Here is a 115,343-nt window from a genome sequence, read left to right as displayed (position 1 = left end):
GCCGGAATCGGATGTTCCGGACGACTTGCAGCCTATGTTGATTTTAACACAGTTCATACCACTCACGGCAGAGCGCTTACTTTTGCTACCGGAATTAAGATGGCAAGGCCGAATATGCACGTGATTGTGGTCATGGGTGACGGTGATTCAATGGCTATCGGCGGTAATCATCTTATTCATGCTGCACGTAGAAATATCGGGGTTACTGCATTAATTCTTAATAATAATATATACGGAATGACTGGGGGACAGTGTTCTCCGACTACTCCTTCCGGTTCATATTCAATGACGACCCCTATGGGACAAATGGAGCAGAGCTTTGACTGTGTTGAGCTTTGTACTGCCGCTGGCGCTAATTATGTTGCCAGAGGAAGTGTTTTCCATGTCAACAAGCTCGATTCTATGATTATGGAAGGTATTACCAACCCCGGATTCGGTGTTGTTGAAATCTTGTCTCCTTGTTTTACCCAGTACGGGCGTAAGAATAAGTTTAAGTCTCCTGTAGATATGTACCATGCTCTTAAGACTAACGTTATATCGCATGAGCGTTACAACGCGATTCCTGAAGCAGAGCGCGGTGAGAAAATTCCTTCTGGTGTTTTTGTTAAAAAAGATAAACCTGGTCTGGAAGAAAAATTCTATGAAATGGCTGCACGATGTCAGGGGGGCGAGTAATGAAAAATCAACATTTAGAACGATTTGAAATTCGTCTTTCCGGTCTTGGCGGTCAGGGAATTCTTACTCTCGGTAAGGTTATGGGGTCCGGTTTGGCTCTCGGGCAAGGGTACAATGTTACTCAGACTCAGAGTTATGGGCCTGAAGCTCGTGGCGGCGCAAGTCGTTCAGACTTGGTCATAAGTTCCGAAAAGATAAGCTATCCAAAGGCGGAATCTGTTGATCTGCTTATCGCTCTCAGTCAGGAAGCGTGTAATATGTATTACCGCAACTTAAAGCCCGGCGGGCTTTTAATGATTGAAAGTGATCTGGTAAAGCAGCCACCTGTAAATATGTTTATAGGGCTTCCATTTACTTATCTTGCCAAAGAGAAAATTGGTCTTGTCCAAACCATGAACACGATTGTTCTTGGAGCAGCAGCCTTTCTTCTTCCTTTTGCAGAGCAAAGGGTAATCCGTAAAAATCTCGAAGAGATTCTTCCGGCTAAGATTGTAGCGATTAATGTGAAAGCTTTTAATCTTGGATACAAAGAGGCTAAGAAAAACTTTGGTGATCCGGAAACGCTTTGGAAGAAAAACAGCGTTGTTGTTGAAGAAGACGATGAAGATTCAATTTAGCAATTAGTTAACTTGTCTAATAGAGGTCTTTCAATCATTTTTGATTGGAAGGCCTTTTTTTGTGAGTGGAGTTTGTTTGTTCAGCACGATCAGTTTGCGGAATAATTATATCATAATTGAAAAAAGAATCTGAAATTTTGTTGAATTCTTCAACTTCTTCATACTGGTTTTCTGTAAGATTTTTCAAATCCCAATTATCGCAAAGTTGCTGAGGTTCGCGTGCTCTGTTTCGCGTTTTAATAACGATGATACTGCGCTCACCTGTTGTTATAAAACTGGTGCGAACCAGATGGCAGTCAACATGGGCGGTAAGGCATTTTACCTGTTCCGAATCACTGAAACAGTTTCCAGTAGAAACTGCATTCCACTCTCCTATTTCAGGAATTTGCACTTCGGATTTTCGATTGAGAAGAACTTTAACTTCAGCAGTCCCATTACCATTTTCAAAAAAGTATGTCCTTTGAGTAATGGAAAGAAATCGGCGGGTTGTGCTGCCGTCATAATTTAGAGAGGGGGTAACCGATAAAGTTTTATCCGTTGTAATATATTCTGAATCAAAAGGAATAATAAAGGGCTGTTCCGGATCATTTTTTCCAGAACAGCCCCCGATTGCAATCAAAAACAGCACGCTTAAGATAGCGGTAACGAAAGGCATTTTTATTGCCTGTCTGCTGAGTGTTATCACCATCATTTATTTATTCTTTTTAGCACCGGTGTATTTTTTTACATCAATATTATATTTTTTAACTTTATAGTTAACGATTCTATAGCTGACTCTGAGATCTCTTGCAGCTTGAAGCATGTTTCCACGTGCTTTTTTCAGAGAATCTACAAGAAGCTCCTGCTCGAATTTAGCGACAGCTTCACCGAAAGATAAGGAAGTATCTGTTGCGGTACTCTCAGCTGTCTGCAAAGTCGGCGGAAGGTGATAAGTGCGTATTACTTCTTCTTCACAAATCAGCACCGCCCGTTCGAGACAATTTTTCAGTTCACGAACGTTTCCAGGCCAGTGGTATTGAGTAAAAAGATCAATGGCCGGACTTGAAATTCTTTTAATGTTTTTATCGTATTCTTTTGAAAATATTTCTAAAAACTGTTCAGCAAGAGGTAGAATATCTTCACGTCTTTCACGAAGTGCAGGTATAAATATGGGGAAAACATTTACTCGGTAGAATAAATCTTCTCTGAATCTGCCTTCTTTCAGTAGTTTTTCAAGAGGTTGATGAGTCGCACATATCAGGCGAACATCAACTGTGATGGGGTGTTCGGAGCCTACTCTTTGAATTTCTTTTTCTTGAATAGCTCTAAGCACTTTGGCCTGAGCATCTAAGGAAAGTTCTCCGATTTCATCAAGGAACAAGGTGCCGTTGTTTGCAACTTCAAACAGACCGCGTTTGTTTTGATATGCTCCGGTAAACGCACCTTTCTGGTGTCCAAAAAGTTCACTTTCAACAAGTTCTGCGGGGAGAGCCGCGCAGTTCAGTTTTACAAGAGGCTTGTCTCTACGGGGGCTGCATGCGTGGATAGCTTCGGCCAGCAGTTCTTTACCTGTGCCGGATTCTCCGCGTAAAAGAGCTGTTGCTCTGCTGGGGCCAACCTGACGGGCCTGCCGTAAAACTTGTTTGATGCTTTTTGAAGTTGCAACAAAGTTAGCAGGAGGCGGGACTTCCTGACCACCGAGCAAGGGGCCCTGACTCAACATTTGAGCCTGAAGAGCCATTTCTTCCTGAAGACGTGAAACCTGATTTGAAATCAGAGCAGCTACAACTTCGAGAAATTGTTTGTGCTCTAAAAGGTTATCCATAGGAAGTATCGGTGAATCTACACTGATAGTTCCAAGTACGTTATGATCTTCTTTAGAATTTCCTTTTTTAATGGGAACGCAGATAAAAGAAAGAGATTTAAGCTCTTCGTCTGATCTTCCGAAGGCTTTGTTCAGAAAGTCGGTGTTCTCGGACATTCTGGGAATTACGACAGCTTGTCCTGTTTCGTAAACCCTTCCAACTACTCCCTTGCCTGGAGAATAAGTAACGTGGTCAATTTTGGCCGGACTGTGAGTTATCGACAGTTTCAGTTTTTCAGATTTCGGGTCCATGATGGCCAGAAATGCACGCTGGAAGTGGAGGTCTTTGGCTAGAATTTTTAGAATTGAGTTAAGGCTCAGCTCCAGATCATTTTGCGGAGCTATAGAATCGAGAATTTCATTCAGGGTAGTTAAGTAAATATTTTCCACTTTTTCCGGCTGTCCATTAATACTCATGTTTTATACTCGTGCCGTCCAGGCTGTCTTTGTTTTCAGCTTTTTCGAATCTGATCGGTCCTGAAAAAGGGTGATGATTCGCGGTTTCGGCCTAAATTTCAGTTGTCTTTAATCCGTAAAAAGTCGACAGCCGCAACTTGGGTCGCGGCTGTCGAAATGTTAATCATCAGGATACAGCTTCCACCCCTAATTGAAGGGCTTTGATGTTGATATCCGCTATTTTGGGCTTCATGACAGATTTGATCGTTACTGCCAATTCTTCCGGTTTCAGGGGAATTAAGCCTGTCGCGCAGAGAGCTCCGAGTAGAGCTATGTTTCCGCTTTGGACCGCTCCGGCTTTAAGACCTAAGCTCTGGCAAGGGATGAAGTATGCTTTGCTTGCGCAACTGTTAACTTTTTCCTTGATGTAGTCTAAAGGAGTTTCTTCGGCTTTACCTGTTGAAACACTCAGTGGATGGATATCTTCAGTACTTGAAAGAATAACGCCACCGGGTTTCAGGTAGGGAAGAGCTCGAAGGGTTTCAAGCGGTTCGAAACCGAGAATGATGTCGGCTTCACCATGTGCTATTTTCGGAGAAGACATTCCCAGAAGAATTGCTGATTCAACAACTCCGCCTCGTTGTGCCATTCCGTGAATTTCTCCTGCAGTGACATCTGTTCCATTATCAAGGATTGCCTGTGCAAGAAGATTCGTGGCTGTCAGGGTTCCCTGTCCGCCTACTCCAGTCATGAATATACGCAACCTAGTACTCATTAGCTGTTCCTCTTTCTGGCTTTTATGTCTTTAGTCATTTGCAGACAAAGCATACAGCCAGAGCAAAGAGTTTCATTAATACTGACTCCGTCTTTGCCTTTTTCAAATGCAGGACATGCAATTGCTTCCATACAGCTGATTACTTCGTCACTTTGGTTGGCAACATAAGCAGTCTGAGTCGGCTTTTTACCCAAAGCTCTTTTAGCAAAGAGCGGACATGGATCTTTTGCGATCAGAACTCTTACGCCTTGCAGATCTTTAAGCTCTTCAAGAGCCTTGAAAGTAGCTTTCTGGTTAAGCGGGCTGACAGTACGGATTTCGTTTACGCCGCATCCTTTAACGATTGCTTCAATACTGATCTGAGCTGGATTAGAGCCGAGAAGTGTTGTTTCAACGCCGGGATTAGGCTGATGTCCGGTCATGGCAGTTGTGCTGTTATCAAGAATAACCAGTAATATATTGTGCTGATTGAATACTGCATTCACCAGTCCGGTAATTCCGGAATGGAAGAATGTTGAGTCTCCGATGAATCCTACTACAGTCTGACCGGAAGCGCGGGCAACGCCGGATCCGGCAGAGATAGATGATCCCATGCAAAGCAGAAAGTCTGCTGCATTAAGTGGAGGCAGAATTCCGAGTGTGTAACACCCGATGTCAGATGAACAGATTGCTTCAGGTCCGAACACTTTTTTAGCGGCATAATATGTCGCACGGTGAGGACATCCGGCACAAAGGTTCGGAGGTCTTACAGGAAGACCTTCTTCTGCTGCACAAAAATCTATTTTCTCAGGTGTAAGCCCAAGAACTTCGTGAATTATTGCAGAAACGTTACCAGTGGAGTATTCTCCATTCAGTGGTAAGTTTGCATTTTCTTTACCGATAATTTCTATAGAAATAGAGTGCTTCTGAGCTAGAACTCTAAATTCATTTTCAAGGAAAGGCTCAAGCTCTTCAAGAATGATTACCTTGTCCACAGATGACATGAAGTCCGTAACAAGCTTTTCAGGAAGAGGAAAAGTAAATCCTAATTCGAGTAATTTGAACTTATCTGCTAGGCCGGAATCAATAAGAGCATCATTAATATAAGCTCTGCAAATACCCGAAGCAACAATACCTATTTTTCCGTTACCGGAAACTTTGTTGTACACGGATTTTTCTGCCAATTCGCGTAATTCTTCAAGCTTTTTAAGCAGCGCGACATGCATCGGGCGGGCAAAAGCCGGAATAGGTACGTACTTGGAAGGATTCCTTTTAAAACCTTCAGGAGCAGCCAGTTTGGCGATTGGGCCATATTCAACTGGACCGCGCAAGTGGTTTACTCTGGTTGTTGTTCTAAGCAGAACCGGAGAAGATGTTTCGCGTGACATATTAAGAGCGTCACGAGTCATATCTTTTGCTTCCTGCGCAGTAGAAGGCTCAAAGCAAGCCATGCCGGCAAGACGCGCGTAGTAGCGGTTGTCCTGCTCGTTTTGACTTGAATGACAGCCCGGATCGTCTGCGGAAAGCAGCACCATACCGCCGGGTGTACCAACATATGCGAGTGTCATAAGCGGATCAGCCGCTACGTTTACACCTACATGTTTCATGGTTGTCAGAGTCATTGCTCCGGCAAGAGCTGCTCCGCCACCAACTTCAAGGGCAACTTTTTCATTTACTGAATATTCAAATGAAAAGTCGCCTTCGCTGGACAGGCGGAAGAAAGTATCGGGTACTTCTGATGACGGGGTACCCGGATAACAGGTAACCATTTGTATTCCGGCTTCAATACATCCTCTGACAATAGCTTCATTGCCTAGCAGGAGTTTTTTTTGGCCGGGATTATCGGCGAGAAGTGGATGAGCCATAAATGCGCTCCTATCTTAATTAAAGCTTAGTCTTAAGCTCTACGATTTTGCTCTCAAAGTAGAGCCTCTGTGAGGGATTGTTGTTAAGCAGTCCCTGATATGCCTGAATTGCAAGCTGAATATTGCCTGATTTCTCAGCGGCTTCAGCGAGTAATCTGTCAATTGTGCTTGTGAAGTTGTCACCGGTTTTGTTTTTGAGTGCCTGTAGAATTTTGACAGCTTCTTCAGGTTTGTCAGAAAGGATCAGGCATTTTGCCTGTCCGAGAGATGCAACGGGAGCCATTGCTTCATTGCTTTTTGCAATTTCTGCCCAGACGGCTTCTGCTTTCATGAACTTAGAATCGTCCATCCATGCTTTGGCGAGAGCCAGTTCAACAGCCGGTTTCATATCAGAAGGAGCGGTTGGCAAAAATGCTGCAAGTTCTTCAGCCTTTTTTGTTCCGCTATATTTGATAAGAATGGTTCCGAGTTCACTTTGAGCTTTTACCTGTTTTTGCTGCTGCATGTACTGGTAGCCGGAAAATCCTGCTGCTAGAACAAGAATTACTGCAATCCCGATGGCAATAGCCTTTCCGTTTCTAAGAAGAAAATCGAGAAGAGGGTGGATGCTTTCGGGTGCGGTTGCCTGCACCTCGTCAATAAGGTCGTGTGTGGTCTGTTTGTTATCTTCCATATTAAAGAAGAGCCTCCGGGATATTGATGGATTTTGCACAAAGTTAAGTGCGCTTTATAAAGTAGTCTGACAAAAAGGTCAAAACTGAATTTTCAAGTTAAGAGTCCGTAACATCAGGTAAAATATGAAAGTGCCTGAAAAAGATTACAAAAATAGTAAAAAAAAATTACTATGTTTTTCAGTTATACACCGAAAAATGCTCCTCATTGGTAATTGGTAGTTGACTTTTTTGCAATATCCTTAGTAGCCCAAATTGATCGATAGGTGGAAAATAAGTAATTTCAGTTAATATATCTTGTTTCAAGGTGGTCTATAATGAATTTTGCAGAAGCAATGAAAGACGTAGCCCGTAAGGCTAAAAAAGCAGCACGTAAAATTTCGTGCGCAGACGGTTCCGTTAGAAATGGAGCTATTTTGAAGTTGGCATCTTTGCTCGAAAAGGAGCAGGAATTTATCTTTGCTGAAAACCGTAAAGACCTTGATGCCGCAAAAGCACGCGGGCTTGATAACGCACGCATGCAGCGCCTCGAAATTTCTCCGGCAGTTTTGAATTACATGATTCAGGGTTGTAATGAAGTTGCCGCGCAAACTGATCCTGTTGGCGAAATTGAAAAAATGGAACGGCGTCCAAGTGGAGTGCTTGTCGGAAAAATGCGCATCCCTCTCGGCGTTATCATGATGATTTTCGAATCCCGTCCTAATGTGACTGTTGATGCCGCTGTGCTGTGTTTGAAAGCTGGTAATTCAATTATTCTGCGAGGCGGTTCGGAAGCTATTCATTCTAATTTAGCGCTGGCTTCGCTTATTCATAAAGCTCTTGAAAGTCAGAATCTGCCTGCGGATGCGGCTCAGGTTGTGGCTGTTACTGACCGCGAAGCTGTCAGCGAACTGCTGAAACTCGATGAGTATATTGATGTTGTCATTCCCCGCGGCGGAGAAGGGCTGATTCGTGCTGTCGTTCAGCAGGCTACTATGCCTGTTCTCAAACATTATAAGGGCGTATGTCATATTTTTGTTGATAAGTTTGCGGACATTGCAAAGTCAGTTGATATCGTCAAAAATTCTAAAACCCAGAAACCCGGTGTTTGTAATGCTCTTGAGGGTGTTCTGGTTCATGAGGATATTGCTGAAGACTTTTTGCCTGCAATGGCGACAATTCTCGGTGCATGCGGAGTTCAGTTCAGAGCGTGCCCGCGTTCAATGTCTTTGCTTGGAAATACAGCGATCGCTGCAACTATCGATGATTTCGGGTATGAATTTCTGGATTTAATTCTGACTGTGAAAGTTGTTTCAAGTCAGGATGACGCTCAGGATTATATAGCTCGATACGGTTCAAATCATACCGAAGTGATTCTTACAAAAGATCACGATCGTGCCATGCGTTTTGTACGTGAAGTTGATGCTTCAATGGTCGGGGTTAATTGTTCCACCAGATTTAATGACGGCGGACAGTTGGGACTCGGCGCGGAAATAGGAATATCTACCTCAAAGCTTCATTCGTACGGTCCCATGGGAGCTAAAGAGTTGACCAGTACAAAGTTTGTTTCGCTCGGTGAATGGAATATTCGTCTGTAAAACTGAGTGGTTAACCTAGCTCTGTATGTCTTTTATTGTTTGAAATATTAAATCCCGGTGAGACTTGTTTTAAGCGCTCGCCGGGAATTTTTTGAGGTTATATTTTATGAAAATAGGGTTGTTCGGCGGCAGTTTTAATCCTGTTCACAATACTCACATTGATGTTGCATCCGCAGTGATGAAGCGTCTTGGGCTTGATCAGGTGCTGTTTGTTCCGGCAGGGAATCCTTACCATAAAAAATGTGGAACCATGCTGCCTGCTGAGCTTCGATTTGAATTGATTCAGAGGGCTGTTGATGGTTTAGACAATTTTGATGTCTGTGATATAGATATGTCTTCGACCGGCCCCACATATACGGTACAGACACTTAAAGAAGCGTTAAAACGTTATCCAGAAGACGAGTTGTATTTCTTGATGGGGCAGGATGCCTTCAACTCTCTGCCCGGCTGGAAAGATTGGGAAAAGATTCCACTTCTCGCGAATATCGTCGCTGTCAGCCGGGGAAAATCTGATGCTGGTGAAATGACTTTACTTCTCAAAAAAATATTCACAGACATTGATAATACAGACACAAATGAGTGGAAATTAAAGGACGGAAAGTCTGTTTACATAATTGATGATTTTGATTTTAAAATCAGCTCTACATTTGTTCGCAAGGTATGGAGAGAGGGTGGTGATATCAGCCTATATGTTCCTGCCGCAGTTGCTGATTATGTCAAAGGTAAAGCGGATGAATTCAATAAGTATTGGGGTTTAGAAGAATATTCATAATGTTTTCAGGGCGGATTTTTTTTAAACATTCGCGGTTTTTGCTGCAATTGCTTTTTCCGTGAAGTGAGCAGGGACGGCAGTTAAGGTCCAACTCCAATATGCGGTCATATTTACCAGCCGGATAGAATCCCCAGACTTTAGAGGTCGGTCCGAACATTGCTATAACGGGAGTTCCCACACCGGCTGCAAGATGCATGGGGCCGGAATCACCAGTTACCAAAAATTTTGCTTCTTGTAGAATCGCTGAAGTTTGTCTCAGAGAAAGTCTGTTTGTGAAATTCCATTCAGATTTGCCGGCATTCAATATGTTTTCATCTTTGCCTACTACCGCCCATTGGATTCCCTTTTCATCAAGCTGTTTTATAAGCTCTCTCCAGTATTCGCGGGGCCATGCTTTGTCCGGGTGAGTGGCATATGGATGAAGTGCTATAAAATTTTTATTCAAATTTTCGCGTTTCATCATTGAAAGCGCGTTACACTTTTCAGATTTTGTAAGGTAAATGTGGGGCAGAAGTTCTTTTGCATCCGGTAGTTCTTTTTCAATTGCGGAGGTGTAGCGTACAGTTACAGGTTTATCTTCTAGAACTTTTTCGAGTTTGGATGAACGTGTAAGTTTAAACAATCTGCGCTCAAGGCTGAATTTTTTATAACGGGACACAGTGCCGCGCCAACGCATGGCAAGTATTCTGGATCTGAGCGTTGAGTGCAGGTCGATCAGTTCACAGCCTTCATATTTCAGCGCAAGTTCTCCAGCCTTGGTAATCCAAGCTGAATCTCCGAGATCATTTTTATCAAGTTTGATAATTTCAGTTATATGCGGGTTCTTTTCTAAGGGCGCGGCATATTGCTGTTTAGTTATTACGCTGAAAGTCCAGCCGTACTTCTCCGCCCAGAAATCTATAACTCCGGTTGTCAGGATTAGATCTCCAAGAGCGCTGAGTCTGAATATTATTTTGTGATTGTCTTTTAACGGGTGCATTATCGCGCTATTTTAATTGTGCAGAGCAAAAGGTCAATGTAAATTTTACCTTTCAATTTTAGCAGTATTGCTATTTGTCATGTCTTTTTCTGTGAAACAGCTTATAAAGTGTCATCTGTTTTTATTTTAAAGTCATAAATGAATCTTCATTTCGTACTGATTCGGGGACGGCTACCCTATTTCTGTTGCACGGGTAGTATCCTTCTGATAGTTATCTAGTTATACTTTTTTGCGAATCATCGCTTTGAGTAACTTTAACAAAAAAATTAATGCTGGAACTAATACTTGCCGTCGGGCTGGCTACTGTCATATCTGCCTACTGTTCAGTCAGTGAGGCTGTTTTTTATTCTTTTCCACAGAGTCGAATAGAAAAGTTGCGCAAGGAAGGTCATAAGGCAGGAATAATTCTGCATAACCTTCGCTTGAACGTGGAAAAGCCGATAACTGCTATACTTACACTTAATACTGTTGCCAATACCGCCGGAGCCTCGATTGCGGGAGCTGCGTGGAGCAACGTTTACGGGGTTGAAACTCTGCCGTGGTTTGCGCTGGTTTTTACCCTTATTATATTATTGTTTTCTGAAATACTTCCCAAAACACTAGGAATTGTCTACTGCCACACTTTGGGGACGGCTCTTGCCCGCCCGCTGGAGATTATGGTCTGGATTTTTTCTCCTGTTATTTGGGTATGCGGATTTCTTGCCCGTCTTGTAAGCAAGGGGGGGAAAGGACCTCAGGTTACGGAAGATGACATCAGAGCAATGGTCAGTTTGACTCGAAAATCCGGGGCGATTAAACCTTATGAAGCCCTCTCAATTGCTAACATCCTGTCGTTGGACGACAAGATTGTGGAGCAAATTATGACTCCCCGGACCGTCGTGTTTTCCTTGCCCACTGAAATGACTGTCGCAGAGGCTCATGTAAAGTACAGTGCATGGCCGCATAGCCGTATTCCTGTATATGAAGGTGATAATCCCGAGGAAATCGTAGGTGTTATCTACAGGCGATTAGTTTTTGAAGCGCTTGCAGATGATAAGGATGACGTCAAACTTTCAGAGTTGATGAAACCTGTCCGATTTGTACTCGAGAACATTACTCTCGACAAACTGCTGGTTAAGTTTCTTGAAAGTCGTATGCACTTATTTGTGGTGCTCGATGAGTATGGAGGAATGTCCGGCGTTGTCACTCTTGAAGATGTAATGGAAGAAATTCTCGGCAGCGAGATCGTTGATGAGACCGATCAGGTCGTTGACATGCGCGAGCTTGCTCATAAGAGAAGAGAAGAACTTATTGTCAGTCGGAGAAAGAAAACCTCTGACATTTAGAAATATAACGGAGAACAAAATGGCCAAAAAAAGCGGAAAAGGCGTATATATTGTCGCCTTGCTACTTTTTCTGGGAGGACTGGGATGGCTTGTTTATTCGGGTCTTTCTCAGGACAGTGTGTACTTTCTAAACGTTTCTGAAGCGCTTGCTATGGATGAGAGTGAGCTTGGACAGTCCAGACTTTTTGGTAAGGTCGGTCCTCAAAATATAGAAATTACTAACGGCGGACTTGGTGTCACTTTCGATTTGACAGATCAAAAGAATCTCGACCAGAGTATTCGGGTTGTATATCGCGGTGCGGTTCCCGATACTTTTAAAGTGGATGCTGAAGTCATAGTCGAAGGTACTTTTGTCGGTGGAAATAAAGCTTTTAAAGCAAATTCATTGATAACCAAGTGTCCTTCAAAATATGAAAAGGAAAGCCGGGAAGGTTAACTTTTTATTTAAAATGATCCTGTCAGGATTTTAATAATCCGGGCAGGACTTTTTGTGTTTAATTGTTTGATTAATTTATCCATTCATGGAGTTGATATAAAATGCAAATTATTGCCAATTTGATGCTTTTACTTGCACTCTTGGCCACGCTCGGCGCAGGAGCATATGCTTGTTTATCGCTACTGACAGGCAGGCGTAATGTTCTTGTGCTTTTAGACAGAGCGAATATTGTTGTTGCGGGACTTGTTACATTCGCAAGTGTTATTTTGACTGTAGCTCTCCTCAGCCGTGACTATTCATATATGTATGTCTACGAACATGTAGATAATACCTTGTCTCTTCTTTATTCAATTACAGCATTCTGGGCCGGAGGCGAAGGGTCTCTGCTCTTTTGGATTCTTTCTATAGCCGTTATGGGTGTAGTTTTTTCGAGATTATCTTTATTTCAAGAATTTTCGGAAAAAACGCGCCTTTATTACTGGCTTTTTTATTTGCTCGTACAGGCTTTTTTCCTGTTACTTGTTACATGTTGGTCCAGCCCTTTTATGGAACTTGTTCCTGTCCCCACAGATGGAAGAGGGCTTAACCCTCTGCTTAGAAATCCGGGCATGATTTTTCATCCACCACTTTTATTTCTCGGTTATGCCGGATTTACAAGTCCTGCTGCACTTGCTCTTGCGGCATTTATTTGCGGTGAAGCAAAGTCATGGGTTAAGTTTTGCCGTAACTGGAATATTCTTGCGTGGGTATTTCTTACCGCGGGAATCGTTCTCGGTGCATGGTGGTCTTATATGGAACTTGGTTGGGGCGGATATTGGGCATGGGATCCTGTTGAAAATGCTTCACTTATTCCTTGGCTCAGCTCTACCGCTTTTATGCATACCGCAATTATTGAACTCAGACGGAAAGCGTTGCAGAAGACAAATGTCTTTTTGATGAGCTTGACATTCCTGCTCTGTATTTTCGGCACATATCTGGTTCGTAGCGGGGTTATTCAGTCCCTTCATGCCTTCGGTGAAGGCGGGGTGGCTCTTCCGCTTGCTTTGTTCATGATTGCAGCGCTTGTCCTGACAGCACTTGTTCTGGTCCTCGGACAACGTGTAGAAGCCAAGTCTCTTTCTACTCTCGGGAGCAGACAGGGGTTACTTGTAGTAGCAGCTTGGGCCTTACTTGCTCTCGGTCTGGTTGTAGGTTTAGGCACAATGTGGCCTGTAATCAGCAAGATGTGGAGCGCCAATCCGGTTGGGCTTGATGCGAATTTCTACAACCGCGTTTGTTTGCCGTTATTTTCATTGTTAATTTTGATCTTCGCAGTCTGTCCATGGTTCAGCTGGAAGGAAGGAATCAGAGATAAGCGCGGACTTATACTCGTACTCGTTTCTTTTGTCGGCGGACTGGCTATCAGCTGGATGGCTGGATTGCATCATCCGTTGGGTCTCATTACATCCGCTGCGTCCATTGCTGCGCTTGTCGGGATTGTCGGAGTTTTTATTTTTATACCTCAGGTTCGCAAAGTGACCTCAACTATGGGAATATACGGGATTCACTTCGGTGTTGCTCTTGTTTTTCTGGGAGTTGCATGGTCCGGACCGAATCAGGTTGTGGGTGAGTTTGTACTTGATAAGGGCCAAAGTGCTCAGATCGGTGATTACACTTTAACTTTTAAAGATTTTACCGAAAGTCAGACCCCTGCAATTGCTAAGATAGCTTCCTTGATTGAAGTGACCAAAGACGGCAAACATGTCGGACTTCTGAATCCTGAACGTAGAATATATCGTAATTTTCCTCAGCCGTTTGCTGAGGTTTCGGTCATCCCCGGACTTGGTGATGAAATTTACGGTGTACTGCTCGGTGTTGACGAAAAAGGCGCTGTAACGCTTAAAATAAGCGTGAATCCTCTGATCAACTGGATGTGGATCGGTGGAACTCTTATGTGCCTATTCGGGCTGGTAGCGTTCAGGAAGACTCGTTTAAGTTAAGGCGGACTTAAGTGCAAACTAATGAAAGTATAGCTCTTAAAGTGCGCAATGCTGCCAAGTTTTTTGGCACGAGGCTGATATTTAAGAACGTGAGTTGTGACGTTCACAAGGGGGAAATCCTTCTTGTGGTCGGTCGTAATGGTGCGGGTAAGACCACTTTGCTAAAGATTATGGCAGGTCTGTCACGACCTTCAGCCGGATCTGCGGAGATTATTACACCTCCTGAAAAAACAGCTTATCTCGGGCATTCCACGTTTATTTATCCCCGGCTCAGTGCTTTAAGAAATCTCTCTTTCTGGGCTTCAATGTATGGGCTTTCTCCATCCCGCGACGAACTTATGGTTTTGCTGCGTAGAGTAGGCCTTGAAAGGGCGGCGGAAGAACTTGCAGGTTCCTTTTCACGGGGAATGGCTCAGCGCCTGAATCTGGCGCGGGTTTTTCTGATTGATCCTGATCTTCTCTTTTTGGATGAACCGGGTACCGGGCTTGATCAGGCTTCGCTTAGCCTACTTCGTGAAGAAGTCGTTGCTTTTCGTGACCGGGGTGCTGCGGTTGTCTGGATCAGCCATGATGTAAATCATGATGCGACTCTTGCTGATAGAATACTCGGCCTTGCAAGTAGCAAGCTTGAGTATCTGGGGGCAGCGGCTGATTTTGATCCGGAAACAGTTCTCGGAGGGAAGGTATGTTAAAACGAGGACTGATCATTGCATCCAAGGACCTTAAACTGTCGGTCGGCGGAGGACAGGGGTTAACGCAAGCAGTTCTTCTGGGACTTTTGCTGATCTTTGTTTTTAGTCTTTCGCGTCCGGCTGGGCAACTTGTAGAAGCTCAGGCCGCGTCGGCTATATTCTGGCTGGCTTCTTGTTTCGGACTGGTGCTGGTTTTTAATACATTGTTTTCTATGGAAGAATCAAATGAAGCTCGATTGGGACTGCTTTCTTCTCCTGTCCCTCTTCATGCTGTCTGGTTCGGAAAAGGTTTAGCTGGATTCGGATTACTTCTGTGTTCACAGTTGGTATTTCTTCCAGCTACAATTGTGTTTCTTGGTCAGGACTTGAAAGGCTCTTTCGCCTTTTTTGCAATTACTGTTTTAGCTGCGGATTGGGGTCTTGTTTCTTTAGGGGCGTTGCTTGGTGCAATCTCTCAGGGACAGGCCGCAAGAGAATCGCTTTTATCAGTCATTCTTTTTCCTCTGCTTCTGCCTATCCTGCTCGGTGCAATACAATTGATGACCTCGGCTTTCTCCGGGGTTGAGGCTCTTGATCAATCATCGTGGCTGGGGATTATTTTGTCCTCATCTGCGTTATTCAGCGGAGCCGGCCTGATCCTTTTTCCTTTTGTATATAGTGGTGAACAATAATATGTTCATGCGTAAAAATATAACTGTATTACGGAGCGTAAAATGAGTCTTGCAGTTGCGGCGCTGATTTCCGGCATTGCCCTGTGTACCGGGCAGTATTTTATCTGGATGTATGCTCCCGTTGAGACGACTATGGGATTGGTACAGAAAATATTCTACATCCATATGCCGATGGCGGTATGGGCCATGATCAGTTTTTTCGTAGTATTTATTTTCAGTGCGTTGTACTTGATTAAAAGAGATATTAAATTTGATTATATTGCAGGGGCTGCCGCTGAAATCGGTGTTGTTTTCAGTGGACTTGCTCTTATAACCGGTTCCCTCTGGGGACGGGCGGCATGGAATGTCTGGTGGACATGGGATCCGAGGCTGACCACGACTCTTATTATGTGGTTCGTTTATGCTGCTTATCTGGTGCTTAGAACTTCGCCAATGTCTGCCGAACGCAGATCTTTAGTGTGCGCTGTCCTTGGAATCGTCGCTTTTGTTGATGTCCCTCTCGTTTTTTATTCAGCGCGACTCTGGAGAAGTGTACATCCTGCGGTGCTCGGGGCCAAAGGGGGCGGAATGGAACCTGAAATGTTAACTACATTGATCGTCAATGTTTCAGCATTTGGACTTTTGTGGCTGGTTTTGCTGGCTGTCCGTTTTCGTCAGACCCGTCTTGCCGGAAAGCTTGATGCCCGGTTGGTCTGGGATAATGAATAATATCAGGAGTAATTATATATGACTAACGAAACATACTTGCTTATTGGAAATATTGCTGTCTGGGCGGGAATAGCCGGATATCTGGCTTTTATTGCAGCCAAAGGTGTAGCCATGGAACGGCGCATCACACAGATGGAGATGCTAGATAATGACAAGTAAAAAACAAACAAATCCTGTCGGCAGAAGTTTTGCTCTTGGCGGCGGACAAAAATTTGTCGTAATTCTGCTTGGAGTTGCCTTACTTGTAATTTTTGTATCATCACTGACATACCGCATGAATCATCCCGGTAATAAGGTGGAATTCCAGCAACAGAAGGAATCATCCAGTTCGGGCATGAGTCAGGAAGCCATGGGTGAGAGTATGAAGGAAATTCGTAAGCTGATGGACCTCATGCGTGATAATCCAGAGGATATGAAAGTTCAGCTTGAACTTGCAAATGCTTTCATGATGATTCGTGCTTATGACCGGGCACAGACCTTTTTTGAAAAGGTTGTTGAGAACGAGCCTGCTAATATAAATGCTTTGATGGGGCTTGGAATGTGTTACTATCAAGCTGAGAAGTTTGATAAGGCTGCCGAGGCGTTTGATAAAATACTGTTAGTTGATCCTGATGATTCCATGGCCCATTTTAATACGGGAATTATTAAGAAATATTATCTGCATGCGCATGAAGAAGCTGAAGAGCATTTTAAGAAGATCATCGCAAATCCTAAATCATCTGACGACATGAGATCTCATGCCGAAGAAGAGCTAAAGAAAGAGGCTCACGAAGATTAGTAATACTAAGGGAATTCGCTTTTGAAGCGGATTCCCTTTTTTCTTTGACGGTTTTTGGGTTGTTGCGTCGTGAGTGGCTACCTACATAGGATTGACCGTATTTTATGTTTTTTTTGGACTTTTGACAGGTTATTTTGTTTTTATTTAATGATTCTGCTTTACTTTGTTCGTTTTAGGGTTCCTGATATTGACAAACATGCTTAATGTTAGCTAATTTATCACTTCGAGATTTGGTGTTTATCTAAAAGAAAGACGGATTTCCATCTTGCCGGAAGGGATCTCCGTTTTTGATAATAGTTTCCAGGTTTTGAAAATTTAGGGTCGCCCAGCCTTACTGGGTTATGGTATGGGTGTTCGTGTTTTATTTTATACTGTTTAAGATTTAATGATCACGAATTTGGTAATCCGGGCGATAAGCCCTTAAAATTTGCAGTCAAGGAGTGTCTATGAAACGTTCATTGCTGGCTCTGTCGTGTGTTCTGATGTTGACCGTCGGTTTCGTCGTATTCGGCGGAGAAAAAAATGCAGAAGCTTCTGCTAAAACTATCCTTCTCGGAGTTGCCGGGGCTCACAGTGGTGACCTTGCTTCTTACGGTCTACCTTCACTTGAAGCTGCAAAGCTCGTTGTTAAGGCTGTTAATGATGCGGGCGGTATAAACGGTGTTCAGGTTGTTATTTCCAGTCAGGATGATCAGTGTAAGCCTGAATTTGCAACGAATGCTGCATTTAAGCTCGTTTCTGATGAAGTAACAGTTGTTCTCGGTCACATTTGCTCAGGAGCTACCAAGGCTGCTCTTCCTATCTATAAAGAGTCCAATCTCGTTTGTATGTCTCCTTCCGCAACCACTCCTACTCTGACTCAGAGCGGAGACTATCCTAACTTTTTCAGAACAATAGCTTCTGATGATGCTCAGGCAGCTCTTGCTACAGATTTCGCTATTGATACACTCGGACTTAAGAAAATTGCTGTAATCCATGACAAGGGTGACTACGGTAAAGGTTTTGCTGATTTCGCTAAGAAATACATCGAAGAATCCAGTAAAGCAGACGTTGTCCTTTTCGAAGGCGTAACTCCCGGAGCTGTTGATTATTCTGCAGTAGTTCAGAAAATTAAAGCTTCCGGCGCAGATAGCGTTATCTTTGGTGGATACCACCCTGAAGCTTCTAAAATCGTATCTCAGATCCGCAAAAAGAAAATCACCATTCCTTTCATTTCAGATGACGGAGTTAAAGCTCAGAAGTTCATCAACGTTGCCGGAAAAGCTTCCGAAGGCGTATATGCAACCGGTCCTCGTGATATCACTGGAAACCCAATGTATAAGGTCGCTCTTGACCAGTACAAGGCAACTCATGATGGCGACCCCGGTGCATTCTTCTTTGAAGCATATTCTGCAACACAGGCTTTGCTTAAAGCTATCGAAAGAGCCGGTTCTACAGACTATGAAAAGATCGTATACGCACTCCGCAACGAAGAAGTTGAGACTCCAGTAGGAAAGATCAAATTCGATTCAAAGGGTGATGCTCTCGGTGTCGGCTTCTCAATGTATCAAGTCAAAGACGGTGCATATCAGGAAGTTAAATAGCTCCAACCTGTGTAACTGATTCTAAATAAAAAATCGGTAAGGGGGGCAGGCTTAAAGTCTGTTCCCCTGATCGTGATTCAGCAGGAACTTAAATGGATTATTTTCTGGAATTATTTTTCAGCGGCCTGACTCGGGGAAGTATCTATGCGCTTATCGCTCTTGGTTATACCATGGTTTACGGTATCATCGAGTTGATTAACTTTGCTCATGGTGAAGTTTATATGATTGGTGCTTTTGTCGGACTTACAGTTGCCGGAGTGCTTACCAGCTTTGGATTTCCCGCTACATCAATTATGGTTATGGCATCTATGGCTGCCGTCGTTTATGCCGCTGCTTACGGTTATACTCTTGAAAAGATTGCCTATCGTCCTCTAAGGAGTGCACCGAGGCTTTCTCCTCTTATTTCCGCAATCGGTATGTCTATTTTTCTTCAGAACTATGTGATGCTTTCACAGACTTCTGATTTTCTTTCATTTCCTACACTTACACCTGAGTTCGATTTCCTTGAGAAGTATTCTTCTACGATCGGTTCATCTGACTTTCTTATAATTACGGTTGCAGCTTTCGTAATGATTGTTCTCAGCCTGTTTATTAAGTTTACCAGAATGGGCAAAGCCATGCGCGCCACGGCTCAAAACCGTAAAATGGCTATGCTTGTCGGAATCAATGTTGATCAGGTCATATCTGCTACTTTTATTATCGGTTCATCTTTGGCTGCAGTCGGGGGAGTTTTAATTGCCTCGCATATCGGGCAGATTAACTTTTTTATCGGTTTCATCGCAGGGATTAAAGCCTTCACCGCCGCAGTTCTTGGCGGTATCGGTTCCATTCCGGGAGCAGTTCTTGGCGGACTGATTCTTGGTTGGACTGAAAGTTTCTGCACCGGATATGTCTCCAGTGATTATGAAGATGTATTCGCTTTCGCGTTGCTGGTAATTATTCTGATTTTCCGACCTTCTGGTTTACTTGGTAAAGCTCCAGTTCAGAAGGTTTAATCGGCATAGATGTCCCTTTGATTCAGACCGCGTTAACGGCGTTCTGCCGATCTAATAGATAAAAACGGATTGTTTGCAATATGGAAGGCTTTAAAAAATCTTTATTGGTCTCATTGTGGTTCATGTTCTTAGTCCTGCCTATTATGGGGGTCTTCGTGGACTCAGTTGAGAATGTTGTTATATGGCGATTGGAAAGAGTTCTATACGTTGGTATATGTACCTTTTTCCTTTCTTACGTCTGGCGTTTCATGATCCGTAAAAAAGAAGCCGGCAACAAAGTTGATGAGGAATCCGGCGAAGAGCAGATTTCTACGTATAGTAAAATTCTGTCTAGTCCGTCATTTTATTATCCATTGCTTGCCGGAATTTTGATTTTTGCAATTATCTTCCCGCAACTTTTTTCGATGTATCAGGTCAATATCATGATCTCGGCGCTCATTTATGTGGTGCTTGGACTTGGGCTTAACATTGTTGTCGGGTTGGCAGGGCTTCTTGATCTCGGCTACGTAGCTTTTTATGCGGTAGGTGCTTATTCCTACGCGCTTATGAATTTATATTGGGGAGTTAATTTTTGGGTTGCGTTGCCTGTCGGCGCATTGCTTGGAGCCCTTTGCGGAATTCTACTCGGTTTTCCCGTGTTGCGCCTCCGGGGTGATTATCTTGCGATTGTTACACTCGGATTCGGTGAAATTATCCGGCTTGTGCTGGAAAACTGGGGTGATTTTACTCACGGACCCAGCGGGATTGCAAATATTCCCAGACCTGACTTTTTCGGCTTGTTCACAGGTCTCTCAAATTCGATACACTTCATGTATTATCTGATGATTGTATTGGTTATTTTCACAATTTTTGTTGTGAACAGACTTAAAAATTCCCGCATAGGCCGTGCGTGGCAGGCTCTTCGTGAAGATGAGATTGCATGTCAGGCCATGGGGATTGATAAAGTTAAAACTAAGCTGATGGCATTTTCTCTGGGAGCCACATGGGCAGGTCTGGTCGGTGTTGTTTTTGCTGCAAAAACTTCATTCATCAATCCGGCCAGTTTTACATTCCTTGAGTCAGCAATCATTTTATCAATAGTTGTTCTCGGTGGTATGGGGTCAATTCTCGGGGTTATCCTCGGTGCCTTGGTGCTCATACTTCTTCCTGAATATCTCAGAGCCTTTTCCGAATATCGTATGCTTATTTTCGGAGCCACGATGGTGTTGGTGATGGTATTTAGACCGCAGGGACTTATTAGAGATGTACGACAGAAAATTGATATTAATGCCATCAAGAAAGCTTTAGGTGAAGCCAATGAGTAATGAAAAAAGAACAGTGCTTGAGGTTAAGGGAGTCTGTAAAGACTTCGGCGGCTTAAGAGCTCTTGATGATGTCGATCTTGATGTGCGCGAAGGGGAGATTGTTGCTCTTATCGGTCCTAACGGAGCTGGAAAAACTACCTTTTTCAACTGTATTACCGGAATTTATAATCCTACTTTAGGCGATGTGAAGATTGATCCCAGCGGTAAAGGATTCAAGAGAATCAACGGGATGAAACCTAACCATGTCACTGAAATGGGGATGGCTAGAACTTTCCAGAATATCCGTCTTTTTCCATCAATGAGCGTCATCGAAAATGTAATGATAGGGTGCCATTGCCGTACAAAAGCAAGCTTTATCGGAGCTGTTTTTCGCGGTCCGGGTACTAAAAGGGAAGAACGTGAAACCATCATCAAGAGTTACGAACTGCTTAAAGAATTAGGTCTTGATGAATTTTCAGACGAACTTGCCTGTAACCTGCCATACGGAGCTCAGCGCCGTCTCGAAATCGCAAGAGCTTTGGCAACCGATCCTTTCTTATTGCTTCTCGATGAGCCTGCTGCCGGTATGAATCCGCAGGAGACTCTTGAGCTTGAAGATCTGATTGTTTCAATTAAAGAGAAACATAACATATCAGTTCTCCTGATTGAGCACGATATGAAAATGGTTATGAGTCTTTCAGACCGTTTATTCGTTTTAGAGTACGGCCGGGAAATTGCTCACGGAACTCCTCAGGAGGTCAGCCAGAATCCCGCTGTAATCAAGGCTTATCTCGGAGAAGATTTAGATGCTTAAATTAAAAAATATTAATACCTACTACGGTAATATTCAGGCCCTGAGAAATATTAATATCGAGGTCGCAAAAGGTGAAATAATCACCTTGATCGGAGCTAACGGCGCCGGTAAGACCACAACTCTTATGACTATTAGTGGAGTTGTTCCACCGCGTACGGGTGAAGTTTTATATGAAGGTCAGCCCATTCATAAAAAGAGTCCCGATAAAATTGTTAAAATGGGCATATCTCAGGTTCCCGAAGGGCGGCTCATCTTTCCAGATCTCACTATTACCGAAAATCTGGATATGGGTGCTTTTTTAAGGGATGACAAAGCCGGAATAAAAGAAGATATGGAACATGCGTTTAAGTTGTTTCCTATTCTTTATGAACGAAGAAAACAGCTCGGAGGAAATCTTTCGGGTGGTGAACAACAAATGTTGGCAATTTCTCGAGCGTTAATGGCCAGACCGAAGCTTCTTCTTTTAGATGAACCTTCACTTGGACTGGCCCCGTTAATTATTCGGCAAATTTTCGAAATAGTTAAAAAAATTAATAAAGAAAGTGGAACAACCGTTTTTCTTGTTGAGCAGAATGCGAACCTCGCTTTAAAGACAGCCCATCGAGGTTATGTCATGGAAAACGGGGAGATAATACTCTCCGACACCAGTGAAAAACTACTGGCGAACGAGGATGTTAAAAAAGCATACTTAGGACTTTAGAGTTGACAAAAATTGGCCCCGCAGATACGCGGGGCCAACTACTTTGAATTACTTTTTAGATTCGGTTGAATCCGGGACGAAAAAGTATATAATAAGAAATGATTTTTTTTTAATAAATTCCGGCTGGTCGTATCGTCCAGTCATAAACAATTTGCTACTTACAGTACCCCTGTTGTATTATCTGTAAAAGGATGGGCGGGGTTTGAGAGGAATCATAGTGTAATGATTTCTCTTTTCTTTTAGCTAGTAGTCCAAAATTATATGAGAGGAAAAGATGGAAAAGGTAGTTGGTCAGTCTTTGACTTTTGACGATGTTCTGCTTTTGCCTGCCTATTCGGAAGTGCTTCCCGATAAGGTGAACGTGTCCGCCAAACTGACAGAAGAGATTACTCTTGGAATACCTCTTATCAGTGCCGCAATGGATACCGTTACTGAATCTCAAATGGCTATTTCCATGGCTCGCCATGGTGGTGTCGGCGTTGTGCACAAGAATATGAGTGTCAGGGATCAGGTTCGCGAAGTTGAGAGAGTAAAAAAATCAGAAAGCGGCATGGTCACAGACCCTATCACTGTTCACCCTGAAGATACTGTCGGCAAGGCTCTTGATTTGATGGCTGAATTTAAAATTTCAGGCTTTCCGGTAGTAAAAGGTGAACACCTTGCAGGAATCATCACCAATCGTGATGTTCGCTTTGTAAAGGACAGAAATACTCTTGTTTCTGAAGTAATGACCAGTCGTAACCTCATTACTGTTCCACACGGAATAGCTTTCGAAGAAGCTAAAAGACTTCTCCATCAGAATCGTATTGAAAAACTTTTAGTTGTTGATGACGAGAATAAACTTACCGGTCTTATCACCATTAAAGATATCGACAAAGTCAAACAATATCCGAATGCTGCAAAAGACTCACGTGGCAGACTTCGCGTAGGAGCTGCAATCGGAGTCGGTCGCGACTTTATGGAACGCAGTTCTGCACTTGTTGATGCCGGTGTTGATTTTCTTGCTCTTGATTCAGCGCATGGTCATTCTAAAAATATTCTGGACAGCATAAAAGAACTTCGTTCCTGCTTCCCGGATGCGCAGATTATCGGTGGTAATATTGCTACTTATACAGGTGCAATGGCACTTGCTGATGCTGGCGTAAATGCTGTTAAGGTTGGAATCGGACCTGGTTCTATTTGTACAACACGTGTTGTTGCAGGTGTCGGCGTACCGCAGATCTCTGCAATTATGGAAGCTGTCAGAGCTTGCCATGATCGTGGTGTATGTGTCATCGCAGACGGAGGCATTAAGTTCTCCGGTGATGTTGTAAAGGCTCTTGTTGCCGGTGCAAATACCGTTATGATGGGATCAATGTTTGCCGGAACTGATGAAAGCCCCGGTGAAAAGGTTCTTTATCAAGGACGTAGCTATAAACTATATCGCGGAATGGGATCAATTGATGCTATGAAGCAGGGTAGTTCTGACCGCTATTTCCAGAAAGATACAAATAAACTTGTTCCTGAAGGTATTGTCGGACGCGTTCCTTATAAAGGGCCTGTTTCTGAAAGTATCTACCAGATGATCGGTGGTTTGCGTTCCGGTATGGGATATGTCGGTTGCGGCTCCGTTCAGGAATTACAGGAGAAGGCTCAGTTTACTCAGATGACTTCTGCCGGATTCAAAGAGAGCCACGTTCACGATGTAATTATCACCAAAGAAGCACCTAATTATAGGGTTGATGCTTACTAATTTAAGTCAGGAGTCGTTATGAAGCACGAAAATAAAGTAATTATTCTGGACTTCGGGTCCCAGTTTACGCAGCTCATCGCTCGCAGAATACGCGAGGTGGGTGTATATTCCGAAATTCATCCTTGTAATGTTGATCCCGAAAAGATTAAAGCTCTGAATCCCGGAGCATTGATTCTTTCCGGTGGTCCTTCATCCGTACTTGATGTGGATTCTCCTCAGCTTGATCCGGCTTACCTTGAAATGAACGTACCTATTCTCGGTATCTGTTACGGTATGCAGCTTTTGACCCATAGCATGGGCGGAAAAGTTGTATCCTCTGAAGATAGAGAATATGGTCGCGCTGATTTTTGTGGAACCGGCGGATGTGAGTTATGGCAGGGTATTGAAAGTCTTGATAAACTGACTGTCTGGATGAGCCACGGTGACCGTGTTGAATCCATTCCTGAAGGTTTCAAAATATGCGGATCTACTGAAAGCATTCCTTTTGCAGCTATGGCTGATGAGGAACGCAAGATTTATGCATTACAGTTCCATCCTGAAGTTGCTCATACTGAAAGTGGAAATACTATTATTTCCAACTTTGTATTTAAAATTGCTGGACTTAAGGCCGACTGGTCTATGGCTTCTTTTGTTGAAAACAGCATTAAAGAAATGCGTGAAAAGATTGGAGACGCTCAGGTTGTTCTCGGTCTTTCAGGCGGCATAGATTCAACAGTTGTTGCAGTTCTGCTTCATAAAGCAATCGGTAAAAGGTTGCATTGTATCTTCGTCGACAACGGTTTACTTCGTATGCACGAGCGTGAAGAAGTTATCGGTTTTCTGGAAGAGCATTTCGAGTTGAACGTTAAATGCGTTGATTCTGCAAGATTGTTCCTTGATAAGCTTGTAGGTGTTGAAGATCCTGAAAAGAAACGCAAACTTATCGGTTATACTTTTATTGATGTTTTCAATGAAGAAGCGCAGGCTCTTAAAAATGTAAAATTCCTTGCTCAGGGAACTTTGTATCCTGATGTTATTGAATCTGAATCATTTAAAGGCCCTTCAGCTGTAATCAAGTCTCATCACAATGTTGGCGGACTTCCTGAAGATATGGATCTTGATCTTGTTGAGCCGCTTCGTGAGCTTTTCAAAGATGAAGTTCGTAAGGTTGCTTCTGAGCTTGGACTTCCAGAACACATCATCTGGCGTCAGCCTTTCCCCGGACCGGGGCTTGCAATCCGTATCCTCGGTGAAATCACTGATGAAAGGCTTGAAATTCTGCGTCAGGCAGACCGGATTGTTCAGCATGAGCTTCATGCTACCGGCTGGTATCGTAAGATCTGGCAGGGATTTGCTGTTCTGCTTCCGCTCAAGACCGTTGGTGTTATGGGCGATGACCGTACTTATGAGCACGTCATTGCTCTAAGACTTGTCGATAGTCTTGATGCGATGACCGCAGACTGGAGCCGTCTCCCTAATGATATTCTTGCCCGTATGTCCAACCGGATTATTAACGAGGTTAAGGGTGTTAACAGAGTTGTTCTTGATATCTCTTCCAAGCCACCGGCCACAATTGAGTGGGAGTAAATTTACTTCTGCTTAAGACGTAGAAAAAGTTTTAGAAATCAGGTACAAGATCTCAACAATTCATGAAAAAGCCTATACAGGATTCCTATTTTTGAATCCTGTATAGGCTTACAGCGTATACATGGTTTTTTTTGCCACAACGAATTAAGGAAATAATATGTTCGGAATCGGTACAACGGAACTTATTGTCATTTTGGTTGTAGCTCTGATTATAATCGGACCTCAAAAACTTCCCGAACTCATTAAAAATCTTGGCAGAGGTCTTTCTGAAGTTAAGAAAATGTCTAATGACGTTAAAAATACTTTAGACGCAGAGGTTTCTGCTGCGGATAATGAAAGACAAGCTAAAGACGACCGCGCGAAAGAAGAAGCCCGTAGAAAGGCTGAAGTTGAAGCTATGGATAAGGCCCGTCAGGCTGAAGCTGATAAGGTTGAAGCCGAGAAAGCTGAAGACAAATCTGCTCCTGTGGCAGAAGCTGCTGCCGGTTCTGATTCTGAAGGTGGAAAGGCATGAGCGGGACTGACAAAGACTCTCGTGAAGTAGGACAGGAAGAGCAGGAAGATTCGGAAAAACTCGATTCTTCCGGCGATAAGTCCGAATCAGAAAGCGAAGGCTCAACTTCCGCTGAAAATACTGGTGATGAAGATGATTCAACTGAGAGTGTAGATTCTGAGACAGGTGATCTGTCTGATGATGAAGATGCTCAGGATGAAGGCGATGAAGAACCGGCTATGACTTTTCTCCAGCATATGGACGAATTGCGTAGACGGTTTATTCGTATTTTTATTGCTTGCGGGGTCGGTTTTTTTGCTTGTTATGCCTTTGCGAAGCCTCTTTTTTCATTGCTCATGGCTCCGCTTGTAGCGACTTTACCTGAAAATTCTACTCTTATCTTTACATCTTTGCCTGAAGGCTTTGTCACTTATCTTAAAGTCTCCTTTGTGGCTGGTTTTTTTCTTGTTTCTCCGTATATTTTTTCTCAGGTCTGGGGATTTATTGCTCCCGGACTTTATAAGCATGAACGTAAGTGGATGATTCCACTGGCGTTTCTCTCTGCCTTTTTCTTTGTCGGAGGAGCCTTATTCGGCTACTACATAGTATTCCCCTTCGGTTGTGAATTTTTTATGGGTTTTGCGGATGAATTTATCCGGCCCATGCCTACGCTTCGTGAGTATTTATCATTCTCTTTGAAGCTCTTATTTGCCTTCGGTGTAATTTTTGAAATGCCGCTGTTTATCTTCTTTTTGGCACGCCTCGGAGTTGTGACTCACACTTGGCTGCGTGCAAAACGTAAATATGCAATTCTGGTCTGTTTTATCTGTTCTGCTGTTTTGACTCCTCCGGATGTCATTACTCAGACTTTGATGGCTGGGCCGCTAGTTATTTTGTATGAAATTGGTATTTGGATTTCATATTTCTTCGGTAAAAGAGGCGGACGCATAGAAGAGAAGGCTAAAGCAAAAGCCGCTGCAGAAGCTGAAAATAATGATGATGATCCTGATGATTCCGGCCCGGATGGTGGCGGAGCAGCAAGCGAAGAATCAGATGACTCTGATTCTGATTTGTCTGAAAAGAGTGCAGAAGAATCTGCTGATACTAAAGAAAAAGATAAGAAAGACAGTAAAAAAAATAATTCTGATTACGACGAAGATATGATTGAAATGTAACGGCAGCCGTTTCGGTTGCCATGCTCAAGAGAGGTTGGTTTGTCTAATAGATCTGCATCGATTGCCCGAACTACGAAAGAAACGGATATTGCCCTTTCTGTGAATATTGACGGTGAAGGCCGTACTGATATTTCTACCGGAGTGGGATTTGCCGATCATATGCTTACCCTCATGACTTTTTGGGCGGGTTTCGATCTTGAATTGAAGTGTAAGGGTGATCTTGAGATTGACACCCACCATACCCTTGAAGATATCGCGCTTGTTTTAGGGCAGGCATTATCTGAAGCCATGGGTGATAAAAAGGGCATAAATCGGATCGGATTTGCTAAGGTTCCAATGGATGAGGCTTTGGTGGAAGTTGTTATTGACCTTTCCGGTAGGGCCTATCTGGTATATAATGATGACATTCTTCCGGCTATTATTGCCGGAGATGAACGTGATGTATGGCGGGAATTTTTCAAATCATTGGCATTTAAAGCCGGAATGAATTTGCATATTAAGTTTGAATATGGACGCAATGGGCATCATCTTTTAGAAGGTGCTTTCAAGGCTCTTGGGTTGGCATTCAAACAAGCTCTGTCTGTAGAACGGAAAGGGTTACCAAGCACAAAAGGGAGTCTTGATTAATGAAACGATTTATCCCCATTTTTTTGGTTTGCTTTTTAATTCTGCCAGCCCTTATCGGTTGTCAGAGTAAAAGCTCGATCGTTAAGCTTCCTCGTCCGGTTGGAACAGTTGCTGTTGCCGGTTTTACGAATCCTGTATTTAATTGGGAACTCTTGGCAGGATATCTGCCGCAAGAAGGGAACCCTATCGATAAAAAAGTATTAGAGCAGCTTGATACCAAATTGGTTGAAATTCTTGGAAAGCATGGCGTTACCGGGTATGCGCGTCCAGCGATAACCCGTCAGTGTCAGGAAATCGAAGTTTTCGAAAATATGGGTACAAGACGCGAAGCCGCTTTCACTTATTGGGTGAAAGTTGGTGAGTGTATGACTTCTGATTATATTCTTGTTCCTCAGATTTTGTTTTGGCAGGATCTGCGCGGAATGAAACAGGCTGATTTAAATATTCAGCCCGCATCTGTGGTTATTGATCTTTTCCTCATCGATGTTAACAACAAGCGCATTGTCAGAAGGTTTCACTTCGACGAAACTCAGCAACCGCTCATGGAAAATATGTTGCAAGCCGGCAAATTTTTTGAAAGAGGCGGTAAATGGGTAACAGGTCTTGAACTTGCTGACGAAGCTCTTCAGAATGGACTTATGGAGCTCGGTTTATGATTATTTTTCCCGCTGTTGATATTAAAGACGGACAGTGCGTACGTCTTGCACAGGGACAGGCTGATGCTGTAACTGTATTTGGTAAAGACCCTGTAGCTCAGGCAGTTTACTGGGAGAATCAGGGCGCTCGCTATCTTCATGTTATTGATCTTGATGGTGCATTCAGCGGTGTTCCAAAGAATTTTGATCTTATTAAACAGATTTGCTCTCAGTTAAGTATTCCTGTTCAGCTTGGCGGCGGAATCAGAGATATTGAAACTGCTGCTAAATATATTGAAGCCGGAGTTAAACGATTAATTATCGGAACAATGGCTCTTGAAAATGAAAAAATGTTTGCAGAACTTTGCGCTCGTTTTCCCGGACAGATCGGAGTTTCTCTTGACGCTGTAGACGGTAAGCTCAAGTCACGCGGCTGGGTCGAGGATGCAGGAATATCCATTTATGATATTATTCCTCGTATGGAAGCTGACGGTGCTGCGTTTATTATTTACACAGATATCAGCAGAGACGGTATGGAAACCGGTGTTAACACCAGCGGCCTTGCTGAGCTTTGTTCCAAGACTAAACTTCCTGTAATTGCAGCCGGCGGTGTTGCAACACTCGAAGATATTGAGAATTTATATCCGCTTGTTGCTAATGGGCTTGAAGGCGCGATTTCAGGTAAAGCCATCTATACTGGCTCTCTGAATTTGACTGAAGCTATCGAGTGGCTGGATAATAATTAAGGAGAAGCTATGAAAACTGTTGAAATCAAAGGAATGAGTTGTCCGCATTGTGTTGCTTCGGTCACTAAGGCTTTAAGCTCTGTAGAAGGTCTTAAAAATATCAGTGTCAGTCTTGAAAAAGCAGAAGCTTCATATGAAGAAGTCACACCTGTTGATGAAGCTAAAATCAAGGAAGTAATTTCCAAGATCGGCTTTGAACCCGGCGCAGTTAAATAGTTCCGTTTAATATAGTTATTTTGAAAAAAGTCCCACATTCTATTAGAATGCGGGACTTTTTTTGTATATTATTTGTCCCGTCCTAAAAAACGTTGATCCTAAAAAGACCTATTTATGAAGGCTAAATAAAATCAAAAGATAAAACACACTCAGCGTGATTACACACAAGCAAGCTCAAAATTTATATGGTATTCAAGGTCGAATTACAGTTCTTATCTGGCTCTGAAATTATGCAGTGATGTTATTATTTTTTTTGAGTTTGCAAATAAACAGTTATTGATTAAAATATTCTTTAGAATTTGTTGTTTTTAATTGTGGATCATTGTTTGTTGATAACAATGTATCTTTTTTTATAGGTGCCATTTGGTTTGGTTAATTTATTATGCAATTATTTATAGTTATTGTTGTAAAATTATCAGAAGGAGTAAGTCATGCTTATCGCTATCAGTACAAACGGTTCTGATCTTGACAGTCCGCTTGAACCTCGTTTTGGAAGAGCTACGGGATTTATTGTTTACGATACAGATTCGGAAAATCATAGTTTTGTGGACAACAGTGCAAATAGTACCTTGCCTCAAGGGGCGGGTATTCAGACTGCTGAATTGTTAGCCGGAAAAGGTGTGAATGTGGTTATTTCCGGCACTGTTGGACCCAAGGCGACTCAGGCATTGAATCGTGGAGGAATTCAAACTATGGCAGTGTCCGGAGGCACTGTTCGTGATGTTTTGGAAAAATATAAAATTGATCAGTCTGGTGGTGTTTCACCGGAGTCGGTCAGTACGGATAAACAACCTGTCGGTTCTCAGCAACAGAAAACCGGATGCCGGCGAATGGGCGGAACAGGCATGGGGCGCGGCCAAGGCGGCGGTGGCAGGGGAGGCGGTCAAGGCGGTCAAGGCCGCAGGTAATTGAGGGAAGTTAAGTTTTTTAATGTGGATTTTAAAGCCCTGCATAGAGTCTATGCAGGGCTTTTTAAATTTTAAATCATCTGCGGTTTTGAAAAATCAGGTAGATTCTTTTCAAGTACATTGGCAGCTTGAAGCATAGTCGTTTCACCAAAAGCGGGAGCCATGAGCTGGAGTCCTACAGGCATATTGGTATCTTTACCAATTCCGACAGGAATACTCATGCCGGGCATTCCGACCAGATTCAGCGAGATGGTGAATATATCCATAAGATACATTTGCAAAGGATCAGCGGTAAGCTCACCGACAGGAAAAGCTGTGGTCGGGCAGGCTGGTCCGGCGATTAGATCACAAGATTCAAATGCCTTTTCAAAATCGTTACGCATGAGTCTGCGTATCTGAGCGGCTTTGCAGTAGTAGGCGTCATAGTAACCTGCGGACAGAACGTAGGTTCCAATGATTATACGACGCTGTACTTCGTCTCCGAATGCTTCTGTGCGGGATTTTGTGTAAAGATCGATAAGTTCATCGGCATCTTTGGTTCTATGCCCGTAGCGAACGCCGTCAAAGCGCGAGAGGTTGGAACTGGCTTCTGCCATTGCAATAATATAGTATGTGGCGATGGCGTATTCTGTCATGTTGAGTTTGACAGGTACGGTCTTTGCTCCGAGTTCTTCTGCTTTTTTTATGGCATTTCGACAGGTTTCGGATACTTCTTCTGAAAGTCCTTCACCCCAGTATTCTTCGGGAAGACCTATGGTCAGTCCTGAAAGGTCAGTACGTTCAGCAAGTGCTCCGATATAATCAGGCACTTCACAGTTTACTGATGTAGAGTCTCTTTTATCGTGACCTGCGATGACACTTAGAACTCTTGCGGAATCTTCAACTGTGCGTGTCATGGGGCCGATCTGGTCAAGTGAAGAGCCGTAAGCGATCATACCATAACGGGAAACTCTTCCGTATGTGGGCTTTACACCTACACAACCGCAAAAGGATGCCGGGAGTCTGATAGAACCGCCTGTGTCGGTACCCAGAGCCGCAAAACACTGTCCTGCGGTAACTGTTGCACCAGAACCACCACTTGATCCGCCGGGGACTCTGCTGAGGTCACAGGGGTTGAGAGTTGTCTGGTAGGCAGAGTTCTCAGTAGTGGAGCCCATGGCAAATTCGTCCATGTTGGCTTTAGCTATAATGATGGCGCCAGCTTCTTTCAGCTTGGTGACCGATGTTGCGTCGTAAAAAGGAACAAAATTTTCAAGAATTTTAGATCCGCAGGTAGTTGTAATATTTTTGGTGGCAAGAACATCTTTAATTACTACGGGCACTCCCCATAGCGGTTTAGATGAATCCGGCCCCTGCTTATCCATTTCTTCTGCCTGTTTCAGAGCCTCTTCCCCATTTTTAGCCAGCAGGGCTTTTATTTGAGGTTCGGTTTTCTCAATTTGCTGTAAACATGCTTTAACGGCATCAACAGCGGTGACTTCACCTGCAATGAGTAGGGAGTGTATTTCTGTGAGTGATTTTTCTATGAGTGAGGACATTATATAACCCGTGCAGTCTTTATGTTTGTGAAAAAATAAAAGGGCAATTGTGCGTATTAATGCGGCCTTTATACTATTCTGGGAACAATAAAGTATTGACCGTCAGAATCAGGTGCATTGGCGAGAATTTCATCTCTGGTGTGCTCTTTGACGACAATATCTTTACGCAGAACAGTCGTGTGCTCAACCGGGCTGAACATAGGTTCGACATTACTTGTGTCAATCTCGTTGAGCTTGTCCATATAGGTCAGAATATTATGCAATTGTCCTGCGAATATTTCAGTTTTTTCTTCTGATAAATCCAGACGAGCCAGACTGGCTACGCGCGCAACTTCCTCAGTACTGAGTTTCATTTCACTCATTGAAGTCTCCTTTAATATATCTCTATTGGTGGCGGTCAGGGTGAAAAAGCCAGTTATTGAGGCTTAGTTTCTGCACCGTTTTTATCGTTAAGTTTAGCCTGTGTTTCATCCCAGGCTTTAATTCGTCTAGCTCTTCTGTTTTTCGCATTAGCAAGTGTGCTTTTTACGATAGAAGCATCAATTCTGGTTTTTCCATTACGTTCTGGGCGGAACAGGAATAGCTTTTGATTAGCTTTTCCATCAGCGTCCCAGTGAATAGGGGCCAGACTGAAATCTATATGCTGTGCATCAGCAATTCTTTCATTTACAATTTCAGGGGTCCATCCGGGAGAGAACGTTCCGAGTTTGCTTGAGAATTTAATGAAATCATAGCCTAGTGCAACCCAGAAATCAGGGGTGCCCAGTCCTTCGCGATTCATTACTTCTTTTAGACGTACGGCCCCTTCGCTGGCGGACCACCATGCTCCCGGAGCAACGGTCAGCTTAAGGTTATGAGCTTCGACGTCTCTTGCAGAGTTCAGAGCCTGACTCCACAATTCAGGTCCGAGAAAGACCAGTGTGTCTGCTTCGTGAAAGAAAAAATGCGGAATTAAGAGCTGTGCCTGACGCCATGTGTCAGGAATAAATACTGCTCCGAAGTCTGTTTCAGTAAGTGGAGCGTCTTCATCCAGTCCGTCAGCTTCATTTTCAGCTTTTTTTTCAGGAGCTTTGACAAGTTTGCCGACGACTTTACCCCATTTGGGGAAATCGTTGGGAGGATACGATTCCATTCCGGTGATTTTAGCGCCGCGGGATTTTGCCATATTCCAGAAGATCTTAGACATCTGCCGTCCGAATTTCTCCTGAGGGTAGAGAACTGCAAAATCAGTAATTCCAAGATCATTAATTGCTAAGTCGAGAGAAGCGCGGATCTGATCTTCGGGGCTGGAGAAAAATCTCCAAGCCTGTTTTCCTTCTTCGAGATTTCCGGGCTTAGCCAGAAATGAAAAAGTAACTTTTTCCGCATAGGTTTCAGATTGTTCCAGCTCTTTGAAAGCTTTAACATTAATAGGTCCGCCAAGAACAGTGTACCATGGCGGTAAGTTTTGAACCCGTTCAACCCATCCAGCTTCTTCGGTATTGATTACCTGTACATCCACATCGAGTCCGGCTTTGGTCAGTTCCCATTGCGCCGCACCTGCTCCGCGAATTATTTTCCAGCCGTAATCCTGAAAACGCCCGGATATAGGGAGTACTAAAGCTATACCTACGCGTGGAATTCCGTATTTGGCTTCAAGTGTTGAAATTATTTTATTAAATAAATGTTTGTCTACAATTTGACCACGGTGAACAATACCGGACATTGTCCGCCATGCCATTGGCCAGTATTCTTGGGCGGAAGATTGTCTGATCGCTTTTTCAAAAAGAATCAGCTCGTAGGGAAATTTTAAATTATTACCGCCTGAGATGAGTTCAGAATTGTTTTTAAGTTCTTGATCAGATTTTGAACCCAGACTTGCGATGAACCAACTTTCTAGTTCTTTTCGATCATCGTCGTTCGGAGCAATAGAATAAAGTCTTTCCAGAGCGGCTAAAGATTCTTCATTATGATCAAGACTGGAAAGATTTTTACCTGCCTGTGAACGGATGTCCCAAGGGAGAGCACCATTTTCCATAGTTCCGGCAAGGTGTGTTCTAAGCGTCGAAAAATTCTTAATGGCGAAAAGAGAATCAAAGTAGCACTTTTGCCATACTTCAGAGCTTAAAGCCTCGGGCGATTGCTGTTTCCACTGCTCAAGTCTTGCTTTTGCTTCGTGATAGTGGCCCGATTTGTATGAGCTTACAGAAAGTCTTTCGAGAGCCGGCAGAATGATTCTTTTAGGAACATCGGTGCGTTCAAGAAGACGGGTGTAATATAGCTCACTGGCAATATAATCTTTTTTAAACCATGCTTGGTCGGCGGTCTTAATCAACTCATTTGTGGATAGCATTTGAGTAGAAATAGTGGAGCTGATCGGTTGCTTTTGGAGCGACACGCAGCTTGTAGTTGTGCTTAAGATTGCAGCAACCAGAACTAGGGCGAAAATATGAGAGAAAAGCCGGAAGGATTTCTCGTGATTCATTGAGTTTTCCATGCACAGTTTGTGGCCCATGAAAGTCAATACGTCAATGGATTTGGACTTTGCATGGTATGTTTTATAAAAAAATCCGGCCAACTCCATTTAGGAGAAGGCCGGATAAAGCTATACTGAGTGGATTGTCATTGCAAGTACAGGATTCATGAATGTTTTACCGGTTATCGGTTTTAAACAGTCGCCTGACTTAGACAATTCTAATTATTTTACTTCGGTGTAGTCAGCGTCAACAACATCTTCGTCGCTTGAGCCAGCTTTTTCTTCTGCAGCACCGGCAGCTCCTGCTTCACCCTGATCAGCACCAGCCTGATTCTGGTTGGCATAAAGCTGTTCAGCAAGTTTATGAGAAGCCTGTGAAAGTGCTTCAGTAGCCTGCTTAATGGCTTCAACGTCATCGCTGTCTAAAAGCTTTTTAAGTTCTTCAGCTTTAGCTTCGATGTCGATTTTCAGTTCTGCATCCACATTGTCGCCTACTTCACGTAGTGATTTTTCAGTGGTGTAGATCAGAGAGTCAGCCTGATTGCGTGCTTCAATGAGAGTCTGTTTTTTCTTGTCATCTTCAGCGTGAGACTCAGCATCTTTAACCATCTTTTCAATTTCGTCTTCGGAAAGACCGGATGAAGAGGTGATCTGGATGGACTGTTCTTTACCAGTGCCCATGTCTTTCGCAGCAACTTTGACGATACCGTTAGCATCAATGTCAAAGGTTACTTCGATCTGCGGCACACCACGAGAAGCAGCTGGAATTCCGGTCAGTTCAAAACGACCGAGAGTCATGTTGTCACCAGCCATGGGGCGTTCGCCCTGAAGTACATGGATGGAAACAGAAGGCTGATTTTCAGCTGCAGTTGTGAAAACCTGACTTTTGCGGCTCGGGATAGTTGTGTTTCTTTCAATAAGCTGAGTAAAGACTCCGCCCATTGTTTCGATACCCAGAGACAGAGGAGTAACATCAAGCAGGAGGACGTCTTTAACATCACCGGCGAGAATACCACCCTGAATGGATGCACCCATTGCAACAACTTCATCAGGGTTCACGGAGCGGTTAGGCTCTTTGCCGAACAGTTCCTGAACTTTCTGCTGAACCAGAGGCATACGTGTCATACCACCGACGAGGATTACTTCGTCAATGTCAGATGCTTTCAGGCCTGCATCTTTAAGTGCTTTCTGACAAGGAGCTTTGGTACGGTCAACAAGGTCTCCAACCAGTTTTTCCAGCTTAGCGCGGGAAATTTTAACCATAAGGTGCTTAGGACCGTTCTGGTCAGCTGTGATGAAAGGCAGGTTGACTTCAGTTTCTGTGGAAGTGGAAAGTTCTTTCTTGGCTTTTTCGCCAGCTTCTTTAAGACGCTGTAGAGCCATGCGGTCCTGAGAAAGATCAATACCGTTTTCACGTTTGAATTCTTCAACGAGATATTTGATTATGCAGTGGTCAAAGTCTTCACCACCAAGGAAAGTGTCTCCGTTGGTTGCGCGAACTTCAACAACATTGTCGCCGACTTCAAGAATGGAGATATCAAAAGTACCGCCACCGAGGTCGAATACAGCAATTTTTTCGTTTGCTTTTTTATCAAAACCGTAAGCTAAGGAAGCAGCAGTAGGTTCGTTGATAATACGTTTTACTTCGAGACCTGCAATTCGTCCGGCATCTTTTGTTGCCTGACGCTGTGAGTCATTGAAATAAGCAGGAACTGTGATGACAGCTTCAGTTACTTCTTCACCGAGGTAGTTTTCAGCATCTTTTTTGAGCTGCTGAAGGATGATTGCTGAAATTTCAGACGGGCTGTATTTTTTACCCTCGATTTCAACCCAGGCGTCTCCGCCTTTTCCGTCTACGAGTTCGTATGGACAATGTTTTGACCATTCTTTTACTTCAGGTGAATTTACCTGACGGCCCATGAGGCGTTTGATCGCGAAGACAGTTTTTTCAGGGTTGGTTACAGACTGGCGTTTAGCAATCTCACCAACAAGACGGTCTGCGTTAGTAAAAGCTACGATAGAAGGTGTTGTTCGTCCGCCTTCTGGATTTGTTACGCATTTAGGGTCTTTCCCTTCCATTACGTAAACGCAAGAGTTGGTTGTACCTAGGTCGATTCCAATTATTTTACCCATATATTAATTCCTCCTGATAAGAATTCATTTTGTTTGCTTTATCAATTAATGTCTAAATATCACTTGTAAAGATGCAAATGCATTTAATTAGGTTAATTTATTAACCATGACTTTCGCAGGACGGATTATTCTGCCTTTCAGAACATATCCTCGTTGCATTACTTGAGCGACCGAGCCGTCCGCAAGTTCTGCAACTTGAGCCATTCCCATTGCTTCATGAAAGTTCGGATCAAAATCTTCACCGGGCTTTCCAACCGCTTCGAGACCGTGTCTGCTAAGGGTTTCCAGAAAAAGTTTTCTAGTCATATCTACACCCATTACGAAATCCTTGCATGCTTCTAAATCTTTTGCATGATTAAGAGCCAGATCAAGGTTATCGAGAATGGGAAGTAAATCCGAAAGGATATTTTCCGCAGCGAATTTTTTAAGTTCATCGGTTTCGCGGGAAAGTCTTTTCTTGAAATTTTCACTGTCGGCCATAGCTCTTAAGCGATCTTCTTTGGCTTGTTCCATCACATCGCATGTTGAGCAGATATGTTCTAGACAAAGGGCTTTCAGCTCGTCTTCGCTCAAAGTCATCTCATTTGCAGCAGCTTCATCAGCTTCAGGAGCGACATTTTCTTCTTCGTTCATTTCTAAATTATCTTTTTTTCCAGGCATGGATTCTCCAGTGACATGAATTAGCGGTCTGCAAACCTTGAAAAGGTCTGTCAGACCGCGTAATTAGAGAAATAAGCATCTCGATAGGCTTGTCAACATCTCCGATGGATTCATATGTTACTTTTTTGTGTTCAATCGTGATTTTTAAATTTTGAATACTCCATTTTCATATATGACTTTTCGCTTTCCGTCAGCTAAATTTGCAACAATGATCTTCTCTTCAGTATTTACAAGATCCCAATGTGTGTTGGATGTATTGAATCCAAGTGCGTCCATAAATGGTTTATCAAGCATTTCAGGTGGACCGGAGAAAGTTTCAAGCAGTGATTGGCCAAGGGCAATATGGCAGCTTCCAAATTCTCCTCCGAAGTTTTCATCTAAAATAGTTTGAGACATGAAGTGATCTACTCTGGAAAAGCTTGAGTCGGTTAGAGAGAATTCGCCGACACGTCTTGCTCCGCCGTCCGCGCGTAATTGATCCAGCAAGAATTTTTCTCCGCCCATGGCAGTTGCTCTGACAGCAATTCCATCTGAGAATTCGAGATGAACTCCGTATACCATTCGATCCATATATAATGAAGGGAGGTCTGCAAAATAATATCCGTTTACGGTGCGGCAGTCCGGAGATATGTATACTTCATAACTGGGAATATTGCCGCCGTTCGATCCCTGCCATTGCCTGTTTGCTCCCGGAGAAAAATATAAATCACATAATTCTGACTGTATTCGAATCGTTTTGATATCCATTGAGCTTAACCAGAGGGCTATTTCGGATGTTTTTTCTGAAATTTTCTTCCATTCCTGAGCAGGAGACGGCATGTTTAAATAGCAGGCTCGCATTAGCTTGGTTGTGTATTCTTCCAAAGAAAATCCTGCTTTGTCCGCTAAAGCCTGTGTCGGGTAAACACATTCAGTCCATGCCAGTGATCCGTATATTTTTCTTTTTTCAAGACGCTGTCTGAATTCGTTTGAAGCTTTTTTATTAGCCATTATTGACAGGGGGTCAATTTCAGCCATTGCACCGACTTCTTCCGGTGCATGAATTCTGATAACTCCGCGGGCAGTGTCATACAGCTCTGTTTTACCGGGCGGGAAGAATGTCAGTTGACCGTAGCTTGAGTTTATATATAGTTCGGCTTTCATGGCAGGTGTCAGAGCTGTTTCCATAACCGGATGCAGGTGTTTTTCGATCAAAAGGGCAAAGAGAGCTTCTGCAAGCGGAGTGGCAGGGTTGTCATATTTTATGATAATGATGTCCCGATTTTTAAACGGGCTTTTTAATTGAAGCTCAAGCGCTCCGATCAGAACTTTGGCATACTCGCGTAAATCTTCATATGGGAATAGTTTTGTCATTATATATTTGGTGGTCAGAAGGTTGGTAGTGTATAGTCTGTTCACTTAGATAATAAAATTAGAGTTTGAGTCCGATATGTTAAAGGTTTTATTAAACGTAATCCACCACAAAAAAGAATATTAATGCAATCGAAAATCGAAAAAAAGAGCAGAGTTCTTGTTTTTAGCTGTAAACAAAAAATACACTTATTTTGAGTATACTTTCTATTTGAGATTGACTTTCAATAAGCATCAAGTCTAGACAGGATGTCGCAAAGAAAAAAACGGATTTGATAATGTTGAAAATGAAAATCAAGGTCATATATATTGAGAGGGAAGTTTATGTCAGTTTCACTTAGGTCGATGACTAAAGATCAGAAGGGTGTAGTTGTTTCTGTTAATGTAAGTGGCGAATTGGGGCGCAGGATAAGAGATATGGGGCTGATTCCCGGAACGGAGTTCAGAATTGTGGGACGCGCTCCGCTTAAAGACCCTGTTGCACTTCGTATGAAAGGTTTTACTCTGACTCTTCGGAATAATGAAGCTGATTTTATTACCGTTAAAGTAGAGGAATAATATATGAGTGATAAATTTTTTGTAGCAGTTTCAGGGCAGCCTAACTGCGGTAAAAGCACAATGTTTAATGCTTTAACCGGTTCTACAGCCCGAGTCGGTAATTATCCCGGCATAACTGTTGACCGGACCGAAGGGAATTATACTAAAGATGGTGTTTCGATACGTCTGGTAGACTTGCCCGGAACCTATTCTTTAACTTCTTATTCAATGGAAGAAGTTGTTGCCAGAAATGTTATTGTAGATGAAAAGCCCGATGTTGTTATCAACATGCTTGATGCAACATCTCTGGAAAGAAGTCTTTATCTGGCTGTCCAGTTCATGGAGATAGGTGTTCCTGTTGTTCTCGGCCTTAACATGATGGACGAGGTCAAGAAAAAGGGAATCCGTATAGATTCTAAAAAGCTTTCCAAGCTTATGGGTGTCCCTGTTATCGAATGCGTTGCCCGTCGTGGTCTCGGTACAGATGAATTGATGCAGGCTGTGCAACAGGTGGCCGATAAGACTAAAGGCAAATGGACCCCCGTAAATATTTCATATGGTCATGATCTTGATCCTGCAATTGAAGAAATGACAGCATTGATCAAAGAAAATGAGTTCATGACTGATCGTTATGACCCGCATTGGCTGGCGGTTAAATACCTTGAAGAAGATGAAATTGTTATCAAGAACGGGCGTAAGGCCGGAGTATTGGCGGAACAGTTGCAAGCGATTGTTAAAAGAGTTTCGGACCATGTCCAAAAAACTCTAAACACTTATCCTGAAGCTATTCTTGCCGACTATCGTTACGGGTTTATCAATTCTATTCTTAAGCAGGGCGTTATCAGCCGGGAAGATAACCTTCGATTCGATTTTTCTGACAAGGTTGATACCGTTCTGACTCATAGATTTTTGGGACCGATCATTATGATCGGTGCCATGTATGCAATGTTTTACGTAACATTCACCTTCGGGGCTTATCCGCAGGGTTGGGTTGAAGATGCCTTCGGCTGGTTGTCCTCTACTGTCTCGGCAGTGTTGCCTGACGGATTATTGAAATCCATGCTCGTGTCCGGCGTAATTGACGGAGTCGGGGCTGTTATGGGCTTTACGCCGCTTATTCTGATCATGTTTGCGATGCTCGTTTTCTTAGAAGATCTCGGATACATGGCCCGTGTTGCGTACATGGTAGATAGAGTTTTTCGTATGTTCGGTTTGCACGGAATGTCGATCATGCCATTTATTATGGCGGGTGGACTTCCCGGTGGTTGCGCTGTTCCGGCTGTTATGACTTGCCGTACATTACGGAGTCCTAAAGAAAGAATCGCGACAATCCTGACTGCTCCATTTATGATTTGCGGTGCTAAGGCTACAGCTTATATTATGCTGGTCAGTGCCTTTTACCCTGAGTCCGCAACATCTGTGATGTTCTTTTTAGTGCTTATCTCATGGGCCTTAGCTCTTTGTGTCGGCAGACTTTTGCGCTGGACGGCCTTAAGAGGGGAATCCACTCCATTTGTAATGGAACTTCCGCCTTACAGACTTCCAACTATCCACGGTGTTGCTATTCATACATGGGATAGAGTCTGGCAGTATATCAAGAAAGCAGGGACTGTAATTCTCGCTATTTCAATCCTGATGTGGGCATTGATGACTTTTCCTCAGCTTACTGCTGAAAGGGTTGATGCCTATGAAGCGCAGCGTGCACAGGTTACTGTTGAAAGTAAAAATTGGGATGGATCTGAATATCAGAAACAGGTGCAGCTTGATAAAAAGTTGAGTGCTATTGATTATTTAAAAGGTGAGGAAGCTCTTAAAACCTCATATGCCGGACGCATGAGCAACGCTATATCTCCGGTAACGAATCTTGCGGGCTTCCCATGGCAGGCAAATATATCTTTTATCGGCGCATTTGCCGCGAAAGAGGTTTTTGTCTCCACCATGTCCACTGCCTATTCTCTGGGTGAAGAAGATCCTGATGATGCAACCACTTTGAGTCAGAAAATTGCAGCTGATCCAGCATGGACTCCAGCGGTTATCTGGTCGGTATTCATCTTCATGCTGGTTTATGTGCCGTGTATGGTAACGGTTGCGGTAATCATTAGAGAGACAAACTGGAAGTGGGGACTGTTCTCAGTATTCGGTTCGCTTGGATTTGGTTATTCGCTATCGGTTCTGATTTATCAGGTTGGAACTTTACTAGGGTATTAAGTAAGCTGATTATATTAAGTGTTAAAACGCCCCGTACTGTTATCAGTGCGGGGCGTTTGTTTGTTGATGAATCTGCCGCCGGTTAATTATTCTCACTCTTAATATCTTTTAATTCGGGATGTCGATCATAGAAACCTTTCAGGGGTTCCAGTGGATAAGTACACTTAGGGCAATTCTGGTCTTTGGGAGCTTGTCCAAGCATAAAAACTTTTTCACACATAGGACAAATTGACTTCTCCTGTTTAGTAAACATTTTTCTTTTTTTAGACGGTTTATAGAAAAAAACACATCCTAAAATAAAGAAGCCAAATGTAACTAATGCCCATCGTCCAAGTGGACCAACTTCATGACCTTTAATATAATAAGGGATCTTTGTAGGCCATGCCCCCAAAATAATTATCAGAGCATAAGCAATTACGAGAACTTTTCCCCAAGGTATTTTTTTAACGTTTATTCTTTTTATTTTTTGGAGCATTAATTTTGCCTTTAGCTTCCGTATATAATTGTTCCACATTCTCAATGACTTGCCCCGCACTTGAAACAGTTGTCAATGGTCCACTTATTTTTCTCATCAAGGCGGCCAAATATTTAAGTTTTAGTGTTAACTACATCATCACGTTCATAATGTTTTTTACAGTATTCCTCATAAGTAATCCGTCCTATAGCAAGAACAAGAAAAATGTTTACAACTTCATTAATTGCGCCTGAATATAATAATAGATCGTACATTTGCTTAGAATATGAAATGTTCCATAAGAAGAGGAAAAGGCTATTAATTGCAAACAGAACCCCAAAATTAATCAAAAAAGACTTAAATGACATAGGATAAAACTTAACTTTTGATAGCGGAAGTATTGTAGCCATATAAATGATTGAAGCACACAATGCGAAAAGAAATGATTTAGCAGTAAGACTTGAGAGGACATAAAAAAAAGTGTCATAATCAAAAGAAGTATTTGATGAAATTAACATATCGCCGAGAAGTATTCGTACCATATCAAAAAGATTGTCAACTAAAGAAGCTAACCATAAAGTTGTTTTTGCTAAAACAAGCATAATAACAAAAAAAAGAATTATTTTTTTTAAAAAACACAACAAGTCATACGATCTCTTTACGTCTCTAATTAAACTTAAGACTAAAGAAAATACAACAATAGAAAACATTAAATGACTATACCATTCTTCCAAATTTTTAAATCTAAATACTGAATAGATAAAAAGAATCATAAAACAATATATATTTTGTTTTACGACAGCAAAAAAATACAATGATATTTTTGACACTAAATACTCCACTATGGAGATGGACACTCTTTCAACAGTATCCATCTCCATATTAATTTTATTTATTAACCCGACTGCGTTTAATTACTTTTTTCACTTTTTTTAGGTATGGAATTGCAATCGACATCCTGTCATCAGGAGTATCCAAATAAGCCTTAGCAACCTCTTTCAGTGAAGGACTTACGGCCTCCTGAATAGCCTTTGCCCTCTGCTTACGTAACGTAGAGTTTTTGCTGTATAAATCACTCCATTTACTTGAAAAAACTTTATGATTTACTTCATCCTGATGTTTTTCAGTTTCTTTTCCTTTTTCAACCATATTGTTCCAAGAGTCTTTAATTGATTCAGTCAACTCCTGACCCAAGGAGGTTTCGCCAAGAATTACTTTTTTGCCATACGTTGCAGCTTTTTTCTTGGTCTCAGGATGAGTAATTGGACTGACAATTTTGTGTGTCTCGTCTAAAGCTTCTCCGACGAGTTCAACTCCAGCTTCGCCAGCAAGGCTGCCTATTTTCCCTAAAGCTCGCCCGGTTTCTTTTACTGTCTTCACAAGGCCATTTCCAACTCTGGATGAAAATCCTTCTTCCTTTTCATGAACCTTATGACTCGGAGTGTCAGTCGAATGTCCGCGCACAAAAGCCTTGTTCCGTTGTAATTGTTCGTGTTTATTTTCCTCAATATCCAACTCCTCACTCTCCCCAGCCAGCCCCGTCCGGTCATGAAAATTAATCGGATCATCGAGGCAGTAGCCATAAACATCCACATCCCCGCCAGCTAAACCGATTGGGTCGGGAGTTACGAACCTGCCGATGGTAGGGTCGTATTCACGATATCCCAAATGTACGAGTCCGGTATCTTTGTCTATCAGTCCCGCGGCGAATCCGAGGCATACATCCAGACTGACTCCGCTATCGAGTAATACATTCCCAAACGAATCATATATAATTCGCTTTACATCATAACCTCTTTCGTCCGCAACCATGAAGATAGTCCCGACTTGATTTGTAGCAAAAAGAAAGGTGCATCCTTCAAAAGTCATGCTGACGGGATCGCCTTCTTCATTATAGGAAAATACTTTTGGGTTTAATCCTTCCCCGTCTGTCACGGCGATCAGCGTAGTCAAATCCTGCCAAAGATATTTTTCAACAGCTTTACCATTGATAGATTTCGCAATTCTCCGCCCCAGAGGATCTGAGGTATATTCGATTCTTCGTCCGTCCGGCAGATGTACTTCGTGGAGCGGGTCGGATTCAAGGTACGAGTATCTCGTCACCTGTCCGAGATCAGTTTTCATGATCATACGGCCCTGGTTGTCGTACATATATTTTACTTCGCCAGCTTGCAGGAGTTGCATGTTTTGGCCGTACTTAAACAATCTTGGTTTTGTCTGCCGAGTTTCCGCGAATAAACGTTCACCGTTTTTACCGTACTGATAATGTTCGATGACAGCGTTGTCGCAGAGGACTTTGCTGAGTCTACCGCCGTTGTCATATTCATATTCACGCTCAATCGGTTCTGGATCGAGAACGATGCCTGTGTATATGATTCTGCCATTATCATCTCGTTCGGTGGCGAGTAGCGAAAACTCTTCTTCCGAATCCGGAATCAAGAACGATTTTGTTTGGTATGCTTCGACTGCTTCAACATCCACTGAATCCCTTTTCTGTTCATCACGAATGTTTTCTCCTGTGCCTGTTTCGGGTTGTCGCGGCTGATTTCTTGCGACTTCTGCAAGCAATTCCTGCCCGTATTGAGTGTTTCTCAAATCTTTAACAAGTGGCAGTTCTGGATTTTGAGAAATAAACTTAGCGTGGAGATTACGCTTGGTTTTCTTAAGATATTCTTTTTCGTATTCCATCTCTCTTAGCTTACGTTCCCACAAAGCTCTACGTTCAGGGGACATCATGCTTGGATACATGCGTTCATGTGCTGGAAATTCTTTGAGACAATAATATGGGCTGTCCATTTCTTCCGGCCCTTCAAGAATTGAGTTCGGCATCACATCGTACATCATTTCCAAAATGTCTTCGGGAGGCAACGAATTCTTGTACAGGCGAACATTGATTGGAATATCCTTTCCTTCTTTTTCTCTTAACTTGTAACCACCGGGATAAATCATGTTTCGTCTCCATTTGCTTTTGTGATTGCCTCCCAAAATACAGATCTATTCTGAATTTTGGCGACAATCGTTTGCCTTAATAAGCAAATGATAACGAACAGGGCGGACATGAATAAGCCGAGTCAGGTCCGCCCTACAAAAAAGGCCGCAAATTTCATAATGAAATTTGCGGCCTTTGAATTTTAACTATCTGTTAAGCTATTGACTATTTTTGAAAGTAAGCCCGTCGTCGTTTGCATCAATTGAAACGGTTTGTTCCTCTTGTAGATTTCCGCTGATAATTTCCTTTGCAAGCGGAGTTTCAAGATGGAGCTGGATATATCGACGCAGGGGTCTTGCTCCGTAAACTGGATCGTATGACGCATGGGCGATAAATGCCTTGGCTCTTTCTGTTACTTCCAAGGACATTTTGTGTTCAGCCAGACGTGCTCTGAGTCCGCCCAGTTGCAGATCTACAATTTGTTTCAGATCCTTTTCGAGCAGAGGTTTGAAGAGCACTGTTTCATCAACTCTGTTAAGGAATTCCGGCCTGAAATGTCCACGCAGGACATTCATAACGCCTTCTGCAACTCCGGTTTTGAACTCTCCATCCTTTTCAATTCCATCCAATAGGATATGTGATCCTAGGTTGGAAGTCATGATGATAAGCGTGTTTTTGCAATCCACTGTTCGACCGTGACTGTCGGTCAGGCGACCGTCATCAAGTATTTGCAGCAGGACATTAAACACATCGGGATGCGCTTTTTCAATCTCATCAAAAAGTACAACCGAGTAAGGTTTTCTTCTGATGGCCTCAGTTAACTGACCGCCTTCGTCATAACCTATATATCCCGGAGGCGCTCCGATTAGACGGGCAACCGCGTGTTTTTCCATGTACTCGGACATGTCGAGGCGCACAATGTTGTCTTCGGTATCAAACAGAGATTCCGCTAGAGCCTTGCACAGCTCGGTTTTACCAACGCCTGTGGGGCCTAGGAATATGAATGATCCAATTGGGCGCGATGGATCTTTAAGTCCTGCGCGTGCTCTGATTACTGCATCGGAAACAGCGCGAACAGCCTCATCCTGACCGATAACTCTGGCGTGCAGAATGTCTTCGAGTCGAAGTAGTTTTTCTCTTTCACCTTCTACCAGTCTGGTTACAGGAATACCTGTCCAGCGGGAGATGATTCCGGCTATGTCATCAGGTCCGACGAACTCTTTCAGCATACGGGTTCTGTTTGTTGAAGAATCGTCCTCATCGCCTTGAATATCTTTTTCAATTGCAGCAAGCTTCTTTTCAAGCTCCAGAAGAACTGAATATTTAAGCTCAGCCGCTTTGTTGTAATCGAGTGCTCTTTCGGCTTTTTCAACTTCAATCTTGGTCTGTTCGATTTGGGATTTGAGATCCCGAACAGTGTCGATTGATGCCTTTTCTTTTTCCCATTGTTCAAGCAACTCGGACTGAGTTATTTTAAGTTCCATCAGAGAGTCTTCCAGCTTCGAAAGCCTGACTCGTGAAGCTTTGTCTTCTTCGCGTCTGAGAGCTTCCCGTTCAATTTCAGCTTGCAGAATCTGTCTGTTGATTTTGTCCAGCTCATATGGCTGTGAATCAATTTCGGTTCTGATCATGGCTGCGGCTTCATCAATAAGGTCGATGGCCTTGTCTGGAAGCTGTCTGTCCGAAATATAGCGCTGAGAAAGTGTCGCGGCTTCAATAAGAGCTGCGTCACTGATTCTTACACCGTGATGAACTTCAAATTTTTCGCGAAGTCCGCGCAGGATTGAAATGGTATCCTCAACGGAAGGCTCTTCCACCATGATGGTTTGGAAACGCCTTTCAAGAGCAGGATCTTTTTCAATATATTTACGATATTCATCCGTGGTTGTCGCACCGATGCAGTGCAGTTCACCTCTTGCGAGCATGGGCTTAAGCAGATTACCTGCGTCCATTGCTCCTTCGCTTTTACCTGCGCCCACGATGGTGTGGATTTCATCAATGAAGATGAGAATCTGACCTTCGGATTCCTGAACTTCTTTTAATACGGCTTTGAGGCGTTCCTCAAATTCTCCGCGATATTTAGCTCCGGCAATAAGGGAGCCCATGTCGAGCATAAAGACGGTCTTGTCTTTAAGTCCTTCCGGCACGTCCTGTTTGACTATGCGCTGGGCCAGGCCTTCGATGATCGCAGTTTTACCTACTCCCGCTTCACCTATGAGAATAGGGTTATTCTTAGTGCGGCGGGAAAGGATGCGGATAACACGTCTGATTTCAGAATCGCGTCCGATGACGGGATCAAGCTTGCCTTTGCGGGCTTCTTCAACAAGATCGCGTCCATATTTTTTAAGGGCGTCGTAGGTGGCTTCGGGGTTGTCAGTCGTTACACGCTGATTCCCTCTGATGGTTGTCATTGCTTCCAGAACTTTATCTTTAGTAAGATTGAAGGATGCATTAACTTTGCCGGCTCCGGTTGAACCGTGTTCGGCCATGATCGCGAGAAACAGATGCTCGACACTGATGAACTCGTCGTGCATGCGCTTGGCGGCCTGTTCCGCTTCAACTATAACGCGATTAAGTCGCGGGGTGACAAAGACCTGTCCGGGCTGTGCACCGGGGCCGCTGACGCTCGGCAGTTTGTTGATTTCTTTTTGTACGGCAGATTTATAAGTTGCGGGATCAATACCGCTTTTTTGTAGAATTTTGGAAACAATGCCTTTTTCCTGTTCAACTAAGGCGAAGAGCAGGTGTTCAACTTCGATTTGCTGCTGGCCATTTGAAATGGCCAGCGATTGAGCTTCGGCAATTGCGTCGTTTGTTTTCTTCGTGAATTTATTCGGATCCATATAGAGTCTCCTTTTTATCAGGTATTGTTGACTCGCGGAAAGATTCTAAACTCACTCATTTTGACCGATGTTAAGTCTCGGTCAATTTTACGTGTCCGGACGCATTTTGCTGTTCGTCAAATCGCGAACAGTTCCGGATTGAGAGGCAGGAGTTTGAATCCTGAATATATATCGCAAGTCATTATATATGTTATTTAAAATTGTACAAATTAAATTAGTTTGCGCATTTCTTCTACACGGGCTTCGAGTTGTTCAACTCGTTCCAGAAGGTCCACGATAATGGAGCCTCCGGCTGCGGTAATTTCAAGATCACGGCACAATCTGGAAAGTTTGCTCAGCCGGTAGAGATCCCGCGTCCCGAAAAGATAATGCCCGTCGCCTGTTGTAGCAGGGGATACCCATTCAAGGCTTATCAACTCCAGAACAGTATCTTCTTCAAGGCCGGTCATCTCGATAATCTGCGCGAACAGCAATCTGCGTGAGCGGCTGGGAGGATTTGCTTCAGTTCTTTTTTTAATATCCATTTGCAAAATCTCCCTTAAAATGACCTTGGGGTGAATTCTGTCTTTTCAGATAATTCTTCCCATAGTTTTTTAATTTCATCTGAATCTGCAACAGGCACTTGAACCATTACTCTAACAAATTGATCGCCTTTCTTAGCTCCGGCACCTAAGCCTCTTCCTTTAACTCTCATCTTTTTGCCGCTTCCCATGCCTGCCGGAATATTCATTTCGATCATTCCGTCAAGAGTAGGAACTTTAACTTTTGAGCCAAGGGCCGCTTCCCACGGTGCAAGCGGAAGATCTAAAATAATATTGTTTTCTTCCACCTTGTAAAGCTGGTGGGGAGCCAATTTTATTTTCAGATAAAGATCTCCGGATGGACCGTCGCCGGGGCCGGGTGCGCCTTGACTTGCCAGACGTATTTTTTGTCCGTCTTTAATTCCGGCAGGTACATTCACATCCAGCTTTTTTGACTGAACCATGGGATGTCCGCCGGGACCTGTTGTGCGTTCCTGAACTGAAATAGATTTTGCCCCGCCTTTATAGGCTTCTTCCAAGGTCAGAGTCAGAGTTGTTTCCGAGTCAGCTCCTTTTTGAGGACGCTGTTGAAAACCGCCGCCTCCGAATCCTGAAGCTCCGGAAAAGCCTCCTCTACCGCCGCCACCGCCTCCGAAAACTGTTTCAAAGAAGTCACTGAAATCTCCGCCTCCGAATCCTTGTGCTCCCCCGAAACCCTGTCCGCCGAAGTTTCTTCCGCCTTGTCCCGGAGGTGGCTGGAAGTTCTGGCCGTGTTCCCAATCTGCTCCGAACTGATCGTACATCTTACGTTTTTTTGCGTCTTTTAAGACTTCGTAAGCTTCATTTATTTCTTTAAACTTCGTTTCAGACTCAGGATTATCATGATTCAAGTCAGGATGATGCTTGCGCGCCAGCTTCTTGAATGCTTTTGATATTTCCTCTTTAGAGGCGGAGCGCGAAACTCCCAGAAGTTTGTAGTAGTCTTTATATTTAACACTCATCGAATTATTTCTCCTTAGATAATTAGCCGAGTATAGCAAAACGGCGTCACCATATCAAAGTATATCGCTATGAGATCAAGTCAAGCGGAATGATTGGATTTAGATTGAGGATAAAATGAGAAAATCCGTCTAAAAAAGTTGGGAATATAGAATTTCCCTATGCTCAGGGATAGAATTGGTGTGAATAAAAAATTGTAAAAAGTCGTAATTAAAAATCTTCGGGCAGTTCGTAATCCTTTTTAGCAGGATCATAGCAGTATTTGCAGCGGTCTTTTTTTATGAAAAAGCGGACTAGAATTAAACCTGTAACGAAGCCTCCTACGTGTGCTCCCCAAGCAATTTGTTGCGCACCGCCTGACATGTGTTCTGTAACTCCTGAAAAAATTTGGAGAGTAAACCAGATTCCTAAAAAAAGTCCGGCAGGTATTTTAAAAAAAAGTGGAATAATAATGATGGGGACGAGCGTTAAGACCCGCCCGTGGGGATAGAGAACAAAGTATGCGCCCATTATTCCGGCAACTGCGCCTGATGCGCCGATGATAGGAACGTTAGCAGATGGAGTGAGCATTACCTGTACGGCAATGGCTGCCAGTCCGCAGATTGTATAGAAGACAAAAAATCTGGCATGCCCCATGGCATCTTCAATATTATCCGCAAAAATCCAGAGCATCCATAGATTCAGTATGATGTGAATCCATCCGCTGTGAAGAAACATATATGTAAAAAAAGGAAGTGCCCCCGCAGATGGATAGCCTACTGCCATTGCCCATTCCGGATTAATATAGCGAGCCGGAACCACCCCGAGTAAATGGAAAAGAGTCAGTTTTGCACCCGGGGCAAGAAACTGCTCCATAAAAAATGTAGTGATGTTTGCCGTCATTAATGTCCAGAGGACATAAGGGCGTATCAGACATGGAACGTTATCGCGGATTGGGATCATTTGTGTACCGCATATAAAAAATTCCCGCCGTAGGAGCGGCGGGAATTGTATGAGGTTGGTTTGTAGGTGTACTTCGGGACTTTTACCCCCTAAACACTGTACTTAACCTGATGCCGAAAGCGCGGTTTAGACCTAGTTGAGAATTCTCGTATGTAAAATGGGCATTTAGCCCTAACTTATATTATATGTTCATTCTCTCGCTATGGTCTCTACCTACGCCTCAGGTCTTACTTAAATAATAAGCTTAAAAGAGGCGAAGTCAAGAGATTGCAATAAACTTAGTGTTTATCTTCCTGCTTGAAAAGAGCTTTCAGGAAGGCATCAAACTTTTTAGCTTTTGCTTCACGCATTTCCGCCAGAAGAAGTAATACTTTTTCTGTGTTGGCTTTTAATTCATCCACGCCTGAGTCGTTATCTATGATAGCTGTGCAGCAGTCCATTTTTGCTTTCTCATCCCACTGCCATGAATCAAAAGTGGCAAGAGTTTCGGGGTCCAGTCCTCTTTTTTCTCTAAGTTCTTGAGTCCTTTTAGAATCCGGGCATCTAATTCCGATAACCACATCAACCAGTTTTTGAGTGTGCCATCCAGCTTCAAGAAGAAGCGGAATTTCGGCAACAGCTAAAGGTGTGGTCGCATTCGTCTGAAAAAACAGAGCCGTTTCGTGCTGAACAATGGGATGGACAATATTCATTATTTCACGACGGATATCACCATCTTCACATATGGCAGTAAATACTTTCTTTTTATCAATATTCCCGGTTTCTGTTTCAGTAAATTTGTTACCGAATCTCTGGCGGATCATTTCCCATCCGGCACCGTCTTTGTTGTATGTATCGGAGACAGATTTATCAGCACTGAAAACCGGAATTCCTTTTTCAGAGAGTAGCTTTAGAGCTGTAGATTTTCCGCAGCAAGGCATGCCTATAAGTCCGACACGTTGCACAGAGCTGTTAAGTTCTTTCAAAAGAGTAATAAAATCATCAGGAGGTGTGAGCGTGAAGCTTAATCTTTCATCTGTTTCAGGGTGATTGAAAGACAGGCTGTACGCATGAAGCATCTGTCTGGAAGCCAACTCAGAAAGCGGTTTGCTTTGATTTTTCAATATTGTGTGCTGCTGTGAGCCGTAAACCTGATCGCCCAGAAGGGGATGACCTATATGAGCCATATGAACTCTGATCTGGTGAGTTCTGCCGGTGTAGATTTTAACCCTTAAGAGGCTTGCCCGTTCTGCGGGGTCGGTCCAGAGAACTTCATAGCTTGAGCGGGCATCTCTGCCGCCTTTCAAAACAACAGCCATTTTTGTTTTATGGATAGGGTGTCTGCCGATAGGCATATTAATATCAGCAAAGTCTTTATCCGGTACACCGTGAACAATCGCAAGATAGGTTTTATCAACTTCCCGTTCTGCAAAAGCTGCGGACAAAGCAAGCCTGTCATGGTCATTCAAGGCAACAGCAATAAGGCCGGAGGTAAATTTATCAAGTCTGTGTACGATGCCGGGACGCCATTCATCCATATTCTGAATTTCAGGAAAATGATGAATAAGACGATGTACCAGCGTTTCAGTCGGACAGCTTGGAGCAGGGTGAGTTGTCAGTCCTGCCGGTTTATTAATGACAGCAACCCGCCCATCATTAAAAATAATATCCAGAGGTTTGTCTTCCGGTATCAGGGAATTGTTTTCAACTTCACCTTTAAGGGTAAGCTTTTCGCCGCCCGCTAATTTGTAATTGGGCTTTTTACAGAGGACACCGTCTACTTCAGCAAGGCCCGCTTTAATCCAGTCCTTTGCCTTTCCTCTCGAAATTCCATCATTTTCAAGTTCTGTTCCCCAGAATTTATCCAGTCTGGTATTGCGATCGGAAAATAGAGCGTCTCTGGTCCAGATCTGGGTATTTTCTTTTTCATCACTACTATCATTATTATACATGCAATTTTCCGATTATTAGTTATGGTTTGCTAAGAGGTCATTTAAATTAATATTGGTTATTTCGAGTAATGCCAAGCACTGATGACTTTATCTGAAAAATAATTTAAAAAAAGCTTGACGGACAAGTACGTGGAATATAGAAACACGAGGTTTTGACTTTAAGAAATTAAATAACACGTAACATTGAGATCAAGGAGGCCACCGTGGCGGTTCATGTGGTAGACCATCCTCTGGTAAGACACAAGCTTGGAATTCTCCGGGAAGCTGGCCTTAGTACCAGCGGTTTTCGGAATTTGGCTCTTGAGATTTCAAGACTCCTCACTTATGAGGCGACAAAAGACCTTGTTACTGAACCTAAGACTATCAAAGGCTGGGCCGGAGATGTCGAGGTTGAGATGATTAAAGGTAAAAAAATCACTGTAGTTCCTATCCTCAGAGCCGGCCTCGGTATGATGGATGGTGTGCTTGATATGGTTCCCGGTGCACGAGTCAGTGTAGTTGGCTTTTATCGCGATGAAGAAACTTTGCAGCCTGTAGAGTATTACGTCAAGCTTGCAAGAAACATTGATGAGCGCATCGCGCTTATACTTGACCCTATGCTCGCTACCGGCGGAACATTGCTTGCAACTATCGAACTGCTTAAAAAGGCAGGTTGTACCAACATTAAAGGACTTTTCCTTGTTGCAGCTCCTGAAGGTATTGAAAAGGTTGTAACCGCGCACCCTGACGTAGACATTTATACAGCATCAATAGATGAAAAATTAAATGAAGCAGGATATATCCTTCCCGGCCTCGGCGATGCGGGAGATAAAATTTTCGGCACCAAATAAGGTGCCTTTTTTTTGTCACAATTTTAGGGGGGTTAAAAGATGAGTATTTCGAGTACCGAGTATAATTTTAGAGCCAGAGACGTCGTTCTTGGCGCACAGATGTTGTTTGTCGCCTTTGGAGCACTGGTTCTGGTTCCACTCCTTACCGGACTTAATCCGAACGTCGCTTTGTTTACAGCTGGGGTCGGTACCCTGATTTTTCAGCTTGTAACAGGCGGAAAGGTTCCGGTTTTTCTTGCTTCCTCTTTCGCGTTCATTGCTCCGATAATTTATGGTGTTCAAACTTGGGGCATTCCATCGACTCTTTGTGGCCTAGCGGCGGCGGGTGTCTTTTATATTTTCCTCAGTTTACTTATCAGCTGGCGCGGAACAGATGTTCTGAGAAGAATCCTCCCGCCCGTTGTTACCGGTCCGGTCATTATGGTTATCGGTCTGATTCTGGCTCCTGTTGCAGTATTTATGGCAATGGGTAAAACAGGTGACGGCTCTGTTGTTCTGGTTCCTGAAAAAACTGCACTGATCGTTTCTATGATCTCACTCGGTGTAACCGTAGCGGTTTCTCTTTTCGGAAAAGGATGGCTTAAACTGATACCTATTTTAAGCGGTATCACTGCTGGGTATGTTACTTGTCTGTTCATGGGGCTTGTTGATTTCTCCAGTGTTGCAGCCGCTCCTTGGATTGCAATGCCGGCGTTTACTTACCCTGAATGGAACCTTGAAGCCATTTTATTCATCGTGCCTGTTGCAATTGCTCCTGCGATTGAACATTTCGGTGATGTCCTCGCTATCGGTTCCGTATCCGGAAAGGATTATGTGAAAGATCCCGGTATCCACAGGACTATGCTCGGCGACGGTCTTGCTACATCTTTTGCAGCATTTTTCGGCGGACCTCCTAATACCACTTATTCAGAAGTAACAGGCGCTGTTGCTCTGATTAAAGTGTTTAACCCCGCAATTATGACATGGGCTGCTATAGTTGCTATCGCTCTTGCTTTTGTCGGTAAGGTCGGCGCTTTCTTGCAGACTATTCCTGTGCCTGTAATGGGTGGAATTATGGTTCTGCTTTTCGGTGCCATCATGGTTGTCGGAATGAACACTCTTGTTCGTGCCGGTGAAGACCTGATGGAAGCTCGCAACCTTGCAATTGTCGCACTTATTGTTATCTTCGGTGTAGGCGGCATGTCCGTGCCTACTCCTTTCAGTGATGAGTTCAGACTTGGCGGAATCGGGCTGGCAGGAATTCTCGGTGTTTTCCTGAATCTGGTTCTTCCGCGTAAGAAAAAAGAAGCTTAGTTTTTTGCCGGGATATTCCGGTAAAGATATGGGCTGAATTTAGATAATATCAGGCGCTCGGACATCTTCTTTAACAGGAGGAGTTCGAGCGTCTTTTTTGGAGATCAAAAATGGAATTAAGTTTCAGCTATCCTGAATTGAAGGATCTTGTGGCAGGTCGTAAAGTCGCAGTCGCAGTCAGTGGCGGAGCGGACAGCTTGTTGTCTATGGTGATTCTTAAAGAGCTCGGCGCAGATGTTATAGCTGTGCACGGCTGTTTTCTGGGCAGCGAAAAATCTGCACTTGCTGTCGCAGGTCTGGAATTGCGATGTGCTGAATTTGGAATAGATCTTCATGTTCTGGATTTTAAAGCTGAATTCGATAAAATGGTGATTGAGCCGTTCATTAAAGATTATCTTAAGGGAGACACGCCCAATCCTTGCGCACAGTGCAATCCTCAAATTAAGTTCGGGGTACTTTATGCCGCGGCCCGAAATTTTGGTGCGGAACTTCTCGGCACCGGACACTATGTGCGTATTGTCGAGCATCCCGAATATGGCAGGATGATTGCCCGTGGTGCAGATCTCGGCAAAGATCAGAGCTATTTTTTATCTTTAGTTCCCAGAGAGGATGTGTTGAATGCTATTTTCCCTCTTGGAAATCACAGCAAGACGGAAACTTATTCAGAGCTTGAAAAAAGGGGGCTCAAAATACCCCTGTCGTCCGAAAGTCAGGAAATATGTTTTGTTCCAGATGATGATTACAGACAGTTTCTTATTGACCGTGATGTAAAATTGCCCGGTCCGGGAGATGTTATTCTTTCAAGCGGAGAAAAATTAGGACGGCATAAAGGTCTTTGGAGATACACACACGGACAGCGCAAGGGACTTGGTATTGGGTGGAGAGAGCCTCTTTATGTAATTGAGAAAGATTTGAAACGAAATTTACTTATTCTTGGAACTAAGGAAGAACTCGGGGCATCAGGGTGTATCGCCGAAAAAGTAAATTTTCTGGTGGATTTTGATAAATGGCCTGAAACTGTACGTATTCAAACTCGTTACAGGCAGAGGTCCATGTCTTCAAAAGTTAAGCTTGATGGTGATAATCTGGTGTTTGAATTTGTCGAGCAGCATTCAATGCCTACACCCGGGCAGATCGCGGCCGTTTATACCGAAGACGGGGCGGTGCTGGGTGGTGGTATAATTCGCAAAGCTCTTTAGAAAAGGAGTTGGTTATGAATAGATGTGAATGGGCAAACAGTGGTCCTTTGGAGTTAAAATATCATGATGAAGAGTGGGGTGTGCCTGTTCATGATGATCGGCTTCTTTTTGAAATGCTGATTCTTGAAGGGGCGCAATCAGGTTTGAGTTGGTCTACTATCCTTAAAAAGAGAGAAGATTATTTAAAAGCTTTTGATAATTTTGATGCTGAGAAAATTTCGAAATACTCAGAAATAAAAATTGAAGAATTGATGAATAATGCCGGGATAGTCAGGCATAAGTTGAAAATTAATGCCGCAATTGCAAACGCAAAGTGCTTTCTCGAAATTCAAAAAGAATATGGATCTTTCGATCAATATATTTGGTCTTTTGTGGATGGACACCCTGTGATTAATAAGTGGGCTGTTTCATCTGATGTTCCCGTCAGTACCGCTGAATCTTTAGAAATGAGTAAGAGTTTGAAGAAAAAAGGGTTTAAATTCATTGGAGCTACAACCTGTTATGCATATATGCAGGCAGTAGGGATGGTAAATGACCACTTGATTTCTTGTTTTAGATACTCCGAAGTGTAAAATATAAAATACCTTACATATATTTAGGCTGATATAGTTGACCTCGTTTAATATGCTCGATATGTATATTCTGTTTTGAACAAATAAGACTAGTAATCGTGATTTCATATTAACTTACAAGAAAGGTAGAAAATATGCGTCAGCCTTCTGTAGGGGTAAGTCTTGAAGGATTGCCCTATATATTTTTAAGTGCTTTTGCCACAGTTTGTTTCGCAATTCTAGACTGTTGGTTTATGACTGTGATTTTGCTCGGATTAACCGCTTTTATAGGTCATTTTTTTCGTGACCCAGAAAGAGTTGCTCCTGAAGATGTTGATGCAGTAGTTTCTCCGGCTGACGGAAAAGTTATTAAAGTTGAATATGCTGCGGACCCTCTTACCGGTGAATCCCGTCAGTCCGTTTGTATTTTTATGAATGTTTTTAATGTTCATGTTAATCGTATGCCGGTTTCTGGTAAAATTGAGCGCATCCGCTACATTCCCGGAAAGTATTTCAATGCTTCCTTTGATAAGGCCAGTACTGATAATGAACGCAATGTTGTTGAAATAATTGGTAAAGGTAATCAGAGATTTACCATGGTACAGATTGCCGGCCTCATTGCCCGTAGAATTGTTTGCTGGGCTGAAAAGTCGGATAAGCTCAAACGCGGGGACCGTTATGGTCTGATCAAGTTCGGTTCGCGGGTTGACCTTTATCTTCCGGAAGGGTATAAAGTCTTAGTTCGAGTCGGTGACAAGGTTGCAGCTGGTGAAACAGCCCTTGCTCATAAGGCTTAATTTAGAATATAAAAGTTTATAAATTTAATAGATAATTAAAAAGAAGTTTATATAAGTGACTATTATGGCTAAGGAAAAAAGAATACCAAAACATAAGGCTGTTTACATTCTGCCTAACATGTTGACCATAGCGAGCCTCTTTTGCGGCTTTCTGGGGATGACATGGGCTGTAGAAGGTAAGTTTGAGCTTTGTGCCATTGCTATTCTTGTCAGCTGTCTTTTTGACGGACTTGACGGGAAAGTTGCAAGATTGACCGGAACAAGTAGTGAGTTTGGCGTACAGCTGGATTCACTTGCTGATTTGGTTGCTTTTGGTGTTACTCCTGCCTTTATGGCCTATCAGTGGCAACTTCATAATTTCGGCAGACTGGGACTGTTGGCGGCATTTTTAATGATCGCTTGCGGCGCACTCAGACTTGCACGTTTCAACGTTCAGGCTGGCGTTACTTCTAAAGCCCATTTTATAGGGCTTCCCATTCCTGCTGCCGGTTGTACTTTGGCCACTTTGGTTCTGTTCGCTCCGTTTATGCCTCCGGTTTTAGTTCAGAAAGTTCTCCCTATGGGAACTCTGATATTGGTTTATATCGTTTCTTTCCTGATGGTTAGTTCTGTTCGCTATAGCTCTTTTAAAGAAGCTGGCGTTTTCAAAGCTCATCCTTTCAGTTCTATGGTAACTGTCATTGCTTTGTTTGTGATGGTTGCATCTCAGCCCAAGTTCTTGGGATTCATTATTTTTGCCTGCTATATTATATCCGGTCCTATCTATACTATTTTCTTCCTATCACGCAGAAGCTCTAAGCTACTAGGAAAGTCCTCCAAAGATTTGTCATAGCATCGGTTCACACCAGCTACTTAGAACATAAAATCTTTCGGGGGACGGTAAAATTCTAGTCTCTCAAAGGGTTCTATAGTTACATCTTGTGAATTGTTGATATACTCTGCCTAAGGCGATTTGCCTTTGACGCAGCTAGGAGATGAAAATGTCTGATCAAGTCTATATTTTTGATACCACCTTACGCGACGGAGAACAGTCCCCCGGCGCAACAATGAATATCCGCGAAAAAATTACTATGGCCCGTCAGCTTGAAATGCTGGGTGTTGATATCATCGAGGCTGGTTTTCCCGCTGCGAGTCAGGGTGATTTTGAAGCCGTTAGAAAAATTGCTCAGTCAGTTGGTGATATTCAAGTTGCCGGACTCTGCCGCGCACTTACCTCTGATATTGATCGGGCTTTTGAAGCCGTTAAATATGCTAAAAATCCTCGTATCCATACATTTGTTGCTACTTCTGACATTCATATGAAGCATAAGTTCAACAAGGAGCCGGCTGAGATTTTAGAAATGGCTAAAAAGGCTGTGCGCCATGCTGTTTCGTTGACTCCCAATGTTGAATTTTCAGCGGAAGACGCTTCCCGTTCACGCTGGGATTTTCTGGCTGAAGTTGTCGAAGCTGTTATTAATGAAGGCGCAACAACAATTAATATCCCTGATACTGTCGGGTATGCGCAGCCGGACGAATTCGCTAAATTGATTACCTATTTACTGGAAACAGTTCCTAACAGTCATAAAGCAATCTTCAGCGTGCATTGTCATAATGATTTAGGCCTTGCGACAGCAAATACTCTGGCTGCAATTAAAGCCGGGGCTAGACAGGCTGAAGTGACTCTTTCCGGTATCGGAGAGCGTGCCGGTAACGCTGCGCTTGAAGAAGTGATTATGGCTCTTCATACCCGTAAAGATTATTATGATATTGAAACTGCCATTGTTACCGAGCAGTTATTTCCAGCTTGCCGCAGACTTTCCGGAACAATCGGACAGCCTATTTCCCCTAATAAAGCAATTGTCGGTGCTAATGCTTTTGCTCACGAGTCAGGCATCCATCAGGATGGAATGCTCAAAAATCGTCAGACTTATGAAATTATGACTCCTGAATCTATCGGTAAAAAGGGTACTTCTATTGTACTTGGAAAACATTCCGGCAGAAACGCTTTGGGTTCAAAACTTCGTGAAATGGGTTATGAACTTAATGATGAGCAGATCTCGGATGTATTTAAAGCAATCAAAGTTTTAGCTGATAAAAAAGAACATATTTTTGATGAGGATGTTGAAGCTCTTGTTCTCGAAGAAGCTTACCGTATTCATGACCTGTACAGGGTTAAAGAATTGTCGGTTTTTTCTGGAACTTCAGGTGTTTCTCCTCACGCAGCAATAGTTTTGGATGATTACAGTAAGGATAAGGATAATCCGGTCGAAATACGAAAAGTTGGATTTGGCGATGGGCCTATTAATGCAATTTTCTCTACTATTAATAAGTTAGTAGGCAAAAAACCCAAACTGGAACTTTATTCTGTAAACGCTGTTACTGGTGGCGCAGATGCACAGGGCGCGGTTATGGTTCATATAATTGATGAAGGTGTGAAATCAATCGGTCGAGGTTCTGACGAAGATATTATGGTCGCCAGTGCCAAAGCTTACATTAATGCAATAAACAGAGTTGAACGCATGAAACAGGAGAAGCAGGATGCCTAAAACATTAGCGGAAAAAATTTTACAAGCACATACTGATGAAACTGTTAAAGAAGCCGGACAGATTGTACGTTGCAAGGTCTCTTTAGTTCTTGCCAATGATATTACTGCTCCGCTTGCAATTAAGTCTTTTAAAGCAATGGGCGCATCTGATGTTTTCGACAAAGATAAAGTTGCCCTCGTCTGTGACCATTTCACCCCGAATAAGGACATTGATTCTGCTGAGCAGGTCAAACTTGTCCGTGAATTCGCACATGAAAAGAATATAACTCATTATTATGAAGGCGGAGAATGCGGCGTAGAACACGCACTTCTGCCTGAACTCGGTCTGGTCGGTCCGGCTGACATTGTAGTCGGAGCTGACAGTCACACCTGCACATACGGCGGGCTCGGTGCATTTGCTACCGGTATGGGCTCAACTGATATTGCCGGAGCAATGGCTCTCGGCGAAACTTGGTTCAAAGTACCTCCTTCCATCAAGGTTGAAATTGAAGGAACTCCCGGACAGTATGTCGGCGCAAAGGATTACGTTCTGCGTCTTATCGGAGACATAGGCGTTTCCGGCGCTTTGTACAAAGCTCTCGAGTTCAGCGGTTCTGTTGTAAATAATCTTTCAATTGAAGGTCGCATGACCATTGCAAACATGGCGATTGAAGCTGGCGGTAAAGTCGGCCTCTTCCCTGTTGATGCAAAAACTCTTGAGTATTGCGTTGCTGCCGGAAGAACAGGGGATTCTCTCCTTTCCGCTGACGCTGATGCTGTTTACGAAAGAATCGTAAAAATGGATGTAACAGGCATGAAACCCCAGATTGCATGTCCTCATCTTCCTGATAATGTGAAGCCTGTTGATGAAGTTAAAAACATGAAAATTCATCAGGCTGTGATTGGCTCCTGTACAAATGGCCGTATTTCCGATCTCAGAGAAGCAGCCGCAATCCTTAAAGGACGCAAAGCGAATAAGAATGTCAGATTGATTGTTCTTCCTGCTACTCCGACTATTTGGAAACAGGCTCTCAAAGAAGGGCTGATTGAAATATTCATGGACTCCGGCGCAATTGTCGGACCTGCCACTTGCGGGCCTTGTCTTGGCGGACACATGGGAATTCTTGCTGGTGGAGAAAGAGCAATAGCCACCACCAACCGTAATTTTAAGGGACGTATGGGAAGCTTAAAGAGTGAAGTATTCCTTTCCAATCCCGCGGTTGCTGCCGCAAGTGCGATTGCCGGAGAAATTATCGATCCTTCAGCTCTGTAGAAGTTTCGCTTAATTGTTTGATTAAAATAAATCCTAATCCCAAGGAGAATAAATATGACTATCACAGGTACAGCTCATAGAGTCGGGGCGCATATTGATACTGACGCAATAATTCCTGCCCGTTTTTTGGTTACTACAGATTCAGCCGAACTCGGCGCAAACTGTATGGAAGGACTCGAAGCCGGCTGGATAAAACGCGTTAAAAAGAATGACATCATGGTTGCTGATGAAAATTTCGGCTGTGGATCATCACGCGAACATGCTCCTATTTCTCTTTTAGGCGCCGGAATTCCGGTTATAGTTGCTAAAAGTTTTGCCCGTATTTTTTATCGCAACGGGTTCAACATGGGACTCATTCTGCTTGAAGTGGGCGATGATTTTAAAAAGCTCGGTGATGGCGATCAGCTTGAAGTCGATGCTGATAAAGGAACCATCAAAAATCTCACCACAGGCGAAACCATCACATGCTCTCCTGTTCCCCCATTCATGAAAGAAATTCTGGATGCAGGCGGATTAGTAGAGTATGTTAAGAATCGTTTAGGAAATTAATTCGCGGGAAACAGATTATTAAATATCTATTTCTGTCGGTGACCAAAACCTTCACTCGGTAGTGAAGATAGAAGATTAAGGATACGAGAATGAAAATATGCGTTATGCCCGGTGATGGAATCGGGCCTGAAATAATGGCTCAGGGGATCAAAGTTCTTGAAGTTATAGGTAAAAAATTCGGGCACGTTTTCGACGTAACCGAAGCTCTTATCGGCGGTGTTGCCATTGATGAAACTGGTGTTCCGCTTCCTGATGCAACGGTAAAAGCTTGCAAAGATTCTGACGCTGTTCTGCTCGGAGCTGTCGGTGGCCCCAAATGGGATATTATTGATCCTGCTATCAGGCCGGAACGAGGATTACTCGGAATCCGTAAGGAACTTTCTCTGTTCGCAAATCTCCGTCCTGCTTCTCTTTTTTCACAGCTTAAGAAAGCATGTTTTTTGCGCCCTGATATCGTTGAAAAAGGTATAGATGTCATGGTTGTTCGCGAACTTACCGGAGGAATTTATTTCGGCGAGCCTCGCGGTACTGGTGAAGAAAACGGCGAACGTATCGGCTACAATACCATGGTGTATCGTGAGCACGAAATTAAACGTATCGCAAAAGTAGCCTTTGAAGCAGCCCGTAAGCGCAGCAAACGTCTTTGTTCTGTTGATAAAGCAAACGTACTGGATGTTTCCCGCGTATGGCGTGAAGTTGTCATCGAAGTCGCTGCCGATTATCCAGATGTAGAACTCAGTCATATGTATGTAGACAACGCCGCTATGCAGCTTGTCCGCGATCCTTCACAGTTCGATGTAATCGTAACAGGCAACCTGTTCGGTGATATTCTTTCTGACGAAGCCGCAGTTATCACAGGTTCAATCGGTATGCTTCCTTCCGCTTCCCTTGGCGAAGGTAACCCCGGTTTATTTGAACCTATTCACGGGTCCGCACCGGATATCGCTGGACAGGATAAAGCTAATCCTTTGGCAACAATTCTTTCTATTGCCATGATGTTGCGCTATTCCTTCAATCTCGCTGATGAAGCTGCATGTATCGAAGCTGCTGTTGAGAAAACTCTCAGTCAGGGACTGCGTACAGGTGATATCATGGACGAAGACGGAACTCTCGTAGGTTGCGTTGAAATGGGCGAAGCTGTTCTCAAAAATATCTAGTCGATATTCTTTATTGATATAAGTTTATCAAAACCGCATGCTTATTTAAAAGCATGCGGTTTTGTTTATTATTGTTAATAGATGATTTCGCCTTCGGCTGGACCAAAGGGCTTGCGGCCCTCTGGACTCCCTTTTAGGGGGATGTGTGTTTAGAGCATGGTTTAATAGAAAAGGTTTTTAAAATATTTAAGTTTTATAATTCTCTCGTTAAGAGTTTCTTATGTTGTTGGAGACATAAATAAAATGACTGTTGATTTTTCTCCCAAGCTTCATCCATTTGAGGAACGTCCTAATAAGACTCTTCTTGTTTTGGCCGTACCTGTGCTTTTTTCGATGATAGCAGAGCCTCTCACTGGATTGGTTGATACCGCTTTTGTTGCGAAAATCGGAGCGGAGCCTTTGGCCTCTCTTGGTATCGGGACTATGGTTTTTTCGTCTATATTCTGGGTGTTTGGCTTTTTAGGCATCGGGACTCAGACTGAAGTTTCACATGCGCTTGGTAAAGGGGACTTGAAAAGAGCTTCATCACTTTGCTGGCTGGCAGTCGCTATTTCTGTGGTTTTGGGAATTGTTCTGGCGGTATGCGTATTGCCGTTGCTCGGATATATCTCGTCGATTATGGGCGCAGAGGGTGACGTTCACTCACTTGCTGTTGAGTATATGAAATATAGATTGCTCGGCGCTCCCGCAATTTTGGTAACTCTGTCGTGTTTCGGTTCACTGCGCGGTTATCAGGATATGCGTACTCCTCTGTATGTCGCTGTCGGCATGAATTTAATTAATGTGTTGCTGGATTGGGGACTTGTTTTCGGGCATGGTCCGTTTCCCGAACTGGGCGTTGCAGGGGCCGCGCTGGCAAGTTCACTTAGCCAGTGGATTGGCGCATTTTGGGTAGTTTATGTTGTAAAAAGGAAATACGGTTTTGATACTGGCTTTAGCCTAAGCGATGCCAAAAGACTTTTCTCCATCGGCGGGGATATGTTTGTCCGTACCGGCGGAGTTTGTTTCTTTTTGCTTTTGTGTACTCGTTTTGCAACGAAAGCCGGAGCTGAATCAGGCGCCGCGCATCAGGCTATTCGGCAATTTTTTGTTTTTCTGGCACTTTTTCTTGATGCGTTTGCGATAAGTGGTCAGTCGCTAGTAGGGTATTTTATAGGCAGTGCAAATAAATTGATGGCTCGCAAGGTTGCCGTGTTGGTTTGTCAGTGGAGTTTCGGCACAGGGGTGCTTCTCAGCATTGCCATGTACTTTGGACAGGAACCCGTGAGCTGGTTGCTTGTACCTCAGGAAGCTGCCGCAGTTTTTGCCCCGGCTTGGCTTGCAGTGACTTTTTTACAGCCGATAAATGCACTCTCGTTTGCTACAGATGGAATCCATTTGGGGACGGGTGACTTTCATTATCTTAGAAATGCGATGCTGATTGCCGTTGGTGTAAGTTCTGCCATGTTGATTGCTGTGGATTATTATAAGCCGGAGCATATGCTGCTTTGGATATGGATAATCGCCGGAGTCTGGACTTCGCTTAGAGCTTTACTAGGTATGATCAGAATTTGGCCCGGAATAGGTCAAGGACCACTGTCTATTTCATAATATGTTAACAAGATTGACAGTAAGGGCGAAGCAGAATATCAATTTTTCTCTTGTGGTGCTCTAGCGAGCTTAAAAGGGAATCCCGTTAAAATCGGGAACGGACCCGCCGCCGTAAGTCCTGTGAAGTTGAACCCCGTAATCGGATCTAATCCGGTTAAGCGTGCCACTGAAATTTATTTCGGGAAGGCCGGGTGAAATGGGACAAGTCGGAAGACCTGCCAAAGAATAACTCATGATCAGTTTTGACAGATAACGGGGCTTTTATCTGCCATAAATCTTTATTGCCGCATGTATGATACATGTGTTTATAAGGGCTGTATTAATTCAAGCCCCCAAATTCAAGGAGACTGTTATGCAGTGTCATTTTGGGGTTAAGCAAAAAGCAGTTTCTGCTTTTATCATCCTTTGTTTTCTAATTATTCCCTCATTCGCTCTTGCCGGACACGGTGATTCCAAACCTGTTAAGAAGGGTATCCTTCTTGCCGCTTTTGGCTCAAGTATGCCGGAAGCACAAATCTCTTTCGACAATATCGATAAAGCAGTTAAAAAAGCTTTCCCCGGTGTTCCAGTTCGCTGGGCATATTCCTCTGCTATAATCAGAAATGTTTTGTCAAAAGAAGGCCGTACAGTTGATTCTCCTGTTACAGCTCTTTCTAAAATGATGGATGACGGCTTTACACATGTCGCCGTTCAGTCACTGCACACTATTCCCGGTGAAGAGTATTTTGGTACTCTTGAAACTGCAATGAAGTTTGAAGGTATGCCGAAGGGAATGTCTAAGATTGCAGTTGGTAAGCCGCTTCTTTATTCTGATGAAGATATGACCAGAACCGTAAAAGCTATTATCGCTAATATTCCTAAAGAGCGTAAAGCTAAAGACGCCGTAGTTCTTATGGGACACGGAACTCCTCATTCTGCAAATATTTACTACCCCGGTTCTCAATATTATTTTTCCAAGATTGATCCTAAAATCTTTGTAGGAACAGTTGAAGGAACTCCGACTCTTGACGATGTGAAGGCTAAACTTGCGAAAAGTAAAGCTAAGAAAGTTTATCTTATGCCTTATATGTCCGTAGCCGGTGACCATGCCCGTAATGACATGGCTGGTGATGAGCCTGATTCATGGAAATCTGAGTTAACCAAAGCCGGATATAAATGCGAGTCTGTCCTTAAAGGTTCCGCAGAATTTCCGCAGGTTGTAGATATCTGGGTTGATCATCTTAAGATAGCATTCAAAAGTCTTGATCACTAAATCGATTTAATTCAGGGGGCGGCAAAATATGGGAACAATGGAAAAAAGAAGAGTTCGCGCTGTTGCAGTGCTCTTTTTTCTCGTACCTGTTTCTGTTTTTGCCGCCTGCTTGTTTGGAGCATATGACACTTCTGTTGCGCAGGTTTATGATGTTTTTAGATCTGCAATTCTAGGCGGCGTGGAAGGTTCTGAGTCCTCGCTGTCGTATATTGTAACGGACCTTAGACTTAGCAGGGTGTGTCTTTCTTTTCTTGTGGGGATGTCTCTTGCTGTTGCTGGAACTGTTTATCAGGGCATTTTGCGAAATCCTCTGGCTGATCCGTTTACTTTAGGGGTCAGCAGCGGGGCTGCTTTCGGCGCGAGTCTCGCTATTTTTTCGGGTTCAACAGTGCTTGGCGCGGGATTGTGGCTTAAGTTCGGTTCGCTTTTCCTGCCGCTTGCCGCGCTTGCCGGAGCTATGGCAGCTCTTGGAGCAGTGCTTATGCTCGGTAGAATCGGCGGCACTTTGCGGCGTGAGACTATGGTTTTGGCTGGAATTGTCGTGGCGACATTTCTCTCCGCTTTGATCTCTTTGCTTAAATCTATGGATGAAGACTCTGTTACCAGTATTGTATTCTGGATAATGGGTAGTTTTCAGGGGCGCGGCTGGGAGCATGTTACTTTATTTCTGCCGTACTTTATCGCCGGAATGATTCCCATAATTTACTATTCGCGTGAGCTGGATATCTTGTCACTTGGTGAGACTCAGGCACGTCATCTTGGTATGGATGTATCAAGAGTAAGGTTGTTTCTGCTTGTCGGATCTGGACTTTTGACAGGCGCGGCTGTTGCTGTCTCGGGGATTATCGGATTCGTGGGACTGATTGTTCCCCATCTGGTCCGCATGTTTCAAGGAGCTGAGCACAGACCGCTGTTGCTGTCCTCGTCATTACTTGGCGGATTGCTTTTAGTCTGGTCAGATGTGATAGCCCGTTCATTGCTTCCCGGTGGAGAAGAGCTTCCGGTCGGAGTTGTAACAGCTTTGCTGGGTGGACCGTTTTTCTGCATCGTTCTGCGCGGTGGTTTCAGGGGAGCTCGTTCATGATCTCCGTTGAAAATCTTTCTGCCGGATATGGTAGACGTGAAGTCTTGCAGGGCATGAATTTAAGCTTTGCGGCTGGCTCAATGACTGCGGTTCTCGGTCCTAACGGAAGCGGTAAAACGACTCTTGTTTCGTCTATTTCCGGTGTATTACGTCCCCTTGTTGGTCAGATTAAAATAGCTCAAAAAGATGTCCGGGATTATCGCCCCCGTGAACTTGCCGAGATAATGGCTGTGTTGCCGCAGAAGGTTGAACCAGCCTTTGGACTCACTGTTAAATCCATGGTCATGATGGGCAGATACGCGCATGGTTCAGGCTTTTTCGGTTATGATAGCGAAGATGATGATATCTGTGTTGAAGCCATTAGAATGATAGGCATTGCCCATTTGATTGATCGCCCTGTTTCTGAGCTTTCAGGCGGAGAATTTCAACGGGTTTTAATGGCTCGTACTATTTCGCAGCAGGCAAAGATAATGGTTCTTGATGAAGCCGCATCCGGTGTTGATGTCGCAGGTAAAATTGAACTTTTTGATATGCTGAAAAAAATGAACGGGCAGGGCGCAACTATAATTTGCGTGATTCATGATTTGAATCTTGCCGCACTTTATTTTGACCGTTTGGTGTTTTTATCAAACGGCAAGGTTGAATTGGACGGTTCTCCTGCTAAAGTTATTACAAAGGATAACATTGCAAGTGTTTATAAAACAGATGTTTCGATTGTTGAACATCCGGAGCTTGGTGTTCCTCAAGTCCTTTTTTCTCCTTCTGGTGATTATTCCGGTTAATTCAGCTTTTGCAGAAATTTCTGTAATTGATGATTTTGGTGACAAAGTTGTACTGAAATCTCCTGCTAAGCGAATTGTCGCTCTTTATGGTGCATTTAATGAGATACTTTTTGCCATGGATTTGGATGACAGGATTGTCGCCCGTACCGCCGGTGATGATTATCCAGCGCAGATTGTAAAGTTGCCGTCGATTGGAACGCATATGCGCCCCAATTCTGAACTTATAGTGGCACTTAATCCCGATCTTGTTTTACAGATGGCGGGAAGATCTCAAGCTAAGACCGCCCTTGAGCCGCTTAAGGAAAGGGGAATTCCTACTGCAATGTTTAAGGTTACTTCCTTTGAAGATCTTTATTCTTTGATCGGGAAAATTGGAATTTTGACTGGAGAGCCTGAGCGCGCTGAAAAGCTTGTTCATTCAATGAGCATGCGGCTTGATACGGTTAAAGAAAGGTACAGTAAAATAAAAGATAAGCCCGATGTTTTTTTTGAGATTCGTTATCCGAATCTTTTGGCCGCCGGACAAGGATCAATCGTGTCCGATATAATTGTTAAAGCTGGTGGTGATAATTGCGTAGATAATCCGAAAAAGATTGTGCGCATGGGGGAAGAGGAGCTTTTGCGTCTTAATCCCGAAAATTATGTTTACCAGTCAGGGCGAATGAATCAGTCCCCTGTAGTGCCTTCGGACAGGGATCATTTTAAAATGATTAAAGCGGTTCGATTAGGAAAAGTTTTAAAGGTTGATGAGTCAGTTTTTTCAAGGCCCGGTCCCCGTAATGTGGACGCAGTCGAGACTTTAGCTGATTTTTTATACAATAATAAAGAAGAGAATATTAATGAGTAATTACGGTAAAATATATGGCATTGGTGTCGGTCCTGGAGATTCTGATTTATTGACAGTACGGGCTGTAAAAATTCTTGGAAAAGTGGATGTTGTTTTTGCCGCATCTTCAACAAAGAATGATTATTCACATTCGTTAAGCATTGCGGATGAATATCTGCATGAAGGGTGTAAGATAGTAAGGCTTGGCTATCCCATGACTCGCGATAAAGCTAAGTTACAGGAAGCGTGGGAAGAAAATTGTAAGATTGCCGCTGAATATTTAAGTGAAGGTAAAAGCGCTGCTTTTCTTACTCTTGGCGATCCGCTGATTTATTCCACTTTCGGATACATGCTCCGCACCCTTAGAAAATTTTATCCTGAAGTTGAAGTTGAAGTTGTGCCGGGGATTACTTCATATCAGGCGGCGGCGGCGAAGTCCTGTCAGGTTCTTGTTGAATCAGGGCAGAATCTGCTGTTGACCTCGGGCGTAGCGGATGCGGATGAATTTGCTCATACCATTTCATGTGCTGATAATGCTGTTATTTTGAAGGCATACCGCAACTTTCCTGAACTTCGTAAGAAAGTGAAAGAACTTAGTAAGATGGATGTGAAATTCTACACTCGGCTCGGGCTTGAAGGCGAAGCTATCTATAATGATATAGATGAAGTTCCCGATACAACACATTATCTTTCTTTGATGCTGTTGACTGCTTCTGATAAAGATTAATCTTTTTACGATAGATTGTTATCTGGTTGATATTCCTCGCGCATTTTCAAAGCTGTTTTTGTGAGAAAGACAGCTTTTTGCGCGGCTGGTTTTTGTTTGACAGCGTATTCAAGTTTATAAGCGGACTTTTTATCAGGTAGCGGTTCGACTGTTTCAATTTCTACAGGAAGTCGTGCGCGGGTATATTTTGCCCCTTTATTTCCACCGTTGTTATGTTCCTTCAGTCTACGCTTCGGGTCGGTGGTAACTCCGCAATAGAGAGAATTATCTTTGCATCGGAGTAGATAGACGTACCATGTTTTCATAAGCGTGATGTACTCTGGACTAGCGGGAAGGTCAAAAGACGAAATTCATTTTTTTGATTGCGCCATTTCTCTTGCTTTCCTTGCCGCATGAAGATATTTTCCCTCTCTTATACTAAATAAAATCGTGATCTATCACAGTCTGCACGTTGCAAGCTTATATTATGCCTGATCTGCTTTTTTAGCGAAAATCCCCTCAATCGGAGAATTAATGCCTAAAGTTACTATTGCATCCTTGGAGAAATCTTATAACGGTGAAGATCTGTTTAGCGATCTTACCTTTGAAGTTATTGCCGGAATGCGGCTTGCCGTAACCGGACCTAACGGGTGCGGTAAATCTACGCTTCTCAAGCTTATTGCCGGAAAAATCGAGCCGGATGGCGGCGTAATTGCTATCTCTAAAACTGCCAGAGTCGGTTATGTTGCTCAGGAATTTACCGATGAAGATCTTGAGCACGGGCTTCTCAGCTGGGTGCTTGCCGCTTTGCCTTCATGGAATTGTTTGTGGAAAGAGTGGGAAAATGCCGCTCACACGAATGATCAGGCTTTGATTGAAAGACTTTCCGAACGTCAGGCAGATCTGGAGCATCAATTCGGGTATAATCCTGAACATAAAGCTCGTACTATTTTGACCGGGCTTGGATTTTCAGAGCATAATATGCTTAGTAAAATTGCAGAGTTGAGTGGTGGATGGCGCGAACGTGCCAAGCTTGGCAGAGTTCTTTTACAAGGCGCAGATATTTTACTGCTTGATGAACCTACCAACCATCTTGACCTTGAAGCTGTTGAATGGCTCGAAAATTACCTGTTAGCTTTTAGAGGCGTGGTCATATATGTCGCGCATGATCTTATTTTTCTTAACCGCGTTGGTACTCACGTTTTGTATTTAGGTGCGGGAAAAGCCGTTGTCAGACGCGGTTCCTTTACCCAGTTTTTGGAATGGCGTGCTGAAAATTCTTCACAGCGTTCCCGTGAAGCCGTTAAACTTTCTGCTAGAATTGAAAACGAATATTCTTATATTAACCGCTTTAAAGCTCAAGCTAGAAAGGCCGCGCAGGCTCAGTCTAAGCTTAAAAAAGTGGTTAAACTTGAGGAAGAGCTTTCTCAGATTCAGGTTGAAACGGAGAGTCATCGCGCTGGGCGGAGTCTTGCTTTTAAGATGCCGCCTACTTCACGTGGTGACAAGGCAGCTATCAGTGTTGTTGAACTTGAATTTTCATATGACGGACGGCCTCCGTCTCTTTGGCCTGTTTTGGATTTTCAGCTGTTCCGTGGTAAAAAGGTCGCTCTCGCTGCTCCAAACGGAGCCGGTAAATCAACCTTGTTAAAAGTTATACTCGGTCAGCTAGAGCCGAATGCCGGTTATGCAAAGATTGGACAGAACACCAGCCTTGCATATTTCAGTCAGCATCAAAGTGAAATTCTGCGAAGCGAGGCTACTGCTTTATCTGAAATAAGAAGACTTTGTGATCCTGATACAACTGAAGAACAGCTTAAAGGGGTGTTGGGTCTTTTCCTTCTTGGTCAGTCATATTTTGAACGTCCTATTTCTGCTCTTTCAGGTGGAGAAAAAAACAGACTTATACTTGCGAGTCTTTTTCTTTCAAGGGCGAATCTGTTGATTCTTGATGAACCTACTAACCATCTTGATCTTGAAAGTCGTGAGGGGTTGATTGCAGCTCTTAAGGATTATGACGGAACTCTCTTTTTTGTAGCGCATGACCGACATCTTTTAACTGAAGTTGCCGAAGAAATTTGGGCTTTAACTGATACCGGTGTCGAAGTTTTTCAGACTTTTAAAGGTTACGATAATCATCGTAAACAGGCTCTGACTGGTGTTGGAAGCTCTAGTCCGGCTTATAAAAAGCCTGAAGTAGAGTCTAAGCCTGAGAAGCGTAAACTAACCAAAGAAGAAAAGCGTCGTCAGGCTGATATAAGAAATGAATTGTATAAAGACTTGAAACCTCGTCTTGCGAAGTATGAAAAGTTAGAGAAAGATCTTGAAAAAGTTCTTGAAGAACAATCTGTAATGGAAGAAAAGTTAAACGACCCCGGTCTCTATAATGATAGCGGCGCGGCTATCGAACTAAATTCCAGCTACTCCGAAGCTTGTTCATGGTCTGAAAGTCTGATGGAAGATATGGCTATTCTTGAAGAGGAAATAGCCGAGATTGAAGAGCGTAAAAAACAGCTTTTGGAAGAGGATTAGGGCGCGTGGCTGATCGAATGCCTGTTTCTGTTGTCGCCGGAATTATCTGGAACAAAGGTTTATTCCTGTCGGCAGAACGTCCGAAAGGTAAAGATTATGCCGGTTGGTGGGAGTTTCCCGGCGGCAAGGTGGAAAAGGGAGAGTCTCTTTCCGAGGCGCTTGTTCGCGAATTGCAGGAAGAATTGGGAATTACTCCGTTAAAGTTTGACTTTTGGATGGAAAAGCTGGTTGATTATCCAGAGTATACTGTGAAACTCAATTTTTTTGATATATGGGAATTTTCAGGAGATGTAACATCATTGGAAAATCAATCATTTGACTGGTTTGATCTTGATAATGTAGTTGATGTAAAATTTTTGCCTGTTAATTATGAAATTCTTGAATTACTGAAAGAAAGGGAAAGAGCTGTTAAGGCCGTTGCCAAGTAAGGAGTGTTGCATGAAAATAGTTGATTTGATCGAAAAAAATAAGCCGTTTATCTCTTTAGAGTTTTTTCCTCCTAAGGATAAAGAATCATGGCCTGCTTTTTTTGAGGTTGTTGAAAAGTTAAAGGTGCTGAATCCTCTTTTTGCTTCTGTTACCTATGGAGCAGGGGGCGGCACTCAGAGCAACTCTCTTGAAATTGTTAAGCAGATGAAACAGGATATGGGCGTTGAGCCTCTTGCTCATTTAACATGCGTTGGGGCAACTCCTGAAAATATAAGTTATTTCATTAATTCACTTCGTGAAGCAGGGGTAGAAAATATTCTTGCACTTCGCGGGGATGCCCCCAAAGATGTTGAAGATTTTGATTTCAACACGCAGGTTTTCAAACAGGGGTCAGATCTTGTTACCTATGTAAATGATCAACATCCCGGCATGGGAATAGGCGTTGCCGGATATCCTGAAGCTCATCTTGAATCTCCTTCAATTAAAGAAGATTTTAAGTGGATGAAATATAAAGTTGATGAGGGCGGGCAATTCATTCTTACTCAGCTCTTTTTTGATAATAGAGTTTATTTTGATTTCTGTGAAAGGCTTTCCGAAATGGGAATTAATGTTCCGGTTATTCCGGGCGTGCTGCCTATTATGAGCCTTAAGTCTGCCAAATTTATTCTTTCACTGTGCGGAGCTACTATTCCCGGTAAATATCTTAGCGCGCTTGAAAAAGCACATGCAGATGGGGGAGACGAAGCTGTTTATCGTCTTGGAATAGATTACGCCACAAAGCAGGCTCAGGGACTTCTCGACGGCGGGGCTCCCGGAGTTCATTTATATACTTTGAACAGAGCAAAGGCATGTCTTGAAATCGGACAGGCTTTGAAGTTTTAATTGGTCAGTTGTTGCGGTCAAGTTTTGATCATCATCAATAAAAATTAAACCTGATCACTTTTTTAAGTTTCAGATTAAAAATACGGAGGCAAAGCCATGAGTACTAAGAATCCCAGAGTTGCTGTTGTCGGTGCTACAGGTGCGGTCGGTCGCGAAATGCTCAAAGTTCTTGAGCAGAGAAATTTTCCCGCATCTGAAGTTGTTCCTTTTTCTTCTGCTCGTTCCGCAGGAACAAAAGTTCCTTATATGGATAATGAATTGACCGTTATTGAGCTTAAAGAAGATTCCTTTGAAGGATTTGACATAGCTCTTTTTTCAGCTGGCGGTGATACTTCCGAGAAATTTGCTCCTCTGGCGGTTAAAGCTGGTTGCGTTGTTATCGATAATTCTAACGCATGGAGAATGGACCCTAAGATTCCTCTTGTTGTGCCCGAAGTTAATCCCGAAGATCTTGACTGGCATCCCGGCATAATCGCCAACCCGAATTGTTCTACAATTCAGCTAGTTGTTGCTCTTAAGCCTATTCATGACAAAGCCAAAATTAAACGTGTCGTAGTTTCTACTTATCAGGCTGTTTCAGGTTCCGGTCAGAAAGCTATTAATGAGCTTGAAACTCAGGTTAGCAGACTTTTCAATGGCAAAGAAGTTGTTTCAGATGTTTATCCTCATCAGATTGCGTTCAACTGCTTGCCTCAGATTGATGTCTTCCTTGAAAATGATTACACCAAGGAAGAAATGAAAATGGTTAATGAAACTAAAAAGATCATGGGCGACGACTCCATTAAACTTACTGCCACAACAGTACGCGTGCCTGTTTTCTATGGTCATTCTGAGTCCGTAAATGTTGAAACAACTGAAAAATTGAGCGCGATTGATTGCAGAAATCTTCTCGCTAATTTCCCCGGAATTACTATCATCGATTACCCCGAAAAGGGGCATTATCCGATGGCAATTGATTGCGCCGGTGAAGATGATGTTTTTGTCGGTAGAATTCGTGAAGATGACACTATTGATAACGGCCTTAATATGTGGGTTGTTGCTGATAACATCCGCAAAGGCGCGGCTCTTAATACTATACAAATTGCCGAAACTCTCATTGAGCGCGGTCTTGTCCGTGTAGTTTAATTGGCTTATTTAAGTTAGTCATTCAGGCCGATCTTCGATATTTCGAAGATCGGCCTTTTTTGTTTTTTTGTTAATTTCAGAATGCTAATTTTACTAATATGATTTAATGAAATAATTAGGGTTAATCCCTTGCCGAGTATTGCTTTTGTTCTGTAAGTTAGAAAGAGACTTTCGAGATAATCTTATTTCGAGGGTAAGTGGCGAAATCTGTCTTCTCGGGGATATGAATAAAATTTACGGAGTTCAAATTGATAAAAAAAGTAGGTAGCGAAGAATATATCGATGCTATGCTTGCCTCCATGCGTGCAGGAACTGATAAAGTTTGTGCTTTTTATGAGCATAGAATCGGGCTTGTTTGCACTGATCCTAAGTTAATGCTTATGCCGTGGGATGATCATCTGGTTCATCGCGGGGATGGTGTTTTTGAAACCATGAAGTTTGTAAATGGCAAACTGTATCAGCTTGATCCTCATGTGCGCAGAATGAAAAGATCCGCTTCTACGATACACCTTCAGCCTCCTTGTTCATGGGAGGAACTTTCAGATATTATTTTGGATGTGTGCGGTGCATCCGGTTGTGAGTCCGGTCTTGTACGCGTTATGTTAGGCAGAGGAGGGGGGGGATTCGGTATCAGTCCTTTTGAGTGTCCGGTTCCTTCATTATATGTCGTTGTTTATAAATATGAACCTAAGTCTGAAGAATGGTATGAAAAGGGGCTTACTGCTTTTAAATCTTCGATCCCTGCAAAGCAGCCTTATTTGGCGACAATCAAATCAATTGATTATCTACCGAATGTTTTAATGAAGTTTGATGCAATGAAAGAAGGATTTGATATGTCTTTCTGTTTCGATCGTCTTGGATTTTTAGCAGAGGGCGCAACGGAGAATGTCTGTATTGTTGATGCAGGCGGGACGATTAAAGTTCCAGAGTTCACGAATGCTCTTGCGGGTACAACTATTCTTAGGGCTATTCAGTTGATAGCTGATGAAGTTCCTGTTGATTATTGCGCCATTTCCGAGGAAGACATACTTCTCGCAAAAGAGGTCATTGTTTGCGGAACGTCAAATGATGCAGTCGGGGTAGTCAGATTTAATAAAAAACCGATTCACGATGTTAGACCCGGTCCTGTGTGCAGACGTATGCGGGAATTACTCGCTAAAGATATAGAAGAAAATGGAACTGTTTTGAAGAAGTACTAAGCGATTAGTTTTTAATTTATTAAAATCATTACAGGTGGAAACTCTCATAAGAAAGTTTCCACCTGTTTTTTTAAACATTTATATATTTTTCTGGATTAGAGCACATTTCTCCGAATAATTTAAAAAATTCGGCAATATGTCTGCCATCGGCCAGACTGTGAAGCAGTTCTATGGAGACAGGCAGAATTTTTTTGTCTTCTGCATTTTTTGTAACCTGTCCGAATAGTATTCTCGGAACGGAGTCTTCGTTGCAGTCACCCCAAGGGTTTGTGGCAGAAGTGAAAGCTACTCCATTGTTAATGCTGAAATATAAAAGATTTTGTTTATCTCCGCCTTTAGGTGTCAGGCTTGGATTCTTATCCGCATTTTGACGTGAGAATTCTATGTTTTCTGTAAGTTTTGCATAATTATCAGCGTATTGTGCCAAACAGTTTGCATGCAGTGAACGTCCCTTTGGAATATATGTGAAAGCTGGATGAATCTTATCAAAAATGACAGGCTTTCCGTCTACAATTCTAGTTCTCAGTTCCGGTACGGTGTTGGCTGCTTTTGTCGCGAAAAAATAAAGAGCATCTGAAAATCTGATTGATTTTGCGGATGACTTGATTCTTTTTCTTAACTCGCAAACTTCTGTGATGTCCTGTTGTATGGTAAAGCCGTACTGACATGATTTCATGGACTGGAAAAAAGTAAAATGCTCGCTTCTTTCCCAATTATCCATATCCAAATTATGCATGATGCTGTCTGTTATGAGGGCTGATTCAGTTGTATTGGTCATTACTAATCCTGTTAATTTTTTTATAATTAATCCGAAAAAATAGGATAATGATATCCTTAATATTGGCAAGTCTTGTTTTGGGTATTTATGAATGTTTGTTGTTATTCAAAAAATGGTGATTCAACCATTGTCACACTTAGCTGAAATGATTTAAAGAAAACATATGACAAAACGAGCATATACTGTCGCGCCTGTTGAGGATTCCGGTCAATTCGTGGATGTACGAATTCTGATCGATGGCAAGGTATGGCATCTTTGGGGGCGTAAGGGTGCTGAGCGCGAAGAAGCTCTTGCGTCTGCATCTGACGGAGTCCGCGGTAAACTTCCTGTTGTTTTCGGGGCAGGATTAGGTGTTTGTATTGAGAAACTACTTGAGCGCGGTCCCGTGGCTGTCGTTGATAGCGATCCTCAAATTGCGGCGCTGACAGGTGCTGACTGTTTTCGAGATCATCCACAGGTTTTATGGCTTGATGGAGAGCCTGCGGAAGTTTTAGGCAAACTTGGTAAATGGCAGAAAGATAATGGTGAAGGCTCGTTTGACCTTATTAAAATGCCATTATATTTGCGTCTTGATCCAGATTGGTATGTACCGATTGCTAATACTCTTGAGGCTGCGGAAAAGGCTGATGCTACTCCTGATTTCTGGCAGGAAGTAAAATATCCTAAATTTCAAAATGTGAAACCCAAAGTTCTTTTTTTTAATAGGCCGTATTTTTTAACTGGTGAAATTATTTCTGCTTTGGATCGTTTAGGCATTTCTTATCGCAGTGTTGACATTGGCATGGGAGATACTGTTCGCGATGGTTTTGTTGAGGATTTGTTAAAGGCGGTTGTTGAGTTTAAGCCTGATTTTGCACTCACCGTTAATCATTTCGGGGTGGACAGAGAAGGGAAGCTGACTGACCTGCTTTTAAAGTTGAAACTGCCCTTAGCTTCATGGTTTGTGGATAATCCTCATTTAGTGCTTTATCGCTACGAAAATGTTTCATCTGAGCTTACTTCGATATTTACTTATGATGCGGGTAACTTGTCGGTAATGCGGGACAAGGGTTTTGATAATGTTTTCTATTTACCGCTTGCGACAGATCCTTGCAGATTTAAAGCAGGAAAAGCCGGTAAAGACCTTTGGCGTTCGAAAGTTTCATTTGTGGGTAATTCCATGATTGATGCGGTTTCAAGTTCGCTTGCAGATGCAAATCTGCCTACGAATCTTAGAGATAGATATCCACAGTTAGCGGCTGAATTCGGCAATGCTGACGATCTCTCCGTTGAAAAGTACTTAAAAAAAAGATATCCTGAATTGTTAGAAATTGTCGAAGAATTTCCGGCCGATGAACAAAAACTTTCGTTTGAAGCTTTGATAACATGGGAGGCGACCCGTCAATATCGTCTTTCCTGCATTGAAGCTATTCTTGATTTTAATCCACTGATTGTCGGGGATTCGGGGTGGCATGTCTTACTTGATAAAAATGGTTGGCGTTATCTTCCTTCTTTGGACTATTATGCTGATCTTCCAGCTTTTTATCCTATGTCCGATGTCAGTTTTAACTGCACCAGCAGGCAGATGAAAGGTGCGGTGAATCAGCGTATTTTTGATGTTCCTGCGTGTGGCGGGTTTATTTTGACTGATTATCGCGAGCAAATGGAGAATCTTTTTGAACCTGATAGCGAGATTATTTCCTATAGTAATGTTAAAGAAATACCTCAGATAATGGAAAGATGTCTCGGTGATAAAAAAATGAGAGAGAAAGTTAGTGCTGCCGCTCGAAAAAGGATATTATCCGAACATACTTATGAGCACAGGCTGTTAAGTCTTTTGGATAAAATGAGGAAAACCTTCGGGTAAGGATATTTATGACAGGATCTTTTTGGGATTTTTTAGACACAGAATCTCGGTATAGGCTTTTGGTTTCCGGACATGGAAAACCACATTTGATGGATACCGCCAGCAGAATTTTAAATTCCGCTGAAAACGGTAAAGAGAACGCGTCCTTAATAGATCTCGGCGTGGATCTACTTTTAACAGCGTGGGAATCCAGTCCGCTTGACGGGCAACTTGCAACTAATCTTCTTGCAATTAATCAGCAGCTTAATTTTTTACCTGTTCAGCTTGTTGAAACGCTTTCTTTTGTTTCATCAAATAATAGTGTGCCAGAAAATATAAGTTTTTTGCAGCGTCTTATTGCTAAAGACGACAAAGAAAAGCTTCTTGAATATCTAGGAAGTCAGACTGTTCGTGAACCTGAGAATATCTTTTGGTTATCTCATTTTCTTGATCTATCTTTTTTTATGGGCCGTTATGACTTGGCGCAAGATGCTGTTTCCCGGGGCTGGCCTTCAGCAATGAAAATCATTCAAAATAAGTATTCAGGTGATGTCGCTTTCTGTTCGGGCGACTATGAACTTGCCGAAAACATTTATGCCGATGTCTCTGAAGATACTCTTATTTTCGGTGAAAGCCTTTTACGGCTGGCAGAAGTACTTGATCGCATGGGCCGCAGAGAAGAAGCTATGATATTGTGGCGGGACCGGATGACAGCTCGCCCGTGGCAGGTAAATACATGGTTCAAGGTTTATGATAAAATTTTTGAAAGTACCGGAAAGAAGTTTCTCGATGGTAAAGTCGCGGTCTGCCTCTACACTTATGAGAAGGCAAAGGACTTTAATGCAACGATGGAGAGTTTAGCGAATTCACTTCTTGAAAACGTACATGTTTTTGCTCTTAATAATGGTAGTAAGGATGATACAAAACAAGTTCTAGAGCATTGGAAAGAAAAGCTCGGAGAGAGTTTAACTGTTATCAATCTGCCTGTGAATATAGGCGCTCCCGCTGCACGGAACTGGCTTAAGAATTTGGATGAGATTAAAGGGTTTGATTATGTCGCCTACCTTGATGATGACGCACTTATTCCGGAAGATTGGCAGGCTCATTTCAGCAGGGCGGTAGCCTCATATCCTGATGCTGGAGTATGGGGATGCAAGGTTGTAAATGACGGACAGGAAGAAGTTATTCAGCACGCTGATTTACATTTAAGAGAAACTCCCCGCGACTTTAAAGACAGTATGCGCGGATTTGAATTTTCTTATCTGGACCCGCACAATCAGGATCTGGATTACGGTCAGTTTGATTTTTGTAGGCCGTGCGTGTCGGTGACTGGATGTTTTCATTTGTTCAGACAGTCTGTTCTAGATGAAATCGGTGATTTTGATCTTAGATATTCACCGACTCAGTATGATGATGTTGATCATGATTTAATGCTGGCTGTTTCAGGTAAGTCTGCGGTTTATCAAGGAAGTTTGAAGGTTTTGCATAAGCGCAAATCCGGCTCAGCTATTGCTTTAAGTTCCGCGGCAAAAGGTAGCGGAGCAGGTAATATGCTTAAGCTTGAATCAAAGTATTCAACTGCGGACGCTTTAAAAATTATAAAGCATGACATTAAGAGACTGGAAAGAGACTTTACAGAAAAATCATTAAAGATTGCATCTGTGTTGCAAAGTATGGCATAAATATATCAGTACAGTTCTTTTATACAAATTTTGAAAATTATTATTAGGAGTTTAATTATGAAAAAAATTCTTGGAGTTCTTCTTGTTTGTATAGCTTTATTTGCTTTTTCAGGATGTGGCTCGACCCATTACACTGTTACAAAAACTGACGGTTCTACAATTGTATCCGTTGGTGAACCAAGCTATTCTGATAAGTCTAAAAGTTATGAGTTAAAAGATTTAGACGGGGATAAAGTGATTTTAAAACGCGAAGATGTTAAGGAAATTAAAGAAAATAAAGATTAATATCTGATTTATATGTGAGAATAAAAAAGAGGAAGTTACACTGCAACTTCCTCTTTTTTTATTTGAAAAATTAATCAACTGCTACGGTAAGTTTTTCAAAGTATGGTCTAACTGCATCAATATCTGCTTTTGGAGCCTGCATCATCGCTTTAGCTGTTTGCATCATTGAGTTCATTTGTTCTTTCATCATTTTTTTCTGTTCAGGAGGCATGTTTGGGTCAGCATCCATTTGGGCCATTGCTGCCTGCATTTCTACCATTCCGGCTGATTGTTCCTGTTCCATGGCGATTGAGACAAAAGCTTTTAATACTCTACCTGATGTTTCCGGCCATGTTTGAGCGGAAAAGCCGTTGTCCTTAATGATTTTTTTAGCCTGTGCACTATACTCATATATAAGCGCGCATTCTTTTTTCATCATGTCCGGGTCAAATACGTCTGTATTGTGACTTCCAGCTTCCTCCATTTCTGTTTCCATCTGATCCATATAAGGTTCCAGTTTTTCCATTGTGGCTATGACTCTCTCAATTTCATTTGAAGTTAAGGGGGCGGTTGCACTTACCATTGAAGCGAATGCAAGGATAAGAGTAAAAGTCAGTATTGTTTTTTTTAGCATATGATCCTCCGATTAAATTATATTTGGGATAAAGATATAAATCATACATATATATTTTTTTACATTACTCCAAGAAAAAAGAGTTGTTTTTCATGAACAACTCTTTCCGTAGGTATAAAACGCATGAAGCCCTGCTTTTTCAAGCAGGGCTTCATTTTTATGGAGGCCGGTAAGGGGCTTATTTATTTGATGAAGAGCATTTCTGAGTAGCTTGGGAGAGACCAGAGGTCATCTGCTACAACATCTTCGAGGTAGTCGGCATATTGGCGGACTTCCAGCATTGCGGGCAATGCTTTGTAGCAGAGGTAATGAGCCTGTTTTCCAACTTCGGATTCAGTGTTGTTTTCCATGATCTTCTGAAGATTAACAACTGCGGCCTGCATTTTTCTCAGGTTTTCAGTTACATCTTCAAGAACGTCGGTAGTAAAAGGTACACCGATTGTTTTCATGTTGGCACATGTTGAAGCCAACTCGTTCTGGTAGCGGACAGCACCCGGGAATATCTGAGTTTTTGCAATTTTAACAACAAGAGCGGCTTCAGTCATAATAGCCTGATTGTACTGGTCAAGGTATATTTCTTCACGGCTTTCAAGTTCTTCTTTTGTGAAGACATTGTACTTAGTGAACATTTCAATAACTTCAGGAGCAGTAATAGCTGGAATTGCTTCTGCGGATGTGGGCAGGTTAGGTAGTCCGCGTACTTCTGTTGCTTCTTTGTGCCATTCTGCTGAGTAGCCGTCGCCGTCAAAGATGATGGAACTGTGATTGTCCATAATGTCTTTGATTACTTTCTGTACAGCTGCATTAAGTTTAGATTGGTCACCTTTCGTCGCATTTTCAAGCTCAGTTGCGATAAAGTCTAAGGATTCAGCGAACATTGAGTTCAGTGCAACCTGTGGACCTGCAATGGATGCGTTGGAACCGACAGCTCTGAATTCAAAGCGGTTTCCGGTGAAAGCAAACGGGCTTGTGCGGTTACGGTCACCAGCATCTCTAGGAAGCGTAGGCAGTGTATCAACACCGACTTTCAGGAAACCGGAGCTTGTAGGAGTAGGGGAGTTGCCTTCCTGAATTTTCTGGAAAATCTCGGTGAGGTGTTTTCCAAGGAATATTGACATGATTGCAGGTGGAGCTTCGTTAGCACCAAGACGATGGTCGTTGCTTGCAGAGGCTACTACCGCGCGAAGAAGTTTGCTGTGACGATGTACAGCGCGAATTGCCGCAGCACAGAATATCAGGAACTGAGCATTTTTATGTGGATTTTCACCTGGATCAAAAAGGCTGCCGTGTCCTTCACAGCTTAGGGAGTAGTTAAGGTGTTTGCCGGAACCGTTAATTCCTGCAAAAGGTTTTTCATGCAGCAGACAAACCATACCATGTTTTTTAGCGATGCTTTTGAGGATAGTCATAAGCATCTGGTTGTGATCGGTTGCAAGGTTGGCATGTTCGTAGACCGGTGCAATTTCAAACTGTCCGGGAGCAACTTCGTTATGACGAGTTTTAACAGGTACACCCAGTTTGTACAGTTCGTGCTCAGCATCCATCATAAAAGAAAGGACGCGGCGGGGAATTGCTCCAAAATAATGATCGTCCAGTTCCTGACCTTTAGCAGGTTTGGCTCCGAAAAGTGTCCGTCCGGCAAGCTGGAGGTCGGGGCGGGCAAAGTAAAAGTTTCTATCTATAAGGAAGTATTCCTGCTCTGCACCGGCGTTGGAGGTAACACGGTTTCCGGATTTGTCTCCGAAAATTTTTAAAATGCGCTGTGCCTGAGTATTTATAACCTGATTTGCTCTGAGCAGAGGAGTCTTTTTATCAAGAGCTTCTCCTTTCCAAGATACAAACGCAGTCGGAATGCAAAGGAAAGTTCCGTTTGGGTTTTCCAGAATGTATGCGGGGCTTGTCACATCCCAAGCTGTGTAACCGCGAGCTTCAAATGTGGTGCGCAGTCCACCGTTAGGGAAGCTGGATGCGTCCGGTTCACCCTGAATGAGTAGTTTTCCTTCAAATTCAGCGATAGCGCTTCCTTTTCCGTCAGGGCTGAGGAATCCATCATGTTTTTCTGCAGTCGACCCTGTGAGAGGGTAGAATACATGAGTATAATGAGTTGCGCCTTTCGACATAGCCCATTCTTTCATTGCGTAGGCAACAGTGTCGGCTATCGAAGGATCAATTGCTTCCCCATGCTCGATAGTTTTCTTGAGAGATTTGTATATTCCTTTAGGAAGTCTCTCTTTCATTACTTTATCGTTGAAAACATTGCAGCCGAAAAGATCTGTCGGTTTAATATCCGCGAAGTTTAGCGTAGTTGAAGGAGGGGTATAGTTAGTTACCGCTGTGATTGCGTTCTGACGAGACTTGTTCGAACTCATTTGAAAAAGCTCCTTGATATTATTTAAAATTGATCTCCGATTGTACGGAGTTTTGATACTTATTTGCAAAAATTTAGTTTAATTAAAGCATAGAGTGTGCCTAAATGTTTATTTTGTTTAAAAACAGATACTTACTTTAATATGGGGAGTTTTGTCTTAGTCTTTTTTTTACAAAAATGTATAAAACAGAAGTGGTTTAGCTGTTTAAATATACATTAATGTTATTTTTTTAAAATCTACTTAAAATTGCATGGTATCAATATTACAATTTTGTCAGGCTGGCGGAGTGGTGTTTTAAGCTATAATTTGTCTGCAATTTAATTTTGTATGTTATGATAGTTTTTTATAAATTGGAATGTTTATAAAATATTAAATTTGATTCGTTTTTTATTCTTTTAGTGGATTCATTTTTTATTCAGTTGTTCTTGAAATCTTGAAATTTTGAAATAATAGTGCTAATATTTAAAAATTACGTGTAATTTGCCTCAAATAATTGAGGCATGCGGATCAATCTTCATTGGTAAAATATGAAGATTCTTAAAAAAACAATGCCAGTTTTGGAGGTTTTATGAAAAATTTGTTGTCACTTATTGTTGCTGCGCTGTTAACAGTATTGATGGTCGGATCAGCTTTTGCTGATAAAATAACTGTTGCCTGTGATACCAGTTTTCCTCCTTTTGAATTTAAAGATCCTGAAACTGGAAAGCATACAGGGTTTGATGTTGAGCTTTGGGACGCAATTGCAAAAAAAATCGGAGCTGATTATACATTACAGCCTATGGATTTTAATGGAATTATTCCCGGACTCCAGTCCAATCAGGTTGATGTAGGTATTGCCGGAATGACCATTAAACCTGCTCGTTCCAAAGTTGTCGACTTTTCAGATCCTTATTACAATGCAGGTCTTTTGATTCTCGTTAAAGATGGCGAAAATTCCATTAAAGACATTAAAGATCTGAAAGGAAAAATTGTAGCAACTAAACTCGGAACTACTTCCGCTGATTTCGTTAAAGCTAACAGCGGCGCTAAAGAAGTTAAACTTTTCCCCAACAGTGACGCAATGTTCATGGAGCTTATGGCTGGCGGTGCTGACGCAGTAATGTTCGATTCTCCTGTTATCGGAGATTACGCACGTAAGGCTTCCAAAGGTCAGGTCAAAGTTGTTGGTCCTTTATATCAGGGGCAGTCTTACGGAATCGCTTTCCCTAAAGGCAGCAAGCTTGTAACAAAGGTTAATACTGCTCTGAAAGATCTTCGCGACAGTGGTGAATACCGCACACTTTATATTAAATGGTTTGGATCCGAGCCTAAATAATATTAGTTTTTTTGTTAATTATAGGGCGACTTCATAGGTCGCCCTCATTCTTTTAAAAGATAGAGGCAGTATGGCGTTTGTATTTGAAACTTCAGTGTTCTGGGATACTTTTCCCATGCTCATGCGTGGTCTTAAACTTACTGTTGAGATCGCTGTTGGGGGATTATTTTTCGGGTTTATACTCGGAAGTCTTGCAGGTTTAATGAAACTGGCACGGTCCCTTTTTGTAAGAAAACTTGCCGGAATTTATGTTGAAGCGATTCGCGGAACTCCGATGCTGGTTCAAGCAATGTTTCTTTATTACGGGATTCCAATGGCTGTAGGCATAAGAATAGCACCGATTACTGCCGGTATTATCATTATTGCCATTAATTCCGGTGCGTATATAGCTGAAATTGTGCGCGGTGCTGTGCAGTCCATTAATCCCGGACAGGTTGAGGCCGGACGTTCTATAGGTCTCACCCGTTCCCAGACAATGCTTTATGTTGTTTGGCCTCAGGCGTTGAAGCGTATGATTCCTCCTTTGGGTAATCAGTTTATCATCAGTCTGAAAGATACTTCTTTATTGATGGTTATCGGTGTCGGTGAGCTTATGAGAACAGGGCAGGAGATTACTTCCGTCAATTTCAGGGCGTTTGAAGTTTATCTGGCTGTTGCATGTGTGTACCTTGTCATGACTCTTTCAATTGCACAGGGTATGAAAATGTTGGAAAAAAAGCTTAACACCACCCGGAGATAATATTGTGATTAAAATTAAAAATTTACATAAAAATTTCGGGATGCTGCAAGTTATTAAAGGGATTAACTTACACGTTAAATCCGGCGAAGTCGTTTGCATAATCGGTCCTTCGGGATCAGGTAAATCCACCGTTTTAAGGTGTATCAATAAGCTTGAGGTTCCCAGTTCCGGTACTATTGAAGTAGACGGTTATGATATCATGGACAAGCAGACGAACATTAATAAAGTTCGTACTGAAGCTGGTATGGTTTTTCAGCAGTTTAATCTTTTTCCTCATATGACTATTTTGGAAAATGTTACTTTGGGGCCTCTTAAAGTCCGCAATATGAGCAAAGGTGATGCTAACGCATTAGGCTTAAAGCTTCTTGATAAAGTCGGTTTGAAAGAAAAAGCTATTAATTTCCCAGATCAGCTTTCCGGCGGACAGAAACAGCGTGTTGCCATTGCCAGATCGCTTGCATTGCAGCCCAAGGTTATTCTTTTTGACGAACCGACATCTGCTTTAGACCCTGAGCTTGTTGGTGAAGTTCTGGACGTAATGCAGAAGTTGGCCAAAGAGGGCATGACTATGATCGTGGTTACTCACGAAATGGGTTTTGCTAAAGAAGTTGCCGACAGAGTTATCTTTATTGATGAGGGAGTTATTCAAGAAGAGGGTTCTCCTCAAGAATTTTTCAGTAACCCTAAGAATCCAAGATTGAAGGATTTTTTAGGAAAAGTTGTTTCCCATCTTTAGTTTTTTATCTTTATTTTTGCTTAAGGCGGCTTACCTTACGGTGGCCGTCTTTTTTTTTGTCCAACCTGATAAAAGCTTGACTGAGTCTTGTATATGCTCAATAAGATTAAAGTAATCCTGAACTTTAAAATTGTGGAGTAATTTTTATGAAGAAATTTTTATGTTGCAGCCTCGTAGCTCTGGTTTTCATGATGTTTAGTGCAATGGCATTTGCGGCTGGTGCACCTGAATTGCGCGGTACATGGGGTGGTGCGGTTAAGCTGATCACCAAGGACGGCGATATTAGAGAGAATAAGGCTGTTTTTGTTATCAATAAACAAGATGGAACTATGTTTTCCGGTTATAAAATCTGGTTTGCCGATAAAAATGATAATGCGGAGACAGAACCATTCTGTGGTATTATTGATGCAGATGGAACCCGTCTGTATCTTGCAGAAGGTGAAGACGGATATCTTCAGGGTGAAATAACTGGAAAACAGACGATGTCGTTGTACTATCTTGAAAGCGGTAGAAAAGCTAAAGCTATCAAGTATAATCTTGAGAGAGTTCGTTTTACCAGAGGGTTTATTGAGATCGATAAAGATGGGAATAAAACTATAATCCGTTCCGAAATTGTGAATGTTTATCCTCTTAATGCTGAACGTATTATGCGCGAAGCTGATGTTAATAAAGACGGAAAACTCAGCAAAACAGAATGGGAAAATTGGAAAAACGGAAAATAATTTCAGAAAAAATAGATTTTATTTAGGCGCAATCGTGAAGATTGCGCCTTTTTTTTGTGAAAAAAGTGAGTTTTAAATTGAATTAAAGGTAAAATTAAGAGTGAAAACTATCGATGATAATGAAAATTCAGAGTGTTTTTAGATTCAAGTTTGATGTCTCCTTACCAAGGAGAGCATTGATTTCTACCGAACATCACCTTCCGCGAGGGTTCATTTCTTTGCAACGTGCGGCGATACACGCTCCGGTTACTTCTTTTATTGCAGCCAAAGAAGTAGCTCCGTTCGAAATAGCTTCGTTAATCTGGCCTTTTGTAATGTTTGAGCAATAGCAGACAATTTCATTTTCTGGCGCGAGAAGGATGTCTTTAGTGAATACCGTCATTAATTCTCCATCATATATATAGATAAAATCCCGATGTTAATTTTTAACACCGGGCTTTATCTCAGTTTAAGAAAATTATCTGTGCAAGGAAATAACCGATAACTGTGGCTGTTCCAACGCCTATTAAGCCTGGAAACATAAAGCTGTGGTTCAATACGTATTTCCCAATGTGAGTTGTGCCTGTGCGGTCAAAACTGATCGCAGCAAGATCACTCGGGTAGAAGGGGAAGAAGAAGTAGGCATAGCAGGATGGCAGAACCCCGATAAGAACTTCTTTAGGAATACCCAATGAGAATCCCAGCGGGAGCATAATCGTTAATACTGCGGCCTGACTTTTTAGGAACATAGAGACAAGAAACATGGCTATGGCGAATGTCCAAGGATACAAATGAACCATTTCACTGATCAGACCTATGAGATATGGTTTATTATAACTGATGATGGTGTCGCTCATCCATGCGATACCGAAGATGGTAATTACGGCGGTCATTCCAGCTATGAATACACTGCTGTTAACTATTGTTTTAGGGGAAATATTAGTCATCAGGACAATGATTGCTCCGACTGAGAGCATCATAAACTGGATGGCTACTGACATTGTGACGCCTTCTGGAAGCAGGTGTTTGTTGAATAGCGCAAGAATTATAACTGCTAGAATTCCCAGAAGGAAGACCGTCAGTCCTTTTTTTCCTGTTGAGGCAATTTCGGTGGAGGTAGAGTCTATGTCTTCAACTTCACGTCTAAATTCAGGGTCTTTCATCTTTATCTGAAAATCTTCGTCCTTGTCTAAATCTTTACCGCGTTTAAGGCTCCATGTTGCTGCTGTGAGCATTCCAATGAAGGTCGCAGGAATGGTGACCATAAGAATGTTAACCAGATTTATATCAAGGTTGTTGTCTGCGGCCGTGGCTAGAACGACTGCCGCAGCGGCTGCAATAGGGCTGGCGGTTATGCCCATTTGTGATGCAACTGTAGAAACGGCTAAAGCGCGCTCAGGGCGGATTCCGTTTTTATAAGCAACATCGTAGATGACAGGCAGAAGGGGGTATACAGAGTGTCCGGTTCCGACCAGCACCGTAAGCGAGAAAGTGCAAATAGGGCCTAAATATACAATGTATTCAGGATGTTTACGTAAAAGTTTTTCTGCATATTTTACAAGAAGGCTAAGTCCTCCCGTTGCTTCAAGCGTTGCCGAAGCTGCGACAACAGCCAGAATGATGAGCATGACGCTGACAGGAGGATTGCCTGGTTTTATGCCGAATGCGAAAACTAGAACGGCGACTCCGAGTCCTCCGAGCAGACCGAAGGCCACTCCTCCATAGCGGATACCGATAAATATTATTACAAGCAGTAAAAGAAGATGAACCCAGAACATAAATCCTCCTTTTTATTGTATATACTGCTTATTAATAATGTATAGAGATATTTAAAGCAAGCTAAGAGGCTTTACTTGTGGCTACCTAACTCCTTTATCCATTAGAAATGATCCAAATTGCTTGTCAGTAACGAGTATATGGTTTTTCAGCCAGTCTGCGAGATATTTAAAAACTTTATATGGATCCAGTGCGTTATTGTCTGCATCCATCATGTTATCCGCAGAAGCTACATATATCATGAAGTGGTTATGCTGTTTTCTATGGTTTTCAGTCTCGGGGTAGGTGTAATGTTTCATGAACATCTCTTCGGTTGAAAAATGATCCATGGCATATTGACGCATTTCTGAAATCAATTCTAAAAGCACTTTCTGTTCTTCCATCTTTTCGATTGAATCATAAGCTTTGTTAATCATCCCTATAAGAACTTTATGCTCATTATCGATTTTTTTGATTCCAATTGAATAATTATCATTCCAAGAGAGTAAGGCCATATTTAATTCCTCATGTTGTTTCAGTTAGTGTTATGCCTATCTGAGGAGTAAATCAATATACTATAAGTCCTATCTTATTGGGTAGATACATCCTTTAATACTAAGAAAGATGTCGCGGATGTGTTTTGATTGTGAGTTGTTTCAGAGACAAATAGTGAAGTTTTTTAAAATAAAAAATAATATGTCTTGACATTTTTGGGTCGTTGATAGAGAACTTTCCTCTATACACTAGTAACGCACGTGGAGGCGCGGTCTGAATGTGACCGAAGCTAGTTTAAAATGAACAGGTATATCGAGGAGCAATGTGTGCATCTTGTACACTGCTCCTTTTTTTGTTGGCGCGAAAGCGTCAGCGTCTCATCAATTTTTTAGGAGAATATATAATGTCTAAAAAACTTTATGTCGGAAATTTGCCTTGGTCTGCTACTGAAGATGATCTTCGCGCTGCTTTTGAAGCTTACGGTGAAGTTATTTCTATCAATCTTATCGAAGACCGTGAAACTGGTCGTCCTCGTGGTTTCGGCTTTGTCGAAATGGATGACGCCGGTGCTCTTGAAGTTATCGACAACATGGACGGAAAAGATTTCGGCGGACGTAACCTTAAGGTTAACGAAGCTAAACCACGTGAAGAACGTCCACGCTGGTAGTCTGAATTTCTAAGTTTTAGTCCGGTATCCGGCGCCCGTCTCTCTTTCGGGAGGCGGGCGTTTTTTGTTTTTGTTTTTTCGATTGACAGTTTAACTAGGAGAGATCATTGCCGCCTAATCGTAATTATAAATTTGAGAAGCGCCAGAAAGATTTGGCAAAAATGAAAAAGAAAGAAGAAAAGAAGCAACGCCAATTAGCAAAGAAGCAAGCAAGCCAAGATGAAAATGGTGCAGCTGTTGCTGAAAATGAAGAAAATAACGCGGTGACGGATTAAATGTCTGGTCTGAAGTTAAGAACTGATTCATCCGGTTCAAGATATTCTTTGAACCGGATGAATAGTGTCGTTTCAATAAAATCTATCTAATAAAGTAAAATCTTTTTTAGATCTCTTTCTCTCCTTGCTATAATAGATATTTCTTTAAGTTTGATCCAACAGCCTTTCCATCTTTCCAAATTTTCACTTTACGTGACGAACTCCGTTTTTCATACGATGCTTAGGGATATCTTTACGGTAAATCTATGCAAATCTAGCCGCGGTTGAAATATACTTTAGTGGACTCTTCTTCTTCTGCGATCAAGCGTGCAACCATGTTTGAGTCGAGGTATGCTCGAACGCGGACAATTTTTTTATCTCTGAATTCAATAATCCAACAATATTGGTTATCAAAATCCCATCCACTTTTGGCCTGCGATGTTGCTTGTAATTCAACTATTGCAGTGTCTCCGTCTATGAAGACTGTTTTTAAAACCAATTGAATCGGGGCAGTGAGACAGGGTGCCAGCCGTTTGAATGTATTTTGGCGGAAATCCTCAAGACTGGTATAGTGACCTGCCAATGGGTGCGTTCCCATAACTGTCCAGTCTACATTTGCACTGACATTGGCAAAAAAGGAATCGGCATCACCGTTTTCCAAATGCTTGAATAGGTTTCGCACTTCTTCTTTTGTGATTTTCATATTTTTCTCCTTTATAGTTGTGGAGCTTCTTTTAATAATAGCTTTGCGGTGTTTTTGAGTCAAAGAGTTTTGACTTTTTTTAAGTGCTTCTGATCGAAACATGATTAAAACGCGATTGAGATGTGAAAAAAGATTTGCTTACTTCAAAAAAAGAGGCCGGATTAAAATCCGGCCTCTTTTTTTATAACATCAATTAATGTTGAGAGCTTATTTGCTATGAACAATTAAACTGATCGAGTAATCCCGCCATCAACGCGCAGGTTTTGACCTGTTATATAGCTTGATTTATCAGATGCAAGGAAGGCTATCGCTTCGGCAATTTCTTCTACTTTTCCATAGCGGCCCATAGGAATGCGGTTACGCCTTTCGTCTTTTTCGGGGAGACTGTCGATGAAGCCGGGCAATACGTTGTTCATTCTAATCGAGCTTGATGCGTACTGATCCGCAAATAGTTTGGTAAACGCCGCAAGGCCGGAGCGGAAGACTCCTGAAGTCGGGAAAAGAGGTTCCGGTTCGAAGCAGGCGTATGTTGAAATATTAACAATTGAGCCGCTTCCCTGTTTAAGCATGATCGGAGTTACAAGTCTGGCTACACGAATGACATTAAGCAGATAAACTTCCATACCTGTCATCCAGTCCTCATCGGACATTGCGAGAATATCACCTTTGGGACCATGTCCCGCGCTGTTGACGGCAACATCAATGCGTCCCCATTTATCCATAGTACCCTTAATCAGGGTGGCGAGATCTTCAGGTGATCTGTTTGAACCGGTTACGCCGAATCCGCCAAGCTCTTTTGCGAGAGCCTCGCCTTTACCGGAAGAAGACAGGATCGCGATTTCATAACCTTCAGCGGCTAATTTGCGGGCTGCGCCAGCACCCATGCCACTTCCGCCTGCTGTGATAATTGCAACTTTATTTTGAGACATTATATTACTCCTTTCGTGATTAATTGTTTGAATTGCGGGTAGCGTCCAATCTATTTATGTTTATACTTAGTTTATTTATGTGGCAACTTTTGAAGTGAGCCGTTTTTATTTTGCATTAAATTAATTTACGCACTTGCCTAATATTGGCAGGTGCGTTTTTCAATGAAATTGAGCTGTTCATGACTCTTAAAAGAAATTTATTGTGTAGTCTTAATTGGATGAAAGTGTCTGTAAATTAAAGACAAAATAACTCGTTCTAGAGTTGTTGAGATAAAGTCTAGATGAGTTGATTTATTATGCAACAGTTGATGTTTTTTTGTTCTAATAGACAGTAATAAAGGTGTTAATTTGAAAAATATGATGATTTGATTTTTTTTACATATAGGTTACATAGCTGCTAATGCTGAAATTAATTTTTTTGGTTTTAATGGAGGGTAAGATGAGGAAGAGGATGTTGCTTTTTGTTTTTGTTATTGTTCTTTCTATTTCCTGTTATGCTATATTTGCTGTTGCAGCAGGGCCGCATGATGAAGGTTGTACAGACTGTCACAGTACTCACTATGCTAAAGGTGAATACATTATCGGTGTAGAACCTTTTAAAGTTAATAATCCTTCTCGTACAAGGAATACACGTACATCTCAGGGGATTGATTCCCTCTGTTTAGGTTGTCATAATGATGGTGAAGGCATTCTGCCTGTTAACCTTCATTCCACTCATCCTACCGGTGTTAAACCTATGTATGCAAAAGTTCCGAAACAATTGCTTTGGGATGGAGTTTTGACCTGTTCAAGCTGTCATGATCCGCACCCTAACAACGCAAATTACAAGTATCTTATTGTTCCTACTAAGGAAGGAAAAGATATGGGATTATTTTGTGGGCAGTGTCATCCAAGGCAGTCTGACAAGCAAGTTATGTCTAAGGTCAGTAAGATGAAGATGACATTTGATCCAGTGATAGCACCTATTATCAAATTCAAGCAGAAAGCTCCGGTTCCGGTTAAAAAGACAACCAGACCTGCTCCGGCTACCAAGCCTGCTCAGTAAATTCATTAGAAAATTGAGACATCTTCCGACTGACGGTACATGGGGTGTTGCTGTCGGGTTTTAAAGCGGAGTTTGTTTCGGCCTGTCGGGGGATTTTTAAGGCAGGCCTGTTAAAATTCAAGAACAAAGTTTTATTCAGCAGAGCCTGAACGTTTCCGTTATATGGAAACGTTCAGGCTTTATTTCTTATTAATAAACTTTTCGTTTTGAAAAACTTGATCCCACTACTGAGAAAGTATTTTCAACGATGAACAGGACATTATCATCATGGCTGAAGGCTATTTCTTCTAATTTTTTTAACTGAACATTATTAACAACAGTCATAAGAATATTTTTTTCCTGCTTAGAATAGGCTCCGAAGCCTTTAAGAAATGTACCGCTCTGTTTTAAGGTATTAAGAATGTCATTACTGATTTCTTCTGCTTTATCCGAAATAATAAAGACCACCTTACGTTGGTTGAATAATGACAACGTTTTTTCGACAGCGATCGCGGATATAAAAACCAAAATCAGCGAAGCAATAATAAGATCCAATGACATTTCTAGCAAACTGATACTGAACAGAATAAAGTTGAATATAATATAAACTTTACCGATGCCGATGTTGAACCTTTGAAAAAGATATACAGCGATAACATCAAGTCCACCGTTTGAGCCTAAAGATCGCAACACAATACCAGACCCGAATCCTGTTATTAATCCGCAAGCTACACTGGCATAAAGCTGACTCTCAACGTACATGGGGATGTTGATCAGTTCATAAAATCCTGTTGCAGCAATAGTTGCATATGCGCTGTACCAGAAAAAACGTCGGCTTACTTTTATCCACGCAAACACAAAAAGCGGTACGTTTAGAATAAGGAAAAGCCAACCCGGCGATAGAATTCCAGTTTTATAGTAAATTAAAGATGCCAAACCGAAGATTCCGCCGGGAATAAACTCATGCGGAACAGCTAGGCTTCTAAGTCCGATTCCGACCAAAAGAGAACCGACTGTTATCAGCATTAAATTCCACCAAAATGAGTACGTGAAATCGAGGCTGAATGAAGAACCTTTACCAAGAGGATGTAGTATCTGTTTTTTGTCAGACATTATATTTATATACTCTTTAGACTCGTCACAAAGTGGATGTGAATAAATTGTTGTAACTAGCAGTTATTGTTGGTTATTTACTGCTGGCTTTTAAGCTTAAATCAAGGACATAGTCGCTTAACAAATTGGGGTGGAAATGTCCGTTTTTTGTTGCCCAAACTCTTGCGCCTTTTTATGGCAGGAAGTCAACAGAATTTGTGAGATTTTTTACGGTTTGTGCCGATAGCAGGCCACAACAGATAATTTTAAATTATATGCTTCACGCTGCTCTCTAAAAGTGTGTATAAAGTTGTATATATTTTTTAATCGTATCAATAAGCCCGTGTTTATGTGCGTGCGTATTGAAATGTAAATTGAGAGGAGTACAATATGGTTTTGTATAAACATGCAAAGGTAATCGCAGCCATTTTATTTGCTGTATTAATCAACGCGGGATGTATCAAACAAGCCCCACCGTCTGTGGTTCCGGAAATTCGCCCGGGTGTTTTGCAAGGATATCTTGTGAAGGATGATTACCCTGATTCTCTGGCGCTGTTACCGCCTCCTCCTGAAAAAGGGAGCGTTGGGTTTGCCATGGATGAGGCTATCAGTAAAAAAGCACTTGGACTTCAGGATACCAGCCGCTTTGCTTTAGCTGCCAAGGATGCCGAGCTCATATTCCCGGAAGCGGCTCAAGTATATTCCTGCACTTTGGGTATTCCTATATCGGAAGAACATACACCTCATCTTTACATGCTCCTTCGTCGTGTTCTGGCTGATGCCGGACTGACAACATACGCAGCCAAAGATCATTATAATCGGGCGCGTCCGTTTGTGATAAACGGATTTCCGACATGTACCCCGGATGAAGAAGAGCACCTTTCCCATGACGGTTCGTATCCCTCCGGGCATACCGCAGTAGGCTGGGCCTGGGCACTGGTTTTGACTGAAGTCGTACCAGAACAGGCAGACGCTATTTTGCAACGTGGTCGAGCCTATGGAGAAAGTCGCATCGCATGCAACGTACATTGGTATAGTGATGTGGTTGCCGGACGAATGATTGGTGCGGCAGCCGTAGCCCGAATGCATGGTAATGCCGAGTTTAGAGAGGCGGTTGAAGCAGCCAGAAACGAAGTCATCGAAATACGCAAGCTCGGCTTGTCACCTTCACTGAATTGTCAGGCCGAAAAGGAAGCTTTGAAAATTGTAATTCATTTACAATAACGTATTACTTTTTTTGCAATGGGTCTGGACGCAATGGGTAATCTCTATTATAGAAGAGTCTGTTTTCTGTGATAAAGAGAATATGTATGCTTGTATTTATTGAGCAATAACTCCAATTGTATAACAACCGGGAGAGTGCAATGAAACGACGGTACATTATTTCATTATGCATCATGCTGATGTCGGTGCTTCTTGTTGGATGTGGTTCCTCGACTGACGAAAAGGAGAAAGAGGTCACTGAGACAAATGCGACTACAATCTCAGCCTTAGCTCCAGCTTCTGCTTCAGCCAATAAGGTGGAAAGCAGTTCAGAAGTTAAACCTACACCAGTTGCGCCTACTCAGGCTCCCACTGATAAGCCGAACATAGTGATTATCTGGGGTGATGACATCGGACAGTCCAACCTTAGTGCTTACACACGTGGCATGATGGGCTACCAAACTCCTAACATAGACCGTGTTGCCAACGAAGGCATGATCTTTACAGATTACTATGCGGAGCAAAGTTGTACAGCAGGTCGTTCCGCCTTCATCACAGGTCAGGCTACCTATCGGACCGGATTGTCCAAGGTTGGTGTTCCCGGTGCAGAACTTGGCATGGACAAGGCTGACCCGACCATTGCCGAGCTCTTGAAGAACCATGGTTATGCTACTGCACAATTCGGCAAGAATCATCTGGGCGATAAAGACAAGCATTTGCCCACAGCTCATGGATTTGATGAGTTTTATGGTAATCTTTACCATCTTAATGCAGAGGAAGAACCCGAGCATCGGGATTATCCAGATCCAAAAAGATTCCCTGATTTTAAGAAAAAATATGGTCCTCGCGGCGTACTTCATTCCTATGCCACTATAGAAGGGCAAGAGATTGAGGACACTGGACCTTTGACCAAGAAGCGCATGGAAACTATTGATGACGACGTCGCCAAAAGAGCTTCCGACTACATCCATGCACAGGCCAAGGCCGGTACCCCGTTTTTCGTATGGGTCAACTTTACTCATATGCACTTTAGAACTTATGTAACTGATAAAACCACGGGCCAAGCCGGTGAGTGGCAGTCCGTTTATCATGACGGTATGGTTCAGCATGACAAGAATGTTGGTACTGTCCTTGACGCTATTGACGAGACTGGCATCGCCGATAATACCATCGTGTTTTATTCCACAGATAACGGACCGCACAAGAATTCCTGGCCGGATGCAGGGACTTCGCCATTCCGTTCCGAAAAGAATACTAACTGGGAAGGTGCATTTCGAGTTCCCGCCATGGTTCGCTGGCCCGGTCATATCAAAGCTAACAGTGTGTCTAACGAAATTATGTCCCATCTCGATTGGATGCCCACTTTGTTGGCAGCAACCGGTGAATCTGATGTCAAAGAAAAGCTACTTAAAGGCCATGAAGCCGCAGGCAAGAACTTTAAGGTCCATCTGGACGGTTATAATTTCTTACCTTACCTAACAGGCCAGACAGAAAAAGCACCTCGTGAGCAGTTTTTCTACTTCTCAGACGATGGTGATTTGATGGCTCTGCGTTATGATAACTGGAAGTTGGTTTTTGCACAGCAGCATGCCCCCGGTACTATGCTCGTGTGGAGCGAACCTATGGTACAGACTAGGATTCCTTGGCTCTACAACTTACGCACTGACCCCTATGAGCAGGCAAGTGTCACTTCCAATACTTATTGGGATTGGTGGCTTGATCACGCCTTTTTACTTATCCCGGCTCAGCAGGGCGTGGGTGATTTTCTTAGAACTTTTAAAGAATATCCTCCCCGCATGAAGGCCGCCAGCTTCACAATAGATGAAGTGATGGAAAGTCTCACACCACCAACCAATTAGGTACGATAACCAGTAACTTGTGCGCCCATTCTATACGGAATGGGCGCATGTTTTTTCTTTCTGCTAATTGACTGACAGGGTACAAGGTTATTTATGACTCCATGTATTTATCGCAGACTCGTTTCAGCTTTATGGCTGACAGTATTGTTTTTTATTCCGCTTCTTGTAGTCAACCTAGCCCATGCCAGTACTTTTGCCGGTTCCGAAAGTTGCCGGGACTGTCACGAACGGTTTTATAAGCTGTGGGCGCCATCTCGACACGGCACAGCTATGCAGCCGTACACTCCAGAGTTTGCTGCGCAGAACTTGACGCCGCAGGCCGCGTCTCTCAATATTGAAGGGAAGTTTTACCAAGTATTCATCGGTAAAGATGCCGGATATGTCATTGAGAAGACTGACAAAGGTGAAATTAAATACAACATCGAACACATACTGGGCGGCAAGTATGTTTATTATTTCCTCACCCCAATGGAAAAAGGGCGGCTGCAAACATTGCCCCTAGCCTATGATGTAAATAAAAAAGAATGGTTTGATATGGCTGGAAGTGGTATCCGGCATGTTGGTGATACAGCTGTTTCATGGACTGATCCGGTCTATACATTCAATACCACTTGTCATGGGTGCCATGTCAGTCAGCTTCGTAATAATTTTGATCCCTTAACGAATAGTTACTCCACCACATGGAATGAACCGGGTATCAACTGTGAGACATGTCATGGTCCGTCGTCAGAGCATAATCGCGTCTGCCGTGAGGCTCCCAAAGGCACTGTTCCGGCTGATTTGAAACTCCTTGGCGGTAAGGGCAAGTTTACCGTGCAGCAGAATACTGATGCCTGTGCGCCTTGTCATGCCCAGATGATTCCTCTGACTGGCGCATTTATGCCCGGCGATAAATTTTACGATCACTTTGATCTTGTGACATTAGAAGATCCGGATTCTTATCCTGACGGACGCGATCTCGGTGAGAATTACACGCACACCACTTGGAGCCTCAGCCCTTGCGTAAAATCAGGTGAGCTGGGTTGTATCCACTGCCACACTTCCAGTGGAAGATTTCGCCAGAAGAGTGCTCCGAATACTGCCTGTTCCCCTTGCCATAAGGACAAAGTCAGTGAGCCAGAAAAGCATACCATGCACAAAGGTACTAACAAATCTCCGACTTGTATTTCCTGCCATATGCATAAGACGACTTTTGCCCGCATGGACCGTAGTGATCACTCCATGCTGCCACCTACTCCGGCAGCGACAATTGCTTTTGGTTCGCCCAATGCGTGTAATGGCTGTCACATGGATAAGGATGCCGTCTGGGCTGATAAGAAAGTGCGCGAATGGCGACAGAGAGACTATCAGGCCCCTGTTATGTACCGGAGCGGGCTGGTGGATTCCGCCCGTAAAGGGGATTGGTCGCGTCTTGGAGAAATTAACGATTACATCATGGCGCAAGACCATGATCCGATATTTACCACATCCCTTATCCGGCTTCTTCGTGGTTGCAATGTTTCGGAAAAAGAGAAGCCTCTTTTCACTGCTTTAAATGATGCTTCACCGTTAGTCCGTTCGGCTGCAGCTGAAGCCTTAGGGCCGCCTTCCTCTCCCGAGGCCGTACAGGCATTGGTAAAGGCAACTGGCGATCCGTACCGGTTGGTTCGCATACGCGCTGCCGCCGCTCTTTCCGGCTTACCCATGAATATTACCAAAGGGCAATTTAAGGATAATCTTGATCGGGCTACACAGGAATATATGGCATCCTTGACTGCACGACCAGATCTTTGGACTTCTCTCTATAATCTGGGGAACTATCATTTACATCGGCGTGAATTTGTTCAAGCAAGTGAGGCCTTTGACAAGGCTCACGGTCTTGCCCCTCGAGCTGTTCCACCGTTGGTTAATAACGCAATGGCTCTTGCCGGCAAAGGTGATACCAAAAGTGCTCGTGATCGACTGAGAGAAGCACTGCAACTTTCGCCTGATAATCCCGCGATACTTTTTAATCTAGGTCTTATTGAAGGGGAACTGGGCGACATAAAAGCTGCTGAGAAACACCTTCGAGCGAGCTTGAAGGTTGATCCCAAGCTTGCTCAGGCAGCCTATAATCTGTCTTTGCTCACAGGCAAACAAAAGCCGCTAGAGTCAATGGATTTCGCAGAGCGTGCATACGTACTGGAGGTTAATCCTCGATATGGATTTAATCTTGCTTTTGCTCAAAATCGGGCAGGCAAGAGAACTTCGGCAAAGGCAACGCTTCGAACGATCATTGAGAAATGGCCGGGTTATGCAGATGCCTATCTCTTCATCTTGGATTTGACAGACAATAAAGATGAAAAAATGAAAATTAGGTCCCGCATCTCGTCCGCTCTCAAATCGCGGAATTTTTCCGCACGTGATAGGGCGCTCCTGAAACAGGCTCTCGCTGGCAACGGATAGTTGCGTTCAATTGACTAATAAAAATGGATTTTATCCCAAAAGATAAGGGCTTAGGTTTTAACACCTAAGCCCTTATAAAACTGGCGGAGAGGGTGGGATTAGAATGCACTCTTTTTGTTTGTGAGCAACGGTTATTTAAGAAGTTTAACTTAGTGTTGAAAATAGACGTTTCCATTTGGTTTCCAGTATTAAGTTCAACGGGAGTATGTCTCATCAGGTGGTAAACGCGAGCTACAGACATTTTTATGAAAGGTGTATATGAAGATATGCATTTATTGGAAGGTTATTGCAATCTTGCTGCTTTTTAGAAAATGAAGAAGTATAACAAGGCGTTCTTTCGGACGAAAACTACGCTTCATTTTTCTTGTTTAATAAATGGATTGTCGAAATGGTTATTAAATTCGTAGAACTAATTCAATCAGACTTCGAAGATTATTCAACAATATCAGTTTTCGAACATCAGGCTCAGTTTGTATTCCCTATAGCGAAAGTTCTTTCCAGATTTTCTGGTAGAAACGCAGAAAAACATGTGTATATTGCCGGTGCTAAATGCGACGGTGAGGCGGCAGGCATAATTATTGTTACAAATTATTATGAAACCGCTGAATTAAAATCCAAAAAATTGAATGTGTGTTGGGTTGATACTTTGGCAACAGATAGGAAATATCAAAAACAGGGTATTGGAAGTAAATTGCTTGAGCATGCAATTTCTGCTTTATGTGGCAAGTTTGATTGCATGTGCTTGACCGTAAATGTCCGAAATGAAGCCGCTAAATCTATGTATATTAAATGTGGATTTGAAGATGTTGGTGAGTTGTATTTGGGCGGCCTAAGTGGACCTCAGAATATTTTAAGATATAATTTATCAGGTAGCTGACAAGGCTAATTCTGCGGACGCAGAGGTTTTAATATTGATTTTTCCCCAAAAGATAAGGGCTTAGGTTTTAACACCTAAGCCCTTATAAAACTGGCGGAGAGGGTGGGATTCGAACCCACGTAGGGTTTGACCCCTAACTCGATTTCGAGTCGAGCGCGTTACGGCCGGACTTCGCTACCTCTCCGCATATATATAGTGGCTGAAAAAGGACTTCCAGCCTTGGGGAAGTGGTAGTCATATCCATTCTTGATGTGAGACGCAAGGGAATTTCGTTAAAAAAATGGTGATTTTATTTTCTTTTTTGCAGGAAAAAACTTTGCAGCATAGTACGGCATTCGTCAGCGCGTACGCCGCCTAATACCCAGAATTTATGGTTGGTAAATGTCAGGTCTGTGCCTTCCATATTTGAGACAACGGCTCCGGCTTTGGGGTCCGGCGCTCCGAAAATAATCCCTGCCACGCGGGCATGAATTATTGCTCCGAGGCACATTATACATGGCTCGAGAGTTACGGCTAATATCGTCCCTTGAGGCAATCGGTAATTATTCAGATTGTTGCAGGCGGAACGTAAACATTTAATTTCTGCGTGGGCGGAGGGATCGTGGTCGCTGACCGGACTGTTACTTCCGGTTCCTAAAATTTCGCCGTCCTGTGAAAAAAGGGCCGCACCTATGGGAACTTCCCCTTTGTTGCGTGCTAGATATCCCTGCCGCATTGCGACATCCATCATGTCGCGCCAAGTCTGGCCTTGCGGAGGAGTGACGGGCGGTTTGCCGCGAATAATTATTTCATCAGGATTGTTCATAATAAAATTGGAGGAAGAATTTTAGTTCTCCCTCCATTTTTTAGAATATAATTTTTTAAACAGACTTAAGGTAATTCACGCCGCCTTCAAGCAGAGCAAGTCCTAGAGTGGGTACGTTGCCTCTTGTCCACGTCGGATGATTGGTGGGGTGGTTAAATGCTTCAGGATGCGGCATGAGGCCTAATATGCGTCCTGACGGGTCTGTTAGTCCTGCTATGCCTAGAGGCGATCCGTTAGGGTTGGCAGGGTATTCAAGAGTGACATCGTTAGTCTCTTCATCGATATATTGGAGCGCGATGAGATTATTTTCTACTAATTGTTCCAAAAGAGCATCATCGTTCGGAATTATTTTTCCTTCACCGTGACGAACTGGCAAATGTAGTGTTTTTATATTTTTTGTGAATATGCAGGGGGATTCCGGATTAGCTTTGAGATGTACCCAGCGAGCTTCGAACCGTGCGGAATCATTGTAACTAAGTGATACTTGGCGAGTGAAATAATCACCGCCGACAGCAGGAAGAAGCCCCAATTTTACTAAAAGTTGGAACCCGTTACAGATGCCGAGAATAATTCCGCCATCTTCAAAGAATTTTTTAATTTGATCTACAAGCGGGGTGCCGTCAGCAGTGTGTGCATGCTTCCAGCGAAGGGCTGCGGCCTGTGCAGCTCCGAGGTCGTCTCCATCAAGGAAACCACCGGGAAATATAAGATAATTATATCCTTCAAGGCTTGTTTTGCCTGCGGCAAGATCAGAAAAATATGTGATATCAACTTCGTCAGCTCCAGCTTTTTTTGCTGCATATGCTGATTCCTGTTCACAATTGGTTCCGTATCCGGTAATGACCAATACTTTAACGCGGGCCATATATTTTCTCCCTCCTAGGTTGACAATCGAAATATTCAGAGACTAGTTTGTCCGTGTTTTGAAGAGAGGAACATAATTGCGGCTCAGCTTTCCGTCAACAGCCTATATTCCTCAGGACGTACCGCTAACACAAAAAAATGATGTCGGATACGCCTGAATGCAGGATGTTTACTGGGTTGGTATCGTTTTGTGTTTTTTTTAATTACGACTTTATTCGTTGTGCATTTTGTTTTATGTAACAGCGAGATTTTAAATAAATAATCCATCATGGATGGGAGCATCATGAAAACCAAGTTTATATTCATTACCGGGGGCGTTTTGTCCTCGCTCGGCAAAGGTCTGGCTGCGGCCTCAATCGGCGCACTTCTTAAAGCCCGAGGGCTTACTGCGACAATCCAAAAGCTTGATCCTTATATCAATGTCGACCCCGGAACCATGAATCCCTTCCAGCATGGCGAAGTATATGTGACGGATGACGGCGCTGAAACAGATCTCGATCTCGGACATTACGAACGTTATCTTGATGTTTCGCTTAATCAGAACAATAATTTCACTTGTGGTCGTATTTATCATTCCGTTATCACCAAAGAACGACGCGGTGATTACCTTGGTGCTACTGTTCAGGTTATTCCTCATGTTACTGATGAGATTAAACAGGCTGTACTTGGTGTTGCTAAAGGTGAAGACGTTGCACTTATCGAAATAGGTGGAACTGTTGGTGATATCGAAAGCCTTCCTTTCCTTGAAGCTATTCGTCAGCTCCGCTCTGAACTTGGCAGTGAGAATGTTCTATATATTCATTTGACTCTTGTTCCTTATTTAAAAGCCGCAGGTGAAGTGAAAACCAAGCCTACACAGCACAGCGTAAAAGAACTTCGCAGCATTGGTATCCATCCAGATATCATTCTTTGCCGCAGTGAAGTTGAGCTAGAAGAAAGTATTAAACGTAAAATCGCTCTTTTCTGTGACGTTGATCGCGACGCTGTTTTTACATCCGTTGATGTCGAATCTATCTACGAAGTTCCATTGAAATTTTATCAGGAAGGACTTGATCAAAAGATAGCCATCCTTCTCAAGCTGCCTGCTAAGAATTGCGATTTACAGCCATGGAAAGATCTTAACTATAAGCTTAAGAATCCAAAAAGTGAGACAACTATTGGTATTGTCGGTAAGTATGTTGATCTTAAAGAGGCATACAAAAGCTTGCATGAAGCATTGATTCATGGCGGAGTTGCAAATGATGTTGCTGTAAAACTTCGTTATGTTAACTCTGAAGAAATTACTCCTAAGAATGTTAAAGCAAAGCTCAAGGGTCTTGACGGAATTTTGGTTCCCGGTGGGTTTGGTTCTCGTGGAGTTGAAGGTAAAATTACCGCAATTCAGTATGCTCGTGAAAACAAAATTCCTTTCTTTGGAATCTGTTTAGGTATGCAGTGTGCTGTTATTGAATATGCCAGAAATGTTCTTGGTCTTGCTAAAGCTAATTCTGAAGAATTTGACAAAGACGGTCCTGATTCGGTTATTTATCTTATTAAAGAATGGTATGACTATCGTACCAAGAAGACCGAATGCCGTTGTGAGGACAGTGATAAAGGCGGAACTATGCGTCTTGGAGCTTATCCTTGTAAGATAGTTGAAGGAACAAAAGCGATGGATGCGTATGGTAAACCTGAGATTCAGGAACGTCACCGTCATCGTTATGAGTTCAACAAAGAAGGTTACGCAGCTAATTTTGCAGAAGGCGGTCTTATTTTTAGTGGCCTTTCTCCTGACGAAACACTTGTTGAAATTGTTGAAATTCCAGAACATCCATGGTTTGTAGGTTGTCAGTTCCATCCGGAATTTAAATCTACTCCTATGAATGCTCATCCTCTGTTCAGAGATTTCATCAAAGCGGCTCGTGATAATAAATAAGTTGATTTTAGGGAGCTGAATTATTTTGACCCCTGATGAATTATATACAAAAAGTGTGCAGGGCCCGTTTATATTAGCGGGGCCCTGTGCCCTTGAAAGTTTTGAAGTAGCAATGACCGCGGCTAAAGTTCTGGCAGAAATAGCTTCACGTCTTGATGTGACGGTTATTTTTAAAAGTTCTTTTGACAAAGCTAACAGAACCTCTGTGGAATCTTTTAGAGGGCCGGGACTTGACGAAGGTGTAAAGTGGCTTGCCCGCATCAAAGAAGAAACAGGTTTGCCTATTGTTACCGATATCCATTCACCTGAGCAGGCCGAGCCTGTTGCCGCTGTCGTTGATGTTTTGCAGATTCCCGCATTTTTGTGCAGACAGACAGATCTTCTTGTCGCTGCAGGAAAAACGGGACGCATTGTCAATGTCAAAAAAGGGCAGTTTGTGGCTCCGCAGGATATGGCTCATGTGGTCGGAAAAATTCGTTCCACAGGAAATAATCGTATATGGCTGACAGAGCGCGGTTCAAGTTTCGGCTATCATAATCTTGTTGTTGATATGCGCTCGCTTTCAATTATGAAAGATCTCGGCTGTCCTGTTATTTTTGATGCCACGCATTCTGTTCAGCTCCCAAGCGGGCTTGGCGGAAAATCCGGTGGACAGCGGGAATTTGTTCCTGTTCTGTCTCGGTGTGCTGTTGCCGGAGGAGCTTCCGGGGTTTTCATGGAAGTTCATCCAGACCCTGATTTGGCTCTTTGTGACGGTCCAAACAGCTGGCCGCTCGATCAAACGGAAGATCTGATTAAAGATTTACTTGCCGGATGGAGTATTAAATATGCGTGTTGAGAAGTTGGCAGCAAAAATTAAGCTTCTTATTCTGGATGTTGACGGAGTCCTTACTGATGGAGGTCTTTATTATGACCATCAGGGAAATGTGACTAAGCGTTTTAATGTTCAGGATGGGCTCGGGATCAAATTTGCGCAGCAGGCTGGACTTCAACTTGCTGTTATAACCGGACTTAATCATGGTGCTGTGGAGAGTCGCATAACGGAACTCGGAATCACTGATTATTTTCCCGGTCAACGTGAAAAACTTCCTTTTTATGAAAAGCTGATAAAAGAAAAAGGACTCAAGCCAGAAGAAGTCGCCTACATTGGAGACGACTGGATTGATGCTCCTGTTATGCTGAAAGTCGGCTTGCCTATGGCCGTTTGTAATGCTCAACCTGAAGTTATCGGAATTTCTAAGTGGGTTTCAAGAAAGCCCGGTGGACACGGAGCGGTAAGAGAAGCTATTTCATTTCTGCTGGATAGTCAGGGACTCCTTGAAGATATTTGGCTCGAGTGGGCCGAATAAATGAAGCGGAGCAGCTTTGTTTTAATGCTTCTTACTGTGCTTTTTGCCGGATTTGTTACCGGTACTTTGCTTGGAAGTAAGTTTGCTCCTTATCCGCACATGGCGCGCGGTTTGGTCGACAGCCCTCCATTTGGAAGCGACAGTGATTCTGATGTGTCTGCCGAAGAAATTGAATTGATACAGGGGACGGGCGGCGATATTGAATGGATTCTTCGCGCCGGAAGTGCTGATTATGATCAGGAAAACGGAATGGTTAAGGTTGATAAACCTAAAGTTACTTATTATTTAGGCAGAGACCGAAAAGAAGTTTTTGTCCGGGCACTTTATGGTGAAGTCAGTCAGCAGGGTAAGGGTCTTAAATTATGGGATCATGTTGAAGGTCATTATGATGACATGAGGCTTCAATCGGATTCGCTGGACTTTAAGCCGAAAGATAATCTTATTTTTCTTGAAGGAAATGTCAAAGTTCAAAGTCCCTCTATTTATATTAGTTCTCAAAGGGTTAAAGTCGATTTGAAAACCAGAGAGATAATGATTGAAGATGGATTGGAAGCCCTGATAGCACCTGGCATGGTGGTAATGCCACAATAGAAGCGAGTATACATTTGAGTAGCATATTTGATAAAAAATTCTTGTTCCGCAGTTTCTCTCCTACTGCATCCTCTGCCTCTGCATATACTGCTTCGGCACTTATTTGTGCGGTTTTTATCCTTTCTTTTTTTGCAATAAGTTCTGTTGCGCATGCTTATGACAGAACAGAGCTCAAAATTTCTAAATCCATAGCTAATATTAGAGAAAAAGCGGATTTGAAATCTTCTGTTGTTTGGGTGTTATCTCCAGCGGAAAGTTTTCTTGTTGATAAAGGGGAAAAAGGATGGTTTGCAGTTTATCCGGCTTCTTCAGATTTATCCGGTTTGCCGATAGGCTATATTTCTAAAAAAATAGTAATTCCTGCTGCTCAGAACAGTCCTGTAGTGGATTGGGGCGATGTTCGATATGTGGGAAAAGAGCTTAACTATCATATTGAGCGGTCTTCAAAATCCGCTGTCGCCGGTAAATTAGCTGAAGGTGATAAAATCAAAGTCGGTTTTTTACGAGGTGGATGGTACGCAATTTTCAAGGCTGATAAGCCTGTTGCCTCAGAAGAAGATGCTTTGGGTTTTGTTAAAAAGGGTTTGGTTGATATTAAACTGGATGATGCCAGAATTAGATATGCGGTACGAAAAATCAGTGTAATTCAGAAGCCGGTAACGACCTCTAAGGCTGTCGGTGTGCTGAATCCCGGACATAGAGCTCAGGTGGGTAAAGAGAAGGGTGGAATGTATGCTCTTTATCGTATAGACACTCTTGTTAAAAAAGATACTCCGGTCTGGGGTTATGCTTGGGGCCCTTTCCTTGCCGCTTATCCAAAGAATCTGGAAAAGAAAAAAATGGCGGGAATCGATACCCGTAAAGCTGAGCTTGAAGCTGAAAAGAAAAAGAAGAAAGTAGAACTACAGAAACGTACAACAGCTCTTGCTTCTATGGATAAGGCGATGGACGAAGTCTTGAATGCTCCCATTGTGACTGAAACCATGTTTGCTTCGGCTGTACTTAATGTCCGCTCCGAGCCTAATGCGAAGTCTCTTATCGTCGACAAACTGGAAGTCGGGCAGGCTGTACTTGTCGGGCCGGAAGAAGGTAAATGGTTTCCTGTCTTTAAGGCTGGAGCAACAGCCGAAAGTGACAGTCTCCTTGTTGGATATGTTTATAAGGCGTATTTAAATGCTGAGCCTCCGGTCGAAGTAAAGAAAGATAGACCTGCTAAGAAAAGAATTCCCGGCGGACCGGATGAAGTGCCTATTAAAATCACTTCTAAAAAAATGACTTTCAGTGAAAACAAGAATCGAATCACTTTTTCCGGCAATGTAAAAGTCGTAAGGCTTGATGTTACACTGACATCGGATACGCTGACAGCTTTTTTAAAGGCCGGTGGCGATTCTCTTAAAGACACTCAAGATAAAATTAAAGAAATTGTGGCAAAGGGCAGGGTCAAGGTGAATATGAATAACCGTAAAGGATCATGTGAAAAACTGACCTTTGTTGTGGTTGATTCGATTATTTTGATGGAAGGTAATGCAAAGCTTCAAGACGGTCCGAATCTTGTTCAAGGTAATTTGATCAAGTTCTATCTGAAAGATAACCGTTCTGAAGTTGTCGGCGGGGATAAGCCTGTTGAAGCAATCTTCTTTACTCCTAAAAATGTTGCTCCATAGTTTTTTATTAACTAATTTTATAGGATTTATATGTCTTCGATAATCGCTAACAAGCTGGTTAAGAGCTACGGGCAGAAAGAAGTTGTCCGTGGCATAAGCTTAAATGTTAAGGAAGGTGAAGTTGTCGGTTTGCTTGGTCCTAACGGAGCAGGTAAAACCACCACTTTCTATATGCTTGTGGGAGTCGTTAAACCTACTTCCGGCGATGTTTATCTTAATAAAAACCAGATTACCAGTTGGCCTCTGCATGAAAGGGCCAGACATGGAATCAGTTATCTTCCGCAGGAAAGTTCTATATTTAAGAAACTTTCGGTTCGTAAAAATTTGGAAATAATTATCGAGCATACCGGTCTTTCCGGGAAAGATATTCCCATGAGAGCTAACGAACTTTTAGATCAGCTCGGAATTTTACGTCTGGCAGAACAGAAAGCGCTTTACCTTTCAGGCGGTGAACGTCGCAGGCTGGAAATAGCCAGAGCTCTTATTAATGATCCTAAGTTTATTCTGCTTGATGAGCCGTTTGCAGGGATTGATCCTATTGCCGTTATTGAAATTCAGGATATTATTTCTTCTTTGAAAGACATGGGACTCGGTATTCTTATTTCTGATCATAATGTACGTGAAACATTAAGTATATGTGATCGCGCCTACTTGGTATATGAAGGCCGCGTAATTCTAAACGGTGCGCCGGAAAGTATTGTAAAAAATACTAAGGCACGCAGGTTGTATCTTGGAGATAGTTTCAGTCTCTGATTTGTTGTTTTTTCATCTTTTTATTTACCTGTCTTTTTTTCTTTTTTCAGTACCAGTCCCTCTTTTTCATATCTTATTTTTATTATACAAACTCTCCTTTTTCAGTAAATTTACCATTGCCGATTTACAGTAAGGCTGAACATTGGTACACTTTTTTCATGTGAATAATTTTAGGTTAAAAGATCCTGAAATTACGGGCAAATCTGTACTAATTCTTGCATGAGCTTTCTTAGTGTGGCATACTTTAATCAAGTTCAAGGAAGATTAAAATATTTTTTTTGAAAATAGTTACAGGTTAATTTTATTCGATTAGAAAAATGTAAAAGATACTGCTTAAGCATATCATAGGGTGGCAGGAAAATATGGGACTGGAACTTAGACAACAATTAAAGCTTTCTCAGCAGCTGGTGATGACTCCTCAGTTGCAGCAGGCAATTAAGTTGTTGCAACTTTCCCGATTAGAACTGCTTGATACTGTTCAGCAGGAGTTACTTGAAAATCCTATACTTGAAGAAGCTGAAGCTTTGGAGCGTACAGACAGCCCTGACGCGGAATCCGGCACAGCGACTTTAGAAGATGCGGCTATTTCCCGCGAAGCTGATTGGGATAATTATCTGGGAGAATTTTCGAGTACTTCCAAGCAGGCCGGGACAAGAGAGTCAGAGTCTCTTGAAGAAGGAATGTCTTTCGAAGCGAGGATGACTAAGGCCACCACTTTAGAAGGCCATTTAGCATGGCAGATGTGTCTCTCGAATTTTACAGATAAGGAAGTCGCCATCGGTGAGTGCATAATAGGTAATCTTAGCAATGGTGGATTCTTACGGATTGAGTTGGATGAAATTTGTGAAACCTGTTATGCTGAATTCGAAGATGTTGAACGAGTGCTCTCTCGGATTCAGAGATTCGATCCAGTAGGGGTTGCAGCACGTACCCCTCAGGAATGTTTGCTTATTCAATTAGAGGTTTTACGCCTTGATGATGATCCGATTCTTGTTTCGCTGGTTCGGGATCATTTAGAGGATCTTGAGAAGAATCGTTATAAGCCTCTTGCGAGAAAGTTTAAGCTTAGTATGGAAGACCTCAAGAGCTATCTTGATCTGATGCAGACTCTTGATCCGCTTCCGGGGGCAAGTTTTTCGGGTGGGGATTCTTTCTATGTCAGTCCTGATGCTTATGTATATGAATATGACGGAGATTTTGTTATAGTCCTTAATGAGGACGGTCTCCCTAAGTTACAGATGAATTCATTTTATGTAGAGACTCTGGCTTCGACTAAGGGAGAAGATAAAGAATATTTCCAGGAGAAGATGCGCTCTGCACAGTGGCTTATGAAGAGCCTTTATCAGAGACAACGTACACTTTATAAAGTTCTGGACTCAATTGTAAGGTTTCAGAGAGGGTTCTTTCAAAGTGGAGTATCCAAGCTTAAACCGCTTATTCTTAAAGAGGTGGCTGAAGATATTGAAATGCATGAATCCACTGTAAGTCGAATTACGACAAGTAAGTATGTTTCGACGCCGCATGGGATTTATGAACTTAAATTTTTCTTTAATAGTGCTCTCGGACTTGATGATGGTTCGCAGGTCGGGTCCGAATCGGTTAAGGCGCTGATTAAGAAACTAATCAGCGAAGAAAATAGTAAAAAACCTCTGAGTGATGAAAAAATTGCCGAGATGCTCAAGGATGAACTTGAGGTCAACATCGCCAGAAGGACTGTAGCAAAATACAGGACTGCAATGGGAATTCGTTCCTCTTCTAAGAGGAAGCAGGTATTCTAGCAGTTCGGTAGAAAAGCATATTCACCCTTTACTCAAGGAGTATCCATATGAATGTTGCATTTACTTTTAAGAACTTTGACCCCTCCGACCACCTGAAGGAATATGCTAACACCAGATTTGCAAAGCTTGATAAGTTTATAACAAATCCGGACAATACTGAAATGCAGGTCATTTTATCAGTTGATAAGATTAGACATGTTGCTGAAGTCCTTTTCAGTTCCGATAATATTCATATCTCAGCATATGAAGCATCGGAAGATATGTATTCAACTGTTGATTTGGTTCTAGCTAAGCTTGAAGTTCAGCTCAGACGCATGCGCGATAAGATGAGAAGCCACAGGCGTAAGGACGTTGCTCCGGCTCGTATGGACGTAATCAGCTTCACAACCGAAGAAGAAGATAATTCTGAACCGACTATTGTTGAAACTGATCAGTTTGTACCAAAGCCTATGGCGGTTGACGAAGCCGCAATGCAGTTGCAGACTCTCGACAATGAGTTCCTTGTCTTTAGAAATGCTGATACTGAAGCTATAAATGTTATTTACCGTCGCAAGAATGGCGACTTTGGGTTGATTGATCCAGGATACTAACTGATGATAATAAATGATAATTTGGATAAGGATCTTGTGATTTATGAACTCGAAAGCTCTGATAAGAGCGGAGTTCTGAGAGAAATGGTGACAGCGCTTAAGGCCACAGGGCTTGAGCTAGATGTCGAGAGTGCTCTCCAAGTCCTTATGTCTCGTGAAAAATTAGGAACAACCGGTATAGGGGATGGCATTGCCATCCCCCACGGTAAATTGGATTGTCTTGAAAATATTGCAGTGGTTGTTGGTAGAAGTGGGGCAGGAGTTAATTTTGAAGCTCTTGACGCTAAGCCGTGCCAGATATTTTTTATGGTTCTGGCTCCTGAGCAGGGAGCTGGAAGCCACTTAAAAGTCCTTGCCCAAATATCCAGACAGCTTAAGGATAACAATTTTAGAGATGCGTTCATAAATGCGCAGAACCCACAAGACTTGTTGACTCTACTTAATATCACTTAATCGAGGGCATCACGGAGGTCTTTTAGGTGGAAAGTGCAGACTCGTTTCCGGTTATTGTTGTCAGCGGCCTTTCCGGAGCCGGAAAATCAACAGTTTTGAAGGTTTTTGAGGACTTACGTTTTTTTTGCGTTGACGGGCTTCCTGCAAGCATGCTGGCAAGGCTCGTTGAACTTTTTAAAGGTAAGGACGAAAATTATCGAGGCCTGGTTCTCGGGATGGACCTACGGCAACAGGACTTCGTTGATGATTGGCAGTCCACTTGTACAAAACTCGGATCGAGCGGAGTCTGCCCCAGTCTAATCTTTTTGGAAGCCAGACTCCCTGAATTGGTCAGACGTTATGCTACCACACGCAGGCCTCACCCTCTTGAATCCAAAAAATTAGGTCTTGAGCAGGCTTTGGAAGAAGAGAAAATTATTCTCGAACCTCTTCGTATGGCCGCAGATCTTGTAATTGATACTACGACTTACTCAATTCATGATCTCAGGCGCAGAATTCAGGAAAAGTGGTCGGAGTTGACTGAAGGAGCATCTGGACTCCGGGTTAATGTTATTTCTTTTGGTTTTAAACATGACGTTCCGACAGAAGCGGATATGGTCATGGATTTAAGATTTTTACCTAATCCCTATTTTGATGAAAAATTGCGTCTGTTCTCAGGAAGAGATAAAGCTATTTCGGATTATGTTTTAGGTTCGGAGCCCGGTTCGGTTTTTATTGAGAAATATTTGGATTTCCTTCAATATATTCTTCCTCTTTATGAGGAGGAAGGAAGATACCGATTAACAATAGCCGTCGGGTGTACCGGCGGTAGACACAGGTCTGTTGCCGTTGCAGAACGAATATTTGCTACTCTTAAGAATAGTGGGTATTCTGCCAATCTTGAACATAAGCATATAAATTTAAAGTAAGGCCGTATTTTTTGCGGTTACTCATATCGGGAATATAAATGGATACAGAAGCAAGCAAGGTCGGGATAGTGATTGTGACACATGGGCACTTCGGTCAGGCGCTTATTGATGCGGCTGAACTGATCGTTGGACCTCAGGACAATGTGTTGTCCCTTTGTGTGGATGGTACCAAAGGGATAGATGCTGCTGTTGAATCCTTAAAAAAAAATATTTCCGAAGTTAAAAGCGGAGCGGGTGTTTTAATCCTTACAGACATGTTTGGAGGAACTCCGACAAATTTGAGTCTTTCCCTTCTTCAGACAAATGATATTGAAGTTGTAACCGGAGTCAGCCTTCCTATGCTTTTAAAAGCTCTTCAGAAGCGTAATGACTCCCTACAGAATATGGCCGCAGAGGTCAGTAGAGCCGGTACGAAAGGTATTGTTATCGCTGGTGAAATGCTTCGAAAACGAACTTCAAAAGGTTAATTTATGTTTTGGGTGCGAATTGATAATAGATTGGTTCATGGCCAGATAATTGAAACTTGGCTGCCTTATACTCATGCCAAACGAATTATTGTTGTAGATGACGCTGTGGCGGGTGACGATTTACAGCAACAAATAATGTCTCTTGCAATTCCTCATTCCGTCAGTTGTTCTTTTTCTTCCATTGATGATTTACCTAATTCCGTGATGACCGTTGGATATGATTCAACTGGTGGGAATACCATAATTCTTTTTTCTTCCTGTGAAGATTTACGGCGGGCATTAGAAAAAGGGTTTAAATTTAACACGGTTAATATTGGTAATATACATTACGGCCCCGGTAAAAAACAAATATCACCCAGTGTCGCGCTCAGTTCTGATGATGAATCCTGTCTGCACTTTTTTAAAGGACAAGGGATTGAACTGGATTTCAGATGTGTTCCCAATGATCCTGTGCAGGTGAGGTTTTCATGAACTTGTTGCAAGGCTTAGCTTTACCTTTCCCCGCGTGGGCAGCGCTGATAGGTTTTTTTTTGCAGTTTTTTCTCTGTTCAGATTTTCAATAAATGCGGGATTACTTGAACGACCTTTGGTTGCCGGCGCTCTTTGGGGAGTGGTGACCGGGGATTATGTTACAAGTTTAAATATCGCTGTTTTTTTCGAGTTGTTCTGGCTGGATAATATCCCTGCCGGAACTTATATTCCCCCGCATATATTGGCTTCTACTTTTGCCGCTCTTGCTTTAACTACTTCGTTCGGGTTTACCGAAGCTCCTCAAGTTATGTTTATCCTTCTTGCCTGCCTTCCTTTAGCCAGATTAGGGGCATGGCTGGAAAATGCTCTCAGGCAGTGGCATAACCGTGGATATTACTCATTACTTAATTGGGCCAGAAGGGGAAAGTCCGGTGATGACCTGCCTCGAAGGCTTGTTGTTCAATCTATTTTAAGAACTTTGGCAACTTCTTGGCTTTTTTTCTGGACAAGTACCGTGATCCTTCATTACATACTTAGTATATTTTTTCACAAGTGGAGTGAAATTGTCACTTCTGTGGAAATGCAATGGTCTTTTTTATGGATTGCCGCCAGTCTCGGCGGGCTATTGGCTCTGAGACTGCGTAAAGCCTATGCCACCTTTGTCTTCGGTGTAGTTCTTTTCGGTTTTGTCCTTCTTGCCGGTCTTGTGTGACTTGGCAGGGGAAAAAGATTGTGATAGAAGACACAAGCTCAAATACGCACAATATTTTTAGGAGGAATTTAATTATGACTATTTATGCTGTCGGACACAAAAATCCTGATACTGATACTATCGCATCTGCAATCGCGGTCGCTGACCTTTGGTCTAAAGTTAAAGAACCAACTCAGGCAATCTCTCAGGGCGAACTTGCTCCTGAAACTAAGTTTGTACTTGAAAAGTTTGGTTGTGAAGCTCCTGCTATCATGACTGACGCTACTGACAAAAAAATCATCCTTGTTGACCATTCTGATCTTTCTCAGAGCATGGACAATCTTGGTAAGGGTGAAGTTGTTGCAGTTGTTGACCATCACAAACTTGGTGACGTTACTACTCCAAATCCACTCGAAATGTGGGTATGGCCTGTAGGTTGCACCGGTACTGTTATCAACGCAATGTACAAGTTCTACAATGTAGAAATGCCTAAAAACATCGCTGGTATCGTTCTCTGTGCTATCCTTAGTGATACCGTAATGTTCAAGTCCGTTACTACCACTGATGCTGATAAAGTTGCAGTTGAAGAACTTGCTAAGATCGCTGGTGTTTCTGATGTAATGGCTCTCGGAATGGAAATGTTCAATGTTAAATCTGCTGTTGCAGGTGCTTCCATGAACGACCTGATCTTCCGTGACTACAAAGATTTTAATATGTCCGGTAACAAAATCGGTGTTGGCCAGCTTGAAGTTGTTGACCTCACAGTTTTCGACGACATCAAAGCTGACCTTTATGCTGAACTTGAAAAAGTTAAAGCAGACGGCCGTCACAGCTGTTTCTTGCTTTTGACCGACATCATGAAAGAAGGTTCCGAAATGCTTATCGTTTCTGATGATCCTTCTGTTGTTGAAAAAGCATTCGGTGTTGCTCCTAAAGGAACATCCGTATACCTTGAAGGCGTAATGAGCCGTAAAAAACAGGTTGTACCTAACTTCGAAAAAGCATTCTCTGCTTAAGTTTAGTACAAGTTTTTAAAGCTTGATTCTGCCCGGCAAGGTTTTCCTTGCCGGGCTTTTTTGTTGGTAAAAGGTTTGATCAGATATAAAGACTGGTTGCTTGTTGCAATCGTATCATTTTTATTTAAGAATATATTTTAGTGTTTTTACGTATGCAGGTGAGTCTAGTCTTGATCGGTTTTTGGGATGAAGATCAAGATGTGTCATTTTTTATATTTCTAGAAACGTTCAAGTATAAGGTTTAGTATGAATATTACGCTTCTTTGTTATGCAACCTTTGCTGAAAAAAGTCCTGAGTGTGCGGATAAGTTTCCCATCCTTTCGGGCGAAACCGTCAGTGATGTTCTCCAGAGAGTGGGCATTCCTTTAGCTGAAGTTAAAATAGTGTTTATAAATGGAATTTCATCTGGTCTGGATGTTCAGCTCGCAGAAGGAGATAGGCTCGGGGTGTTTCCTGCTGTTGGAGGAGGTTGAGCTGGTTTTAATGGATTGCGAATCCTTAAATAGCATGCTACTCGCTTATCCGCTTCGTTATTAATTTTAATTCTCCACGAGGAGTACGCTATGGGCAGTCGCTGTCTTTTAAAATCAAAAATTCATAGAGCTACAATTACAGATGCGAATGTAGACTATGAAGGTTCCATTTCTATTGATGTTAATTTGTTGGAAAAATCAGGAATTCTTCCGTATGAAAGAGTTGACGTTTTAAATGTCGACAACGGAGAAAGGCTTACAACTTATGCGATAGAAGGTGGGGAAGGTGAGTTTTGTCTAAATGGCGCTGCTGCACATAAGGGGCAGGCCGGACAGAGAATTATTATCTGTACTTATACTTGGCTTGATGATGATGAGCTTGGGCTGCATAAGCCGAATGTTCTTCTCCTAGGAGACGGAAATCGAATCAAACTTGTTCAGAAGTAAATTTAAGGCGTGGATATCCACGCCTTTTTTCGTTATAAAGCATAATCACAAATTGCAATACGGGGGATTAATGAATATTTCTAAAAATCTGGTGGCATTAATTTTAGTGGCCGGTATTACATCCGGTTGTGCTCCGCAGATAAAAATGCAGTCAGTACCCGTTTCATCAAATCCTATGGGGGCAAGTGTTTTTGTCGATGGCAAGGAAACTTGTCAGGCCCCGTGCAAAGTTGATCTTGCTCGTAATGCTGACCATATTTTAACTATTAAAAAAGATCAGTTCCGTCAGCAGGATGTTATCATTAAAAGAATATATCAGCAGGAAAAAGTGATGATGAACGCTGTATCGTCAGGGATGCGTTCTTCTTCAATGATGGTAGGCGATAAAACTGCATGGGGAATTAGTAGTGGGGTTAATTCGATTGATAGTCAGGAACAGACAGGTGATGCCTATATCCTTTCACCTTCTGCTGTGGCTGTAACTCTTGTACCCATGACTCCTCAGGCCCGCTTGGATATGACAGGTTCTTTGTCGCCTGACATTCAAAGTCTTACTGATACTGACCGTGCGCAAATCAGTTATGTACTTGAAAATTTGAAATCAGGTTCACAGTTCAGCTGGACAAACGATCAGACAGGTATTCAATACTTGATCGTTGTTCATGAAGCCTTGTCCGGTTATGCTGCTCCAACCAGAGCTTTTTCACTCAAGATGACCTCAATGGGGCATAGATCTGTGTATGATGCGAAGGCTAGCAGGTCTGATAGTGGTAAATGGGAAATTTTAGGTAACGGTGCGTCTACCTCTATGGTAACTTCATCCCCTTCAAGTGTACAAACAGCTCAACCTGCGAAGATGAATTCTGATACGTTCATTAAAGATGCAGCTAAAGCCGCGGCAATTGGTGCCGCTCCCAGAATAAAGGGTGGGGTGACAGGGAAGAGCGGCTCTTCCAGTGAGTCGTTTAGTGGATCTACATATACTAAGAAGACTACTCAGACAAAGGTTAAAGCCAGTGTGAGCGTTAATCCTGTTCAAGCTATCGACGCGCTTGGCAATCTGCTCGATAGTCCTAAGAAGTAACTTCGAGTTCTATCTATATATATAGGGGGCGTCAGTGGCGGTCCCTATATGTATGCTTCTGGGTGATATATCAACAATAATTCAAAAACCTGTTGACGTGGGGACGCGATTCTCATAGAACCTCTTTCTCGGGTCGGCAACGGCTGAACGCCACAGCATCTCCCGGGATTTTTTTTGACTGACCGGTCACAAAGCGGTTGACATGAGGATGGTGAATGTGTAGTTTTCGATTCCGCGCTGCCAAGGGGTAACGCAACTGAGGTAACACTCGGAGATCATTGAAAAAAAAGTTATTTAGTTGTTGACTGGACGGGCCTGCTTGAGTAGGTTCAGCCTGCTTCCCGAAAGGCCGATTTGATCGGCATGAGCGCGAGTCGTTCACGGGGAGGCGGCAACAAAAACTTTTATAAAGTGGTTGACAGTC

General features: G+C 42.8%; 112 protein-coding genes, 1 tRNA gene and 1 riboswitch (1 of these 114 running past the window's edge). Of the genes, 80 read left to right on the top strand and 33 right to left on the bottom strand.

What is annotated here, in order from left to right; all coding sequences use genetic code 11:
- Positions 1 to 675, top strand: the 3' portion of a protein-coding gene (locus tag BLT41_RS05310; RefSeq protein ID WP_092159056.1) for a 2-oxoacid:ferredoxin oxidoreductase subunit beta. 162 nt of this gene lie to the left of the window's left edge; the window shows 675 of its 837 coding nt (coding positions 163-837); its start codon lies beyond the left edge, outside the window; it ends in the stop codon at positions 673 to 675.
- Positions 675 to 1,292 (top strand): 2-oxoacid:acceptor oxidoreductase family protein, encoded by a 618-nt coding sequence (locus BLT41_RS05305; RefSeq protein WP_092159054.1) that lies wholly within the window; start codon positions 675 to 677, stop codon positions 1,290 to 1,292. Before BLT41_RS05310 ends, BLT41_RS05305 begins: the two co-directional genes overlap by 1 nt.
- Positions 1,293 to 1,326: 34 nt before the next feature.
- Here the strand turns inward: BLT41_RS05305 and BLT41_RS05300 are convergent, their stop codons facing one another.
- The 5 genes from BLT41_RS05300 to BLT41_RS05280 all read right to left on the bottom strand — a co-directional run bounded on the left by BLT41_RS05300 (position 1,327) and on the right by BLT41_RS05280 (position 6,823).
- On the bottom strand, positions 1,327 to 1,983 hold the full coding sequence (locus BLT41_RS05300; protein ID WP_092159052.1) for a hypothetical protein: 657 nt from the start codon (positions 1,981 to 1,983) through the stop codon (positions 1,327 to 1,329).
- The gene (locus BLT41_RS05295; protein WP_092159050.1) at positions 1,984 to 3,552 is read right to left on the bottom strand and encodes a sigma-54-dependent Fis family transcriptional regulator; all 1,569 of its coding nucleotides are present in this window, start codon (positions 3,550 to 3,552) and stop codon (positions 1,984 to 1,986) included.
- Positions 3,553 to 3,718: 166 nt separating this feature from the next.
- Positions 3,719 to 4,306 carry an indolepyruvate oxidoreductase subunit beta gene (locus BLT41_RS05290; protein ID WP_092159048.1) on the bottom strand — a complete coding sequence of 196 codons (588 nt, stop codon included), beginning with the start codon at positions 4,304 to 4,306 and terminating at the stop codon, positions 3,719 to 3,721.
- Positions 4,306 to 6,150 (bottom strand): indolepyruvate ferredoxin oxidoreductase subunit alpha, encoded by a 1,845-nt coding sequence (iorA, locus tag BLT41_RS05285; protein WP_092159046.1) that lies wholly within the window; start codon positions 6,148 to 6,150, stop codon positions 4,306 to 4,308. The genes BLT41_RS05290 and iorA overlap by 1 nt, the downstream gene beginning before the upstream one ends.
- Positions 6,151 to 6,169: 19 nt before the next feature.
- The gene (locus BLT41_RS05280; protein WP_092159044.1) at positions 6,170 to 6,823 is read right to left on the bottom strand and encodes a YfgM family protein; all 654 of its coding nucleotides are present in this window, start codon (positions 6,821 to 6,823) and stop codon (positions 6,170 to 6,172) included.
- Positions 6,824 to 7,138: 315 nt separating this feature from the next.
- Here BLT41_RS05280 and BLT41_RS05275 point away from each other — a divergent pair, with 315 nt between their 5' ends.
- Complete coding sequence (locus BLT41_RS05275) at positions 7,139 to 8,398, top strand: glutamate-5-semialdehyde dehydrogenase (RefSeq protein ID WP_092159042.1); 1,260 nt, start codon at positions 7,139 to 7,141, stop codon at positions 8,396 to 8,398.
- 106 nt (positions 8,399 to 8,504) lie between these two features.
- Positions 8,505 to 9,170: a nicotinate-nucleotide adenylyltransferase gene (nadD, locus tag BLT41_RS05270; RefSeq protein WP_092159040.1), complete on the top strand. Its 666-nt coding sequence runs from the start codon at positions 8,505 to 8,507 to the stop codon at positions 9,168 to 9,170.
- Here the strand turns inward: nadD and BLT41_RS05265 are convergent.
- Positions 9,136 to 10,149, bottom strand: a complete 1,014-nt coding sequence (locus BLT41_RS05265; RefSeq protein ID WP_092159038.1) for a glycosyltransferase family 9 protein — start codon at positions 10,147 to 10,149, stop codon at positions 9,136 to 9,138. The two genes, nadD and BLT41_RS05265, sit on opposite strands and share 35 nt — an antisense overlap.
- 269 nt (positions 10,150 to 10,418) lie before the next feature.
- Between BLT41_RS05265 and BLT41_RS05260 the strand changes: the two genes are divergently transcribed.
- From BLT41_RS05260 to BLT41_RS05155, 22 genes are all read left to right on the top strand, one after another.
- Positions 10,419 to 11,474, top strand: coding sequence for a hemolysin family protein (locus BLT41_RS05260; protein WP_092159036.1), 1,056 nt, complete (start codon positions 10,419 to 10,421; stop codon positions 11,472 to 11,474).
- Between the two features lie 19 nt (positions 11,475 to 11,493).
- A complete protein-coding gene (locus tag BLT41_RS05255) occupies positions 11,494 to 11,910 on the top strand; it encodes a cytochrome c maturation protein CcmE (protein ID WP_092159034.1) in 417 nt (138 codons plus the stop codon).
- Positions 11,911 to 12,011: 101 nt separating this feature from the next.
- A complete protein-coding gene (locus tag BLT41_RS05250) occupies positions 12,012 to 13,889 on the top strand; it encodes a heme lyase CcmF/NrfE family subunit (RefSeq protein WP_092159032.1) in 1,878 nt (625 codons plus the stop codon).
- Positions 13,890 to 13,900: 11 nt separating this feature from the next.
- On the top strand, positions 13,901 to 14,581 hold the full coding sequence (locus tag BLT41_RS05245; RefSeq protein WP_092159030.1) for an ABC transporter ATP-binding protein: 681 nt from the start codon (positions 13,901 to 13,903) through the stop codon (positions 14,579 to 14,581).
- Positions 14,575 to 15,252, top strand: coding sequence for a heme exporter protein CcmB (locus BLT41_RS05240; protein ID WP_092159028.1), 678 nt, complete (start codon positions 14,575 to 14,577; stop codon positions 15,250 to 15,252). The genes BLT41_RS05245 and BLT41_RS05240 overlap by 7 nt, the downstream gene beginning before the upstream one ends.
- A gap of 42 nt (positions 15,253 to 15,294) precedes the next feature.
- A complete protein-coding gene (gene ccsA / locus BLT41_RS05235) occupies positions 15,295 to 15,960 on the top strand; it encodes a cytochrome c biogenesis protein CcsA (RefSeq protein WP_092159026.1) in 666 nt (221 codons plus the stop codon).
- An 18-nt stretch (positions 15,961 to 15,978) separates the two neighbouring features.
- A complete protein-coding gene (locus BLT41_RS05230) occupies positions 15,979 to 16,119 on the top strand; it encodes a CcmD family protein (protein ID WP_092159024.1) in 141 nt (46 codons plus the stop codon).
- The gene (locus BLT41_RS05225) at positions 16,109 to 16,738 is read left to right on the top strand and encodes a tetratricopeptide repeat protein (RefSeq protein ID WP_092159022.1); all 630 of its coding nucleotides are present in this window, start codon (positions 16,109 to 16,111) and stop codon (positions 16,736 to 16,738) included. Before BLT41_RS05230 ends, BLT41_RS05225 begins: the two co-directional genes overlap by 11 nt.
- A 446-nt stretch (positions 16,739 to 17,184) precedes the next feature.
- Positions 17,185 to 18,321, top strand: a complete 1,137-nt coding sequence (locus BLT41_RS05220) for a branched-chain amino acid ABC transporter substrate-binding protein (protein WP_092159020.1) — start codon at positions 17,185 to 17,187, stop codon at positions 18,319 to 18,321.
- 92 nt (positions 18,322 to 18,413) lie between these two features.
- Positions 18,414 to 19,316, top strand: a complete 903-nt coding sequence (locus BLT41_RS05215; protein ID WP_092159018.1) for a branched-chain amino acid ABC transporter permease — start codon at positions 18,414 to 18,416, stop codon at positions 19,314 to 19,316.
- Positions 19,317 to 19,396: 80 nt separating this feature from the next.
- On the top strand, positions 19,397 to 20,620 hold the full coding sequence (locus tag BLT41_RS05210) for an ABC transporter permease subunit (RefSeq protein WP_092159016.1): 1,224 nt from the start codon (positions 19,397 to 19,399) through the stop codon (positions 20,618 to 20,620).
- Positions 20,613 to 21,413 (top strand): ABC transporter ATP-binding protein, encoded by an 801-nt coding sequence (locus tag BLT41_RS05205; protein WP_092159014.1) that lies wholly within the window; start codon positions 20,613 to 20,615, stop codon positions 21,411 to 21,413. The genes BLT41_RS05210 and BLT41_RS05205 overlap by 8 nt, the downstream gene beginning before the upstream one ends.
- Positions 21,406 to 22,113, top strand: coding sequence for an ABC transporter ATP-binding protein (locus BLT41_RS05200; protein ID WP_092159012.1), 708 nt, complete (start codon positions 21,406 to 21,408; stop codon positions 22,111 to 22,113). Before BLT41_RS05205 ends, BLT41_RS05200 begins: the two co-directional genes overlap by 8 nt.
- Positions 22,114 to 22,387: 274 nt before the next feature.
- Positions 22,388 to 23,845 carry an IMP dehydrogenase gene (gene guaB, locus BLT41_RS05195; RefSeq protein WP_092159010.1) on the top strand — a complete coding sequence of 486 codons (1,458 nt, stop codon included), beginning with the start codon at positions 22,388 to 22,390 and terminating at the stop codon, positions 23,843 to 23,845.
- A gap of 18 nt (positions 23,846 to 23,863) precedes the next feature.
- On the top strand, positions 23,864 to 25,411 hold the full coding sequence (guaA, locus tag BLT41_RS05190; RefSeq protein WP_092159008.1) for a glutamine-hydrolyzing GMP synthase: 1,548 nt from the start codon (positions 23,864 to 23,866) through the stop codon (positions 25,409 to 25,411).
- Between the two features lie 157 nt (positions 25,412 to 25,568).
- On the top strand, positions 25,569 to 25,925 hold the full coding sequence (gene tatB, locus BLT41_RS05185; RefSeq protein WP_092159006.1) for a Sec-independent protein translocase protein TatB: 357 nt from the start codon (positions 25,569 to 25,571) through the stop codon (positions 25,923 to 25,925).
- On the top strand, positions 25,922 to 27,079 hold the full coding sequence (tatC, locus tag BLT41_RS05180; protein WP_092159004.1) for a twin-arginine translocase subunit TatC: 1,158 nt from the start codon (positions 25,922 to 25,924) through the stop codon (positions 27,077 to 27,079). Before tatB ends, tatC begins: the two co-directional genes overlap by 4 nt.
- A gap of 39 nt (positions 27,080 to 27,118) precedes the next feature.
- Positions 27,119 to 27,706 carry an imidazoleglycerol-phosphate dehydratase HisB gene (gene hisB / locus BLT41_RS05175; protein ID WP_092159002.1) on the top strand — a complete coding sequence of 196 codons (588 nt, stop codon included), beginning with the start codon at positions 27,119 to 27,121 and terminating at the stop codon, positions 27,704 to 27,706.
- On the top strand, positions 27,706 to 28,362 hold the full coding sequence (locus BLT41_RS05170) for a hypothetical protein (protein ID WP_092159000.1): 657 nt from the start codon (positions 27,706 to 27,708) through the stop codon (positions 28,360 to 28,362). Before hisB ends, BLT41_RS05170 begins: the two co-directional genes overlap by 1 nt.
- On the top strand, positions 28,359 to 29,087 hold the full coding sequence (gene hisA, locus BLT41_RS05165; RefSeq protein WP_092158998.1) for a 1-(5-phosphoribosyl)-5-[(5-phosphoribosylamino)methylideneamino]imidazole-4-carboxamide isomerase: 729 nt from the start codon (positions 28,359 to 28,361) through the stop codon (positions 29,085 to 29,087). The genes BLT41_RS05170 and hisA overlap by 4 nt, the downstream gene beginning before the upstream one ends.
- A 9-nt stretch (positions 29,088 to 29,096) precedes the next feature.
- Positions 29,097 to 29,303, top strand: coding sequence for a heavy-metal-associated domain-containing protein (locus BLT41_RS05160; RefSeq protein ID WP_092158996.1), 207 nt, complete (start codon positions 29,097 to 29,099; stop codon positions 29,301 to 29,303).
- 431 nt (positions 29,304 to 29,734) lie between these two features.
- Positions 29,735 to 30,211 carry a NifB/NifX family molybdenum-iron cluster-binding protein gene (locus BLT41_RS05155; protein WP_092158994.1) on the top strand — a complete coding sequence of 159 codons (477 nt, stop codon included), beginning with the start codon at positions 29,735 to 29,737 and terminating at the stop codon, positions 30,209 to 30,211.
- 71 nt (positions 30,212 to 30,282) lie between these two features.
- Here the strand turns inward: BLT41_RS05155 and gatA are convergent, their stop codons facing one another.
- From gatA to BLT41_RS05125, 6 genes are all read right to left on the bottom strand, one after another.
- Entirely contained in the window at positions 30,283 to 31,749 is a 1,467-nt protein-coding gene (gatA, locus tag BLT41_RS05150) for an Asp-tRNA(Asn)/Glu-tRNA(Gln) amidotransferase subunit GatA (RefSeq protein WP_092158992.1), read from the bottom strand.
- 68 nt (positions 31,750 to 31,817) lie between these two features.
- Positions 31,818 to 32,102, bottom strand: coding sequence for an Asp-tRNA(Asn)/Glu-tRNA(Gln) amidotransferase subunit GatC (gatC, locus tag BLT41_RS05145; protein WP_170830346.1), 285 nt, complete (start codon positions 32,100 to 32,102; stop codon positions 31,818 to 31,820).
- A 62-nt stretch (positions 32,103 to 32,164) separates the two neighbouring features.
- Positions 32,165 to 34,213, bottom strand: a complete 2,049-nt coding sequence (locus BLT41_RS05140) for a penicillin-binding protein activator (RefSeq protein WP_244512198.1) — start codon at positions 34,211 to 34,213, stop codon at positions 32,165 to 32,167.
- 213 nt (positions 34,214 to 34,426) lie between these two features.
- A complete protein-coding gene (gene dnaK / locus BLT41_RS05135) occupies positions 34,427 to 36,337 on the bottom strand; it encodes a molecular chaperone DnaK (protein ID WP_092158988.1) in 1,911 nt (636 codons plus the stop codon).
- Between the two features lie 87 nt (positions 36,338 to 36,424).
- On the bottom strand, positions 36,425 to 36,997 hold the full coding sequence (gene grpE, locus BLT41_RS05130) for a nucleotide exchange factor GrpE (protein WP_092158986.1): 573 nt from the start codon (positions 36,995 to 36,997) through the stop codon (positions 36,425 to 36,427).
- 144 nt (positions 36,998 to 37,141) lie between these two features.
- A complete protein-coding gene (locus BLT41_RS05125; RefSeq protein WP_092158984.1) occupies positions 37,142 to 38,350 on the bottom strand; it encodes an aminopeptidase in 1,209 nt (402 codons plus the stop codon).
- Between the two features lie 321 nt (positions 38,351 to 38,671).
- Here BLT41_RS05125 and BLT41_RS05120 point away from each other — a divergent pair, with 321 nt between their 5' ends.
- Positions 38,672 to 38,905, top strand: a complete 234-nt coding sequence (locus tag BLT41_RS05120) for a FeoA family protein (protein ID WP_092158982.1) — start codon at positions 38,672 to 38,674, stop codon at positions 38,903 to 38,905.
- A 3-nt stretch (positions 38,906 to 38,908) separates the two neighbouring features.
- Complete coding sequence (gene feoB / locus BLT41_RS05115) at positions 38,909 to 41,092, top strand: ferrous iron transport protein B (RefSeq protein ID WP_092158980.1); 2,184 nt, start codon at positions 38,909 to 38,911, stop codon at positions 41,090 to 41,092.
- A gap of 82 nt (positions 41,093 to 41,174) precedes the next feature.
- Here feoB and BLT41_RS05110 read toward each other — a convergent pair whose 3' ends face one another.
- The 8 genes from BLT41_RS05110 to coaE all read right to left on the bottom strand — a co-directional run bounded on the left by BLT41_RS05110 (position 41,175) and on the right by coaE (position 51,711).
- Positions 41,175 to 41,567 (bottom strand): hypothetical protein, encoded by a 393-nt coding sequence (locus tag BLT41_RS05110; protein ID WP_139167331.1) that lies wholly within the window; start codon positions 41,565 to 41,567, stop codon positions 41,175 to 41,177.
- A gap of 113 nt (positions 41,568 to 41,680) precedes the next feature.
- Positions 41,681 to 42,376, bottom strand: coding sequence for a hypothetical protein (locus tag BLT41_RS05105; protein WP_092158976.1), 696 nt, complete (start codon positions 42,374 to 42,376; stop codon positions 41,681 to 41,683).
- Between the two features lie 58 nt (positions 42,377 to 42,434).
- Positions 42,435 to 44,495, bottom strand: a complete 2,061-nt coding sequence (locus BLT41_RS05100) for an RHS repeat domain-containing protein (RefSeq protein ID WP_092158974.1) — start codon at positions 44,493 to 44,495, stop codon at positions 42,435 to 42,437.
- Between the two features lie 198 nt (positions 44,496 to 44,693).
- Positions 44,694 to 47,318: an ATP-dependent chaperone ClpB gene (gene clpB / locus BLT41_RS05095; RefSeq protein WP_092158972.1), complete on the bottom strand. Its 2,625-nt coding sequence runs from the start codon at positions 47,316 to 47,318 to the stop codon at positions 44,694 to 44,696.
- Between the two features lie 209 nt (positions 47,319 to 47,527).
- Positions 47,528 to 47,842 (bottom strand): chaperone modulator CbpM, encoded by a 315-nt coding sequence (locus tag BLT41_RS05090; RefSeq protein ID WP_092158970.1) that lies wholly within the window; start codon positions 47,840 to 47,842, stop codon positions 47,528 to 47,530.
- Between the two features lie 14 nt (positions 47,843 to 47,856).
- Entirely contained in the window at positions 47,857 to 48,840 is a 984-nt protein-coding gene (locus tag BLT41_RS05085; protein WP_092158968.1) for a DnaJ C-terminal domain-containing protein, read from the bottom strand.
- A 208-nt stretch (positions 48,841 to 49,048) separates the two neighbouring features.
- Entirely contained in the window at positions 49,049 to 49,780 is a 732-nt protein-coding gene (locus BLT41_RS05080) for a rhomboid family intramembrane serine protease (protein ID WP_092158966.1), read from the bottom strand.
- 278 nt (positions 49,781 to 50,058) lie between these two features.
- Positions 50,059 to 51,711: a dephospho-CoA kinase gene (gene coaE, locus BLT41_RS05075; protein WP_092158964.1), complete on the bottom strand. Its 1,653-nt coding sequence runs from the start codon at positions 51,709 to 51,711 to the stop codon at positions 50,059 to 50,061.
- Positions 51,712 to 51,914: 203 nt separating this feature from the next.
- Here coaE and upp point away from each other — a divergent pair, with 203 nt between their 5' ends.
- From upp to cobI, 16 genes are all read left to right on the top strand, one after another.
- Positions 51,915 to 52,541, top strand: a complete 627-nt coding sequence (gene upp, locus BLT41_RS05070) for a uracil phosphoribosyltransferase (protein WP_092158962.1) — start codon at positions 51,915 to 51,917, stop codon at positions 52,539 to 52,541.
- Positions 52,542 to 52,580: 39 nt separating this feature from the next.
- On the top strand, positions 52,581 to 53,834 hold the full coding sequence (locus BLT41_RS05065) for a uracil-xanthine permease family protein (RefSeq protein ID WP_092158960.1): 1,254 nt from the start codon (positions 52,581 to 52,583) through the stop codon (positions 53,832 to 53,834).
- A 110-nt stretch (positions 53,835 to 53,944) separates the two neighbouring features.
- On the top strand, positions 53,945 to 55,033 hold the full coding sequence (mnmA, locus tag BLT41_RS05060) for a tRNA 2-thiouridine(34) synthase MnmA (protein WP_092158958.1): 1,089 nt from the start codon (positions 53,945 to 53,947) through the stop codon (positions 55,031 to 55,033).
- A 14-nt stretch (positions 55,034 to 55,047) separates the two neighbouring features.
- Positions 55,048 to 55,605 (top strand): DNA-3-methyladenine glycosylase I, encoded by a 558-nt coding sequence (locus BLT41_RS05055; protein ID WP_092158957.1) that lies wholly within the window; start codon positions 55,048 to 55,050, stop codon positions 55,603 to 55,605.
- Positions 55,606 to 55,739: 134 nt separating this feature from the next.
- Positions 55,740 to 56,381 carry a phosphatidylserine decarboxylase family protein gene (locus BLT41_RS05050; RefSeq protein WP_092158955.1) on the top strand — a complete coding sequence of 214 codons (642 nt, stop codon included), beginning with the start codon at positions 55,740 to 55,742 and terminating at the stop codon, positions 56,379 to 56,381.
- Between the two features lie 64 nt (positions 56,382 to 56,445).
- Positions 56,446 to 57,213, top strand: coding sequence for a CDP-diacylglycerol--serine O-phosphatidyltransferase (pssA, locus tag BLT41_RS05045; RefSeq protein ID WP_092158953.1), 768 nt, complete (start codon positions 56,446 to 56,448; stop codon positions 57,211 to 57,213).
- A 148-nt stretch (positions 57,214 to 57,361) separates the two neighbouring features.
- Positions 57,362 to 58,909, top strand: coding sequence for a 2-isopropylmalate synthase (locus tag BLT41_RS05040; RefSeq protein ID WP_092158951.1), 1,548 nt, complete (start codon positions 57,362 to 57,364; stop codon positions 58,907 to 58,909).
- Positions 58,902 to 60,161, top strand: a complete 1,260-nt coding sequence (gene leuC / locus BLT41_RS05035) for a 3-isopropylmalate dehydratase large subunit (protein WP_092158949.1) — start codon at positions 58,902 to 58,904, stop codon at positions 60,159 to 60,161. The genes BLT41_RS05040 and leuC overlap by 8 nt, the downstream gene beginning before the upstream one ends.
- Positions 60,162 to 60,215: 54 nt before the next feature.
- Positions 60,216 to 60,710, top strand: a complete 495-nt coding sequence (locus tag BLT41_RS05030; protein WP_092158947.1) for a 3-isopropylmalate dehydratase small subunit — start codon at positions 60,216 to 60,218, stop codon at positions 60,708 to 60,710.
- 89 nt (positions 60,711 to 60,799) lie between these two features.
- Positions 60,800 to 61,867, top strand: a complete 1,068-nt coding sequence (gene leuB, locus BLT41_RS05025; protein ID WP_092158945.1) for a 3-isopropylmalate dehydrogenase — start codon at positions 60,800 to 60,802, stop codon at positions 61,865 to 61,867.
- A gap of 243 nt (positions 61,868 to 62,110) precedes the next feature.
- The gene (locus tag BLT41_RS05020) at positions 62,111 to 63,457 is read left to right on the top strand and encodes an MATE family efflux transporter (RefSeq protein WP_092158943.1); all 1,347 of its coding nucleotides are present in this window, start codon (positions 62,111 to 62,113) and stop codon (positions 63,455 to 63,457) included.
- 36 nt (positions 63,458 to 63,493) lie between these two features.
- A riboswitch (cobalamin riboswitch) is annotated at positions 63,494 to 63,694 on the top strand.
- 115 nt (positions 63,695 to 63,809) lie between these two features.
- Positions 63,810 to 64,709, top strand: coding sequence for a sirohydrochlorin cobaltochelatase (locus BLT41_RS05015; protein WP_092158941.1), 900 nt, complete (start codon positions 63,810 to 63,812; stop codon positions 64,707 to 64,709).
- Positions 64,710 to 64,737: 28 nt separating this feature from the next.
- On the top strand, positions 64,738 to 65,793 hold the full coding sequence (locus tag BLT41_RS05010) for a FecCD family ABC transporter permease (RefSeq protein WP_211477650.1): 1,056 nt from the start codon (positions 64,738 to 64,740) through the stop codon (positions 65,791 to 65,793).
- Positions 65,790 to 66,575, top strand: coding sequence for an ABC transporter ATP-binding protein (locus BLT41_RS05005; RefSeq protein WP_092158939.1), 786 nt, complete (start codon positions 65,790 to 65,792; stop codon positions 66,573 to 66,575). The genes BLT41_RS05010 and BLT41_RS05005 overlap by 4 nt, the downstream gene beginning before the upstream one ends.
- On the top strand, positions 66,529 to 67,422 hold the full coding sequence (locus BLT41_RS05000; RefSeq protein ID WP_244512197.1) for an ABC transporter substrate-binding protein: 894 nt from the start codon (positions 66,529 to 66,531) through the stop codon (positions 67,420 to 67,422). The genes BLT41_RS05005 and BLT41_RS05000 overlap by 47 nt, the downstream gene beginning before the upstream one ends.
- Entirely contained in the window at positions 67,415 to 68,128 is a 714-nt protein-coding gene (cobI, locus tag BLT41_RS04995) for a precorrin-2 C(20)-methyltransferase (RefSeq protein ID WP_092158935.1), read from the top strand. Before BLT41_RS05000 ends, cobI begins: the two co-directional genes overlap by 8 nt.
- 5 nt (positions 68,129 to 68,133) lie before the next feature.
- Here the strand turns inward: cobI and BLT41_RS04990 are convergent, their stop codons facing one another.
- Positions 68,134 to 68,433, bottom strand: coding sequence for a GIY-YIG nuclease family protein (locus BLT41_RS04990; protein WP_092158933.1), 300 nt, complete (start codon positions 68,431 to 68,433; stop codon positions 68,134 to 68,136).
- Between the two features lie 208 nt (positions 68,434 to 68,641).
- Here BLT41_RS04990 and BLT41_RS04985 point away from each other — a divergent pair, with 208 nt between their 5' ends.
- The 5 genes from BLT41_RS04985 to BLT41_RS04965 all read left to right on the top strand — a co-directional run bounded on the left by BLT41_RS04985 (position 68,642) and on the right by BLT41_RS04965 (position 74,274).
- Positions 68,642 to 70,639, top strand: coding sequence for an ABC-F family ATP-binding cassette domain-containing protein (locus BLT41_RS04985; RefSeq protein ID WP_092158931.1), 1,998 nt, complete (start codon positions 68,642 to 68,644; stop codon positions 70,637 to 70,639).
- Positions 70,640 to 70,644: 5 nt separating this feature from the next.
- Positions 70,645 to 71,067, top strand: coding sequence for a (deoxy)nucleoside triphosphate pyrophosphohydrolase (locus BLT41_RS04980; protein ID WP_280141302.1), 423 nt, complete (start codon positions 70,645 to 70,647; stop codon positions 71,065 to 71,067).
- Between the two features lie 10 nt (positions 71,068 to 71,077).
- Positions 71,078 to 71,950 carry a methylenetetrahydrofolate reductase gene (locus BLT41_RS04975; protein ID WP_092158929.1) on the top strand — a complete coding sequence of 291 codons (873 nt, stop codon included), beginning with the start codon at positions 71,078 to 71,080 and terminating at the stop codon, positions 71,948 to 71,950.
- A gap of 96 nt (positions 71,951 to 72,046) precedes the next feature.
- Positions 72,047 to 73,075: an aspartate-semialdehyde dehydrogenase gene (locus tag BLT41_RS04970; RefSeq protein ID WP_092158927.1), complete on the top strand. Its 1,029-nt coding sequence runs from the start codon at positions 72,047 to 72,049 to the stop codon at positions 73,073 to 73,075.
- 248 nt (positions 73,076 to 73,323) lie between these two features.
- Positions 73,324 to 74,274 carry an aminotransferase class IV gene (locus BLT41_RS04965; protein ID WP_092158925.1) on the top strand — a complete coding sequence of 317 codons (951 nt, stop codon included), beginning with the start codon at positions 73,324 to 73,326 and terminating at the stop codon, positions 74,272 to 74,274.
- Between the two features lie 70 nt (positions 74,275 to 74,344).
- On the opposite strand, the gene BLT41_RS04960 is transcribed toward BLT41_RS04965, so the two are convergent.
- Positions 74,345 to 75,052 (bottom strand): CatA-like O-acetyltransferase, encoded by a 708-nt coding sequence (locus tag BLT41_RS04960; RefSeq protein ID WP_092158923.1) that lies wholly within the window; start codon positions 75,050 to 75,052, stop codon positions 74,345 to 74,347.
- Between the two features lie 163 nt (positions 75,053 to 75,215).
- Here BLT41_RS04960 and BLT41_RS04955 point away from each other — a divergent pair, with 163 nt between their 5' ends.
- From BLT41_RS04955 to BLT41_RS04945, 3 genes are read left to right on the top strand one after another with little or no spacing between them, the layout of a single operon-like run.
- Positions 75,216 to 76,898 carry a glycosyltransferase gene (locus tag BLT41_RS04955; protein ID WP_092158921.1) on the top strand — a complete coding sequence of 561 codons (1,683 nt, stop codon included), beginning with the start codon at positions 75,216 to 75,218 and terminating at the stop codon, positions 76,896 to 76,898.
- Between the two features lie 8 nt (positions 76,899 to 76,906).
- On the top strand, positions 76,907 to 78,559 hold the full coding sequence (locus BLT41_RS04950; RefSeq protein WP_092158919.1) for a glycosyltransferase: 1,653 nt from the start codon (positions 76,907 to 76,909) through the stop codon (positions 78,557 to 78,559).
- Positions 78,560 to 78,616: 57 nt separating this feature from the next.
- Positions 78,617 to 78,844, top strand: coding sequence for a YgdI/YgdR family lipoprotein (locus tag BLT41_RS04945; RefSeq protein WP_092158917.1), 228 nt, complete (start codon positions 78,617 to 78,619; stop codon positions 78,842 to 78,844).
- A gap of 70 nt (positions 78,845 to 78,914) precedes the next feature.
- Here BLT41_RS04945 and BLT41_RS04940 read toward each other — a convergent pair whose 3' ends face one another.
- Positions 78,915 to 79,457, bottom strand: coding sequence for a hypothetical protein (locus BLT41_RS04940; protein ID WP_092158915.1), 543 nt, complete (start codon positions 79,455 to 79,457; stop codon positions 78,915 to 78,917).
- Positions 79,458 to 79,639: 182 nt separating this feature from the next.
- Positions 79,640 to 81,826, bottom strand: coding sequence for a glutamine synthetase III family protein (locus tag BLT41_RS04935; RefSeq protein WP_092158913.1), 2,187 nt, complete (start codon positions 81,824 to 81,826; stop codon positions 79,640 to 79,642).
- A gap of 568 nt (positions 81,827 to 82,394) precedes the next feature.
- Between BLT41_RS04935 and glnH the strand changes: the two genes are divergently transcribed.
- From glnH to BLT41_RS04915, 4 genes are all read left to right on the top strand, one after another.
- Positions 82,395 to 83,141: a glutamine ABC transporter substrate-binding protein GlnH gene (gene glnH / locus BLT41_RS04930; RefSeq protein WP_092158911.1), complete on the top strand. Its 747-nt coding sequence runs from the start codon at positions 82,395 to 82,397 to the stop codon at positions 83,139 to 83,141.
- Positions 83,142 to 83,211: 70 nt separating this feature from the next.
- Positions 83,212 to 83,880: an amino acid ABC transporter permease gene (locus BLT41_RS04925; protein WP_092158909.1), complete on the top strand. Its 669-nt coding sequence runs from the start codon at positions 83,212 to 83,214 to the stop codon at positions 83,878 to 83,880.
- Between the two features lie 4 nt (positions 83,881 to 83,884).
- Positions 83,885 to 84,616, top strand: a complete 732-nt coding sequence (locus tag BLT41_RS04920; protein WP_092158907.1) for an amino acid ABC transporter ATP-binding protein — start codon at positions 83,885 to 83,887, stop codon at positions 84,614 to 84,616.
- Positions 84,617 to 84,762: 146 nt separating this feature from the next.
- Positions 84,763 to 85,338: an EF-hand domain-containing protein gene (locus BLT41_RS04915; protein ID WP_092158905.1), complete on the top strand. Its 576-nt coding sequence runs from the start codon at positions 84,763 to 84,765 to the stop codon at positions 85,336 to 85,338.
- Between the two features lie 193 nt (positions 85,339 to 85,531).
- Here the strand turns inward: BLT41_RS04915 and BLT41_RS04910 are convergent, their stop codons facing one another.
- The 3 genes from BLT41_RS04910 to BLT41_RS04900 all read right to left on the bottom strand — a co-directional run bounded on the left by BLT41_RS04910 (position 85,532) and on the right by BLT41_RS04900 (position 87,587).
- Positions 85,532 to 85,720 (bottom strand): (2Fe-2S)-binding protein, encoded by a 189-nt coding sequence (locus BLT41_RS04910; protein WP_092158903.1) that lies wholly within the window; start codon positions 85,718 to 85,720, stop codon positions 85,532 to 85,534.
- Between the two features lie 61 nt (positions 85,721 to 85,781).
- Positions 85,782 to 87,095 carry an anaerobic C4-dicarboxylate transporter gene (locus BLT41_RS04905; protein WP_092158901.1) on the bottom strand — a complete coding sequence of 438 codons (1,314 nt, stop codon included), beginning with the start codon at positions 87,093 to 87,095 and terminating at the stop codon, positions 85,782 to 85,784.
- An 81-nt stretch (positions 87,096 to 87,176) separates the two neighbouring features.
- Positions 87,177 to 87,587 (bottom strand): bacteriohemerythrin, encoded by a 411-nt coding sequence (locus BLT41_RS04900; protein ID WP_092158899.1) that lies wholly within the window; start codon positions 87,585 to 87,587, stop codon positions 87,177 to 87,179.
- Between the two features lie 383 nt (positions 87,588 to 87,970).
- Between BLT41_RS04900 and BLT41_RS04895 the strand changes: the two genes are divergently transcribed.
- Both BLT41_RS04895 and BLT41_RS17405 read left to right on the top strand, forming a co-directional pair.
- The gene (locus BLT41_RS04895; RefSeq protein ID WP_092158897.1) at positions 87,971 to 88,234 is read left to right on the top strand and encodes an RNA recognition motif domain-containing protein; all 264 of its coding nucleotides are present in this window, start codon (positions 87,971 to 87,973) and stop codon (positions 88,232 to 88,234) included.
- A 107-nt stretch (positions 88,235 to 88,341) separates the two neighbouring features.
- Complete coding sequence (locus BLT41_RS17405; RefSeq protein ID WP_170830309.1) at positions 88,342 to 88,509, top strand: hypothetical protein; 168 nt, start codon at positions 88,342 to 88,344, stop codon at positions 88,507 to 88,509.
- 253 nt (positions 88,510 to 88,762) lie between these two features.
- Here BLT41_RS17405 and BLT41_RS04890 read toward each other — a convergent pair whose 3' ends face one another.
- Both BLT41_RS04890 and BLT41_RS04885 read right to left on the bottom strand, forming a co-directional pair.
- Entirely contained in the window at positions 88,763 to 89,191 is a 429-nt protein-coding gene (locus BLT41_RS04890; protein ID WP_092158895.1) for a nuclear transport factor 2 family protein, read from the bottom strand.
- A 224-nt stretch (positions 89,192 to 89,415) separates the two neighbouring features.
- Positions 89,416 to 90,120, bottom strand: coding sequence for an SDR family oxidoreductase (locus BLT41_RS04885; RefSeq protein WP_092158893.1), 705 nt, complete (start codon positions 90,118 to 90,120; stop codon positions 89,416 to 89,418).
- 439 nt (positions 90,121 to 90,559) lie between these two features.
- On the opposite strand from BLT41_RS04885, the gene BLT41_RS04880 reads away from it, so the two are divergent.
- Positions 90,560 to 91,165, top strand: coding sequence for a cytochrome c3 family protein (locus BLT41_RS04880; RefSeq protein WP_170830308.1), 606 nt, complete (start codon positions 90,560 to 90,562; stop codon positions 91,163 to 91,165).
- Positions 91,166 to 91,354: 189 nt separating this feature from the next.
- On the opposite strand, the gene BLT41_RS04875 is transcribed toward BLT41_RS04880, so the two are convergent.
- On the bottom strand, positions 91,355 to 92,257 hold the full coding sequence (locus BLT41_RS04875; RefSeq protein ID WP_092158889.1) for a YitT family protein: 903 nt from the start codon (positions 92,255 to 92,257) through the stop codon (positions 91,355 to 91,357).
- A gap of 369 nt (positions 92,258 to 92,626) precedes the next feature.
- On the opposite strand from BLT41_RS04875, the gene BLT41_RS04870 reads away from it, so the two are divergent.
- The 4 genes from BLT41_RS04870 to BLT41_RS04855 all read left to right on the top strand — a co-directional run bounded on the left by BLT41_RS04870 (position 92,627) and on the right by BLT41_RS04855 (position 98,599).
- Positions 92,627 to 93,460: an acid phosphatase gene (locus BLT41_RS04870; protein ID WP_092158887.1), complete on the top strand. Its 834-nt coding sequence runs from the start codon at positions 92,627 to 92,629 to the stop codon at positions 93,458 to 93,460.
- A 140-nt stretch (positions 93,461 to 93,600) separates the two neighbouring features.
- Entirely contained in the window at positions 93,601 to 95,298 is a 1,698-nt protein-coding gene (locus BLT41_RS04865) for an arylsulfatase (protein ID WP_092158885.1), read from the top strand.
- A 93-nt stretch (positions 95,299 to 95,391) separates the two neighbouring features.
- A complete protein-coding gene (locus tag BLT41_RS04860) occupies positions 95,392 to 97,722 on the top strand; it encodes a HEAT repeat domain-containing protein (protein WP_092158883.1) in 2,331 nt (776 codons plus the stop codon).
- Between the two features lie 388 nt (positions 97,723 to 98,110).
- Positions 98,111 to 98,599 (top strand): GNAT family N-acetyltransferase, encoded by a 489-nt coding sequence (locus BLT41_RS04855; RefSeq protein WP_092158881.1) that lies wholly within the window; start codon positions 98,111 to 98,113, stop codon positions 98,597 to 98,599.
- Positions 98,600 to 98,690: 91 nt separating this feature from the next.
- Here BLT41_RS04855 and BLT41_RS04850 read toward each other — a convergent pair.
- The 3 genes from BLT41_RS04850 to BLT41_RS04840 all read right to left on the bottom strand — a co-directional run bounded on the left by BLT41_RS04850 (position 98,691) and on the right by BLT41_RS04840 (position 100,269).
- Positions 98,691 to 98,783: transfer RNA gene (locus BLT41_RS04850), tRNA-Ser, on the bottom strand.
- A gap of 105 nt (positions 98,784 to 98,888) precedes the next feature.
- The gene (locus BLT41_RS04845) at positions 98,889 to 99,404 is read right to left on the bottom strand and encodes a nucleoside deaminase (RefSeq protein ID WP_092158879.1); all 516 of its coding nucleotides are present in this window, start codon (positions 99,402 to 99,404) and stop codon (positions 98,889 to 98,891) included.
- A gap of 55 nt (positions 99,405 to 99,459) precedes the next feature.
- Positions 99,460 to 100,269 (bottom strand): phosphoribosylformylglycinamidine synthase subunit PurQ, encoded by an 810-nt coding sequence (locus BLT41_RS04840; RefSeq protein ID WP_092158878.1) that lies wholly within the window; start codon positions 100,267 to 100,269, stop codon positions 99,460 to 99,462.
- Positions 100,270 to 100,551: 282 nt separating this feature from the next.
- On the opposite strand from BLT41_RS04840, the gene BLT41_RS04835 reads away from it, so the two are divergent.
- The 17 genes from BLT41_RS04835 (at position 100,552) to BLT41_RS04755 (ending at position 114,919) form a co-directional block, all read left to right on the top strand.
- The gene (locus BLT41_RS04835; RefSeq protein ID WP_092158877.1) at positions 100,552 to 102,183 is read left to right on the top strand and encodes a CTP synthase; all 1,632 of its coding nucleotides are present in this window, start codon (positions 100,552 to 100,554) and stop codon (positions 102,181 to 102,183) included.
- A 25-nt stretch (positions 102,184 to 102,208) separates the two neighbouring features.
- Entirely contained in the window at positions 102,209 to 103,021 is an 813-nt protein-coding gene (kdsA, locus tag BLT41_RS04830) for a 3-deoxy-8-phosphooctulonate synthase (RefSeq protein WP_092158875.1), read from the top strand.
- Positions 103,011 to 103,532 carry a KdsC family phosphatase gene (locus tag BLT41_RS04825; protein WP_092158873.1) on the top strand — a complete coding sequence of 174 codons (522 nt, stop codon included), beginning with the start codon at positions 103,011 to 103,013 and terminating at the stop codon, positions 103,530 to 103,532. Before kdsA ends, BLT41_RS04825 begins: the two co-directional genes overlap by 11 nt.
- The gene (gene lptC, locus BLT41_RS04820) at positions 103,533 to 104,123 is read left to right on the top strand and encodes an LPS export ABC transporter periplasmic protein LptC (protein WP_092158871.1); all 591 of its coding nucleotides are present in this window, start codon (positions 103,533 to 103,535) and stop codon (positions 104,121 to 104,123) included.
- Between the two features lie 14 nt (positions 104,124 to 104,137).
- Positions 104,138 to 105,787 (top strand): LptA/OstA family protein, encoded by a 1,650-nt coding sequence (locus BLT41_RS04815; protein ID WP_244512196.1) that lies wholly within the window; start codon positions 104,138 to 104,140, stop codon positions 105,785 to 105,787.
- 30 nt (positions 105,788 to 105,817) lie between these two features.
- The gene (lptB, locus tag BLT41_RS04810) at positions 105,818 to 106,540 is read left to right on the top strand and encodes an LPS export ABC transporter ATP-binding protein (RefSeq protein ID WP_092158869.1); all 723 of its coding nucleotides are present in this window, start codon (positions 105,818 to 105,820) and stop codon (positions 106,538 to 106,540) included.
- 362 nt (positions 106,541 to 106,902) lie between these two features.
- Complete coding sequence (gene rpoN, locus BLT41_RS04805; RefSeq protein ID WP_092158867.1) at positions 106,903 to 108,318, top strand: RNA polymerase factor sigma-54; 1,416 nt, start codon at positions 106,903 to 106,905, stop codon at positions 108,316 to 108,318.
- Between the two features lie 47 nt (positions 108,319 to 108,365).
- Complete coding sequence (hpf, locus tag BLT41_RS04800) at positions 108,366 to 108,908, top strand: ribosome hibernation-promoting factor, HPF/YfiA family (RefSeq protein WP_092158865.1); 543 nt, start codon at positions 108,366 to 108,368, stop codon at positions 108,906 to 108,908.
- 3 nt (positions 108,909 to 108,911) lie between these two features.
- A complete protein-coding gene (locus BLT41_RS04795; protein ID WP_092158863.1) occupies positions 108,912 to 109,361 on the top strand; it encodes a PTS sugar transporter subunit IIA in 450 nt (149 codons plus the stop codon).
- Between the two features lie 26 nt (positions 109,362 to 109,387).
- A complete protein-coding gene (gene rapZ / locus BLT41_RS04790; protein ID WP_092158861.1) occupies positions 109,388 to 110,269 on the top strand; it encodes an RNase adapter RapZ in 882 nt (293 codons plus the stop codon).
- Positions 110,270 to 110,307: 38 nt separating this feature from the next.
- The gene (locus BLT41_RS04785; protein ID WP_092158859.1) at positions 110,308 to 110,736 is read left to right on the top strand and encodes a PTS sugar transporter subunit IIA; all 429 of its coding nucleotides are present in this window, start codon (positions 110,308 to 110,310) and stop codon (positions 110,734 to 110,736) included.
- Positions 110,737 to 110,739: 3 nt separating this feature from the next.
- On the top strand, positions 110,740 to 111,207 hold the full coding sequence (locus tag BLT41_RS04780; RefSeq protein ID WP_092158857.1) for a PTS sugar transporter subunit IIB: 468 nt from the start codon (positions 110,740 to 110,742) through the stop codon (positions 111,205 to 111,207).
- Between the two features lie 34 nt (positions 111,208 to 111,241).
- A complete protein-coding gene (locus BLT41_RS04775; RefSeq protein ID WP_092158855.1) occupies positions 111,242 to 111,919 on the top strand; it encodes a PTS sugar transporter subunit IIC in 678 nt (225 codons plus the stop codon).
- Between the two features lie 74 nt (positions 111,920 to 111,993).
- The gene (locus BLT41_RS04770) at positions 111,994 to 112,914 is read left to right on the top strand and encodes a manganese-dependent inorganic pyrophosphatase (RefSeq protein ID WP_092158853.1); all 921 of its coding nucleotides are present in this window, start codon (positions 111,994 to 111,996) and stop codon (positions 112,912 to 112,914) included.
- A gap of 246 nt (positions 112,915 to 113,160) precedes the next feature.
- The gene (locus BLT41_RS04765) at positions 113,161 to 113,388 is read left to right on the top strand and encodes a MoaD/ThiS family protein (protein WP_092158851.1); all 228 of its coding nucleotides are present in this window, start codon (positions 113,161 to 113,163) and stop codon (positions 113,386 to 113,388) included.
- A gap of 90 nt (positions 113,389 to 113,478) precedes the next feature.
- A complete protein-coding gene (gene panD, locus BLT41_RS04760; RefSeq protein ID WP_092158849.1) occupies positions 113,479 to 113,835 on the top strand; it encodes an aspartate 1-decarboxylase in 357 nt (118 codons plus the stop codon).
- Between the two features lie 70 nt (positions 113,836 to 113,905).
- Entirely contained in the window at positions 113,906 to 114,919 is a 1,014-nt protein-coding gene (locus BLT41_RS04755; protein WP_092158847.1) for a PEGA domain-containing protein, read from the top strand.
- Positions 114,920 to 115,343: the final 424 nt, after the last annotated feature.

The sequence above is a fragment of the Maridesulfovibrio ferrireducens genome (assembly GCF_900101105.1).
Taxonomy (GTDB): domain Bacteria; phylum Desulfobacterota; class Desulfovibrionia; order Desulfovibrionales; family Desulfovibrionaceae; genus Maridesulfovibrio; species Maridesulfovibrio ferrireducens.
This window is presented reverse-complemented; position numbering and strand designations above follow the sequence as displayed.

Excerpts from the sequence above, each read along its gene's own strand:
- rpoN (WP_092158867.1), top strand. The coding sequence starts at position 106,903 with ATGGGACTGGAACTTAGACAACAATTAAAGCTTTCTCAGCAGCTGGTG.
- BLT41_RS04865 (WP_092158885.1), top strand. The coding sequence starts at position 93,601 with ATGAAACGACGGTACATTATTTCATTATGCATCATGCTGATGTCGGTG.
- BLT41_RS05290 (WP_092159048.1), bottom strand. The coding sequence starts at position 4,306 with ATGAGTACTAGGTTGCGTATATTCATGACTGGAGTAGGCGGACAGGGA.
- grpE (WP_092158986.1), bottom strand. The coding sequence starts at position 36,997 with ATGCCTGGAAAAAAAGATAATTTAGAAATGAACGAAGAAGAAAATGTC.
- BLT41_RS05030 (WP_092158947.1), top strand. The coding sequence starts at position 60,216 with ATGACTATCACAGGTACAGCTCATAGAGTCGGGGCGCATATTGATACT.
- BLT41_RS05020 (WP_092158943.1), top strand. The coding sequence starts at position 62,111 with ATGACTGTTGATTTTTCTCCCAAGCTTCATCCATTTGAGGAACGTCCT.
- BLT41_RS04895 (WP_092158897.1), top strand. The coding sequence starts at position 87,971 with ATGTCTAAAAAACTTTATGTCGGAAATTTGCCTTGGTCTGCTACTGAA.
- BLT41_RS05065 (WP_092158960.1), top strand. The coding sequence starts at position 52,581 with ATGAGTATTTCGAGTACCGAGTATAATTTTAGAGCCAGAGACGTCGTT.
- BLT41_RS04855 (WP_092158881.1), top strand. The coding sequence starts at position 98,111 with ATGGTTATTAAATTCGTAGAACTAATTCAATCAGACTTCGAAGATTAT.
- gatC (WP_170830346.1), bottom strand. The coding sequence starts at position 32,102 with ATGAAACTCAGTACTGAGGAAGTTGCGCGCGTAGCCAGTCTGGCTCGT.
- BLT41_RS05275 (WP_092159042.1), top strand. The coding sequence starts at position 7,139 with ATGAATTTTGCAGAAGCAATGAAAGACGTAGCCCGTAAGGCTAAAAAA.
- hpf (WP_092158865.1), top strand. The coding sequence starts at position 108,366 with ATGAATGTTGCATTTACTTTTAAGAACTTTGACCCCTCCGACCACCTG.
- BLT41_RS04900 (WP_092158899.1), bottom strand. The coding sequence starts at position 87,587 with ATGGCCTTACTCTCTTGGAATGATAATTATTCAATTGGAATCAAAAAA.
- BLT41_RS05305 (WP_092159054.1), top strand. The coding sequence starts at position 675 with ATGAAAAATCAACATTTAGAACGATTTGAAATTCGTCTTTCCGGTCTT.
- BLT41_RS04955 (WP_092158921.1), top strand. The coding sequence starts at position 75,216 with ATGACAAAACGAGCATATACTGTCGCGCCTGTTGAGGATTCCGGTCAA.
- glnH (WP_092158911.1), top strand. The coding sequence starts at position 82,395 with ATGAAAAATTTGTTGTCACTTATTGTTGCTGCGCTGTTAACAGTATTG.
- nadD (WP_092159040.1), top strand. The coding sequence starts at position 8,505 with ATGAAAATAGGGTTGTTCGGCGGCAGTTTTAATCCTGTTCACAATACT.
- BLT41_RS05010 (WP_211477650.1), top strand. The coding sequence starts at position 64,738 with ATGGGAACAATGGAAAAAAGAAGAGTTCGCGCTGTTGCAGTGCTCTTT.
- BLT41_RS04985 (WP_092158931.1), top strand. The coding sequence starts at position 68,642 with ATGCCTAAAGTTACTATTGCATCCTTGGAGAAATCTTATAACGGTGAA.
- BLT41_RS05160 (WP_092158996.1), top strand. The coding sequence starts at position 29,097 with ATGAAAACTGTTGAAATCAAAGGAATGAGTTGTCCGCATTGTGTTGCT.
- BLT41_RS04860 (WP_092158883.1), top strand. The coding sequence starts at position 95,392 with ATGACTCCATGTATTTATCGCAGACTCGTTTCAGCTTTATGGCTGACA.
- BLT41_RS04825 (WP_092158873.1), top strand. The coding sequence starts at position 103,011 with ATGCGTGTTGAGAAGTTGGCAGCAAAAATTAAGCTTCTTATTCTGGAT.
- coaE (WP_092158964.1), bottom strand. The coding sequence starts at position 51,711 with ATGTATAATAATGATAGTAGTGATGAAAAAGAAAATACCCAGATCTGG.
- BLT41_RS05015 (WP_092158941.1), top strand. The coding sequence starts at position 63,810 with ATGCAGTGTCATTTTGGGGTTAAGCAAAAAGCAGTTTCTGCTTTTATC.
- BLT41_RS04910 (WP_092158903.1), bottom strand. The coding sequence starts at position 85,720 with ATGACGGTATTCACTAAAGACATCCTTCTCGCGCCAGAAAATGAAATT.
- BLT41_RS05280 (WP_092159044.1), bottom strand. The coding sequence starts at position 6,823 with ATGGAAGATAACAAACAGACCACACACGACCTTATTGACGAGGTGCAG.
- BLT41_RS04950 (WP_092158919.1), top strand. The coding sequence starts at position 76,907 with ATGACAGGATCTTTTTGGGATTTTTTAGACACAGAATCTCGGTATAGG.
- ccsA (WP_092159026.1), top strand. The coding sequence starts at position 15,295 with ATGAGTCTTGCAGTTGCGGCGCTGATTTCCGGCATTGCCCTGTGTACC.
- lptC (WP_092158871.1), top strand. The coding sequence starts at position 103,533 with ATGAAGCGGAGCAGCTTTGTTTTAATGCTTCTTACTGTGCTTTTTGCC.
- tatB (WP_092159006.1), top strand. The coding sequence starts at position 25,569 with ATGTTCGGAATCGGTACAACGGAACTTATTGTCATTTTGGTTGTAGCT.
- clpB (WP_092158972.1), bottom strand. The coding sequence starts at position 47,318 with ATGGATCCGAATAAATTCACGAAGAAAACAAACGACGCAATTGCCGAA.
- BLT41_RS05220 (WP_092159020.1), top strand. The coding sequence starts at position 17,185 with ATGAAACGTTCATTGCTGGCTCTGTCGTGTGTTCTGATGTTGACCGTC.
- BLT41_RS04795 (WP_092158863.1), top strand. The coding sequence starts at position 108,912 with ATGATAATAAATGATAATTTGGATAAGGATCTTGTGATTTATGAACTC.
- BLT41_RS05265 (WP_092159038.1), bottom strand. The coding sequence starts at position 10,149 with ATGCACCCGTTAAAAGACAATCACAAAATAATATTCAGACTCAGCGCT.
- dnaK (WP_092158988.1), bottom strand. The coding sequence starts at position 36,337 with ATGGGTAAAATAATTGGAATCGACCTAGGTACAACCAACTCTTGCGTT.
- BLT41_RS04990 (WP_092158933.1), bottom strand. The coding sequence starts at position 68,433 with ATGAAAACATGGTACGTCTATCTACTCCGATGCAAAGATAATTCTCTC.
- BLT41_RS04780 (WP_092158857.1), top strand. The coding sequence starts at position 110,740 with ATGTTTTGGGTGCGAATTGATAATAGATTGGTTCATGGCCAGATAATT.
- BLT41_RS04870 (WP_092158887.1), top strand. The coding sequence starts at position 92,627 with ATGGTTTTGTATAAACATGCAAAGGTAATCGCAGCCATTTTATTTGCT.
- BLT41_RS05125 (WP_092158984.1), bottom strand. The coding sequence starts at position 38,350 with ATGACAAAACTATTCCCATATGAAGATTTACGCGAGTATGCCAAAGTT.
- BLT41_RS04905 (WP_092158901.1), bottom strand. The coding sequence starts at position 87,095 with ATGTTCTGGGTTCATCTTCTTTTACTGCTTGTAATAATATTTATCGGT.
- BLT41_RS04875 (WP_092158889.1), bottom strand. The coding sequence starts at position 92,257 with ATGTCTGACAAAAAACAGATACTACATCCTCTTGGTAAAGGTTCTTCA.
- BLT41_RS05205 (WP_092159014.1), top strand. The coding sequence starts at position 20,613 with ATGAGTAATGAAAAAAGAACAGTGCTTGAGGTTAAGGGAGTCTGTAAA.
- BLT41_RS04915 (WP_092158905.1), top strand. The coding sequence starts at position 84,763 with ATGAAGAAATTTTTATGTTGCAGCCTCGTAGCTCTGGTTTTCATGATG.
- BLT41_RS05200 (WP_092159012.1), top strand. The coding sequence starts at position 21,406 with ATGCTTAAATTAAAAAATATTAATACCTACTACGGTAATATTCAGGCC.
- BLT41_RS05225 (WP_092159022.1), top strand. The coding sequence starts at position 16,109 with ATGACAAGTAAAAAACAAACAAATCCTGTCGGCAGAAGTTTTGCTCTT.
- BLT41_RS04835 (WP_092158877.1), top strand. The coding sequence starts at position 100,552 with ATGAAAACCAAGTTTATATTCATTACCGGGGGCGTTTTGTCCTCGCTC.
- pssA (WP_092158953.1), top strand. The coding sequence starts at position 56,446 with ATGGCTAAGGAAAAAAGAATACCAAAACATAAGGCTGTTTACATTCTG.
- BLT41_RS05260 (WP_092159036.1), top strand. The coding sequence starts at position 10,419 with ATGCTGGAACTAATACTTGCCGTCGGGCTGGCTACTGTCATATCTGCC.
- BLT41_RS05170 (WP_092159000.1), top strand. The coding sequence starts at position 27,706 with ATGAAACGATTTATCCCCATTTTTTTGGTTTGCTTTTTAATTCTGCCA.
- BLT41_RS05250 (WP_092159032.1), top strand. The coding sequence starts at position 12,012 with ATGCAAATTATTGCCAATTTGATGCTTTTACTTGCACTCTTGGCCACG.
- BLT41_RS05055 (WP_092158957.1), top strand. The coding sequence starts at position 55,048 with ATGAATAGATGTGAATGGGCAAACAGTGGTCCTTTGGAGTTAAAATAT.
- BLT41_RS04935 (WP_092158913.1), bottom strand. The coding sequence starts at position 81,826 with ATGAGTTCGAACAAGTCTCGTCAGAACGCAATCACAGCGGTAACTAAC.
- BLT41_RS05100 (WP_092158974.1), bottom strand. The coding sequence starts at position 44,495 with ATGATTTATCCCGGTGGTTACAAGTTAAGAGAAAAAGAAGGAAAGGAT.
- mnmA (WP_092158958.1), top strand. The coding sequence starts at position 53,945 with ATGGAATTAAGTTTCAGCTATCCTGAATTGAAGGATCTTGTGGCAGGT.
- BLT41_RS05120 (WP_092158982.1), top strand. The coding sequence starts at position 38,672 with ATGTCAGTTTCACTTAGGTCGATGACTAAAGATCAGAAGGGTGTAGTT.
- BLT41_RS05210 (WP_092159016.1), top strand. The coding sequence starts at position 19,397 with ATGGAAGGCTTTAAAAAATCTTTATTGGTCTCATTGTGGTTCATGTTC.
- BLT41_RS04845 (WP_092158879.1), bottom strand. The coding sequence starts at position 99,404 with ATGAACAATCCTGATGAAATAATTATTCGCGGCAAACCGCCCGTCACT.
- BLT41_RS04940 (WP_092158915.1), bottom strand. The coding sequence starts at position 79,457 with ATGCTAAAAAAAACAATACTGACTTTTACTCTTATCCTTGCATTCGCT.
- BLT41_RS04785 (WP_092158859.1), top strand. The coding sequence starts at position 110,308 with ATGGATACAGAAGCAAGCAAGGTCGGGATAGTGATTGTGACACATGGG.
- BLT41_RS04840 (WP_092158878.1), bottom strand. The coding sequence starts at position 100,269 with ATGGCCCGCGTTAAAGTATTGGTCATTACCGGATACGGAACCAATTGT.
- guaB (WP_092159010.1), top strand. The coding sequence starts at position 22,388 with ATGGAAAAGGTAGTTGGTCAGTCTTTGACTTTTGACGATGTTCTGCTT.
- BLT41_RS05050 (WP_092158955.1), top strand. The coding sequence starts at position 55,740 with ATGCGTCAGCCTTCTGTAGGGGTAAGTCTTGAAGGATTGCCCTATATA.
- BLT41_RS05110 (WP_139167331.1), bottom strand. The coding sequence starts at position 41,567 with ATGCTCCAAAAAATAAAAAGAATAAACGTTAAAAAAATACCTTGGGGA.
- BLT41_RS05240 (WP_092159028.1), top strand. The coding sequence starts at position 14,575 with ATGTTAAAACGAGGACTGATCATTGCATCCAAGGACCTTAAACTGTCG.
- BLT41_RS04970 (WP_092158927.1), top strand. The coding sequence starts at position 72,047 with ATGAGTACTAAGAATCCCAGAGTTGCTGTTGTCGGTGCTACAGGTGCG.
- BLT41_RS04755 (WP_092158847.1), top strand. The coding sequence starts at position 113,906 with ATGAATATTTCTAAAAATCTGGTGGCATTAATTTTAGTGGCCGGTATT.
- leuC (WP_092158949.1), top strand. The coding sequence starts at position 58,902 with ATGCCTAAAACATTAGCGGAAAAAATTTTACAAGCACATACTGATGAA.
- gatA (WP_092158992.1), bottom strand. The coding sequence starts at position 31,749 with ATGTCCTCACTCATAGAAAAATCACTCACAGAAATACACTCCCTACTC.
- BLT41_RS05085 (WP_092158968.1), bottom strand. The coding sequence starts at position 48,840 with ATGAGTGTTAAATATAAAGACTACTACAAACTTCTGGGAGTTTCGCGC.
- hisA (WP_092158998.1), top strand. The coding sequence starts at position 28,359 with ATGATTATTTTTCCCGCTGTTGATATTAAAGACGGACAGTGCGTACGT.
- BLT41_RS04975 (WP_092158929.1), top strand. The coding sequence starts at position 71,078 with ATGAAAATAGTTGATTTGATCGAAAAAAATAAGCCGTTTATCTCTTTA.
- BLT41_RS05300 (WP_092159052.1), bottom strand. The coding sequence starts at position 1,983 with ATGATGGTGATAACACTCAGCAGACAGGCAATAAAAATGCCTTTCGTT.
- tatC (WP_092159004.1), top strand. The coding sequence starts at position 25,922 with ATGAGCGGGACTGACAAAGACTCTCGTGAAGTAGGACAGGAAGAGCAG.
- BLT41_RS05140 (WP_244512198.1), bottom strand. The coding sequence starts at position 34,213 with ATGAATCACGAGAAATCCTTCCGGCTTTTCTCTCATATTTTCGCCCTA.
- BLT41_RS04890 (WP_092158895.1), bottom strand. The coding sequence starts at position 89,191 with ATGAAAATCACAAAAGAAGAAGTGCGAAACCTATTCAAGCATTTGGAA.
- BLT41_RS05080 (WP_092158966.1), bottom strand. The coding sequence starts at position 49,780 with ATGATCCCAATCCGCGATAACGTTCCATGTCTGATACGCCCTTATGTC.
- BLT41_RS04885 (WP_092158893.1), bottom strand. The coding sequence starts at position 90,120 with ATGTCTCAAAATAAAGTTGCAATTATCACAGCAGGCGGAAGTGGCATG.
- feoB (WP_092158980.1), top strand. The coding sequence starts at position 38,909 with ATGAGTGATAAATTTTTTGTAGCAGTTTCAGGGCAGCCTAACTGCGGT.
- BLT41_RS05005 (WP_092158939.1), top strand. The coding sequence starts at position 65,790 with ATGATCTCCGTTGAAAATCTTTCTGCCGGATATGGTAGACGTGAAGTC.
- BLT41_RS04770 (WP_092158853.1), top strand. The coding sequence starts at position 111,994 with ATGACTATTTATGCTGTCGGACACAAAAATCCTGATACTGATACTATC.
- BLT41_RS04960 (WP_092158923.1), bottom strand. The coding sequence starts at position 75,052 with ATGACCAATACAACTGAATCAGCCCTCATAACAGACAGCATCATGCAT.
- BLT41_RS05155 (WP_092158994.1), top strand. The coding sequence starts at position 29,735 with ATGCTTATCGCTATCAGTACAAACGGTTCTGATCTTGACAGTCCGCTT.
- BLT41_RS05215 (WP_092159018.1), top strand. The coding sequence starts at position 18,414 with ATGGATTATTTTCTGGAATTATTTTTCAGCGGCCTGACTCGGGGAAGT.
- BLT41_RS05255 (WP_092159034.1), top strand. The coding sequence starts at position 11,494 with ATGGCCAAAAAAAGCGGAAAAGGCGTATATATTGTCGCCTTGCTACTT.
- BLT41_RS04880 (WP_170830308.1), top strand. The coding sequence starts at position 90,560 with ATGAGGAAGAGGATGTTGCTTTTTGTTTTTGTTATTGTTCTTTCTATT.
- BLT41_RS04925 (WP_092158909.1), top strand. The coding sequence starts at position 83,212 with ATGGCGTTTGTATTTGAAACTTCAGTGTTCTGGGATACTTTTCCCATG.
- leuB (WP_092158945.1), top strand. The coding sequence starts at position 60,800 with ATGAAAATATGCGTTATGCCCGGTGATGGAATCGGGCCTGAAATAATG.
- BLT41_RS05040 (WP_092158951.1), top strand. The coding sequence starts at position 57,362 with ATGTCTGATCAAGTCTATATTTTTGATACCACCTTACGCGACGGAGAA.
- BLT41_RS05090 (WP_092158970.1), bottom strand. The coding sequence starts at position 47,842 with ATGGATATTAAAAAAAGAACTGAAGCAAATCCTCCCAGCCGCTCACGC.
- guaA (WP_092159008.1), top strand. The coding sequence starts at position 23,864 with ATGAAGCACGAAAATAAAGTAATTATTCTGGACTTCGGGTCCCAGTTT.
- BLT41_RS05230 (WP_092159024.1), top strand. The coding sequence starts at position 15,979 with ATGACTAACGAAACATACTTGCTTATTGGAAATATTGCTGTCTGGGCG.
- panD (WP_092158849.1), top strand. The coding sequence starts at position 113,479 with ATGGGCAGTCGCTGTCTTTTAAAATCAAAAATTCATAGAGCTACAATT.
- BLT41_RS05295 (WP_092159050.1), bottom strand. The coding sequence starts at position 3,552 with ATGAGTATTAATGGACAGCCGGAAAAAGTGGAAAATATTTACTTAACT.
- BLT41_RS04765 (WP_092158851.1), top strand. The coding sequence starts at position 113,161 with ATGAATATTACGCTTCTTTGTTATGCAACCTTTGCTGAAAAAAGTCCT.
- BLT41_RS04945 (WP_092158917.1), top strand. The coding sequence starts at position 78,617 with ATGAAAAAAATTCTTGGAGTTCTTCTTGTTTGTATAGCTTTATTTGCT.
- cobI (WP_092158935.1), top strand. The coding sequence starts at position 67,415 with ATGAGTAATTACGGTAAAATATATGGCATTGGTGTCGGTCCTGGAGAT.
- iorA (WP_092159046.1), bottom strand. The coding sequence starts at position 6,150 with ATGGCTCATCCACTTCTCGCCGATAATCCCGGCCAAAAAAAACTCCTG.
- lptB (WP_092158869.1), top strand. The coding sequence starts at position 105,818 with ATGTCTTCGATAATCGCTAACAAGCTGGTTAAGAGCTACGGGCAGAAA.